The following is a 113719-nucleotide window of genomic DNA, read 5'->3' as shown; positions in this document are numbered from 1 at the left end:
TGTTTCCGCAAGTTCCGACAGAGATGCGCGGGCATCCCGATGCAAAGCGCTGATCAGCCGTGTATCCAGTTCGTCCATTGAACCTTTCCATTTCGGATTTACAAAGCCCATTTTGAACAATTTGCGGGCTTCCAGCAAGATATATTGAGCGGCTAAATGAGCCTATGGACAACAAGCAGATTATTTTGGTCGGGGCCCCGATGGATTCGGGAAAACGGCGTCAGGGATGCCGGATGGGCCCCGATGCCCTTCGCGTAGCAGGGCTGGAACAGGCAATTGCCAATCTGGGACATAAGGTTGCGGACTGGGGCAATGTCGAACCCGATCAGGTTGATCTACCTCAGGATTCGCATCTGTTCTCACTACCCGAATGCGTCGGCTGGACCCGCGCCTTGAGCCGAACAGCTGAAAAGGCGGCCTCCGATGGCACGCCAATCTTTATGGGTGGCGATCATGCGCTGTCGATGGGCACGGTTGCGGGTATCGCCGCGCATGCACAGCAGTTGAGCCGCCCCCTCTTTGTGCTCTGGCTCGATGCGCACAGCGATTTTCATACGCCGAAAAGCACAGACAGCGGCAATCTGCATGGCACGCCAGTGGCCTATTTCACCGGGCAATCGGGGTTCGAGGCCTTCCCCGCGCTTCCAGCAACCATCCCCACAGATTGCGTCGGGATGATTGGGCTGCGCTCGGTCGACCCTGCGGAACGTACCGTTTTGGAGCAAAAAAGCGCCATGCTGGCAGATATGCGCAGCATAGACGAACATGGGATCAAAGCCCCTTTGATGGCCTTTCTGGACCGTGTCCGCGCCGAAAACGGCCTGCTGCATGTTTCGCTGGACGTAGACTTCCTTGACCCTTCCATCGCTCCGGCTGTTGGCACCACTGTTCCTGGCGGTGCGACCGAGCGCGAGGCCCATCTGGCCATGGAGTTGTTGCATGAAAGCGGGCTGGTTTGTTCGCTTGACCTGGTCGAGCTGAACCCGTTCCTTGATGAACGCGGGCGCACCGCAAAGCTGGTAGTCGATCTGGCTGCATCCCTGTTGGGGCGCCGGATCTTTGACCGCCCCACCCGGAGCTTCTGATGCTGTCTCTTCAAGCGCCTTCCGCAGTCGTCATGATCCGCCCGCACGCTTTTACATCCAATCCGGAAACGCGCGACGACAATGCGTTTCAAACACTGGCCAACCGATCGACCAAAGCCACATCCGCCACGGCACGCGACGAGCATGACAAAGCCGTTGAACAGCTGCGCGCTGCGGGCGTTACCGTGCATGTCTTTGACGACCACGGAGACTTGAATACGCCAGACAGTGTTTTCCCCAACAATTGGTTTTCCACCCATCCCGGAGGCCACGTGGCAATCTACCCGATGTTCGTTCCGTCCCGCAGACGTGAACGGCGCTCGGATGTCATCGAGTTGCTGAAATGCGAATACCGGGTGCAGGATGTCATCGACTATTCGGGGCTTGAACAGGATGATCTCGCCCTGGAAGGGACCGGGGCGATGGTGCTCGATCACGTTGGCCGCATTGCATACACCGTGAAATCAAACCGCGCCGACCCGGTTTTACTGGAAAGGTTTTGCACGCATTTCAACTATGAACCCATCGCTTTCGAAGCTCGTGACGCGGCAAATCGCGACGTGTATCATACCAATGTTCTCATGGCGATTGGCACGCAATATGCACTGATTTGTCTAGACATGATCCCTGATGCCGAGCGGCGGGAAACCGTCAAGTTCCGGCTTGAGGAATCCGGACGAACGGTCATTGATCTGTCTCATCAACAAATCGCTGAGTTCGCCGGAAACGCGATTGAGCTAACCGGTAGTAACGGGTTGGTGCTGGCTCTTTCCAGCCGAGCGTTGGCGGCACTGACGCCTGACCAGATTGCCACGATTGAGGAAAGCGCAACGCTATTGCCTCTTTCGGTTCCAACAATAGAAACTGCCGGTGGATCGGTACGCTGCATGATCGCGGGCATCCACCTGTCCCGCCGATAGGAGCAAGAAATGCAGCCGTCAGATAAGGCCCTCGTCCCATTTGTATCCGTCGACAACATGATGCGGCTGGTTCACCATGTCGGGGTCGAGCAGATGATCACCAAGATCGCAGCGCAGATCGAGGCTGATTTCAAACGGTGGGAAAGCTTCGATAAAACCCCCCGTATCCCGGCCCATTCCCCACATGGCGTGATCGAGTTGATGCCGACCTCGGATGGCGAAGCTTACGGATTCAAGTATGTCAACGGCCACCCGAAGAACACCTCCGAAGGCCTTCAGACCGTCACGGCTTTTGGCCTGCTCGCAGATGTCTACACGGGTTACCCGACCCTGCTGACCGAGATGACCATGCTGACCGCCCTGCGCACTGCTGCAACATCGGCCCTGGTCGGCCAGTATCTGGCCCCGAAAAACGCGAGGACGATGGCAATGATCGGCAATGGCGCGCAGTCCGAATTCCAGTGTCTGGCCTTTAAAACCATGTGCGGTATCGACACCGTTCGTCTTTATGACATTGACCCGAACGCCACCGCCAAATGCGCCGCCAACCTGCAAGGCAAGGGCCTGACCGTCGTATCCTGCAAAACCGCCGAGAACGCCATTCAAGGCGCACAGATCATCTCGACCTGCACCGCAGACAAGAAGTATGCCACCATCCTGACCGACAACATGGTCGGCCCCGGTGTGCACATAAACGCCATCGGTGGCGATTGCCCGGGCAAGACCGAATTGCACCGCGATATTTTGTTACGCTCTGAAATCTTCGTCGAATACCCCGAGCAGACAAGGATCGAAGGTGAGATTCAAGCGCTTGAAGACGATCATCCGGTGACCGAGATGTGGCAGGTAATGATGGGACAAGCCGAGGGGCGCAAAGATGATCGGCAGATTACTCTGTTTGACAGCGTGGGCTTTGCCATCGAAGATTTCTCGGCCCTGCGGGTCATCAAGAACGTGGTCGCCGAGACGGAGTTTTTTGAGCCACTCGATATGCTGGCGGACCCGGACGATCCGCGTGATCTGTTCGGGATGTTGATGCGGGCGCAGTAACACCCGCATCGTTCGTTTACGAGGTCGCGAAAGAGGGGGCTCTGCCCCCGCCGCCCTTCGGGCGTCTCCGCCGGGATATTTTTGGCCAGATGAAGTAATGGATCATTAACCAAAGCCACCAAATGGAGAGAGGCGGTACAGGCAGGGATGCCGATGACCGCGCCAGGTGAAGCTCTTTGGGCGGAAGTTTAGAGAGTGGATCCCTGCTTCATCTGGCTATAAATATCCCGGAGCGCGAGGCAGAGCCTCGCTGGCCCCTACCCTGCCAAGGATGGCAAGAAGAGGACAATGCCCGGGAAGGCCACAAGCAGCGCAATCGTCAACGCATCCGCGATGAAGAACGGTGTCACACCTTTAAATACATCCTGAACACTCAGATCAGGCCGCACGCCGGCGACAACGAAACAGTTCAAGCCAATGGGCGGCGTGATCAGACAGAACTCGGCCATTTTGACGACTAGAATACCGAACCAGATCGCACACATCGGACCGGACATGCCAAAGGCGCTGTCAGCCGCACTGACGGTTTCACCGCCATTCAAGGCCATCACCGCCGGGTAGACAACTGGAAGGGTCAGCAAGAGCATCCCAATGGCATCCATGAACATGCCCAGCACAGCATAGGCCAGAAGAATGCAGATCAGGATCAACATTGGGGACATCTCAAGGGACGTAATCCAGTCCGAGAATGCGCCCGGCAAATCTGCGAATCCCAGAAAGCGCACATAGATCAAGACACCCCAGATGATCGAAAAGATCATTGCTGTCAGTTTGGCGGTTTCCAGCAGGGCGGACTTGAACTCGGGCCAGCGCATGCCGTGAAACAGGGCAAAACAGAAGACGATGAAAGCCCCTATTGCGCCGCCTTCGGTCGGGGTACCCCAGGCTTTGTCGCCGAAGGGGTTATAGACAAAGCAGATGATAATCAGGATCACGGCCACGATCGGAATGGCACCGGGCAGTGCGGCGAAGCGCTGTTTCCAACTGAAACCTGTCACCGGAGGACCCACCGATTTAAACACAACCGCGATGCCGACGATCAATAGGCCATAAACAAGCGCTGAGAACGCTCCGGGTATGAACCCCGCCAGAAGCAATTTACCGACGTCTTGTTCAACGATTATGGCGTAGATCACAAGGATCGCCGAAGGCGGGATAAGTGAGGCCAAGGTACCGCCTGCAGCAACGACCCCGGCGGCAAAGCGTTTGTTGTAGCCCACGCTCAGCATCTCTGGGATTGCAATGCGCGCGAACACGGCAGATGTCGCAACTGAGGCACCGGATACTGCGGCAAACCCAGCGGTGGCGAAAATGGTCGAAACAGCCAACCCGCCGGGCACCCAGGCAATCCAGCGTTTGGCGGCTTCAAAGAGCGCTCGCGTCAGACCGGCGTAATAAGCCAAATAGCCGATCAGGATGAAGGTCGGAATCAGACTGAGCGTATGGGCCGCCACTTTGGAATGCGGTACCTGCCCGGCTGTTTTCACGGCCACTGTAACGGCTTTGCCAAAACGGTCCGGATCGTAGCCGAACTTGGCCCAGAAAATCCAAATCAGCCCGATTAACCCGGCCAGACCCGCAGCAAAGGCCACGCGCATCCCGGTTACAACAAGAAGCAGCAGACCTCCGGTGACCCAAAGGCCAATCTCAATCGTATCCATGCGCTAGTCCTGCCCTTCGAACTGTTCTGCCTCGGCAGCGGCTTGGGCGGCTGCATCTTGGATCAATGGAACAGCAACCGGCGTCTCAAGACCCAGCACTAAGGCGCGCCCATATCCCCAAACCTGCAGAACCAGCCGCATGCACAACACCGAGAACGCCACTGGCGCCAACAGTTTGGCAGGCCAAAGCGGTATACCAATGTCGATTGAACTGTCGCGGCTCCACAGTGGAGCGCCGAAATCGAAGGACCGGTCAAAATGTGACCAGCTGCCCCAGACCAGGGCGAGCATCAGGATAAGGATCAGAAGGACCGACATAAGTTCAAACAACCACAAGGCCCGCCCCTGCAGGCGAGAGATCACGATGTCCATGCGGATATGCCCGCCATCGCGCTGCACATATGAAATGCCCAGAAAGGCAATCAGCGGCATCGCCTGTTCGATCCAATCCACATAGCCAGGCAGCGGCGCGTTAAAGGCGTTCCGACCACTGACCGAGACAACGGCCAGAACCATAAGGCTGAACACGGCGAAGCCGCTGATCAGCGCCATGAATTTTTCAAGCGTCAGCAAGCGCTGATCCAGCTGGCTAAGGCGGCTGCCATCTTCCAGCACCGTGGCTTGACCTGCCATTCCGGTGATCCTTTGTAGTGAAGCAATACGGGCACCGCTAAGGGTGCCCGAAAGTAAGATCAGTTCCCGCCGCGCTGTTGCTGCAGCGTGGCTTGAACAAGATCATAGAGTTCTTGCGCCGGAAGGCCCTGGGCAGACATATCTGCGATCCACTGTTCACGGATCGGATCAGCCGCCTTTGTGCGGAACTCTTCGATGACCGCGTCGTCGATCATCACTTTCTGAACGCCTTTTTCGGACAGAACGCTATCCCATTGCTCGAGCAGACCGCCGTAATTCGCCAGATAATGCGCAATTGCTTCGTCAATCGAGCTGTCGAGCGCTTCGCGATGCTCGGGCGACAATGCCTCATAGGCATCGATGTTCACAACAACCGGGCAATTCACAGTGCCGGGGTTCAGGTTCGCCGTCCACCAGTCTGCTTCATTGATTGTACCGAAGGACAGATGCGCGTGCTGAGCGAAGGCCACGGTGTCAACAACACCGGATTCCATCGCGTTGTAAGCTTCGGTTGCGGGAACTGATGTCGGAACCCCACCCACAGCCTCGAACGCCTGACCAAGACCACCGGTTGCACGGACACGCATACCTTCGAAATCGGCCAGTTGATCGCGCGGATCGCCGGTGCCCACAAGATTGTATTGCGGCATGGGCGAGGTCATCAGGATGCGCGCATTCCACTGTGCCATTTCATCAGCCACAGCCGGATGGTCATAAACCGCATGGCTGACAGCAACTTCTTCTTCCAGATTGTTCACGCCCAGGAAAGGCAGTTCCAGCACGGTGATCGCGCGGTTCTTGTCGCGGTGATAACCTGCGCAGAACTGCGCGACTTCAAAAGCGCCGATCTCGATCCCGTCCAGGTTTTCGCGCGGCTTGGACAGGCCACCATAGCTAACATTGATCGTGAATTCGCCACCGGTTTTTTCGTTCACCAGTTCGGATAACTTTTCAACATGCTCGGTAAAGGCGCGCCGCTTGCCCCAGACCGAGGCATTCCACTCTGTTGCAGCCGCCTCGGTCACAAAGGCAATCCCAAGGGCGGCGACAGCGGCACCGCTCAAATACTTTTTCATTCTGATGTCTCCCTTATGTGCGCCTCTTCCCGAAGCGCTTGGCGAAAAGTTAGCGCCAACCCCCGCATCTGCCAACCCCGCAGACGCGGCAACGGATACCCGAAGCTCTGGACTCGGCTGTGTTTCACGCTTGGGTTTACTCTGACTCTGAGACCAAGCGGCGACTAGAGCTGCTTCAACCGCTGCGAAACGTGTTACATTCTACCCTTTGTTTTTATGTATTTATTTTAGACAGAAGGAAATTTTTTTACATATTTACACCAAGATTAGAAATTTTTTGACAAACAAATGCAGGGATTACGGCAATTTATTTATTTATTTTCAGAACGCAGCAATACTGCGCTCGGGGAGGAATGGGATCGACATTACCCGTTCAGCGGGCAAAGAAGATCCAGAACTATCCAGTCCAGAGGGAGGAGCCTCAAAAATGACTACCGCTGCCCAGGCAGATGCCAAGACATATGCGCCATCCGCAGATACCGTCGCCCGCGCGCATGTTGATGCCGCCAAATATGACGCGATGTATGCAGCTTCGATCAGTGACCCCGACGCTTTTTGGGCCGAGCAAGGCAAACGCGTCGACTGGATCAAACCCTTCTCTCAGGTCAAAGACGTCAACTACGATTTCGGCTCGGTCAAGATCAACTGGTTCGCAGACGGTACGCTCAACGTATCTGCCAACTGCTTGGACCGCCATCTTGAATCGCGCGGAGATCAGACCGCGATCATTTGGGAACCCGATGATCCAAATGATCCCGCCCAGCACATCACCTATGCCGAATTGCACCGCCGTACGTGCCGGATGGCAAACATTCTGGAAACGCTGGGTGTGCGCAAAGGTGACCGGGTTGTGATTTATCTGCCGATGATCCCCGAGGCGGCCTATGCGATGCTGGCCTGTGCACGGATCGGCGCGATCCATTCGATTGTTTTTGCAGGCTTTTCACCAGACGCCCTAGCCGCGCGCGTCAATGGGTGTGACGCCAAGGTCGTCATCACAGCAGATGAAGCCCCGCGCGGGGGCCGTAAGACACCGCTGAAATCCAACGCCGATGCGGCCCTGCTGCACTGCAAGGACACGGTGAAATGCCTCGTCGTCAAGCGCACAGGCGGTCAAACCACTTGGATTGACGGCCGCGACTTTGACTATAACGAGATGGCCCTGGAAGCGGATGACTATTGCGCACCTGCTGAAATGAGCGCCGAGGATCCGCTGTTTATCCTCTACACCTCCGGTTCGACCGGTCAGCCAAAAGGCGTCGTGCACACCACCGGCGGTTATCTGGTCTACGCCGCAATGACGCATGAGATTACCTTCGATTATCATGAAGGCGATGTTTACTGGTGTACGGCGGATGTGGGCTGGGTGACCGGCCACAGCTATATCGTCTATGGCCCGTTGGCCAATGGGGCGACCACGCTGATGTTTGAAGGCGTACCAACCTATCCGGACGCCAGCCGCTTCTGGCAGGTCTGCGAAAAGCACAAGGTCAATCAGTTCTATACCGCCCCAACTGCGATCCGTGCGCTAATGGGCCAAGGCACTGAGTTCGTCGAGAATTGCGATCTTAGCGACTTGCGCACATTGGGGACCGTGGGTGAACCGATCAACCCAGAAGCCTGGAACTGGTACAATGAGGTTGTCGGCAAAGGCAAATGCCCCATCGTGGATACATGGTGGCAGACCGAAACCGGTGGCCACCTGATGACCCCCCTGCCCGGTGCACACGCGATGAAGCCGGGCTCGGCCATGAAACCCTTCTTTGGCATTCAGCCCGTGGTTTTGGACCCGCAATCCGGGGTGGAGATCGAGGGCAACGGCGTCGAAGGCGTTCTGTGTATCAAAGACAGCTGGCCCGGTCAGATGCGCACCGTTTGGGGAGATCATGAGCGGTTCGAAAAGACCTATTTCTCGGACTACAAGGGCTACTACTTCACCGGTGACGGCTGCCGCCGGGATGAGGATGGTGACTACTGGATTACCGGTCGCGTTGACGATGTGATCAACGTCTCGGGCCACCGCATGGGCACCGCTGAGGTGGAAAGTGCGCTGGTTGCACATGCCGCTGTGGCCGAGGCGGCCGTGGTTGGGTATCCCCATGAAATCAAAGGGCAAGGTATCTATTGCTACGTCACTTTGATGAATGATCGTGAACCTTCGGATGAGCTGCTGAAAGAGCTGCGCACTTGGGTTCGAACCGAGATCGGACCAATTGCCAGCCCGGATGTCATTCAGTGGGCCCCCGGCCTGCCAAAGACCCGTTCGGGAAAGATCATGCGCCGCATCCTGCGCAAGATCGCCGAAAACGACTTTGGCAGCCTGGGCGATACTTCAACCCTCGCAGACCCGTCAGTGGTTGAAGACCTGATCGAAAACAGGGCCAACACCTAGGCCCTGACCTAAGACGACCTCATCGCCCGCTCTGGAGGATCTCGCGGGCGATGAGACACACGAATGGGAGGAGATAGGCCGCAAGGCTTTGATCCTGAAACCGAATACTTCGATTGAACCGCTTTGGCGGAACAGCGGAGTTTTGCCGGACGTCACGGGGCGTTTGGCACAACCAAGAAGCGGCGCATCGCACTGGAGGAGTTGTGCAGCGTCGCCCAAGAGGGAAGCGAAGGAGGACACCGCATGGCGGATCATTCATCAAACTCCGCGCAGGCTGCCGATGCCGATAAGGGCTATTGGCAGGCCAACCTGCGCCTCATCTACATCAGCCTCGTCATCTGGGCGCTGGTGTCGTTTGGATTCGGCATCCTGCTGCGTCCGCTTCTGTCGGGGATCGCCATCGGCGGCACCGATCTGGGCTTTTGGTTCGCTCAGCAAGGATCAATCCTGGTCTTTCTGGTGCTGATCTTCAACTACGCCTGGCGCATGAACAAGCTGGACGCTGAATACGGCGTGGACGAGGAGTAAGCGAACCATGGATCAGTTTACCATCAACCTGCTGTTTGTTGGCGCATCCTTCGCGCTCTACATCGGCATCGCGATCTGGGCCCGCGCTGGGTCCACATCTGAATTCTACGCTGCGGGCCGCGGCGTTCACCCGGTCACCAACGGTATGGCGACAGCGGCAGACTGGATGTCTGCGGCCTCGTTCATCTCAATGGCGGGCCTGATTGCCTTTACCGGCTATGACAACTCGACCTTCCTGATGGGTTGGACCGGTGGTTACGTACTGCTGGCACTGCTGCTTGCGCCCTACCTGCGTAAGTTTGGCAAGTACACCGTCTCGGAATTCATTGGCGACCGGTTCTACAGCCAGACCGCACGTGTCGTTGCGGTTGTCTGTCTGATCGTTGCGTCGGTGACTTACGTGATCGGTCAGATGACCGGCGTAGGCGTGGCCTTTGGTCGCTTCCTTGAGGTCGACAACACCACAGGCCTGCTGATCGGTGCCGCAGTCGTGTTTGCATACGCGGTGTTTGGTGGGATGAAAGGCGTGACCTACACGCAGGTCGCTCAGTACTGCGTGCTGATCACCGCCTACACCATCCCGGCCATCTTCATCTCGCTGCAACTGACAGGCACGCCGATCCCGGCCTTGGGTCTGTTTGGCGACACCGCAAGCGGTGAGCCGCTACTGACCAAGCTGGACGCGATCGTGACCGAGCTGGGCTTTAACGAATACACAGCCCACCACTCGAACACACTGAACATGGTACTGTTTACGCTGTCGCTAATGATCGGTACTGCTGGTCTGCCGCACGTGATCATGCGCTTCTTCACTGTGCCGAAAGTGTCTGACGCCCGTTGGTCCGCTGGCTGGACGCTGGTGTTCATCGCTCTGCTGTATCTGACCGCCCCTGCGGTTGGTGCCATGGCGCGTCTGAACATCAGTGAAATGATGTGGCCCAATGGCGGCATCGAAGGTGGTGCTGTGAGTGTCGAACAGATCGACAATGACCAGCAATATGACTGGATGGCCACGTGGCAGAAAACCGGTCTGCTTGACTGGGAGGACAAGAACGGCGACGGCAAAATCCAGTACTACAACGACAAATCCGAAGCGATGCAGGCCATTGCGGAAGAAAAAGGCTGGGTTGGTAACGAGCTGACCAAGTTCAACCGCGACATCCTGGTTCTGGCGAACCCGGAAATTGCCAACCTGCCAGGTTGGGTTGTGGGTCTGGTTGCTGCCGGTGGTCTGGCTGCGGCGCTGTCCACGGCTGCGGGTCTGTTGCTGGCGATCTCGTCAGCGGTGTCCCACGACCTTGTCAAAGGGGCGATCAACCCGTCGATCTCTGAAAAGGGTGAGCTTCTGGCGGCGCGGATTGCCATGGCTGTGGCCATCGTGGTCGCAACATGGCTGGGTCTGAACCCACCGGGCTTTGCAGCGCAAACCGTGGCCCTGGCCTTTGGTCTGGCGGCAGCCTCGATCTTCCCGGCGCTGATGATGGGGATCTTCTCGACCCGCATCAACAACACCGGCGCGGTCGCTGGCATGATGGCTGGCTTGGTTGTGACCTTGGTCTACATCTTCCTGCACAAAGGCTGGCTGTTCATTCCGGGTACCAACTCGTTCACCGATGCTGACCCGCTGCTGGGTCCGATCAAGTCGACCTCGTTCGGCGCTATCGGTGCAATGATCAACTTCGGCGTTGCTTACGTCGTTGCCGGTATGACCAAAGAGACTCCGCAGGAGATCGTTGAATTGGTCGAAAGCGTTCGCATTCCCCGTGGTGCTGGCGCAGCTCAGAATAAATGAGCATGATGCGGTGCATGGATAACCTCTATGTGCCGCGTCTTTCGACTTACTGTTCCCGCCCGGCATTCCACCGGGCGGGATTTTTGCTTGGAGATTATTGAGCGTCCTGATGACCCTGTCCCAATCGCAGATCACCCGGTTTCTGAAATCCGTCCATCCCTATGACGCGTTGGCCGAGGACGTGCTGGAAGATATTGCGCGCCGGGCGGACATTCAGGATGTGGACGCGGATGCGCAGCTTTATGATCTGGGGCACACCCTGCCCGGCGTGTTTCTAATCTACGAAGGGCTGGTTGAGATCACGGATGAAAACGGTGCCGTTGTCTCGCAACTCGGATTGCGCAATTCCTTCGGCGAACGGGGCTTGCTGCGCAATGGCAAAGCCGCGACACGTGCAACCGCGCAACGCGCATCCATCCTGATCATCCTGCCGCCCGATCTGGTACAGGATCTGGTCACCTCGCATGAGATCGTATCCCGGTTTTTCAACCGGACCCGTGGGGATCGTTCCGGCCCGCAGAGCCTGGCCACCAGTGCCATCGACGTTCTGATGGCCCGTGATCCCGCGACCTGCCTACCCGATACCCCCGTCCCCGAGGCCGCGCGCCTGATGCGCGACAAGAAGATTTCATCCCTTTGCGTGACAGATGCCGAGGCGTTGTTGGGGATCGCAACCCTGCGCGATATCTCAGGCAAATACGTGGCGGATGCACTGCCCCCGGACACTCCGATTTCGGAGATCATGACCTCAAACCCCATTACGCTTTCCCCCACGGATATCGGGTCTGATGTGCTGCATATCATGATGGAGCGTGGGATCGGTCATATTCCCATTTGTAATGCGGGTCAGTTGGTCGGAATTGTGACGCAAACCGACCTGACCCATTATCAAGCGGTGAGCTCGGCTGAGTTGGTGCGCAGAATTGCCCATGCCGGTTCCCCCGCTGAAATGGCAACCGTTACGGCCGAGATATCGCAATTGCTGGTCCAGCTTGTGGCCGCAGGAAACCGGCACGAGATCGTGACGCGTCTGATTACCGATATCGCTGATACCGCCACACGACGCTTGCTCGCGCTGGCCGAGGATAAGCTAGGCCCACCGCCTGTTCCCTATCTGTGGCTGGCCTGTGGCTCGCAAGGTCGGCAGGAACAGACAGGCGTATCCGATCAGGACAATTGCCTGATGCTGGACGACAGTGTCACCGACGACGACATGCCTTACTTTCAATCTCTGGCCAAATTCGTCTCGGACGGGTTGGATGTCTGCGGGTATTTCTATTGCCCCGGCGATATGATGGCGACCAATCCGCGCTGGTGTCAGCCTCTGCGGGTCTGGCGCGAGTATTTCAGCGGCTGGATCGCTAAACCCAACCCCGAGGCACAGATGCTGGCCTCGGTCATGTTTGACCTGCGCCCCATCGGCGGCACGTTTGAACTGTTTGCCGATCTTCAGGCGAACACGCTGAAAGCGGCCAGTTCGAATTCAATCTTTGTGGCCCATATGATTGCAAACTCGCTGAAGCATACTCCACCTTTGGGGCTGTTTCGCGGGTTTGCCACTGTTCGGTCAGGAGAACATCGCAACACATTGGACCTAAAGCATAATGGCGTGGTGCCTGTGGTTGATCTGGGCCGCATCTACGCCCTGCAAGGGCAGTTGACCGAAGCCAATACCCGAGCGCGACTGAAAGCGGCTGAGGCGGCAGGCGTGCTCAGCCCCTCGGGTGCACGGGACCTGCTGGATGCCTATGACCTGATCGCTGAAACCCGTCTGGAACATCAGGTTCGAAGGGTCAAATCAGGCGCGGGCCCGGACAATTACCTGCCCCCCTCGGACCTGTCAGATTTCGAACGCAGCCATCTACGCGACGCCTTTGTCGTGATTAAGACAATGCAATCTGCGGTTGGTCATGGCAAAGGGATGCTGGGTTAAGATCTGTTGACGCTCTGATAGAGCAAATGAATAAAAGAAAGGGCCGTCTGCGCCTTGAAAGTGGAGGAAACAGATGTTTCTGGAGTTGATCGGCACAATATTCGCAGGCTTCGCCTTTGCCGGGGTTGTGATGGTGCTGAACAAAGTCACCGGTGGTTTACTTCCTCGTTGGGCCACTCCTGTTGCCGCAGGTTTGGGGATGATCGGAATGACCATAGCCAGCGAGTATTCTTGGTACGACCGCACCCGCGACACGCTGCCTGACAGTCTGACCGTGATACAAGAGGTTGAAAGCCGTGCAATCTATCGCCCCTGGACCTATGCGGTGCCCTTTGTCGATCGCTTTGCCGCCATCGACACCGTCTCGCTGCGGACCAATGATCAGGTGCCGGATCAGCGTCTGATCGACCTCTATTTCTTTGGCCGCTGGGCTCCGCGTTCGATGGTTCCTATTGCGGTGGACTGCGCCCAGAACCGGCGCGCCAATCTGGCCGACGGGGCCGAATTTGGGGCTGACGGACAACTGGTAGATGCCGATTGGTTCACAGCCGGTAGCAGTGATCCAATCATTGAGGCCACCTGCGGAGTGTAATCATGCTGACCCGCCTCAGCCTTCGACTTAGGATTTTCCTGTTCTTCTGTTTGCTCGCCTTGGGCGGGCTCTTGGTGACTGCCTTGGCTTTGGGGCTCAGCTATACCCGCGCAGGCCAGCCAGAACTTCTGGATGCATTCGTTTTCTCTGGACTTCTGATTGGGTTTGGCCTGCTGGCACTGGTCGCAGGGATTTGGCTGCTGTTTGACGACAATATCGCAAAACCGATTGAGCGCATTTCGGCACAGCTTCGCGCCCGTGCCCATGCCGGCGTTAGCACGGACATGGATATGCAGGCCGCGCGCTACCTTGGCGATCTGGCCCCCGCAGCCGCGGGGCTTGCCGATCAATTGTCGGATAAGACGTTGAATATAGCCGAGGCTGTGGCGACCGAAACCGCTGCTTTGGCCACGGAAAAAGAACGCCTGACCGCTTTGCTCACCGAAGTTCCGGTGGCCATGTTGCTGGCAAGTCCGACGCACAAGATCGTTCTTTATGATGCGCAGGCGGCTGAAGTTCTGGCCCAGATTGCGCATCCGCGCCTGAATGCTTCTCTGTTTGAGTATCTCAAGCCAGACTCGTTGGAGGCCGCGTATAAACGCCTGACAAAAACCGGGCTGAATGTGGATTGCACCTTGCACAGCGTTGACGACAAGCAAAGCTATCAGGCGCGGATGAAACCCTTAGGTGATGCGCCGGGATATATGCTTATCTTCGACGATAGCGCGGCCCGCATTGCACCGGATTCGCCACGCCCGCTGGTCTATGATTTCGACCTGCTAACAAGCGCGGCTGAGGAAGCATTTGAAACCCGAAACCTGTCGGATTTGTGCTTTGTCGTATTCGATACGGAAACAACCGGCCTGCTGCCCCATAAGGATGAGATCGTTCAAATCGGCGCGGTGCGCGTCATCAAGGGCCGTATCGTTGCGGGCGAGCAACTGGATATGCTGGTCGATCCGGGCATTCCCATCCCTGCGGCTTCGACCAAGGTGCACAAGGTCAGCGACCACATGGTTCAGGGCGCGCCAGATATTGGTCAGGCGGGGCGGGTGTTCCATCAATTCGCACAGGATGCCGTGATCGTCGCCCATAACGCGCCGTTTGACATGGCTTTCCTGCGCCGTCATGCGCAACGAATGGAGGTGGAATGGAACCACCCGATTCTGGATACCGTGCTGATGTCCGCAGTTCTGTTTGGCGCCAGCGAGACGCACACGCTGGACGCCCTGTGTGAGAGGCTGGACATCACCATCCCCGAAGCTCTGCGCCATACGGCACTGGGGGATGCGGTGGCCACGGCGGATGCATTGGTGAAGATGCTGCCGATGCTCGAGGCCCGCGGTATGACCACCTTCGGCGCGGTCATAGCAGAGACCCGCAAACATGGGCGGTTGCTGGAAGATTTGAACTGAGTTCGAGGCAGCGCTCTAACACTCGGTTCTTTGGCGGGTGTACCTCTTTAGCACGCCCTACCGTCCGATTATGATATCGGCGCACAAGCCGCCCAATCGCTCGCTTTTGGCGAGCCGCAGAACCCCACCATGCGCCCGCGCCACATCCGCGACAATTGCCAAACCCAGCCCGACGCCGCTGCCTTGATTCTGGTTTCGGGCCGGATCAAGGCGAGAGAACGGCTTTACCGCCTCGGTACGCCGATCCGCCGGAATGCCCGGCCCGTCGTCTTCGACCCGAATTCGCAAGGATTTTGGGGTGATCGACAGGCTCACGTCGGCGCGGCTTCCATACCGCACCGCGTTGCTGATCAGATTTTCAACCGCTCGCCTTATGGCCATCGGTCGCAGCATGACGCTGCCCTGCCCGTCCACTTCGACCAATGCGGCCGCGTGGCCCGCCCGTTTGGCATCTTCAACGATCTGATGCACCAGGATTTCGACGTCGGCCTCTTCCGGCGCGCCTTCGGCTGCGCCGCGCGAGAAATCCAGAAAGGCATCCAACAGAGATTGCATCTCTGTCACGTCCTGCTGCATGGGAGCCGCCTCATCCTCTGGCAGCATTGACAGGCCCAGCTTAAGCCGGGTCAAAGGCGTTCGCAGGTCGTGACTGACACCGGACAGCATCATCGTTCGTTGTTCGATCTGCCGTTCGATCCGGGCGCGCATGTCCAGAAAGGCATTGCCTGCTGCGCGCACCTCAATCGCTCCGCCGGGCGTGTAGTCGACCACCCGCCCCCGCCCAAAGGCCTCGGCGGCTTTGGACAGCCGCGTGATCGGACGCAGCTGATTGCGCATATAAAGAAACGATATCGAAGTCATGACGATGGCGAAAAACACCATTGTCACGATCAACTGATGCGGTGCCGTGGGCGCAAGACGCCTGCGGTCGAACACAAGTTCCAATGTGCCCAATGGCGTGTCCATGTAGAGCCGCGCGTCCGGTCCGTTCGGTAAAGCCACCGCCTTAAGATCAGGCAGCAGTGCATACAAATCCGCCTCAATCTGCGGGGCGATGAAATCATACCAGCGCCCGGTGCCGATATCCGGCGCTTCGTTGATATCCAGGAACCGAACGCTCATCTCCAGCGCGGCCAGATCGGGGCGCACAGCAGCCAGCGCCTGTTGCTGGGTCTCAACGCCCTCCATCGCGCTGGTCACCAGAATGACCTCACGCGCTGCGGTGCGGACCATTTGCGCTGTTACATCTTCGAGATGCCGTTGTAGAAACGCATTTCCAACGACCAGCAGCAGGACGATCACCGGCAAAACCAGAATCAACGCCGCCCGGGCGTAAAGGCTGCGTGGCAGATAAGGTTTGAGCCATTGCGAAGACATGCGCTAAACCTAGCGGGCTGCCCGGGCAAGAGGAAGAGGACAGAATGCAGGCGCCAGATGATTTCGACCCACCCGTTGGGCTTGCGATGGAATTGCAACCCGGACTAAGGCGCATTCTGGCCCCCAACCCGTCGCCCATGACCTATCGTGGGACCAATACCTATCTGCTGGGCACACGGGATGTCGCAGTGATCGACCCGGGCCCTGCGTCCGAGGCACATCTGCAGGCGATTCTGGGCGCACTAGAGCCCCGTCAAAAGATCAGCCATATCTTCGTGACCCACAGCCATTTGGATCATTCACCGCTGGCTGCACCATTGGCATCCCGAACGGGCGCGCGGATCCACGCGTTTGGAGGACCGGAGGCCGGGCGCAGTACCGTGATGACTGAACTGGCGCAGAACGGTCTGGTCGGTGGCGGTGAAGGGATTGATCTGGAGTTTCGTCCGGATGTTGAAATCGCGGATGGTGAGTTGATCGAAGGCGACGATTGGCAACTTGAGGTGATCCATACACCAGGGCATCTGGGCAATCATATCGCGCTGGCCTGGGGTCAGACCTGCTTCACCGCCGATCATGTGATGGGTTGGGCCAGCTCACTGGTTTCTCCTCCGGATGGTGATTTGACGGATTTCATGGCCGCTTGTTACAGGCTGCAAGAGCGCGATTGGTCGGTGTTTCATGCCGGCCACGGCGCACCTATCACCGACCCTGCCGGACGGTTGATATGGCTGATTCAACACAGGCTCGGCCGTGAGACGCAAATCCTATCCGCGCTGGAAGATCAGCCCGGTACCGCCCGGCAATTGGCCCAGCGCATCTACACCGAAACGCCCAAAGCGCTGCTGTCCGCAGCAGAACGGAATGTCTTTGCCCATCTGGTTGATCTGGTTGGAAAATCCAAAGTAACGCACGCGGGAGCGCTATCGACCGAGGCCGTCTTTCAACGGCACGCATAGGCGCAAAAGTTTTTTCCCAAATCGAGCGCTTCCCCACTGGACGACAAAAATCGAGGTTGCTATACGGCGCGAACCGTTCCGGCGTAGCTCAGCGGTAGAGCAGTTGACTGTTAATCAATTGGTCGTAGGTTCGATCCCTACCGCCGGAGCCATTCTTCCTCAAATCCGCAGGATCAGTCGGTCAGGGCTGTTTCGAAATCGGCACGCAGGTTCCGTTTGAGCACTTTACCCGTGGCATTCAGGGGCAAAGCCTCAACAAAAACAACCTTGTCCGGGATTTGCCACTTGGCGATCTTGCCGTCGAAGAAAGCTAATAGCTCGTCTTCACTGGGCTCCTGCCCGTCGGCCTTGACCGCCACCAGCAAAGGCCGTTCATCCCATTTGGGATGCGGGACACCCACAACAGCAGCTGTGGCGAGCTTGGGATGAGCCACGGCGATGTTTTCCAGCTCGACCGAGCTGATCCATTCGCCGCCAGATTTTATGATGTCCTTGGACCTGTCCCTGATCGTCATGTAACCATCTGGGTCCAGTGTCGCCACATCTCCGGTGGCAAACCAGCCATCCTGTAACAGCGTCTGATCCTGCATTAGGAAGTAGCTGTCCAACACCCAAGGGCCACGAACCAGAAGATCGCCCTGGGTGACACCATCATGCGGCAATTCCTTGCCATCATCGTCGACGATTTTCAGCTCGACCCCGTAAGGCGGTCGCCCCTGGCTTTCGCGCAGCTTATGTTGTTGGTCGATCGGCAGATCGCGGTGCTTGGCCATCGGAGTATTGGCTGTGCCCAGCGGGCTCATCTCGCTCATGCCCCAGGCGTGAACCGTATCGACACCGTAAGTGTCGCGGAAGGTTTCGATCATCGACGGCGGACAGGCCGCGCCGCCAATCACGGTGCGTTCCAGACTGGTCAATTCGCTACCGGATTGAGCCGCCTGCGCCAGCAATCCCTGCCAGATCGTGGGGACTCCCATGGCCAATGTCACGCCATAGGTGTCGATCAGCTTGACCAGAGACGCGCCATCCAAGCCCGGCCCAGGCAGGACCATTCTGGATCCCGACATCGCGCAGGCATAAGGCGAACCCCAAGCATTGACATGGAACATCGGCACAACCGGCATCACCACATCCATGGCGGAATAGCCGATCACGTCCCGCGTGTTCGACCCAAAGCTATGCAGCACAGTCGACCGGTGCGAATACAGAACCCCCTTTGGGTTGCCGGTGGTGCCCGAGGTATAGCAAAGACTGGACGCTGTGTTTTCGTCAAAGCTGGGCCAGGCATAGCCTGCATCGCCGGTTTCGATCAGTTCGTCATAGAAGGCGACCCCATCGATCTGGGCCAGCGCCTCGTCATTGCGCGGCCCCATCAGGACAAAATGACGAACTTCGGTCAACGATGGCTTTAGCGCAGCAACCAATGGAATGAAGGTGGCATCAAAGAACAGAACCCGGTCTTGCGCGTGGTTGATGATATAGGTCAGCTGTTCGGGAAACAGGCGCGGATTGACCGTGTGACACACATATCCAGCGCCCGAAGTTCCATAGTAAATTTCAAGATGGCGGCGGTTGTTCCAAGCCAGCGTTCCGATGCGGTCCTGCGGCTCTAGCCCCAGCTTGCCCAGCGCCGAGGCCAGTTTACGCGCATTGGTGGCCACCTCAGACCAACTGGTCTGCGTTACCGTTCCATCCGTTTCGACCGAGTGTATCTCGGTCTGGCCGTGATAGCGTTCGGCGTGTTCGATAAGCGACGAGATCAGCAAAGGCTGCGTCATCATCTGTCCCAGCATGGACATCCTCCCCATTTCTCGGCTTGGCCCCGTGCGGCCAATGCCGTGTCATCGACACCTAGGGGCAATGCCCCACGGGTCAATTCCATTCTCCTCAGACGGAACCCTGCCAAGCATTTAATTGTCTGACAATATCAGAATGCAGCCTGCCCTAAGGGCAAGCCACTGGTTTTTGCGTTAATCTCGGTGTTTTAACGCGTAAGCAACCAGCGCCGCAGTCGAGCCATCCTTGCCTTCTGCGCTTACCTCACCACCCACGATGGGACCCAGTGAGGTTGCCAGTTCTTTGCCCAGCTCAACGCCCCATTGATCGAAAGAGTTAATACCCAGAAGGACGCCTTCGACAAAGACACGATGTTCATAGAGCGCGATGATCTGGCCCAGCACAAACGGGGTCAGTTTCGGGTAGATCAAGGTGGTCGACGGCCGATTGCCCGCAAACACGCGATGGCGGGCCTGGCGATCCAGCTCATCCCCCTCAAAACCCTTTTCGGCCATTCGTGCGCGGGCTTCCTCCAGCGACCGGCCACGCATTAGCGCCTCGGACTGGGCCAGGCAATTGGCCAGCAACAGCCGGTGATGATGGGCCAGTTCTGGTTCATGCCCCTCGGCCCCCACCATGAACTCACAGGGGATGACATCCGTGCCCTGATGGATCAGCTGGTAGAACGCGTGCTGACCATTGGTGCCGGGTTCGCCCCAGACAACCGGGCCCGATGGTAAGGTCAGAGACGCGCCATCCATCGCCACGGATTTCCCGTTCGACTCCATCTCAAGCTGTTGGAAATAGGCTGGAAGGCGCAGCAGGCGCTGATCATAGGGCAGAACGGCGCGGCTGGCATAGTCCAGTACCTGACGATGCCAAATGCCGACAAGGGCCAGCATGACAGGCATGTTCTCGGCCCAATCAGCCGATTGGAAATGCAAGTCCATCGCCTGCCCACCGCGCAAGAACGCGTCAAACGCGTTCGAGCCCACCGCGATCATCACCGGCAGACCCACCGGCCCCCAGACCGAATAGCGCCCACCGACCCAATCGGCGAAACCAAAGACACGGTCCGCCGGGATGCCAAATTCTTGGGTCTTGTCCAAAGCACTGGACACGGCTGCGAATTGTTTTGCAGGGTCGCCGCCGCCATCACTCATCCATGCCCGCGCGGTGCGAGCGTTGGTCATGGTCTCGATGGTCGTAAAGGTTTTGGACGCTACGATGATCAAGGTCCGCGTCGGATCAAGCTGCTTCAGCGTGTCCGCGATATGTGCCCCATCGACATTCGAGACATAGTGGACCCGCGGCCCGTCATGATAGGGTGACAGCGCATAGGTCGCCATCACAGGCCCCAGATCGGACCCACCGATACCGATATTCACCACATCCGTGAAGCTGCCGCCTACCCCCGCTATAGCCCCTCCGCGAATTTCTTCGGCAAAGACACGCATGCGCTGCAAGGTTGCCAGCACATCAGGCATGACGTCCTGCCCATCGACCTGCACAGCATCGCCATCCAGATTGCGCAACGCCGTGTGAAGAACAGCGCGCCCCTCGGTTTCGTTGATCTTCTCACCCGCAAACATGGCAGCACGCCGATCGGCCAGGTTAGCCTCGTCGCACAGACGGATCAGGCCGTCGCGCATATCAGCGTCGATCCGGGTCTTCGAATAATCAAAGACCATATCGCCCGTAGAGGCCGAGAAGTTTTGTGCCCTGTCCACGTCAGCCGCAAACAAATCCACGATGCGGTCGGTCTGCGCAGCGGCCAGCGCTTTGAGATTGTTCAGGTCCATCACACTCACTCCGCCCAATGTACCGTCATACCACTCAGCACGGCAGCGATTGGCGCCTCTTCCGGTGGAAGCGCCATAGCACGCTCCAATGCGTCACGCTTGGCTGCCCCAAAAATGATCAGGTGTTTGGACAAGGCCCCGTCCAGAGCCGGCCCCGTCAGTGTAATACGCGGCTCAGGCTGAACCTGCGTGCGGGCCACGGCGAGCGTAGGAGCATGACTGTCGAGGGCCGCCTGCAACCCCTCCATCCCTGGAAACAGCGATGCCGTGTGCATGTCTTCTCCCATGCCCAAAACCAGAACCGACAGTGGCAGAACCGGTGCGATCAGAGATTCAATTTCTGGCAATGCATCCTCGGGATCAGCTCCTGGGACATAGAGCGGGACGTATGTTGCTCCTGAGGCACGATTGGTCAGCAATCGCTGGCGGATCAGGCGTTCATTCGAACGCTCGCTGTCGGCCGGAACACAGCGTTCATCAGTGGGCATGACCCGCACGCGATCCCATTCCAGATCAGCCGCGCAAAGAACATCGAACACCGGGCCCGGAGTCGTCCCCCCCGGAACCGCCAGCGCGATGGTTTCATTGTGCAACAACGCAGCCTCAAGCTCTCCGGCCAGCATATTGGCAACATCGATGGCGAGCATGTCCCGATCGGCATAATCCTGAATTCTCATGGCTTTATTCCTTGCCAGCGGCGACCGTCACGTTTCATCAGCAGCTCGGCGTCGCCGGGGCCTGTGCTGCCGCTGTCATAGGGTTTAGGCACATCACCGCGCGCCTGCCAGCCGGCAATGACCGGATCGGTCCAGGCCCAGGCGGCCTCGACCTCATCACCGCGCATGAACAGGGTCTGGTTGCCACGGATCACGTCCATCACCAGGCGTTCATAGGCGTCGGGTGGGTCCTGGTTTTCAGGTCCCAGCGCATCTGCAAAACTCATATCCAGCGGCACGTCGATCAGGCGCATACCGCCCGGCCCCGGTTCCTTGATCGTCACCTTCAGCGTGATGCCTTCGTTCGGCTGCAACCGGATAGACAAGGCATTTGCGTGCCGACCCGCAGCCTCACCAAAGATCGAATGCGGCGCATCCTTGAACTGCACATTGATGACCGAGGATCGCGCGACCAGCCGTTTGCCCGTGCGCAGATAAAACGGAGTGCCAGCCCACCGCCAATTGCTGACATGCGCTTTCAAAGCCACATAGCTTTCAGTGGTCGAACGGGGATTGTCCACCACCTCACGATAGCCCGGCTCTCCCTCGCCCGTTGCAAATTGGCCCCGCACGATGTGATGCGGTTCGACCGGATCAAGCGCGCGAATGACCTTCAGCTTTTCATCGCGCACCGCATCGGGGTCGAACTTGGCTGGCGGTTCCATGGCGATCAGGCAGAGCAACTGCATCAGGTGATTCTGCACCATATCCCGCATCGCACCTGCGCGTTCGTAATAATCCTCGCGCCCATCCACACCGACCGTTTCGGCAACGGTGATCTGGATGTGATCGACATACTGGCTGTTCCACAGAGGCTCGAACAGCATATTGCCAAAGCGCACGGCCATCAGGTTCTGGACTGTTTCTTTACCCAGATAGTGATCGATCCGGTAGATTTGACCCTCGTCAAAATGTGCCGCCAGGGTTGAATTCAGACCGCGCGCACTTTCGAGATCATGGCCAAACGGTTTCTCGACGACGATCCGCGTCTGGTCTGAAACCATGCCATGAGATCTGATCTGATCGGCCAATGGTCCAAAAAGGCGCGGACCAACCGAGAAATAGAAAGCCCGAATACGATCCTTGGTCAGCCGTGCAGCCAAGTCTGACCACCCATCCCCCGACATTGCGTCCAGCACGACATAATCAATCCGGTGAAGGAAGCGATCCAGCGCCTCGGTATTCTCGGCGCACCCAGGCGCGCCACGCCGTAGCGAGTCCGCCACAATCTGTCGGAACGCATCGGCTGTCAGGTCGGATCGCGCCGCACCAATGATCTGTGTATCTTCCGGCCATTGGCCTGCACAAAACCGGCGAAACAAGGCTGGCAAAATCTTGCGCTGCGCCAAATCGCCGGTGCCGCCGAAAATGACCAGATCAAATGGGTCAACAGGTATGACACGAGAAACCATGGCTTGTCCTTATCCTGCCCCCATCGACATGTCCAATGTTAGCGCAATCATTTTCGAACCTTTTGGCAGGAAAACTCTCATTCATCAAAACTCTGTCAGAACGCCATCAGACCCTTACCATAGCGACAACAAACAGATAAATCAGTCAAACGACTTCAAAGAACCGGATGTGGGAATGAAAGACAACGCCACTCAGCTTGCCAATATCGGCAAGTTTCAAGACAGATTGGTGACGGCAGACGGGCAAACCCGCGCGTCAGTGGCCCTGACAAACCCGCAGACCCTGTGGTTCAATACCGGTACGCTGTGCAATATCGAATGCGCAAACTGCTATATCGCAAGCAGCCCCACCAATGACGCTCTGGTCTATATCACCGCAGCCGAGGTCCGCGACTATCTGGATCAGATTAAACAGCGCAACTGGCCCATCAAAGAGATCGCGTTCACCGGCGGCGAGCCCTTCATGAACCCTGAGATGATCGAGATCACCCGCGCTGCGCTGGACCGCGGCTATGAAGTGCTGATCCTGACCAATGCGATGCTGCCGATGATGCGCCGTAAGATGCGCGAGGGCCTGCTGGAGCTGCGGCGCGACTATGCTGACAAGCTGACCTTGCGGGTTTCGGTCGATCATTTTCGCCCCGAACTGCATGACGAGGAACGCGGCAAGGGCAGCTTTGCCAAAACCCTGACCGGGATGGAATGGCTGCGGGATCATGGGTTTAACATGGCTGTCGCCGGGCGCACGGTGTGGGGCGACAACGATGCAGACAGCCGTGCAGGCTATGCCGCGTTTTTTGACGCGCACGGGTTTGACATCGACGCAAACAACCCAGCGCAGACCGTTCTCTTCCCGGAAATGGACGAAACGGTTGAGGTTCCGGAAATTACCACCGCATGCTGGGGCATTCTGAACAAATCCCCCGACGCGGTCATGTGTGCCAGCGCGCGCATGGTGGTGAAACGCAAAGGCGCCGCGCGTCCGTCCGTTCTGGCCTGCACCCTGCTGCCCTATTCGCCTGAGTTCGAGCTGGGCGAAACTTTGGCCGAGGCCGAGGCGGATGTGCATTTGAACCACCCTCACTGCGCAAAGTTCTGCGTTTTGGGCGGGGCCAGCTGTTCAGGCTAGTTCACTCGAAATTCGCCGACCATGTTGCGCCATTCACCGGGCGCGATCATCTTTCGGTGGGTAAACTTGACCGAGTGTAGCGGCCCCTCAATCTCGCGCTGCCAGAAGTCAATGAATTCAAACAGTTTGGGGTGATCGGGGGCCAGATCGTATTCCTGCCAGATAAAGGTGTTCAGCACATGGACATAGTCAGGCATATGGTAGAAAAACTCTGCCGTCGTCAGCCCATATCCTTTCAGCATTAGCTCGGTTTCGCTTTGCTCCATTCAGACCTCCGGTTTCGTGCAAGGTCTCTTGAGGCTACCCCGAAACTGCCTAATTATTAGATAACAATATGTTACTCGGATGTTACCGGCCTATTTCTACTGCGGCATCGCGGGCTGCTTGCACCTTATATGCTAGGTCTGATAAGGTACATCCACAAGATATAGATCAAAAACAAGACACGGGCAGCCTACGTGAGCGATACGCCAGAAATCCCTGAAAACATGGACGAAACCCCGCCCGAGCGCCCTGTCTATGACGGCCCGACGGTCTCCATCGAATCCGAGATGCGCACATCCTATCTGGACTATGCCATGTCGGTCATCGTCTCCCGCGCGATCCCCGATCTGCGTGACGGGCTGAAACCGGTGCACCGCCGCATCCTGTATGCGATGCACGAAACCGGCAATACCCACGACAAATCCTATCGCAAATCGGCCCGTCCTGTGGGCGATGTGATGGGTAAATACCACCCGCACGGTGACAGCGCGATCTATGACGCGTTAGTGCGGATGGCGCAGGATTTCTCGATGTCACTGCCCTTGCTGGATGGACAGGGCAACTTTGGCTCGATGGATGGCGATAACCCGGCGGCCATGCGTTATACCGAAGTGCGGATGGACAAGCCCGCCGCATCCCTGCTGGCCGATATCGAAAAAGAAACGGTTGATTTTCAGGATAACTATGACGGTAAGGACCGGGAACCAACGGTCCTGCCCGCCCGCTTCCCGAACATGCTGGTCAACGGTGCCGGTGGTATTGCGGTGGGTATGGCCACGAACATTCCTCCGCATAACTTGGGAGAAGTGGTCGATGCCACATTGGCGCTGATCGACGATCCCGATCTGACATCCGAACAACTGATCGAATATGTGCCCGGCCCCGATTTCCCGACCGGCGGCGTGATGCTGGGACGGTCCGGCGCGCGCAAGGCCTATCTGGAAGGCCGCGGCAGCGTCATTATCCGCGCCAAGACCCGGGTCGAAGAAATCCGTAGGGATCGCTACGCCATTGTCGTGGATGAGATCCCCTATCAGGTGAACAAGGCCTCGATGATCGAAAAGATTGCCGAAGCGGTGCGCGAAAAACGCATCGAGGGCGTAGCGCATGTGCAGGATGAATCTGACCGCAACGGCGTGCGGGTTGTGGTGGAACTGAAACGCGATGCGACGCCCGAGGTGGTGCTAAACCAGCTTTATCGCTTCTCACCGATGCAGACGTCTTTTGGCTGCAACATGCTGGCCTTGAATGGTGGCCGGCCCGAGCAGTTGACGCTGCGCCGGTTTCTAACGTCGTTCATCGACTTCCGCGAAGACGTTGTAGCCCGCCGTACGGCTTACGACCTGCGCAAAGCGCGTGAACGCAGCCATATCCTGTGTGGCCTGGCCGTTGCGGTCTCGAATGTGGACGAGGTGGTCGCCACCATCCGGTCCTCGGCTGACGCCGCCGAGGCGCGTGAAAAGCTGATGACGCGCCGTTGGCCCGCCTCCGAGATCGAAGGCTATCTGCGCCTGATCGACGATCCGCTGTCCAAGATGAACGACGATGGCACCTATAACCTAACCGAAGTTCAGGCCCGCGCGATCCTCGAGTTGCGCCTGCAGCGCCTGACCCAGCTTGGCGTCAAAGAAGTCACGGACGAGCTGGAAGAACTAGCTGCCAAGATCAAGGAATACCTGGATATTCTGTCCTCGCGCGAACGGATCATGTCGATCATCGGCGACGAGCTGCGCAGCGTTCGCGAACAGTTCGCCGTGCCGCGCCGCACCGAGATTGTCGACTGGTCCGGCGACATGGAAGACGAAGACCTGATCGAGCGCGAAGACATGGTGGTGACCGTCACTTCCGGCGGCTACATCAAGCGCACACCACTGGCCGATTTCCGCGCGCAGAAGCGTGGCGGCAAGGGTCTGTCGGGGATGCAGACCAAGGAAGAGGATGTAGTCACCAACCTCTTCGTGGCCAACACCCATACACAGCTGTTGTTCTTCACCACCGACGGGATGGTCTACAAGCTCAAGACCTGGCGCTTGCCGCAATCCAGCCGGACCGGCAAAGGCAAGGCGATCGTCAACATTCTGCCGATCCCAACCGGGGTGTCCATTGCGGCGATCATGCCGGTGGATGTCCCGGATGAGGAATGGGAAAACCTGCAGATCGTCTTCGCCACCAGCGCCGGTGACGTGCGCCGCAACGCGCTGAGCGATTTCACCAATGTCAAACGCAACGGCAAGATCGCCATGGATCTGCCCGAAGATGTCGAACTGGTGAATGCGCGCATCTGCTCCGAAGATGATGACGTCATGCTGGTCACCAATTCGGGCCGTGCGATCCGGTTCCAAACCACCGATGTGCGCGTCTTCAAGGGCCGTAAATCGACCGGTGTGCGCGGCATTAGGCTATCCAATGGCGACCGGGTTGTTTCGATGTCGGTGATCCGTCACTTCGAGGCCACGTCGGACGAACGCGCCGCGTATCTCAAGATGCGACGCCTGATGGCCGGTGTGACTGATGAGACCGAAAGCGATGAAGACGAAGGCAACGCCGACAGCGTTCTGCCCCAGGAACGTTATGCCGAGATGTCGGCCGCTGAAAACCTGATCCTGACCATTACTACTGGCGGCGCGGGCAAGCTGAGCTCCAGCCACGACTACCCGGTACGTGGACGTGGCGGTATGGGTGTCGCCGCGATGGACAAGGCGATGCGAGGCGGTGAACTTGTCGCCTCCTTCCCAGTTGAGATCGACGATCAGATCATGCTGGCCACTTCGAAGGGCCAATCAATCCGGGTGCCGGTTGATGGCATATCCTTCCGCTCCCGCAGCGCAGGTGGTGTGCGGGTGTTCAACACCGGCAAGGGTGAAGAAGTTGTTTCCGTTGCCTGGATCGCTGATCAGGGGGATGAAGAGGCCGAAGAATAGCCCTCACATTCCACAACAAAACTGAAACAAAACGTCCGCAATGCGGGCGTTTTATCGTTTCGGATCACGTTATTGGTATCGAAACGGCCCGTTAACTTGCCCGAAACCCTGCTGCTGCTTAACTTTTTAACATGTGGTCCTTCGCACATATCCGCCCCGCCTATAGCCGAGCCGAGCGCTTGAGTGACGGGGTGGTTCATGTTCTGGGCATATGCGCCGCAGCCATCGGCGTGCCGCTGTTGATCACCATGACCGTGCTTTATCGGTATGATCCGGCGGCGGTTGTTGGCGTTTCGATCTATGGCGTAACGCTTGTCCTGATGCTCAGCTTGTCCGCCTTGTACAACATGATTGAAAGCGATGATTGGACAGAGCTTCTGCGCCGCCTTGATCATTCGGGGATTTATGTAAAAATTGCAGGCACCTATACGCCGTTCCTATTGCTATCTGGCACACAGGCAACCGGGCTTTTGCTGGGCTTGTGGTCTTCTGCCACATTGGGGTCGGCTCTCAAGATGCTCGACCCAAACCGATTTCGCTGGTTCGGCCTGGCGCTGTATCTGATGATGGGATGGGCCGCTGTTTGGGCCGGACAATCCATGTTGGCAGAGCTTGCGCCCACCGTTTTGATACTAATGATCGCCGGAGGGCTAGTGTATACCGCAGGCGTGGCGTTCTACCTGTCCGACTGGATGGCCTATCACAACACGATCTGGCATGTGTTTGTTCTGGTGGGCAGCGTTTTGTTCTTTGCCGCCGTTGCCGCGCGGATTGCGTTGATGCCTACCGTCTAGCGCCTGCGGTGTGCCATAAGCAGATCCTCGACCGCCCAAAAACGATCCTGCCCCCACAGGCTTTGCCCATCGACGCAAAAGCTGGGAACGCCCCACAGGCCAACCTCTTGCAGGCGGTGCTGATTTGCCTCCACCCGACCGCGCCATTCCTGCGTGTTTAGCAAGGGCCGCGCGACGCTCCATTCCAGACCTGCGCTGGTCACGATCCACTCCATGCCTCTATCGGTCGCGGCATCCACGCCTTGCGACCAGACGGACCGCATGAAGGCCGCGCAATATGGTGCCAATTTGCCTTGATCTTCGGCATAGTCGAACAGCGCATAGCCGCGTTCGACCCCAGCCCCCAACGGATCACAAATCCGGCCAAACGGGATGCCCAGGCGCCGTGCCTCGCGGGTGCAATCGTTTAGAATGTAGCGCGATTTGGCCTTGGGAACCGGCAATCCACGCATTAGCATGGGCAGCACTGGCTTTAACGTCAGCCGGGCGTTGTGCCGCTTGGCAAGATCAACGACGCGGTCGAAAGCCAGATAGGAATACGGGCTGCGGAACGAGAAGAAGAACTCCAGTTCTTTTTCTCCGCCGGTAAACGTGTGCGCCGAGAGATCAGGAACCGAAATGATCGGAGTCCCTTGGCCCAATCCGGCCTGCTGCAACCGCTGTTCCAGATAATGCAGGCGGTCGATCCCCCAATACCATTCGCCGCCATAGAAGAACGTACCGCCCAGATAATGCCCCTTTGACGCCAAGGCTCGATCCCCCGCAGCCATTGCGTGGGTCGGGTCCACGTCCGGTTCATCCGGCAGCGCGCGACCGGTCCAGAGAGAAACAGATGCATCCCTCAATCGAGCAGCCCAATCCTGGGTGCCAAACGCGGCTGCGAACAGACGGTTGGCCTTTCGTATCCTTTCGATGGAGGGCTTCACTGGCGCATTCAACCCCTGTTTCAACGCCAATCGGGTCGCATCGACCAAAGCGTTTTTCTGATGGGCTTCGGGTTCGGGCACGGCCTCGGATGCTGGGCCCGAGATAAGGTGCGGACATAGCGTAACCCCATACCTTGTGTGAAACGCGGGCAGGATTTGCGCGGTCAGCGCACAATAAGGATCAGCGGCATCGTGGAAGTAATGCACCACATGATCTGCACCACGCAGGCGACGGCGCAAATCATGCGCCCCTCGGCGGGCATTCATGAATTGATCACTTGTGATGGCCGCTGCCAGATAGGATTTCAGATTTGTTTTCAAGGACAAACGGCTCTCCTTCGGGTATGGTGCCGCCTACTCTACCGATCCAGTGATCAAACGCCACGTTGCCGCACAACAACGTGACGGCAACCTGTCAAAGACCGTAGAGCGCCCCGAATTTCTGCTCCAGATAGTCCAGCAACGGACCCGGCCCCGGTTCGATCCCGCTGGCCTGCCGAATGATCTCGCGCGGCGCATAGAGACCGCCGTGACGCTGAACCGTTTCGCGCAGCCATCCGGTTGCCTGCGATGTGTCACCTTCGGCCAGTTGGGCCTCCAGTTCAGGCACCGCCTTCCGCAAGGCTTGATAGAGGCACCCGGCATAGACATTGCCCAAGGAATAAGTTGGGAAATAGCCAAACAGGCCCACCGACCAATGCACATCCTGCAAACATCCATTCGAAGGCTTGTCTACCGCATAGCCAAAATCAGCCTTAAACCGGTCATTCCACGCGGCCTCAAGATCGCTAACCTGCAAATCCCCGGCCATCAGCGCGCGTTCCAGATCAAAGCGCAGCATGATGTGCAGGTTGTACTGCACCTCATCCGCCTCGGTCCGGATATAGCCGTTATGGACGCGGTTGACGGTGGCATAGAACGCATCAGCATCGGCAATGCCAAAGTCACCAAACGCGTCTTTCATCTGCCCAAACAGCCATCCGGTGAAGGCGCGCGACCGGCCCAACTGGTTCTCATAAATCCGGCTTTGGCTTTCATGCACGCCCATCGACACGCCCTGACCCAGCGGCGTCAGCAGATAGTCGCGATCAATCCCTTGTTCATAGGCGGCATGGCCGACCTCATGAATGGTTGAATAGAAGCAATTGAACGGGTCGGTTTCGCTGGTGCGGGTGGTGATCCGCACATCCAGCCCGCTACCCGAGCTGAACGGATGCACCGCCTTGTCCACACGGCCATTGTTCAGGTCATACCCAAAGGCAACCGCCAGCTTTTGGGTAAGCTGCATCTGAATGCGCTCATCGAAGTGACCGCTCAGTTCTGCGGGCTGTGGGCGTGCAAGCACTGCAGCGCGTAGGGCCACCAGGCGTGGGCGCATTTCATCAAAGATCGCCGCAATCTGGGCGCCTGTGGTAAAGGGCTCATAATCCTCGACCATGGCGTCATATACATCACCGCCCTGCGCCAGCGCCTCGCCTTCTTGTCGCTTCAGCGCGACGACCTCTTCCAGCACCGGAAGAAAGGCCGAGACATCTTCGTCTGCCCGTGCCTGAGCCCATTTCCCCTGTGCCCCTGACGTCACGCGGGCAATTGCGGTGGCCAGATCGGCCGGTACTTTGACTGCACGCTCATAAGCCCGACGGATCTCGCGCAGCTGGGCCTTGCCTGCCTCATCCTGAGGGGCGGCCTGATCCAGCCAATCCGCCACGCGTGGATCAGACCGGCGCGCATGCAGTACAGCCTCGATAGCGGCCATCTCCTCGGCCCGTTGCGCGGCAGCGCCACGTGGCATCATCGTCTCCTGATCCCAACCCAATCGCCCTGCGATCTGAGCTAAGGCCGAAGTTTCACGCTGAAAGGCCATCAGGTCATTGAATGCGGTCATGGTATCAAACTCCGCGCACAGATGTTGCAATTGGGTAGGCCGCCAGGAAGCGCGCGCGCAGGATCAGGGTCCAGACTACGACGGCCATAAACTGGTGGAAAATGGCGATCTGCCACGGGGCTGCATATACGACCGTGACGATCCCGACCACCACCTGCAGAGACAGGGCTGCAAAGGCTGCGTTGAAAGCAAAGCGGGTCTGCGGATGGGCGCTGGTCTGACCCTGACGCCATACGATGATGGCGAAGATGAACAGCAGATATCCCGCGCAACGATGGATGAACTGCACCAGACCGGGGCTTTCGAAGAAGTTGCGCCACATCGGTTCCAGCATGGTCGCATCTGGCGGCAAGAGCTGCCCACCGATCAGAGGCCAGTCGGTGTAGGACCGCCCAGCGTCAATCCCGGCGACAAGTGCACCAATGAGGATTTGTAAAAAGGTGAAATGCAGGAGGCCGGTCGAGAGCGAGAAAAGCTTCGCCTCTTTCGCGCGGCGCGCCTGCATCAGGTCGCGCTCGTCCCGGCCCAGTTCAAAGATATACCACGCGAGGAACCCAAGTATCACAAAGGCCAAGCCGAGATGTGTCGCCAGACGGTAGCTGGCAACGGCCGTCATCCCCGCGCCCTGCGTCACGCCCGAGGCGACCATCCACCAGCCAACCGCACCCTGAACGCCACCCAAGGCACCGGGGATCAGCAGTTTGCCGGTCCAACCCGTGGGGATTTTGCGCGCGATCAGGAAGCCAAAGAAACCAAGCGCCCAAACCAAGCCGATCACGCGGCCCAATTGGCGGTGGCCCCATTCCCACCAGTAGATGAATTTGAAATCATCCAGCTCCATCCACTGGTTCTGAATGCGCCACTGGTCGATTTCCTTGTACTTGTCGAATTCGGATTGCCAGTCCGCCTCGGTCATCGGCGGAATGGCCCCGGTGATCGGACGCCATTCGGTGATCGAAAGCCCGCTATCGGTCAGCCGGGTCAGGCCACCTACGGCGATCATCACAACGACCAGAGCGAACAGGATCATCAGCCACGCCCGGATCGCCTTGCGCGCCCCGCCACGGCCCTTGTCGATCATACCGGGTTGAACGGCTTGTTGTTTTTCGGTGTCTGAGACGTCTTCGAAGATGCTGCGCTTTGCGCTCATGCTGTCCTCATATGTCCTGGATTTCGTCGCAAGCTAGGGCCACTGAGGGGCAAGGTCCAGCCTTACCCCTTGTCTTTCCAACGGACCATCTGACGCATGACACCGTGCAACATCTGCACATCTGCCCGCGTCATCCGCATCCGCGACCACAGGTTGCGTAGATTGGTCTTCATGCCTTCGGCCTTTTCGGGCGGGTAGAAGAAACCAGCCTCTTCCAGCCGGTCTTCATAATGCTCAACCAGTCTCTCGACCTCGATACCGGTCGCCCAATCGCCCTTGCCCAGATCGGTGGCTTCATGCACCACATCACCGGTCTGACGCATCCACTCATAGGCGGTCAGCAACACACATTGACCCAGGTTCAGCGAGGCATATTCCGGGTTCACCGGGACCGAGATGATCGCGTTGGCTTTGGCGATATCCTCATTCTCAAGCCCCGCGCGTTCAGGGCCAAATAGAACAGCAACCTTTTCACCCGCGGCAACCTTCTGGGCCGCGATCTGCATGGCACGTTCGGGACTGTAGACCGGCTTGGTCAACCCGCGTTGCCGCGCTGTGGTGGCAAACACAAAGGTGGTGTTAGCCAACGATCCGGCCAGATCGTCAAACAGCTGTGCCTCATCCAGCAGCCGCCCCGCCCCGCTGGACATCGCCACCGCCTTTGGGTTCGGCCACCCGTCGCGGGGGGCCACGATCCGCATCCGATCCAGCCCGAAATTCCACATCGCCCGCGCGGCGGCACCGATGTTTTCCCCCATCTGCGGGCGCACAAGCACGAAAGAAGGCTGAGAGGTATCGCTGGGCATGGCTGTCTCCGAAATACTCCGCTTGCTCTAGTCGCCGCATAGACGAAGGGCAAGCCGCACCATGCTTCTTCTGTTTCCAAATACCCGCTCGGCAGGCAAAAAAGTTTGCTTCCCTACGGCAATCCGCTAAACCGCGCGAGGAACTGAATACCGAAGGACGCGCACATGGACACTCCAGAGCAGCCGCAGATTTACCTGATCACGCCCCCGACCATCACGCTCAGTACCTTTCCGGACCAACTGGCGCGGGTGCTCGACGGGTCCGAGATTGCGTGCATTCGTCTCGCTCTGGCCGGGAATGATGAGGATACCATTGCCCGCGCCGCTGATGCCTGCCGCGAAGTGGCTCATGTGCGCGATGTGGCGATTGTGATTTCGAACCATGTTCTGATGGCGCAGCGGCTTGGGCTGGATGGCGTTCATCTGGATGACGGGGCACGGTCGGTGCGCGCTGCGCGCAAGGAATTGGGCACCGACGCGATCGTTGGCAGTTTCTGCGGGGCCTCCAGCCATGACGGCATGACCGCAGGTGAGGCAGGCGTCGACTATGTCGCCTTCGGCCCGGTAGGCACCTCTCACCTGGGTGACGGTACCTTGGCGGAAAAAGACCTGTTTCAATGGTGGTCTGAGATGATCGAAGTTCCCGTTGTGGCCGAGGGCGGCCTGACCCCCGACCTGATCCGCTCCCTGTCCCCCTGCACAGATTTCTTTGGCGTCGGCAACGAAATCTGGTCTGCCGAGGACCCGCTGGTGGCGCTGAACACTCTGCTTGAGTGCATAGCTAGCTAAACAACCAAGGCTCGATCATCCAATAGACACCCAGACCGGCAATCAGGATCGAGCCCAAAACCGAGATACGACTGCGCAGGCGATGGGATCCGCCCGCAATCACGGAGACAACAGCCAACGCGGTCGCAGCAGCAGCTGACAGGACCGCCAGATAGCCAATCGCATATCCCAAAAGCGCCGGCGGCAGGTGATCCGGCGGCGCACCGATCGCACTCAACGATTGGCTTAGCGCGTTGCCCAACAACAAGCCAATGGCAAACACCGCCAACAGGCGAAACACATGAATACCGCGCAGGATCAGATTCCAAAGCGCCAGCACCACAACCGCTGCCGTCGACGACATCGTCGTAACAACGGACGACAGCACCAATGTTCCGTATGCTGACAACGCCAGCCCAAAAACCGCGCCGAGGGACAAAAAGACCAATTGCAGGACCAGTGATCTTGGGGACAGCGACAGAAAGACCAAAGCCAGGGCCAACGCAAATACACGCATACCGTCCGTTACGATCTGCTCTGCACCTTTGACCAGAAACACCTGTATCGTTTGTTGTCCGCTCAGCGCCGCGCCGCCTTGCAGCGGGATCAGCGGGCTGGTCTCTCCGGCCATCAGGTAGCCGGTATAGGGTGCCTCGACACGCTGCTGTTTGATCACAACGGGGCCGTGACCGGAAGGCCATGTCAGCCGCAGCGCCGATGCCCCCTCGGGCAAGGGTGCCGTCAGCAAAAGCTTTGAGAGACGGGGCTTGTCCGGATCCCCAACCACCGGGATGCGCACGCCTTCATAGGAAAGACCAACCGGTCCTTCGATCTCAACCTGCAAAGAGGCCACCCAGCCATCAACAAAGCCCCGCACCTCGACCTCCAACTCGGATGAGACCAGCCGGCGGAGTTCTCGATAGCGCGCATTGCCCGCAACATCCGGTTGCGTGTCGGGGTCGAGCCCGGCCAGAAACATTTCGGCATTCAGGCTGATCTCAATCAGAAGGCTCTCTGCTTTGGTCCAGAACTCGACAATGCTCGGCGGATGCGTTTGCGCCCTAGTTGGCGCAGCTAACAAGGTCAAAACGACCGGCAATATCAGGATAAGGCGGACCAACCCGCTCATGCGTGACACTCTGCGAATAAAATCAAATCAGAAACCATATGCGGCAAGTTTCCCGCCGAATGCTTCGGATCGCAAGCCCGAACAGTTGAGCGCGCGGCTTTATCTGCGAGCACCCTCTTGCACGCCCCCCGGTGCTGCGGCATGACAGCAGCATGACTCAGAACAGCGAAATCCTGTGTATCGGTTCCGTCTTGTGGGACGTGATCGGACGATCCGCCAGTGCCATGCGACAAGGATCGGACGTGCCAGGCCGGATCACCCGTTTGCCCGGTGGCGTTGCGATGAACATCGCCATGACGTTGGTGCGCTTTGGCATGACGCCGACCCTGCTGACCGCGATTGGACGCGACCCCGAAGGTGACGAACTGGCAAACGCCTGCGCACGGCTCGGTATGGTGACCGAGCATATCTACCGCTCGCAAGACCTGCCCACTGATCGCTATATGGCGGTCGAAGGGGCGAATGGCTTAATTGCCGCCATCGCCGATGCGCATTCGCTTGAGGCAGCCGGGGCCAAAATCCTGCGCCCGTTGATGCAGGGTCCTCTGGGATACGAAAACGCGCCCTTTGAAGGCCCGATTGCGCTGGATGGGAACCTGACACTGAACCTGCTGGAAGAAATCGCGCAGAGCCCGGCCTTTGCCAAGGCAGACCTGCGGGTTGCGCCGGCTTCGCCCGGCAAGGCCGAACGCCTGCTGCCCTTCCTGAAACACGCCCGTGCGACGCTCTATGTGAATTTGGAAGAGGCTGGGTTGCTCTGCCAACGCGAGTTCACCGATTCCGAATCCGCCGCCAAAGGCCTGCTGGATCGCGGTGCGCTGCGGGTCCTGGTCACCGATGGCGGCAGTTCCGCGACCGTGGGATCAGCAACAGGCGTTCTGACCCAGACACCCCCATCCGTTCTGGTGACCCGCGTCACAGGCGCGGGCGACACTTTCATGGCGGCGCATATCGCTTCGGAATCAAACGGGGCCGATGAACAAACGGCCCTCACCCGCGCATTGAACGCCGCCGCAACCTATGTTTCCGGAGAAACTCCCCTGTGATCAACATCCACTATTCCACCGAGGTCCGCGCCGCCAAGGACGCAGGTCAGCCCATCGTGGCATTGGAAAGCACCATCATCACCCATGGTATGCCCTACCCCCAGAACATCGAGGTCGCGGCCCAGGTTGAACAAGATATTCGTGATGCGGGCGCCGTTCCGGCCACGATGGCGGTGATCGAGGGTGCGCTGCACGTAGGTCTTGAACCGGATCAGTTGCAGTCTTTGGGTCAAGCTCAGGGCGTCGCCAAGCTGTCACGCGCGGACATGGCGGCCTGCATTGCAACCGGTGGTACCGGTGCCACCACCGTCGCCGCGACGATGATCGCAGCGCATTATGCAGGGATCGAGGTTTTTGCGACCGGCGGTATTGGCGGTGTACACCAAGGGGCCGAAACCTCGTTCGATATCTCTGCTGATCTACACGAGCTTGGCCAAACCCCAGTCACTGTTGTGGCTGCTGGAGCCAAAGCCATCCTTGATCTGGCCAAAACACTCGAAGTGCTAGAAACTCTGGGTGTGCCCGTCATCGCGCATGGCCAAGACGAGTTCCCGGCTTTCTGGTCGGCCAAATCCCCTTATGCTGCGCCCCTGCGGATGGACAGCGCCGAGGCCATCGCCAAGGCCCACGCCACCCGCCGCGCGCTGGGTCTGCCCGGCGGTCAGTTGGTCGCCAATCCGATCCCCGCCGCCGATCAAATCCCAGCCGAGGAACTGGCGCCGATCATCGCCGAGGCGCAGGCCGACGCGGATGCGCACCGCATCACCGGAAAAGCCGTCACGCCCTATCTGCTGCAACGGATATTTGAAAAGACCCAAGGCCGGTCGCTGACCGCAAATATCGCATTGGTCCGCAACAACGCACGACTGGCTGCGAATATCGCTAAAGCACTGGCAAACAGCACGTAATTCTGCCCTATTGCACCGGCCCGCCGGACTGCTTAACTAGTCCGGCAAGCCACTCGGATCCGCAATGAATACACCGTTTGACGAAAAACCCCATCGCCGCCCCGGTCTGTTCGCGCGCCTGCGTGCGTCATTCCTAACGGGAATCGTTGTGATTGCGCCGGTCTGGCTGACCGTATGGCTGATCTGGTCCGTCGTTGGCTGGATCGACAGTGCGGTGTTGCCTTTGGTGCCGCATCAATTCCAGCCCGAGCAATATGTGGGCATCAACCTGCGCGGCGTTGGCGTCATTATCTTCCTGATCTTCACCATTCTGGTCGGCTGGGTCGCCAAAGGTATCCTTGGCCGATCCTTTATCTCGTTCACTGAAAGCCTGGTGAACCGAATGCCCATCGTGCGGTCGATCTATTCCGGGATCAAACAAATCTCGGAAACCGTATTCGCCCAGACCGAGCGATCCTTTGAAAAAGCCTGTCTTGTTCAATACCCACGTCGCGGCATCTGGGCGATCGGGTTCGTGTCGACTACAGCCAAGGGCGAAGTCAATGTCAGGGCCGAAACCGGTGGCGACCTGCTGAGCGTATTCATCCCGACCACACCTAACCCAACCTCGGGCTTTTTGCTGTTCTTCCCAGAAGAAGACGTCATCTTGCTGGATATGAGCATCGAAGATGCGGCCAAACTGGTGATTTCGGCTGGGTTGGTCTATCCGAACGAAAAAGACCCGACCCAACCGCCCGAGTGATCAGCCGAACATCGCAGGCAGATCGACGGTACTGTTCTGCCCAAGATCACCCTTATGCCGCGACAGGAACCCATCCGCAGCATCCCGACCTGCCCGTTTCAGCTTATGCAGGATCACCGGGTTGGGCACCGTCTTGGTGGCAACAGACAGGCCGTTCATCAGGTCGTTATCCGCGATCATGTGCACTAGCACGCGGCTCATCTCACCCGCTTTCAGTTTACCTTCTTTCAGTAGGCGCTGCACAAAACTGATCGCCCGCAACTCGCGAAACAGCGAAGAATTAAAACTAATCTCGTTGATCCGGTTCTGAATCTGCTGCGGCGTGATGGGCAATTCATCCCTTTCCAGTGGGTTGATGTTCACAATCACCACATCATCCGGCAGGTCATCACCGAACAAAGGATACAAGGCCGGGTTACCCGTATACCCGCCATCCCAATAGGCTTCGATCCGCTCGGTCTCTGGGTCATAAATCTCAACTGCCTTGAACAAGGTCGGCAAACAGGCCGAGGCCAGAATAGCATCTGTCGATATCTCGCTGCCCGTGAACACACGGATCTTGCCGCTGCGCACGCAGGTTGCACAGACAAATAGGCCTGGCCCCTGATCGGCGCAGACTTCTTCAAAGTTGAACCGGTCAACAACGGGCTCAAGCGGGTTAGTATAGAACGGCCCATAGGCATAAGGCGACACCATCCGCGACCAGGCCTCGCCCACCGAATAGGGCAGCGAATATTCCATAGCCTGCGCGATGCTGGACGGCTCCAACCCGCGAAACCAGTTGGTCAGGCGCATGTCACCCACGGCGCCCATCTGTTTCCACAACTCATCCAATCGCGCCCGCGCGCCGTCGCGACCATCATGCACCATCCCAGATTTGAACGCCGCCCCGTTCAACGCCCCGGCCGAGGTTCCGGTGATCGCCGCAACCTCGATATCCTCTTCATCCAGAATTCGGTCAAGAACGCCCCAGGTGAAGGCCCCATGCGCCCCACCACCCTGCAATGCCAGATTGATCCGTTTCATGGTTCCGCCTCTTCATCTGGCTAAAAATATCCCGGGGGTATGGGGGCAGAGCCCCCACAATAGCTCACAAAGCCGTCCAGCCGCCATCCACGGAAATGGTCGTGCCTGTGATCTGCGCCGCCGCGTCGGAACACAGGAACTGCACGGTGCCACCCAGTTGCTCGACTGTTGCAAACTCTTTGGATGGTTGCCGCTCCAACATGACATTCTTGATCACGTCTTCGCGGCTCATGTTGTATTCCTTCATCGTGTCTGGGATTTGCGCCTCAACCAGCGGTGTCAGCACATAGCCCGGGCAGACTGCGTTGCAGGTGATCGGTTCCTGCGCGGTCTCCAGAGCAACCGATTTGGTCATTCCGACAACGCCGTGCTTGGCCGCGACATAGGCCGTCTTGTAGGGCGAAGCCGTCAGACCATGGGCCGATGCGATATTGACGATCCGTCCCCATCCTGCCGCACGCATCACCGGCAGGGCTGCCGCCGTGGTATGAAAGGCCGAGTTCATGTTAATTGCGATAATCGCATCCCATTTCTCGACCGGGAACTGATCAATGGGCGAGACGTGCTGAATGCCCGCGTTGTTGACCAGGATATCGCAAGCCCCGGCCTGCGCGATCAGGCCCCGACATTCATCGCCCTTGGACATGTCGGCCTTGATGTAGCGCGCCTTGGTTCCCGTTTCTTTTGCGATCTCGGCAGCGAGTGCATGATCCTCATCCCGATCCGTGAATGAGTTTAAGACCACGTCTGCCCCGGCCTTGGCCAGTTCGCGTGCAATGCCCAAACCGATCCCCGAATTCGATCCTGTGATGATCGCTGTTTTTCCCGACAGGCTCATAACCATTCTCCGCTGACCTCTGTTCAAACGCAGCATGCCATGCTGCACTTGCAAAGAAAACGGGGAAAGACGCCGATAAAGTCTCGCGCTGATACGGCTTGCCGCAGCCAAAAAAAACGCCCGCACGAAGCGGGCGTTAAGTTATTGAGGCAGGTTTCATACAGGCAAGAAACCTATCGAGCAGTGAGACCTTTATAAGCAATTCCATGCCTTCATCCAAGCTAAAAGTTTGAAAATAAGAAAAATCATCGGTACGATGATACCCAACAAAATAAGGCCAGAGCAGGATTGTTTCCAAAATGAGCCCGGATTTTCTACGCCCACTTCGTTCACTCGCAGCGGGAATCGCCTGCTTTTTGGCCGCCCCTTTGGCCCAAGCAGATTCGTCACATGGCATAGCTATGTATGGCGATCCGGCTCTACCACCGGATTTTGTGTCTCTGCCCTATGCAAATCCGGATGCGCCCAAAGGTGGCAAGGTCGTTTTTGGGAATACGGGCGGCTATAACAGTTTGAACCCGTTTGTGCAAAAAGGCACCTCTCCGTGGCAATTGCGATTTTGGACCCATGAAAGCCTGATGGGCCGGTCCTGGGACGAACCTTTCACTCTTTACGGGCTGTTAGCCGAATCGGTTGAGACGGCGCCGGACCGGTCCTGGGTCGAATTCACGCTGCGGGAAGAGGCTGCGTTTTCCGACGGAACACCGGTAACGGTCGAGGATGTGATCTGGTCGTTCCAGACATTGGGTACCGAAGGTCATCTGCGCTACCGCGGGCTGTGGTCCAAGATCGATAGTATCGAAGCAACCGGCCCGCGCACAGTCCGGATTTCGTTCAATGAACCCGATCGCGAATTGGCCCTGATCGCCGGGCTGCGGCCAATCCTCAAAAAGGCTCAGTGGGAGGGCAAGAGCTTTGCCGACGCCCCGCTGCAAGACATCCCGATCGGCACCGGCCCCTATGTGATCGATGATTTTGAGGCGGGCAGATACGTCAACCTGCGCCGAAACCCTGACTATTGGGGCGCGGACATCCCGTTTCGCCGCGGCACGATGAACCTGGATGAGATGCGGATTGAGTTCTACGGCGATGCCACAGTTTTGTTTGAGGCCTTCAAGGCCGGAGAGCTATCCGCTGTGCGTGAATTCAACGCCGACAAATGGGACAACCAGTATGCTTTCCCCGCCATCCAGCGTGGCGACGTGATCAAAACCGAAATCCCACACGGTAAGCCCTCGGGCATGACCGGGCTTGTCATGAACACCCGCAAAGCCCCGTTCGATGACTGGCGCGTGCGCGAGGCGCTGACGCTGGCCTTCAACTTCGAATTTATCAACGACACGATTACGGGCGGCGCGCAGCCCAGAATTACCTCATATTTCTCGGGCTCCGATCTGGCGATGCAGCCCGGACCCGCCACCGGCAAAGTACAATCGCTGTTGGAACCGTTTCAGGAGGACCTGACCCCTGGCACTCTGGAGGGCTATGTATTGCCCGAAGGGGACGGCTCAGCCCGCAATCGCAGCAATATCCGCGAAGCAACCAAGCTGCTGGCTGAGGCCGGATGGACCATTCAGGGCGGTGTTTTACAGAACCAGAATGGTGAGCCTTTCCGGATAGGCGTTTTGTTGCAACAGGGCGATACCGAGATGCAAACAGCGGTCGAGATCTATGCCCGCGCGCTGGAGCGGTTGGGCATTCAGGTCCTCACCGAACAGGTGGATAATGCGCAATATACGGGCCGCATCGCCGAGTTGGATTTTGACATGACCCCGTTCCGCCGTGCGCTGTCCCTGTCTCCGGGTAATGAACAGCGCTTGTACTGGGGCAGCGAAAACGCCGATACTCCAGGAACTCGAAACCTGATGGGCGTTGTCTCACCGGCTGTGGACGGGATGATCAATGCCATGCTGGCCTCGGAGTCTCGCGAGGATTTTGTCGCAGCGACCCGCGCACTGGACCGGGTTTTGACAGCAGGTCGGTATGTCATTCCGATCTGGAATTTCGATGTTGGCCGTATCGCGCATATCCAGGAACTGAAATTCCCTGAAACGCTGCCGATCTACGGCGACGGGCCGCAATACATGCCGGAGATCTGGTGGTACGAAGGTTAAACCCCTTTGCGTCGCACCAAAAGCCTCACAAAGCGAATGGCCTGTTGAACCGAACACTGGATGCGAGGCTCCGATCGCGCCCCGACCCTTTTGCTATCCTGCTTCGGCAATAATCAGCACAGGGTGACATGCGCCCCATGTTTAGTGTGGTGGCGAAGAAAGATCGGCAACATACGTGTCAGACAGCTAAATTTGGTAGGTTTCCGATCATAGTCATCAATTCATTTTACTCATCATATTCTAGTGATATAGCCTGAGTGTAGGGAAACACACGATCAGCAGAAAATTAGCTCTTTCATATCAGACACCTAAACAGGCAGGACATTGACACTGACCTCGTTACATCGGACCGGCTACCACTCACTCACAAACTCAGGTCCAAAGGCCCGTTGCGGACGACCCGCAGCGGGTTTTTCTTTGGCAAACAACCCGCACACCACCTGCGACATTTTGTCATGTCTGAGGTTACTGTAACTGCTTCGTACCCTATCGGTGGGGGAGAGCAGTCCAGGTCGGATCAAGGGAGGCTCGCACATGTTGAACTGGGCAGAACTTACAAAAGAGCTGGGCGCCACTTATGCCCGCGCAAAACGGCGTTTTCCAAACCTGAGAGATCAGGACATGGACAGCGTCTGGAACAATCGTGAACGGTTCGAGGCCTATCTGGCCGAACGTCATCATCTGACGGTGAATGAAGCCCATGAAGAGGTCGAGGATTTCCTGTTCACCGAACGCCTGAACCACGAACTGGCGCATGCAGCCTTAGCCAAGTGACGTCACCCACAGGATCGTGGCATCTTCGTCGCTGACCGACACGACATTGTGCCCCATGCTGCCATCATAATAGGCACTGTCCCCCCGGCGCATTTCAACAGGCTCGTAGAACTCGGTGTACAGGCGCACAACACCCGTCAGCACATATAAGAATTCTTCACCATCATGGCGCACCCATCCGTCAAACTCGTCCATTGACCGGGCACGCACCCGTGCGCGGTAAGGCAACATCTGCTTTTTCGTCAGCGTCTCGGCCAGCAACTCATGCTCGTAGGTTGCGGTGGCATGGGCCGTCCCATCGCCCACCCGGGTCACTGCCATGCGCCCGATCACCTGATCGCGCTGTGGTGGGGTGAACAGCTGCGGCACCGAAATCTCCAATCCGATGGCCAGCTTTTTCAGCGCATCATAGGTGGGTGACATCTGCCCGTTTTCGATCTTGCTGAGGGTCGAGCGCGCCAACCCGGCCTGCGTCGCGGCCTGTTCCAGCGTCCAGTTTCGTGCCTTGCGCAGTTCGCGGACACGCACGCCAAGGTCCAGAGGTTCAACCTCTGCCTCAACACCGGATTCGCGGGCAATGCGGATTAGGGATTTGGGATCTTGCGTGCTCATGGCCTTTCTATAGGACCAGCCAGCCCTGCTTGCAACGCAGCAGACGCCGCGTTAGCCAGACTGCATGTTGTCGATCTTTAATCAGGGGCCACCCGTGCCCTGCCCCACTCCGTTCAATCTGGCCGCCCATGTGCTGCGCCGTGCGGATCGCCTGCCAGACAAAACGGCGCTGTCCGTTCTGGGCGCAAACAACACGGATGATTGGAGTTACAGCCGGTTGAAACGCGCCGTTCTGGGAACGGGCGCCGGCCTGTTGCAGGCTGGTCTGACCCCCGGAGACATCGCGCTGATGCGGTTGGGAAACACCGTCGATTTCCCCATCGCTTACCTTGGTGCGATCGCGGTGGGAATCGTGCCGGTACCGACCTCGTCGCAACTGACCGAACCGGAAACGGCCCGCATCTTTTCCGATCTTTCCCCGTCTGCCATCCTGCGTGATCCATCAGTAGCTTGCGCTGCACATCCGCATCAGATCGACCTGTCAGCGCTGAAAGCGATGCGCGACCTGCCCGCCGCCGAATTTGAATTGGGTGATCCCGAGCGGCTGGCCTATGTGGTTTACACCTCGGGCACCTCGGGCAAACCGCGCGCTGTGGCGCACGCCCACCGCGCCATATGGGCGCGGCAGATGATGGTGGATGGCTGGTATGGGCTGACGCAGAAGGATCGCCTCTGCCACGCCGGGGCGTTTAACTGGACCTACACGCTGGGCACGGGGTTGATGGATCCGTGGACCATCGGCGCGACGGCTCTGATTCCGGAACCCGGCACCGATCTCGCCGCGCTGCCCGGATTGCTAAGGCGCAACCGCGCCACGATTTTTGCCGCCGCACCCGGCGTGTTCCGCAAGATGCTGCAAGGCCCGGAACAGATCGATCTGCCAGATCTGCGTCATGGGCTTTGCGCCGGAGAAAAGCTGTCTCCGCAGTTACATACGCGCTGGCAGTCCGCCACCGGCACCGACCTTTTCGAGGCCTATGGAATGTCGGAATGCTCGACCTTCATCTCCTCCAGCCCGGCGCTTCCCGCACGTGGTGAAGCGCTGGGGCAGCCACAACCCGGTCGCCGCGTTGCGATCCTTGGGCCCGACGGTCCCGTTCCACAAGGACAGGACGGAACCATTGCTATCCATCGATCTGACCCAGGCCTGATGCTGACCTATCTCAACGCACCGGATGAGGTCGCGCAGCGTATGCAGGGCGATTGGTTCCTGACCGGCGATCATGGGGCCATGGCCGTGGATGGGCAGATCACCTATCTGGGGCGGGGCGATGATATGATGAATGCAGGCGGCTATCGCGTCTCACCGGTAGAGGTCGAATCCGTCTTGTCCAACTATCCTGGCATCACACAGGTCGGCGCCGCAGCGGTTGAAGTCAAACCGGACACATTTGTGATAGCAGCCTTCTATACTGGGCCCCAAAGGCTGGACGAGGACGCTTTGCGCGCCTATGTCCAAGCCAATCTGGCACGCTACAAACAACCGCGTGCCTTCGTTCACCTTCCTGAGTTGCCGACCGGCGGCAACGGCAAACTCCTGCGCCGCGCATTGCCGGCCTATTTCAAGGCGACCACCGAATGACCCAGACCGTCAAGCTTGATATCCTGTCCGATCCGATCTGCCCGTGGTGCTACATCGGCAAAACCCATCTGGACAAAGCCTTGGCAAAGGTGCCGGACCACCCCTTTGTAATTGAGTGGCACCCGTTCCAGTTGAACCCCGATATGCCCGACGCAGGCATGGATCGGCGCGAATATCTGGAACGGAAATTCGGCGGCAAGGACAGTGCGGTGCGCGCCTATGCACCCGTGGTTGAACATGCCGAGAATGCGGGCCTCAAAATCGACTTTGAGGGGATGAAGCGCACGCCAAACACGCTGGACGCACATCGCCTGATCCACTGGGCCGGGATCGAGGGAAAGCAGAACGCCGTCGTCGATGCACTGTTCGACGCTTACTTCGTTCAGGCCCGCGATATCGGCGACCCGGAGGTTCTGTCTGACATTGCCGACAGTGCGGGTATGGATGCGGCAGTGGTGCTGAAACTGTTGAAATCCGACGCCGACCGCGAAGATATCCGCAACCGCGATACCCATTCACGCGAAATGGGTGTTGGTTCTGTTCCGACCTTCATCGTTGCCAATCAACACGCCGTTCCAGGTGCTCAACCCCCTGAAATGTGGGAGAAAGTGATTGGCGAGATCATGTCTCAACTTGAGGCTTCCTCTGCATAGAAGCACAGAGCTCTGTGCAAAATTCCGGTCTGGCGCAACCTGATCTGCCGTGATAGCGCGAACAGGTAAGGAGCGCCCATGGCCAATCGTATGTCCCGAGGGGAATTCATTGCGCTGATCGCAATGATGTTCTCGACCATCGCCTTTTCCATCGACTCGATGCTGCCCGCACTGCCCGAGATCGGCGCGCAGCTCAGCCCGGATGATATCAACCGCGCGCAGTTGATCCTGACATCCTTTGTGTTGGGTATGGGGATTGGGACCTTTTTCACCGGCCCTCTGTCAGATGCGTTCGGGCGCAAGCCGGTGATTTATGGCGGCGTCGCGCTGTATATCGCAGCTTCTGCCGTGGCTTGGGCCAGTTCGTCGCTCGAGCTGGTTCTGGCCGCCCGCGTGACGCAGGGCCTTGGCGCCGCAGGTCCGCGCGTAGTGGCGATGGCGATCATTCGCGATCTCTATTCCGGTCGGATCATGGCTCGGATCATCTCGATCGCAATGATGATCTTCACGCTGGTGCCTGCCGTCGCCCCCATGCTGGGCGCAGGCGTTATCGCCCTGTTCGGCTGGCGCAGCATCTTTGCCCTGTTCATTCTGTTCGCCGTGATCGTGTGCATCTGGATGGGCAGCCGCCTGCCCGAGTCGCTGGCGAAAGAAAACCGCCGCCCGTTCCGCCTGCCGCTGATGGTTACTGCCACGAAAGAGATGTTTGCCCACCCCACTGTGCGCCTCTCGATCCTGGTGCAGACCCTCTGCATGGGCATCTTGTTCACTATGTTGACCATGGTGCAGCCTGTTTATGACGTGATCCATGATCGCGCGGACAGCTTTCCGTTCTGGTTTGGGTTTGTGGCATTGATCTCAGGTTCTGCCAGTCTGCTGAACGCCGCGTTGGTGGTGCGTATTGGAATGCGCCGCATGGTGACATGGGCACTTGGGGGGCAAATCCTGATCACGGCGCTTGTGATCGTACTCAGCGCAATCCCCATGTCACCCAATGCGTCCTTCGCGTTATTTGTGGCATGGCAAACAACTGTTTTCTTCATGGCCGGTGTGACCATGGGCAATCTCAACGCCATCGCAATGGAGCCGATGGGCCATATCGCGGGCATGGCCGCTTCGGTGATTGGATCGGTCGCCACCGTGTTGGCCGCCGCCATTGCCGCCCCGATCGGGTTGCTGTTCGATGGCTCGATCACGCCTTTGACAATTGGCATTCTGACCATGTGTATCACGGCCTTTGGCCTGATGGTTCACATGGGTCGGATCGAAAACAGATTTCCGCCTGACCCTGTGCAGACAGGTTAAATCGCGGTACCCTGCTGCCAAATTCGGGGGAGCTTCTGCAATGAGCTATGATTATGATCTAGGCAGCCATACCTGTCCTGTGACCACGTCCTCAACCGAAGCGCAACAATGGTTCGACCGTGGTCTGGTCTGGACTTATGGCTACAATCACACTGAAGCGGTGGCATGTTTCGAAAAGGCTGTCACACATGATCCCAATTGCGCCATGGCCCATTGGGGCGTCGCTTATGCTGCCGGGCCGAACTATAACCTGCCTTGGGATTTGCAGGACGACCGAGGGCGGCAAGAAGCGCTGGCTAAGGCTTACGATGCCACACGGCAAGCCTTAGCGCTCATAGATGGATGCAACGAAGTTGAAAAGGCGCTGATCCAGGCTCTGCCCACTCGTTACCCACGACGGGACCCGGTCGAGGATATGCATCGATGGGATTTCGACTTCGCCGACGCCATGCGCGCAGCCTTCGCCGCCCAGCCAGAACATCTGGACCTACGCACGATCTACGTCGAATCCCTGCTGAACCTGACACCCTGGAAAATGTGGGACCTGAGCACCGGCAAACCCGCCGACGGGGCCGCCACACTAGAGGCGCAAGAGGCGTTGGAATGGGCGATGGAAAATGATCCCGCCGCGATGTCTCATCCCGGCCTTCTGCATCTATACGTTCATCTGATGGAGATGTCGCCAACCCCGGAAAAAGCGCTGAAAGCAGGCGACGTGCTGCGCACGCTGGTCCCCGATGCCGGGCATCTGGTGCATATGCCCACCCATATCGACGTGCTGTGCGGGCACTATCAGAACGTGGTGCACTGGAACGAAAAGGCCTCGATCGCCGACATTAAGTATTATGAGCGCGAGGGCGCGTTCAACATCTATACCGGCTATCGCCAGCACAACTATCACTTCACCATCTATGGCGCGCTGTTTCTGGGCCAGATGGAGCCCGCACTGCACGCCAATCAGGGGCTTTGGGACACCACGCCCGAAGAAATGCTGCGCGTCGAAAGCCCGCCCATGGCGGATTTCTTCGAAAGCTACATGTCGATGGGCCCTCATATCCTGATCCGCTTTGGTCGCTGGGAAGAGGCCAAGGCGCTGGAGTTGCCCGAAGACCCCGACCTGTTCCGCACGCTGACGGCAACCACGCATTACGCCCGCGCGATTGCCCATGCCGCAACCGGCGATGTGGCGCAGGCCGAGGCCGAGGAACAGCTGTTCCTAAGCGCCAAAGCCTGCGTGCCCGAGGCGCGGCGGCTGCACAACAACCGCGTGATCGACCTGCTGGACGTGGCAACGGAAATGCTGCGCGGTGAGATCGAATATCGCAAAGGCAATTTCGAGATGGCATTTGCCCATCTACACCGTTCGGTCGAGCTGGACGACACCCTGCCCTATGATGAGCCGTGGGGCTGGATGCAGCCCACGCGCCATGCCCTTGGGGCCTTGCTGTTCGAACAGGGCCATGTGGCCGAGGCAGAAGCGGTTTATCGCGAGGATTTGGGTCTGGGCGGCAACCTCAGCCGCGCCTCGATCCACCCCGACAATGTCTGGAGCCTGAAGGGCCTGCATGACTGCCTGAAAGCACGCGGCGAGACGGTTGAGATCAAACAGATCAAACAACGGCTTGACCTCGCACTAGCAAGGGCTGACGGTGCTGTCGGCGCATCTTGTTTCTGCGCCCAAGCCGCGATGAGAGCTGCTGAATGAAATCACTGGTATTTGCGCTGGCCGTCCTGATCTGCGGGCCAGCCTGGGCCGACCGCCAAAGCTTCCCCCCCGTGGATCAGGCTGGCAATGACCCGTCGCTCGCCGCGTTCCGAGAAGACCTTCTGACCAAAGTCGCCGCCCGCGATACCGAGGCCGTGATCGCCGTCGCCTGCCCGGATATCTATATCAGCCACGGCACAGAAAGCGGCCCCGAAGCCTTTCGCGAAAGCCTGACGGTGCCGCCCGAAACTTTGGAGGAGGAATACCGGGATCAGGCCGACGATATGCGCGCGGAATATTGGTCCGCGCTAGAAAACACCCTGTCCCAACCCGGTTACTTCGACGATCAGGGCGAGTTCTGGATGCCGCATCAATGGCGGATCAGTCTGCCCGCTACGCTGGACCCGTTTCTGGCCTATTTTGTCACCGGAGACCGGGTTACTCTGCGTCGTTCACCGGCGCGCAGCGGGGCCATCGTGGATTTCATCAGCCACGAGGTCGTCCTGATCCCCGACTATCAGGAAGGGGCCGAATACCAGCTGGTGCGACTGACCGATGGCACATTCGGCTATATGCACAGTGATTTTCTGTGGTCCATGGTCGGCTACCGGGCCGCTTTTGTGAAATCCGACGCAGGCGACTGGCAGCTTTGCACCTTTGTAACCGGCGACTAGACTTTCGCCTTTTTCTTCTTGGCCATTAGTTTCTCAGCCAGATCGCGCGCGATGGCGAAGGCTCCTTTGATTTTGTCGCTGTCTTTCTTCCAGTCGCGCCGCACAACGATCTTGTTGTCCTTGACCTTGGCCAGACCGCGCTGGTTCTGGATGAATTCAACCAACCCCTCGGGCGAGGCGTATTTATCATTGTGGAACTGGATGGTCGCGCCTTTTGGTCCGCCGTCCAGCTTGGCAATCCCGGCCCGTTTACACATCGCCTTGATCCGCACGACCAGCATCAGAGTGTTTACCTCTTTCGGCAATGTGCCAAAGCGGTCGATCAGTTCAGCCGCAAAGCCTTCCAGCTCGACCTTGGTCGACAGCGAGGACAGACGTCGATAAAGGCCCAACCTCACATCCAGATCGGGCACGTAGTCCTCGGGGATCAGAACCGGCACACCCAGATTGATCTGCGGGGCCCATTGGTCGTCGGCATCCGACAGCCCCTCCATCTCACCCGCTTTGATCTTGGCGATCGCTTCTTCCAGCATAGACTGGTAGAGTTCATAGCCCACGTCGCGCATCTGGCCGGATTGTTCTTCGCCCAACAGGTTGCCAGCCCCGCGAATGTCGAGGTCCTGAGAGGCCAGAGTGAAACCAGCCCCTAGCGTATCCAGAGAGCCTAGAACCCGCAGGCGTTTTTCGGCGGTAGCAGTCAGTTTCTGGCGCGGCTTGGTGGTCAGATAGGCATAGGCGCGGGTTTTCGACCGCCCCACCCGGCCGCGAATTTGATAAAGCTGCGCAAGGCCGAACATATCGGCTCGGTGCACGACCATCGTGTTGGCGGTCGGAATGTCGAGCCCGCTTTCCACAATCGTGGTGGCCAGAAGCACGTCGTATTTGCCGTCATAAAACGCGTTCATCCGGTCGTCGAGTTCACCTGCCGCCATCTGCCCATGAGCGACGACGTAAGTCAGCTCTGGCAATTGCTCCTTTAGAAACTCTTCGATCTCCGGCAGGTCCGAGATGCGCGGCACCACGTAGAAGCTTAGCCCGCCGCGATAGTGCTCACGCAACAGCGCCTCGCGGACCGTCACTGCGTCAAACTCGCTGACATAAGTGCGGATGGCCAGCCGGTCGATCGGAGGGGTTCCGATGATCGAAAGGTCCCGCACACCGGTCAGGGACAATTGCAGTGTTCGTGGGATCGGCGTGGCGGTCAGGGTCAGGACGTGGATGTCGCTGCGCAGCTGTTTTAGACGTTCCTTGTGCCCCACACCGAAATGCTGTTCTTCGTCAATGATCAGCAGGCCCAGATTGTTGAACCGAATACCCTTGGCCAGCAACGCATGGGTGCCGATCACGATATCAACCGTGCCGCGCGCCAGCCCGTCACGGGTCTGCTGCGCCTCTTTGGCAGAGACGAAACGCGACAATTGTCGCACCTCCAGAGGGAAGCCCCTGAACCGATCCTTGAACGACGCCGCGTGCTGGCGCGCCAGCAACGTTGTTGGCGCAACAACAGCCACCTGCACGCCTGACATGGCTGCGACAAAGGCCGCGCGCATGGCGACCTCGGTCTTGCCAAAGCCAACATCGCCGCAAATCAAACGGTCCATCGGCGCACCGGAATGCATGTCCTCCATCACCTCAGAAATCGCACGCAGCTGGTCGTCGGTTTCCTGATAGGGGAAGCGGGCACTGAATTCGTCCCACGCATGAGCTGGTGGGTCCATAACCGGCGCTTTGCGCAAGGCACGCTCAGCAGCAATGCGGATCAGCTTGTCCGCCATTTCGCGGATGCGCTCTTTCAGTTTGGCCTTCTTGGCCTGCCATGCGCCGCCGCCCAGACGGTCCAGCAGGCCTTCGTCGTGGCCGTATTTCGACAGCAGTTCAATGTTTTCAACTGGCAGATACAGCTTGGACTGTTCGGCATATTCCAGCAGAAGGCATTCATGGGCCGCCCCGGCGGCCGTCACCACCTCCATCCCCATGTACCGCCCGATGCCATGGTCGACATGCACAACCAGATCACCGGGGGACAGCGACTGGGTTTCGGTCAGGAAATTCTCGGCCTTGCGCCGTTTCTTGGGTTGGCGGATCAGGCGGTCGCCCAGCACGTCCTGTTCGGCGATCACTGTCAGATCAGGGGTTTCGAACCCGTGTTCCAGCGCCCAGACCGCCAGATGCAGCCCACGCTTGCCGACGCGAGTGCCGACGGTGACCGGGATGGCCTCGGCCAAACCTTCATCCTCGATCAGGCCTGTCAGACGTTCACGCGCACCCTCGGAGTATGACGCGATCAGGACCGGGCCTTTGGTAAGCTTGTTGGTGATATGGCTAGCCAGAGCGCCAAATAGGCTAATGCTTTCCTGCTGGCGTTCCGGGGCAAAGTTGCGCCCAATCCGACCGCCTGCATCTATGACGCCCGGCCCGCTGGCCTGCGGCAGCGGGCTGAACTGCATCACCCGACGGTCGCCTACGACTTGCTCCCATTCCGCGTCGTCCAGATAGAGCAGTCCGGGCGGCGTCGGCTTGTAAACCGTATCCATGCGCGAGCGATTTTCCAGCGCCAGACGCCGGGTTTCATATTGGTCCTCAATCGAGTCCCAACGCGCCAACCGCGCCGGTGTGACCTGATCGTCCAGCGAGATGGTCGCGCCGGGCAGATAGTCGAACAAGGTCTCAAGCTTCTCGTGAAAGAACGGCAGCCAATGTTCGATGCCCTGATGTTTGCGGCCCGCGCTGACGGCTTCATAGAGCGGATCATCCGTACCCGCCGCGCCGAATTCGATGCGGTAGTTCTGACGGAACCGGGTAATGGCCGCCTCGTCCAGAATGACCTCGGACACCGGGGCGAGTTCCACCACCTCCAACTTCTCGGTCGTGCGTTGAGAGACCGGATCAAACCGGCGCGCGCCGTCCAGAACGTCTCCGAACAGGTCCAGACGCACGGGGCCGGATTCGCCTGGTGGGAAGATGTCGATGATGCCTCCACGTATGGCGTAGTCACCGGGCTCCATCACCGTCGGGCTTTGAGTGAACCCCATGCGCACCAGAAACTGCCGTAGTGCATCCTCATCTACCCGGTGGTTCACTCGCGCCGTAAACGCAGCCTCGCGCAGCACATCCCGCGCAGGCACCCGCTGAGTCGCGGCATTCAAGGTGGTCAACAGCACAAACCGGTCGGGCATCTGGTGCACCAAGGCGGCCAAGGTCGCCACCCGCGCCGCTGCGATATCGGCGTTGGGCGAGACGCGGTCATAGGGCAGACAATCCCATCCGGGAAACACAAAGACGGGCATATCGGGCGCAAAGAAGGCCAATGCGGCGCGCATCGCCTCCATCCGCTTGTCATCCCGGGCGACGTGACAGACCGGCCCGCCGGAACGCGCAATCTCGTTCAGCACAAGCTGCGCGTCATACCCTTCCGGGGCGCCGCCGACTGTCACGTGGTTCGGAGCCTTCATCGCCTTGCCTTTCAGATTTCGCTATCCCAGAACGCCAATCGAGAGGTTCTGATACATGCCCCAGAGCGAAGTGACCAGTATCGAGATCATGCCGATGATCTGCGTGTACAAGCGACATCGCGACAGAGTCTTTGCGACCCTGTCCATGGTCAATTCATGCTGCCGTAAGCGGCGGGCGTGAAAGATGTTAATCAGCGTGACGATGGCCATTGGAAACATCAAAAGGAATAGGGCCTGCGCAAACTCGACCCCATAGTAAAAGCCCATCGTCGCCATGCCGGTAAATACAAAGCAAACCAACGCCAGCATAATAACCCCGGACATTTCAAGGAAATAGAGTAAACGATTGGTGTTGATCCGCACGATATCCAGCAAGTCAACTTCGACCTGGCCACCAACCCGACGCGCGCGAACGACCAGATCATAGGGCACCCCCATCACCCAATGGCTGGCCGTCGACCATATCACTGCAAGGACGATCCAGAACCACAGATTCGAAAAGCTGCGCATGTCGATGAGTTCGAAGATCGAGGTGTACCAGTCCAAACCCAGCCCTTTATTCAAATCCTCAGGGGTTTTATCGCAGCGGCGCGTTCATTGGTACCCTTGAGCCCTTGGCGAATTCATGCCACCCAATGCGGCAATGTTCAAGGAGCACGCGCCATGAAACCAACTATCGCCCCCTACCCTCTGACCCGCTTTCGTCGGGCGCGGCAATCTGGTGCAATCCGGGCTTTGGTGCGCGAAAGCACGCTGACCACAGATGATCTGATCTGGCCCGTCTTCGTGCGCGATGGTGAAGGGATCGAAGAACCTGTCCCGTCAATGCCTGGTGTCATGCGCCGTTCGGTCGATCTGATTGCGAAGGCAGCAGTTGAAGCGCAAGCGCTTGGTATCCCTGCGCTTTGCATTTTTCCCTATACTGACGCGACGCTGAAAACCGAAGACTGCGCCGAGGCCTGGAACCCTGACAACCTGTCGAACCGCGCCATCCGCGCGATCAAGGCTGCGGCGCCGGACATCGCAGTCATGACCGATGTGGCGCTGGATCCGTACAACATCAACGGCCATGACGGCTATGTGGTGGATGGCGAGATCGTGAATGATCAGACCATTGAGGCACTGGTCAAGATGACCCTCGCTCAGGCAGAGGCTGGGGCCGATATCATCGGGCCGTCAGACATGATGGATGGCCGGATCAGAGCGATGCGTACAGCGCTGGAGGACGCAGGCCACCACAACGTGATGATCCTCAGCTACGCCGCAAAATATGCCAGCGCCTTTTACGGGCCCTTCCGCGATGCGGTGGGCGCATCTGGTGCGCTGACGGGTGACAAGAAAACCTACCAGATGGACCCGGCCAATTCGAACGAAGCGATGCGCCTGATCGAACGCGATCTGACCGAAGGGGCCGATATGGTGATGATCAAGCCCGGCATGCCCTATCTGGATATCTGTCGGCGCGTGAAAGACACGTTTGGCGCACCGACCTATGCCTATCAGGTCTCGGGTGAATACGCGATGATCCAGGCGGCAGCGCAAAACGGGTGGATCGATGGAGACAAGGTGATGCTGGAAAGCTTGCTGGCGTTCAAACGTGCCGGATGTGATGGCATCCTGACTTATTTTGCCCCACAAGTCGCGCGCATCATGCAGGGCTAAAACCCCAGTTTGTCGCGGCATTTCGCCGATCTTCGCTGGACAGACTAAAGCTTTCCCGTGACATGACGCGGCAATCGGCGTATTCTTGCACATAAGATCGGGATCACCCGACATATCAGGCACATAATACAAGAGACAGGAAACATGAGCAGTTCCCAATCCCCCCGACTGAGCCGTCGCGGCTTTGCCTTTGGCATGGCCGGTCTTACCGTGACCGCCGCTTGCGGCAACGGTGTAGGCAACTCGAACGCTGCGACGATTGATGCGCGCGTCGATGCAACCTTGACCGAAATGTATAGCCGTTACCCCAATACGGTTGAAATTGCCAACAAAGCCAATGGCTTGCTGGTCATGCCTTTGATCACCGAAGCCGGGTTTGTCTTTGGCGGTGGATATGGCCGCGGCGCACTGCGCATCAATGATGCAACGGTTGATTACTACTCGGCCGTCAAGGGCACTGCGGGTCTGCAGATCGGGGCCCAGCAATACGCCCATGTGCTGTTCTTCATGACCGAAGACGCTCTGAATGATTTCCGCCGTTCCAGCGGTTGGACCGCCGGGGCCGATGTGGGTTATGTGGTCAGCGATCAGGGTGAATCCCTGTCGACCGACACCACAACGCTGCGTTCACCGGTTCTGGCCGCCGTCTTCGGGCAAGCCGGTCTGCAAATCGGTGCCACGGTCGAAGGCACCAAGTACACCCGCATCATTCCCTGAACCAGTTACACCACCCCCCTTGGCCAACCCCGTCGTGATATTTGCGGCGGGGTTTGTCTTTGTCCGGGTTTGACGCAAGTTCCCTCCGCGTTCCTCTTTCGGTTGAGGGTCCCATCCTTTAGTCTTTGCGCAAACAGAAACTGAACGGGTAAGTGGGGCAACTATGGGTCTTGTTTTTCGCTGGCTGGTGCGCATCACCTCAGGCCTGATCCTGCTGGTGCTTGCAGCGATAGGTTTGATCTATTACCTGGCTAGCCAGTCCCTGCCCGATTATGATCAAACCCTTGAAGTACAAGGGTTATCCTCCCCTGTTGAGATCGTACGGGATACCGCAAACGTCCCCCATATTCTTGGGGAAACGGACCCGGATGTGTTCTTTGGCCTGGGTTTTGCCCATGCTCAGGACCGCCTGTGGCAAATGACGGTCATGCGCCGCACCGCGCAGGGCCGTTTGTCCGAGATCTTCGGGGCCCGTACCGTGCCCATCGACAAGCTGCTGCGCCGCCTTGATTTGTATGGCTTGGCCCATCGTTCGTTGGATGCCCAGGATGACTATACCAAAGCCGCGTTGCGCGCTTATGCGGCAGGCGTCAACGCCCGTCTGAGCCAAATCAACGAAGACGCGCTGGGGCGCGGCGCGCCCGAGATGTTCCTGTTCAACGCGCCGGTGTCGCCCTGGCAACCGGGCGACAGCATCGCTGTGATCAAGCTGATGGGACTACAGCTTTCCGGCCACTTGCAAGACGAAGTTCTACGCGCCCGCACGTCGTTGATGTTGAACGACCCAGCACGCCTAGCTGACATCTTGCCGGACGTTCCGGGTGCCGGCATCGCAGCCTTGCCGGAGTATGCCGAGCTGTTCCCCGGCCTGCCCCGGTACGCGGCCGGCACCGAGATGCCCGATACGCCCCTGTCGCCCTTCCCGAAACGCGGGCTAGCGGGAGCCTCAAACGCCTGGGCCGCAGCGCTCGCACGTTCAGCCAGCGGCGGCACCCTATTGGCAAACGACCCGCATCTGGGGTTCACCGCGCCCGGCATCTGGTATCTGGCCCATTTGGGGCTGGAAAACGGTGGCGTGATAGGTGCTACGATCCCCGGCATTCCCGCCGTCATGAGCGGACGCAGCGATCAACTCGGTTGGGGCCTTACTTCGTCCTATCTGGACGATCAGGACCTGCATATCGAGCAATTGAACCCAGACAACCCGGAAGAATACCTGACACCCGACGGACACAAGGAATTCCGCACTCGCCCCTCAATCATTGAGATCAAAGACGAGGCGCCAATCACCCTGACCTTGCGCTGGACCGAGAATGGTCCTGTGCTGCCCGGCAGCCATTACGATCTTGAAACCGTGACACCACCAGGTCATGTCGTCTCCTTGTCGTGGACGGCGCTAAGCCCCAACGACACTTCAATGACCGCATCGATGGGTCTGATGAACGCGAACTCGGTATCAGAGGCCATCGAAACCGCCGAACTGTTTATCTCACCCTCGCAAAACCTGTCACTGGTCGACACGGACACCATTGGCATGAAGCTTATCGGTGCAATGCCCCAGCGCGCCCTGCGCAATCAAAGCAAGGGTCGCATCCCTACACCTGGCTGGATCGAGGCCAACCGATGGCAAGGCCGCCTGCCTTACGCCAATAACCCGGAATTTGTGTCTCCGGTCGGCGGGCTGTTGGGCAACACCAACAACAAGATCATCGACCGGCCCTTCCCCAACCATGTCTCATACGAATGGGGCGACACCCAGCGCGTCCATCGTTGGGAACGCCTGATGCAATCGCGCGAGGTTCACACCCGCGACAGCTTTATCGAAGCGCAACTGGACACGGTCAGCTTTACGGCGCGGTCACTGCTGCCCCTGATCGGGGCTGACCTGTGGTTTACCGGCGAATCCGCCCCCGAGGGGACGCCGGAACGTCAGCGCCAAATCGCTCTGTCCCTGTTGGCCGACTGGAATGGTGAGATGAATGAACATCTGCCCGAACCGCTGATTTACGCCGCCTGGCTGCGCGCGCTGCAGATCCGTTTGATCGCCGATGAGCTTGGCCCACTAGCCAGCGAATACAAACATGTCGAACCTTTGTTCATTGAACGTGTCTACCGCGATATCGACGGCGCCTCTGTCTGGTGTGATGTGCGCCAAAGTGCGCCGGTTGAAACCTGTACAGACATGGCGCGACTGGCGCTGGATGATGCCCTGATCTGGATCGCCGAGAACTATGGCCGCGCGCTGGAAACTCTGCGCTGGGGCGATGCCCATCAGGCAACCCACGACCACCCCGTTTTGGGAGAGGTGCCGGTGTTGCGCTATTTTGTGAACATCCGCCAATCGACCAGCGGAGGGGACAATACATTGCTGCGCGGTCGCACCTCGGGCGAAGGGCCTGACCCGTTCCAGAACGTGCACGGCGCAGGCTATCGCGGTGTCTATGACTTCGCCGATCCTGACAGTTCGGTCTTCATCACTTCGACCGGGCAATCCGGGCATTTCCTGTCACGCTACTACGATGATCAGGCACAGCTTTGGCGGCGCGGCGAATATATCCCGATGTCGCTGGACATCGATCTGGCCCGCGCCGCCGCCGTTGGTGTGACCAATCTGATCCCGCAATAATCCGCCCATTCGGCGACTCCCCGCCCTGTTTGGCGGGGCGTCATGGAACGATTGACGAATTTCCCCTACCATCCCGACACCGATCTTCTGGGACCAAGGGGGCAATCATGGCCAGCATTCGGGACGTCCTGAACAACCTTGCGCGCGACTATGCCATCGCCTGGAGCTCTGGCGACGCTGCTGCCGTTGCAGCTTATTTCGCGGCGGATTGCCAGATGGTGATCAACGGCGGCGAACCTTTGGAAGGCCGCGATGCGATTGCTTCGATGGCGCAAGACCTGTTTGCCGAGATCCCCGATCTTGACCTGAGATGCGATATGCTGCGATGGGCCGGGCCCCGGGCCCTATTCGTCTGGACGCTGGAAGGCAAACATACCGAAACAGGCAATGCGGTCGTGACCCGCGGGTGGGAGGAATGGGAGCTGGACCCAAGCCACAAGATACGGTCCTCAAGCTGGTGGTTTGATCTGGCAGAGTATCAAAAGCAAGTTGGTCGGGACGGGACCTAGAGCCCCGCGTATTGCGCGGCCTGCTTCTCGGTCCACAAGACGGTGATTTCAAACCCGTCTTCAGTTTGCTCTTCAGATCGAACCACATCCTGACGGAACAGCCAGGCGCGCTTGTCGCCCTCGGAAAAGCCCAGAGACAGCGTGATCTGATGGCGCACGCCTTGCAGTTTCCGCGCAATCTCGGCCAGCAACGGGTCGACCCCTTCGCCGGTCACAGCGGAGATTGCGAAAATCGCCGGATCACGCTCGGCCCGGGCCAGCGTGGCCTCTTTCTCGTCAGTCTCCAGCAGGTCGGTCTTGTTCCAGACCTCAAGCATCGGGCGCTCATCATCAACACCCAGCGCGGTCAGAATCGCCAGCACATCTTCGGCCTGCGCCTGCGAGTCGTCATGGCTGATATCACGCACATGCACGATCAGATCTGCGCCCAGCACCTCTTCCAGCGTGGCGCGGAAGGCAGCGACCAACTCCGTCGGTAGGTTCGAGATAAAGCCCACCGTGTCCGACAGGATCACTTCGGGTCCGTCAGGCAGAACAACCCGTCGCATGGTGGGGTCCAGCGTGGCGAACAGCATGTCCTTGGCCATCACCTCGGCCCCGGTCAGGCGGTTGAACAGCGTCGATTTACCCGCGTTGGTATAACCAACAAGGGCCACGATCGGGTACGGCACCTTGGCCCGCGCCGCGCGGTGCAGGGTTCGGGTTTTAACCACTTTCTGCAATTGGCGGCGCAGCCGGACCAGTTGCTCATCAATGGCGCGCCGGTCGGCCTCGATCTGCGTCTCACCCGGACCACCGACAAAGCCCAATCCGCCGCGCTGACGTTCAAGGTGGGTCCAGGCCCGCACAAGTCGCGTCCGCTGATAGCTGAGCGCCGCCATTTCGACCTGCAACACCCCTTCGCGGGTGCGGGCGCGATCGCTGAAGATTTCCAGGATCAAACCGGTCCGGTCGAGTATTTTAACCTTCCACGCCTTTTCCAGATTGCGTTGCTGCACCGGAGTCACCGGTCCGTCGATCAAAACCAGCTCGACCTCGGCGTCATGCAGCCGTTCGGCCAGTTCCTCGATCTTTCCACTGCCGAACAGCAGCCCGGGTTGGGCGCGTTGCAGGCGCACGACCTCGGACCCGATCACATCCAGATCGGGCAATGCGGCAGCCAGTGCCACCGCCTCTTCCAGCGCCGGTTCGGGAACGCGGCGCTGTTCATCTGATTTGATTTCAGGATGCAGCACCCAGGCCCGGGTGCGCGCCCTTTCATGTTCCATCAAGAGGCGTCTTCGCCCTCATACAGGCTGATCGGCTGCGATGGCATGATCGTCGAAATCGCGTGTTTGTATACCAACTGCGACTGTCCGTCGCGGCGCAACAATACGCAGAAATTGTCAAACCAGGTGATCACACCCTGCAATTTTACACCGTTGATCAGGAAAATCGTGACCGGGACCTTTGCTTTCCGTACATTGTTCAGGAACGCGTCCTGAAGATTCTGTCTGTCCGAAGCCATATTTTATTAACTCGCCGTTGTTCTTGCTACGCGCTGCGGACCAACGCGCTCCCTCCGGGGGAGTATGGAGTGCTGCGCTCAGATATTCCAGATTAAAAATCAGGCAGTAACGCCGCAACCGCGCATTGGCTTAATCCCGCCAGAGCGACGGGGTGATCAACGCGATGATGGCCAAAGCCTCCAACCGGCCAATTACCATTGCGGCGCACAGGGTCAGTTTCGCCCCCGCCGACAGATCGATCAGGCGGATCGGCACGTCGGTCGCCAGTTCGATCAACGGCCCGGTTGTACTCAGCGCGGCAACGCTGAGAACCATGGCCTGTTCAAATCCCGCCCCCATTGCGGCAAGCAACAGGTTGAAAACCGCCAGCGTCAGGGCAAACAGCATCAGGAAGATCCACGCAATAAAGGCGCCGTCACTCTGGATCCGCCGATTGCCGCCATCGGCGCCGCTGACCGATGAGGGATGTATCAGGCGGTCAATCTCGCGCGCGCCATTCAGGTACAGCGCAAAAACCCGCAACAGTTTGACCCCACCGGCCGTTGTAGCCACGCCGCCGCCAACCAGCGCCAAACCCATTAGGATCAAGCCTGGTGTCCCCAGCCCTGAAATTTGCTGTGCATCATTCCAATTGGCACTTTCAAACCCGGCGGTTGTCAGAAAAGACAAAGCAGTAAACAACATCCCCCATATAACGTGAAGGGCTTGCAAGGGCTCCATCTGGCCCCCGATTTCACTCACACCGACCCAGACGCGAACAAAAAGCAAAACGGCAACTCCAAGCACGATCATCAGGCCAATCCTGAATTCCGGGTCCTTGTCCAACCGCGAAAAGCCGCTTGTCGCTGTGTCTGTCGAGAAAGTCAGCCGGGACAAGGCGAAGAACAGGAACAGAAACAGGATCGCCTCACCCGTGAAACCGGCCTGTGCGCCTTCAAGCCCACCCACAGGAGAGATACCAGAAGTCGCCATAATCGACATTGCGTGGCAAATGGCGGTCAGCTCGCGCTCTCCGGCGATCAACAACAGCACGCAGATTACGGCGGTCAGCCCGGCATAGATCGGCGTCAGGGTCATGGTCACTCGGATCAAACGACCGCGCGGATCAATCTTCTCACTTTGCGCCACGCCCGAGACCGGGCGTCCGGGTTGGCCCTGCGCCGTGACTTCGAACCCGCCCAACGACAAGGGTGCCAGGATCGCAGCAGCCGAAACCCACATCAGCAAACCGCCCATCCACCCCACAAGTGCGCGCCAAAGATGCAGCGGAGCACTCAGGCGATCCGGATTTGGAAACAAATCGGCGCCGGTCGTCGTCAGCGCGCTGACCATATCGAAATAGGCGTTCAGAAAGGTTGTGTTGCCAAGCGCGTCGTGAAACGGGATCGCCAGAAAGATCGGCAGGATCGTAAAACATCCCAAAAGCACCGCCAACTGGCCCAATGTACCTCGCCGAGGCACTCGGTTGGACGCCGCCAATGCGATAGTCGCCACGAGAAACAGGCCCAAGAGACCGGAATACAAAAAAGACCGGGACGTGGCGTGGTCGTCCAGCACCAATGCAAAGATCGCGGGTATCCACATCGAAACCGAAACGCATCCCCAGATCAGCAGAAACAGCGGCAACCGCCGCAATACCCCGACCCGTTGTGATTTAACGCGCGCCATCAGAAGAAATCGATCGAGACCTGCATCAGCCGTTCCACCTCGGGCACATCCTTGGCCATGGCAAAGATGGCGACCACATCCTTTTCGTCGATCCGCAGACTGCCGGTGGGGCGCAACAGCTCATCGCCTTTGCGAATTGCTCCAACCAAAACGCCTTCAGGGAAATCAATGTCGCGCAGTTTCTGTCCGGCCATGGGCGAGGTCGATAGAACCTCGGCCTCGATCACCTCGGCCTCGGCATCGCCGATGGAATAGACCTGCCGCACCCGGCCATGGCGAATATGGCGCAGGATCGAGCTGACAGTTGTCGCGCGCGGATTAATATAGGCGTCAATGCCTAGCGGCCCCATCAAAGCCACCATCGACGGATCGTTGATCAGCGCAATCGCCAAGGCACAGCCCTCGGCCTTGGCGCGTACAGCCGCCAGCATATTGGTGCGATCGTCATCCGTGACGGCCAGCATCGCATCTGCACGGTCAATCCCGGCCTCTCTCAGCAGGTTCGAATCCAGCCCATCACCATTCAGAACAATCGTCCGTTCCAGCGCCTCGGCGGCCTTTTCAGCACAGTGACGATCACGTTCGATGATCTTCGCGCGAACACGGCTTTCACGCTCTTCTAAGGTATGTGCGACTTCCAGACCAACATTACCCCCGCCAACGATCACCACCCGGTCCTGGCGTTTCTGCGACTTGCCGAACACCTCCATCGTACGATCCACGTCTTGTACGCTGGCAAAGACATAGCATTCGTCGCCGACAAAAAGCTGATCCTCGGATTCCGGAGCGAACAATGTTCCTTCGCGCCGAACACCCACAACAATCGAACTCAGGGTCGAGAACAAATCCGTCAGCTGGCGCAGGGGCGTATTAACAATAGGGCAATCCTCTTCGATGCGGATGCCCAACAGCTGCGCCTTGCCGTCCATGAACATCTCGGTGTCAAAGGCCGACGGGGCCGACAGGCGACGCATGGCGGCGGCAGCCACCTCGCGTTCTGGGCTGATCACAACATCAATGGGTAGGTGATCGCGGCGGTATAGGTCGGAATGGATCGCTTCGAGATAAGATTTCGACCGCAACCGCGCGATCTTGCGCTGGATGGCGAAAACCGAATGAGCCATCTGACAGGTGACCATATTCACCTCGTCCGAGTGGGTCGCGGCGATGATCATATCGGCATCACGAGCCCCTGCCCGCTCCAGCACGTCAGGATAGCTGGCGAAACCTGCGATACCCTGAACATCCAGTGTCTCGGTCGCGCGGCGCACCAGATCAGGATTGTTATCCACCACGGTCACGTCGTTCAATTCGCCGGAAAGATGCCGTGCGATCTGCCAACCCACCTGACCCGCACCGCAAATGATGACCTTCATGTTTCTGGCCCTTCTGCCTGAAATCTTTGAATGACAGATGCCCCCGATACGGTCAATTGAATTGTCATCCCCACCGGTGTGGGGCAAGATAAGCACATGAAAACGCTTGGTCCCCTTATGATTTCACTGATGGCGCTGTCCGCCTGTGGACCGCTGTCACTGTATTATCAAGAGGGCGAAAGCGTCTCGCGCATGCAGACCGAGACTACGCAATGTCAGGTTCAGGCGCTCAAGGATGCGCCGGTTGCAAATCAGGTCCGGCAAGGGCCGCCAACCTATTGGCCAGGCAGGACATATTGCGATGGGCGTGGGTCCTGCTATCGCTCGCCCGGCTGGTGGGAGCCCGGTCAGATCTACACGGTCGACGTGAACAAGAACCTGCGCAACAAGGTCGAGGCACAATGCATGGCCCAAAAGGGCTATCGCCCTGTGAGCCTACCACCCTGCAAACGCGCTGTGAAATCAGGTGTTCCCGTGCAGCGCACGACGACATTGCCACCGCTGACCACACAATCCTGTTTCGTCAAATTCGATGACGGCTCGTTCCAGATCATTTCGCCCGGTCAATCAGGCTGACCCCCTGTTAGCGGCACGCCCGCGGGCCAGCGCCCAATGCGCCAAGATGGCAAGGGCGTAAATCGCGATCACGCTTATCAGCATACCGGCCTCATCGACCCGCCACAGAACCGCCAGCAAAACCGGGGTACCCAGCAAATTGCCCGCATTGCCCATCTGCGCCATCGCCCCGTAGCCGAGCGCCTGCGTTTCAGCGGTTTGGTTCAGAATTGGCACAGCTGCAAAGCTACCGCCTTGCACAAGGCCCAACACCGCAAACAGTGCGATACAGGCCAACTCCAACGGCAGACCGGCAAAAACGCCCAAGATAGACAGGATGCCCAGGGCAAACCCCAGATTAACCACCGCGACGCCGGACATCAGGTTTAGCAAAACCGGCACCGCCACCAGACTCAGCGCAATCCCGGCCAGCGGCATCAGACCCGCAACAGTCGCGCTGATGTCATCCGGCAAGCGCCCCGGCAGGATCGCAAGCAGTGAAACGAACGTCAGAGTGTAGAAAAACCAGCCTATTGCCGGCGCCGATACGAAGGGAGAGCGATAGGTGCGCAAATGTACTGCCCAAAGCTCTCGCCAAAGCCACGGTGCGGGCTCAGCCTTCTGCATGTCCTTTGGCCGAAGGATCAAGATCAATGCCGCGATGGCGATCATCAGGATGCCATGCAACGCAAAGTAGACGGACAAGCCATAGTTTTCGACCAAGGGCAGCCCAAGCCAGGCATTCAGTGCAAAGGCCACGCCGAAGAAGGTGCTCCATAAAACCATGGCCATGTTGCGCGCTTTGCCGGTTGTGATCTGCGCAATCAAGGTTGGTGCCGCCACAACAATTGCCAAATGGGACAGGCCCTCGACAAACCGGCTGGCGAGCATGATCTGAAACCCCGGCCCCGTCGCCTGAAAGATCGAAAGTGCGCCACCAAGTACAAGGCCGAATATCAACAGTTTGATCGGCCCCACACGACCCACGATTGACCCGGACACGGCGCCAAGAACAGCTCCAAGCAGGCTGATGATCGACAGCAGCCAACCCATGGTTTCGGCGTGATCGGGGTAGAGTTGCAATACCTCGGGGAATGGCACAGCAATCTTGGCAAACTGCGTGGCCGCACCCAACCCGGCCAGCCAAAGTAAGAGAACCTGAAACAGCTGAATCATAAGGCGCTTCTACAGCGCCTCGTCATGTCGGGGAACGCATAAATTATGCGGTCTGGCGCCGCGACCCGCTGACCAGCCGCACGGGCGTTCCATCCGACAGATACAGCCGTTCCCACATGATCTCTCCGGCGCTGATGCGTATGCGATCATGCACAGCCTCGGAGGTCAGAAAGGACTTTGGAGTGGGTGTGTGGGCCTCCCACCACCCTTCCTGATCCAGCTCAGCCTCGGCCTGTTGAATCTCCTCGGTTGCAAACTGCCAGAGCGATACGCCCAACAACGCGTTCTGGCTGGTTTTCCAGTCCCTTGCCCGGCTGGCGGAATAGGCAAGGCATCTATGGCTGGCTTCCTCGACTAGATGAAGGCAATCCGATGAGGTCTCAACCAGTCGTCGCAGGGCGCTGTCATCTACGCGCGTCGGTCCGAACGAAGCAAAGACCGCCTGCTGCGTTTCCGGTGGCGGAGTTTGTCCGCCTCGCTCCCATCGGGAAATGGTCGCCTGATCGACCTGCAACAACTCGGCCAGATGCGATTGCTTATAGCCAATAGATTGGCGCAGGCGCTTCAGGCGTTTGCCGAAACCCGGATAGGCGCGAGACCTAAGGCTGACACCACCCGGTTCTGACGGAACTGTATGCATCGACTCCTGCCTTATGTGACCAGCAGATTACTCTGCCGGTTCCGGCTCGTCTATTTGCGCCACCCGCGCCCCGGATTTGTTCGAGGTCACAACCCCCAGCGATTTCAGCTTGCGATGCAGCGCGCTGCGCTCCATCCCGACAAAGCTGGCGGTGCGGCTGATATTGCCACCAAAGCGATTGATCTGGGTCAGCAGGTATTCCCGCTCGAACGCCTCACGCGCTTCGCGCAGCGGCAGTGTCGCCAGAGCACCCGACAGGACAACCCGGCCTGAATCCTCGGTTTTGTCTTCATCGCTTGGCAGCTCGCGCGCCTCAATCGGGCCGGTGCCATCACCAAGGATCAGAACACGTTCGATCAGGTTCTTCAACTGACGCACATTGCCGGGCCAGGTCATGGTTTGCAGCAGGGCTACGGCCTCTTCCGACAGCTCACGCATCGGCAAACCTTGGGTTTCATTGCACATTTCGATGAAATGCTGGGCCAGAACCGGAATATCCTCGCGCCGGTCTTCTAGCGAGGGCACGTCTACTGGCACAACGTTCAGACGGTGATACAGTTCTTCCCGGAACCGTTCGGCTGCGATCTCTTCGTCCAGATCCTTGTTGGTCGAGGATATGACGCGCAAATCCACCCTTACCTTGTCGCTGCCGCCGACACGCTGGAACTGCTGATCCACCAGCACACGCAGGATTTTGGACTGCGTGCCTAGGGGCATATCGGCGACCTCATCGAAGTAGACAACGCCACCATGGGCCTCTTCCAGCAAGCCCGATTCCACCCCGCGTTCAGAGCTTTCGCGCCCGAACAACACCTCTTCGACCCGCTCGGGCTCAATCCCGGCACAGTTGACCGTCACAAAAGGCGCATTGGCGCGGTTTGAATGCGCGTGGATATAGCGAGCCGCAATTTCCTTGCCCGACCCGGCCGGGCCGCTCAGCATCACACGACCATTGGACTTGGTAACCTTGTCCAACTGGCCCTGCATCGCCCGGAATGACGCGGATTTGCCGATCATGTCCGAGCTGCTGACTTCTTTGCGCTTGAGCGAAGCATTCTCGCGGCGCAGGCGCGAGGTCTCCATCGCGCGGCGGATCACCACCATCAACTGGTCGATGTTAAAGGGCTTTTCGATAAAGTCATACGCGCCCTGTTTGATCGCGGCGACGGCGATTTCGATATTGCCGTGACCGGAAATAATCACCACCGGCACATCCGGGTTGTCACGCTTTACAGCTTTCAGGATATCGATTCCGTCCATGCGACTGTCTTTCAGCCAGATATCCAGGATCAACAGCCCCGGCGGCTCAGAATTGATTGACGACATGCACTCATCCGAGTTTGCCGCCAGCCGGGTGGAATAGCCTTCGTCCTCCAGAATGTCGGACACCAGTTCGCGAATATCGCGTTCGTCATCTACGATCAGAATGTCGCTCATCTTTGGCCTGCTTTCAGTTTGTTGGTTTTAGTCGCCTGTTTTTGTGGCGCTGAATTTGGTGGGAGGTTTGCTCCCGGCAAACGGATCACTGCCATTGCGCCGAAATGGTCCTGTCCGTCGAATACGGGCGCGTCTTCCAAAGTCAGCGCTCCGCCATGTTCTTCGATTATCTTCTTGACGATGGGCAGGCCCAGCCCGGTCCCTTCGTCGCGCGTGGTCACATAAGGCTCAAACAACCGCGCACGATCCTCAGGAAGGCCGATGCCATTGTCGGCAATCGTGACAATCGTTCCCGCATCATCCGTGGAAACAGCCACTTTGATCTGTGGCTTCAGATTCTCGGGTGCGCCTTTTTCTTTCAAGGTTCCAATGGCTTCGCCTGCGTTCTTGATCAAGTTTGTCAAAGCCTGATTCAACATGGTTGCATCCAGATCAGCCGTGATCGGCTGTTCCGGCAGATCTGCATCTATTTGCACATCCGGTTGCCCTGCCTGCTGCAGCAAAACGGCCTCGCGTACCAGAGCAACCACATCCTCCTGTCGCCGCTCTGGTTCCGGCATACGTGCAAATTTTGAGAACTCGTCAACAATGCGCCGTAGGTCATTGGTCTGTCGAACGATCACATCAGTCATCGATTCTAGGGTGTCGCAATCTGCCTCATCCAGTTTGGACGAGAACTTGCGCTTGATCCGTTCCGCGCTCAATTGAATCGGCGTCAGCGGGTTCTTGATCTCATGCGCGATGCGCCGGGCCACATCGCCCCAGGCGGCCATACGCTGGGCGCTGACCAGATCGGTGACATCGTCAAAGGCCACCACGTAGCCCTCAAGCGTACCATCCTCGCCCCGCCGCGTGGACATGCGCACAAGCAGGTTCTCCAACTGCCCTTTGCGGGTTACCTTGATCTCACCCTGTACGGCCTCTTGCCCGCCCTCTTTCAGGCTTTCAAACAGCGGCAGGAATTCGGGCACTGCGATACCGATCGACAGATGCTGTTCGCCCCGCGACCAGTCCAGCAGACGCTCGGCTGAGCGGTTTACGAAGGTTACATCGCCTTCGGGGTCAACACCCACAACGCCCGATGTGACCGAACTCAGCACGGAATCGAACAATCGGCGGCGGCTTTCGATCTGGCGTGTGTTTTCCAGCAGCGTATCGCGCTGGCCTTTAAGCTGCCGGGTCATCTGGTTAAAATACCTGCCCAGCATCGCAATTTCGTCGTCGCTGGCCTCTTCAATGACCTGTACGCTCAGGTCGCCGGCGCCGACGCGTTGCGCGGCTGTAGTCAGACGGCCGACAGGTCGCGACAGGCGTTCGGCAAACCACATGCCCAAAGACATCGCGGCAAGGATAAGGATCAGGGCAAACCCCAAATATAGAAGGCCAAAGTTGAAAAGCACCCTGCCGCGTTCGCTTTCAAGCTGCTGGTAGAACTGCGCCGTTTCCTTGGTATCGTCCAGCAGGGTCAGTAGCTGACCATCGACCTCACGGCTGACATAGAGGTATCGGTCCAGATAGGCCTGCAGCGGCACAAGCGCGCGGAATTCGTTGTTCTCCCAATCGGCGATGATCAACAAACCGGTGTCTGCCGCTTCGACCATCTGTTCGGGCGTGGGCTTTTCGTAACTGAACAGGTAGGATCGATCCCCGCGCGACCGGATTTCGCCGCTGCCATCGATCACGTAAGCCTCGCGCAGCCCCCGTTGGATTTGCGCCTGCCCCTGCGCCAGAACCTCACGCAATTCCGCGTCCGAGATATAGAAATCGCGGGCCCGCGCATTGTCCAGAAACAGCGCCAGAACAGCGGCATCCTGGGTCAGACCCTGCCGGTGTTCCAGCTCATACGCCTCAGCCGCAGTCAGCGATGACCCGACAACCTGACGCACACGGTCCGAAAACCAGCCCTCAAGGCCGATATTCACAGTCAGACCTGCGAAGATGGCAACCGTGACCGTCGGCACCAGCGCCAAGAGCGTAAACGCCCCGATCAGACGCAAATGCAGGCGAGACCCCGCCGATTTTGCGCGTCTGGCTGCGATTAGCGAACCAAGCTGGCTGAGCACCAGGGCCGCCACGACAAGGACGTAAACAAGGTCGGCAAGCAGAATCAGGCGCAGGGTCGGAGCGGTCGCGCCCAGGTCAAAGGGACCAATGACCAGATAGGTAGCAAGCGCCAGCACTGGCCCTAGAAGAACCAGCCCCAAGGTGCCGAAATTGCGCAGTTTTCGGGATTTTCGCCATCGACTAATCGATGGGATAATCCCGCTCTGTGCTCGGGTTGCCACCGTCTGCCCTCATCCTGATGTGTCGCTTGTGCGACTGACCGCCATATGTCGTGGTCGTTTCCCCGGAGATACCCGGATGCCACGGTTTGTGTGGCGATATTACATCAGTTTGCGACGGCGTGTCACCTGAATATCGAGGTCTGTGATCTTTTTCCGCAGCGTATTTCGGTTAATCCCAAGCAAATCAGCGCATTTTGCCTGATTGCCACCGGTTGCCTCCAATGCGATTTCGATCAGCGGGGCCTCAACCTCACGCAATATGCGCTGATACAGGCCCGGAGGCGGCAGCATGTTGCCGTGCAGATCAAAGTAGCGCCGCAGATGCCGTTCCACCGAGGTGGACAATTTCTCGCGCTCGCCCCCGCCCAGCACAGGTTCAGCCTCGGGCTGGCTGCCCAATACCATCTCAACCTCGGCTTTTGAGATTTCATCGGCCCGGCTGGTCAGGCTGAGACGGCGGACCGCGTTCTCTAACTGCCGCACATTGCCGGGCCATGAGTAGCGACGGATCAGTTCAACCGCATCCGGGCTGAGCCAGCGCTTAGTGCCGCTATCACGCTCTTCGCGGGCCAGAAAATGCTCGGCCAGCAAGGTGATATCATCCACGCGCTCGCGTAGGGCCGGTACGTGGATCGTCGCGCCGCATAGGCGGTAGTAAAGATCCTGCCGGATGCGACCACCTTCCATACCTTCGGCCAGATCCGACTGGCTCGTGGCCATGAAACGCGGCACGTGATCGCCGGGGGTGTCCATCATGCGCACGATGCGCGCCTGAAGCTCATCATCCAGATCGGCGATCTCATCAATCAACAGCGTACCTCCACGCACGCGCGCCATGACACGGGCGGGCCCCTCCAAATCACGCAGGTCTGCAGCAGTGGCGGTTACAAAGGGCAATGTACGACGATCTGAGAAGTCGTGAATTGCCCGCGCGATCAGGGACTTACCGGTTCCACTTTCACCAGAAATCATGACCGACAGATCGGTGTTCATCACACGTGCAACTAAACGATACAGAGACTGCATGACGGATGTGCGCCCGACCAGAGGCAACTCATCCGGGCGTTCATTTGCTTCTGCCTCGGGTTCCGATTGCAACCGCTGCTTTTGTTCCAGTGCGCGCGCGGTGCGTTTCATCAAATCGGGCAAATCGAAGGGTTTGGGCAGGTAGTCATAGGCATCCGCCTCAGCCGCCTGGATCGCAGTCATGATGGTATTCTGGGCCGATATCACAATCACCGGCAAACCGGGGCGATCCAGCGCGATTTTCGGCAGCATTTCCAAACCGTTCCCATCCGGCATGACGACATCCGAAATCACCACGTCCCCCTTGCCTTCACCTACCCATCGCATCAGCGTAGTCAGCGAAGAGGTGGCATGCACCTTGCATCCGGCCCGTGTCAGGGCCTGAGTCAGTACTGTTCGGATCGTGCGATCGTCATCTGCAACCAGAACGGTGCCATCCATCAGGTGCTCTCCTTCGTTATGCTCTCTGCCGGTGCGCGGCGCAGCGACAGTTTAAAAACAGTGCGTCCCGGAATGGAATCGGCCGAGATCCAGCCGCGATGGTCCGAGATGATCTTGCTGACCAGCGCCAGCCCTAAACCCGTTCCATTTTCCTTGCCCGAGACAAACGGGTCGAAAATGTCGCTGCGAATGTCCTCGGGCAGTCCGGGGCCATCATCGATGATCTCAATCTGCAGCGGCAACGAATGACCCGAGCCGTCACTACGACGCAGGCGGAACGAATGCTCGAAATAGGTGCGCAGACGAATCGTGCCACCATTCGGGCCAGCGGCCTCGGACGCGTTTTTCAACAGATTCAGAACCACTTGCAGGATTTGATCGGGATCACCATAGGCCAGCGGCAGCGATGGATCATAATCCTCGATAATGGTCATGTCCGCACCGAACCCCAGCAAGGCCGAACGGCGCGCGCGGTCCAGAACGTCGTGAATGTTGACCGGTTTGAAATCAGGCTGCTGCAGGTTTCCGAATTGCTCAACCTGCTCCAACAGCTTCACGATGCGGCGGCTTTCGGCCACGATAAGATCTGTGAGTTCAAGGTCTTGCGCTGAGATATTCATGCTAAGAAGCTGCGCCGCGCCCGTGATGCCAGCCAGAGGATTCTTGATTTCATGCGCCAACATCTCTGCCATACCGATGGCGGATTGTGCTGCTGACTTAACTGTGTTGCCACGTGTCATGCGCCCCGCCAATTCGCGTGGCGAGATGATCATGATCATTGATCCCGGATGCCCGACCAGCGGCGCGATCTGTAGCGCGCATTGCAGCGGCGCGCGGTTACCCGACCCGACATCGACATCATTGACGAACAGGGGCGTGCCTTGATGACGCGCGCGCAGGAACGCCTCTTCCAGTGGGGCATCCACAGCGATCTGGTCCCAGACCGGATGACCGATCACCGATTTGCGCGACGCGTTCAGGAAACCCTCGCCCGAGGAGTTCACATCGGAAATCCGATCCTCCTGGTCAATGATGAAGGCCGGAACGGGTAGCGAGTTCCAAATGCTCTGATCCGAATTCATGCGGCCACCTCAGCTGCACAATCCAGCGCCTCACCAAGCAGGCGCAGCACCTCTTGCGTATCACGTGAGGTCAAAACAGCCCGGCGCAGGGGCGCGGGTGTTCCGGCTTCATCCATGTACCAGCCCAGATGCTTTCGCGCGACGCGCAGGCCCAGATCAGTGCCGTAGAATTCGAGCATGGCTTGATAGTGCGCGCGCACCATCGCGACCAATTCAGCGCCCTTGGGGATTTCAGGTGCGTCGGTGCCGTAGATGTCGTGGCATATCTGCGCCAGAAGCCAGGGTTTTCCCTGTGCGCCCCGCCCGACCATAACGCCATCTGCGCCCGACTGATCCAGCGCCGTGTGGGCCGCTTTGGTATCAACAATATCGCCATTGGCGATGACGGGAATCGACACAGCCTGTTTCACCGCTCGGATCGCCTGCCAATCGGCGTGACCTTTGTAGAACTGACAGCGCGTGCGCCCATGGATCGTGACCATCTTGATACCCGCCCCTTCGGCCCGGCGCGCCACATCAGGCGCGTTCAGCAGCGCATCATCCCAGCCCAGCCGCGTTTTCAGGGTGACGGGTACATCGACCGCCTCAACCACCGCTTCGATCAGGGTCAGGGCATGATCTGGCGTTTTCAGAAGGGCCGAGCCGGAATAACCATTGGTCACCTTCTTGGCCGGGCAGCCCATGTTGATGTCGATCACCCGCGCGCCCCGATCGGCAACCTGACGGGCGGCCTCGGCCATCCAATGCGCCTCGCGCCCGGCAAGCTGTACGGCGGTGTTCTCGACATCCGCCGACAGTTCCGCCCGTTCGCGCACGCCAGGCTTGGCTTGCACCATCTCCTGGCTGGCGACCATTTCGCTGACGACCATGCCTGCGCCGAACCGCATCACCAGATCGCGGAACGGGCGATCCGTGATTCCAGCCATTGGTGCCAGCAGCACAGGCGGGTTCAGAGTTTTGTCAGCAAAATGCAGGGTCAACGTGCTTAATCCTTGAGCAGTTGGGGTTTTGATATCGAATCCGGGGCATATGAACAACAAAACGACCACCCACAAGCCTGCAAAATCATCACTCGCTTAATTTTTAGGCAGATTGACGCGGGTGATTGCCTCTGCATTCACCGCCCCCTAAACAATGGCCAAAATCAACGGAGCAAACGTCAGTATGACAACCGCCGCCATCATCGTTGCCGCCGGTCGCGGAACCCGCGCCGGAGGAGGCACGCCCAAGCAATGGCGCATGCTGGGCGGGCGCGTGGTAGCCGACTGGACGATCGACAGGTTTCGCACACAAGTCGAACAGATTGTACTCGTGCTATCACCCGACGATTCGGGGGCTTGGGAGGCTTATCGGGACAGTGATCTGATCCTCGCCCCGGGTGGCGCGGATCGAGCGACATCTGTCCGCAACGGGCTGGATGCGCTGGCAGACCGGGAAGTAAATTACGTTTTGATTCATGATGTTGCTCGCCCTTGCGTGGGTGCGGACGTCATTCAGAACGTGCTGCACGCGCTGAGCAGAAGCCAGGCTGCCGCACCCGGATTGGCCGTTACAGACGCGCTTTGGACCGGGGATGAGAGCACGGTTTCCGGAACGCGGGATCGAACAGGTCTGTTCGCGGCCCAAACGCCGCAGGGTTTTCACTATGATGCGATCACGGACGCTCATGCGGCCCATTCGGGCAGCGCAGCGGATGATGTCGAGGTCGCACGTGCCGCCGGGCTGGACGTGACCATCGTGCCGGGCGATCCGGACAATATCAAAATCACACGACCCGAGGATTTTGCCCGGGCAGAACGGATATTGGGGCTGAATATGGATGTAAGGCTGGGCAACGGCTATGACGTGCACCGGTTTGGTGACGGGGATCATGTGATCCTGTGCGGTGTGAAAGTGCCACATGACCGCGGGCTGCAAGGTCATTCCGATGCAGATGTCGGCATGCACGCTGTGACGGATGCGATCTATGGCGCATTGGCGCAGGGGGATATTGGCCAACATTTCCCCCCGTCAGACTCGCAGTGGAAGGGTGCGGCCAGCGAGATTTTTCTGCGCCACGCTGTCGAGCTTGCCCAAACCATGGGTTACCGCATCTCGAACGTTGATTGTACTCTGGTCTGTGAATACCCAAAGATCGGTCCTCACGCTGAAAAGATGCGGGAAGAAATGTCCAGAATCATGGGATTGCGCGCCGATCAGGTCTCGGTCAAGGCAACCACGTCCGAGCGTCTGGGCTTTACAGGCCGTAGTGAGGGTATCGCGTCGCTCGCCACCGCATGTCTGGTGAAAGCATGAGCATCGCGCGTCTGATCGGAACCGTCTGTGGCGTTGGCTATCTGCGCCCTGCCCCCGGCACATGGGGATCGCTTGCGGCTCTGCCCCTGGTCTGGGTCCTACACGTTTTGGGCGGCTTCCCCCTGCTCGTCCTCGCGACACTCGTCGTTTTCATCGCAGGGCTGTGGGCCACAAAAGTGATGACCGCCGGGCAAGAGGATCACGACCCGTCCGAGATCGTGGTCGATGAGGTCGCAGGCCAGTTCATCGCGCTCTGGGCCATTTCCTATCCAAGCTGGGCACATGGGATCGAGATCACCGCGCTCTGGCCCGGTTGGGTCGCGGGCTTCCTGCTGTTCCGACTGTTCGACATCACCAAGCCCGGCCCGGTCGGCTGGGCCGATCGCAAAGGAGACGCGATGGGCGTGATGCTTGACGATGTAATCGCCGGGGTCTTTGCCGCCATCGGTGTAATGGTTCTGGCCGGGATCGCACACGGAGTGTTGGGGCTATGACCGTCGCTGCTCTGCTCGATTTGGCCAAGGCGCGTGGCGTGATGATCGCCACTGCCGAAAGCTGCACGGGCGGTATGGTCGCCGCCGCGCTAACCGACATTCCCGGCAGCTCTGCGGTGGTCGAGCGTGGATTCGTCACCTACACCAACCGCGCCAAGCAGGACATGCTGGGTGTCCAAGCCAAAACGTTGGAAACCCATGGTGCAGTCTCAGAACAGGTCGCGCGCGAAATGGCCGAAGGCGCAGTGCGAAACTCTCAGGCGCAATTGGCCGTCTCAATCACCGGCATCGCGGGCCCTGGAGCGTCCGAATTCAAACCCGAGGGGCGTGTGTGTTTCGGGCTGGCTGGTGAGGGGCTGACCACCCACACCGAAACTGTGGAGTTCGGCGCACCCGGGCGCGATGCTGTGCGGCTGGCAGCGCGCGATCATGCGCTGAACCTGTTGCATAACGCGCTTTCGAAATTCACCTAAATGGCATGGATGCCTTGGCGTCAATTGCGCCCCTTGCACCGATCAAACCGGTTGCACGGATCGCCCTAGGTCGCATACACGCGGTGACCGGAACACGGGCTCGATCAGTCAGCAGACCGTGACCGGCTCGAAGACCCAAGCGGCCAAGCCCACCTTGGCCGCAAGGCCCGAAAGGGCAAAAAAGCGGACCCCGCAAGGGTCCGCTTTTCTTTTGTCGCCCTCTCGACTCCGGCCCAAGGGACAGGCTATCAGCCCGCAACACTCTTTCAGCCCAGAGGTTTGCGCCATGATCCCCAGTTCTTTTCCTGACAGCACCGAAATCGCCCGCCTGACCGCGCGGATGCTGCTGGAGATCAAGGCCGTTCACTTCAATTCGCGCGAACCATTCACATTGGCCTCGGGCCTGCCCAGCCCCACCTATATCGACTGCCGCAAGCTGATCTCATACCCGCGCATCCGCTCGACCCTGATGGATTTCCTGACGGTTACTGTTATGCGCGAGGCCGGGTTCGAGGCGTTCGACAATATCGCAGGTGGTGAAACGGCCGGCATCCCCTTTGCCGCCATGGTCGCCGAGCGGATGGGCCTGCCCATGACCTATGTGCGGAAGAAACCCAAAGGCTACGGCCGCAACGCCCGGATCGAAGGCGCGATGAGCGAAGGCGAGCGTGTACTGCTGGTCGAGGACCTGACCACTGATGGCGGGTCAAAGCTGTCCTTCGTCGATGCGATCCGCGAAACTGGTGCGACCTGCGGGCACACAGCAGTGATCTTCTACTATGGCATTTTCCCCGAGACCGAAAAGACACTGGGCGATCACGGCGTGAAGCTGCATTCGCTGTGCACTTGGTGGGATGTTCTGGCCGAAGCCAAGGCGCAAAAGGCCTTTGACGAAGAGACCCTTAGCGGCGTCGAAGCCTTCCTGAACGACCCGCGCGGGTGGCAGGACGCGCGCAAAACCACATAAGCTGCCTGTGAGCAGATTGGGGATAAGCCCAGAAGAATCGGCCATGCAGCCACGATATCTGGTGACTTTTCACTCAATTCATACATAATAGGCTGCGCATACACGGGCATCCAATCCGCCGGGAAAGTTATCCCTAGGCCTTACCGCAAGTTACCCACAGGTATTTCCAGATAGCTTGCGGCGGTGTTTCCTGTGTAAAACCTCCGAACGGGCAGCGGGGACAAGATGAACGAGATCAGCAGTATCGAGCAGGCAGCGGCACAGATTCAAAACGCCGAAACCATGCCGCATTCCATTGAGGCCGAACAGCAGCTTCTGGGTGCGATTCTGACCAATAATGATCTCTATGATCGGGTTGCCTCGATCATCGGGGCCGAGCATTTTTATGACCCGGTTCATGCGCGCATCTACGAGGTCGCGGCGACCCGCATCGCCAAGAATGCACTCGCCTCGCCCGTCACGCTGAAATCCTTCATGGCCGAAGATGAGGGCCTGAAAGAGCTTGGTGGCCCGGCCTATCTGGTCAAACTGGCCGGGGCCTCGATCAGTGCTTTTGCCGTCCATGACTATGCCCAAATGATCTATGACCTGGCCATCCGGCGCGAGCTGATCCGGTTGGGTCGAGATATCTCGGACAAGGCGGCGCGGGTCGAGGTGTCCAGCGAACCGAAGGAACAAATCGTCGAGGCCGAGCAGCAGCTGTATCAGCTGTCCGAGCAAGGCCAGACAGAACAGGGCTTTCAATCCTTCCTCAAGGCGGTCACCGAAGCCGTCAACGTCACCAACGAAGCATACCAGCGTGGGGGCGGGATGGCCGGCATCTCGACCGGTCTGGCCGATCTGGATAAGCAGCTGGGTGGCTTGCATCCATCGGACCTGATCATTCTTGCCGGCCGTCCCTCTATGGGTAAAACCTCGCTTGCGACCAACGTGGCGTTCAACGTGGCGAAGGCCTATAAACGCGGCACCAAGCCTGATGGCAGCGAAGGCGCGATTGACGGCGGCGTCGTGGGGTTCTTTTCGCTTGAAATGAGTGCCGAACAGTTGGCAGGCCGAGTTCTGGCCGAAGCTTCGGAGATTTCCAGCCACAAGATCCGTCAGGGCGACATGACCGAGGCCGAGTTCCGGCGCTTCGTGGATGCCGCCAAGGAACTGGAAGCCTGCCCGCTGTTCATCGACGACACCCCGGCCCTGCCTATCGCGCAGCTTGCTGCCCGCGCACGTCGGCTGAAACGGACCCATGGGCTGGACCTGTTGGTGATCGACTATCTGCAGCTGTGCCGGGGCATGTCGGACAACCGTGTCAACGAAATCGCTGAGATTTCGATGGGCATGAAGGCGATTGCCAAGGAGCTGAACATCCCGGTGATCGCCCTGTCCCAGCTGTCGCGTCAGGTTGAAAACCGTGATGATAAACGCCCGCAACTGTCCGACCTGCGGGAATCGGGCTCGATCGAACAGGATGCGGATGTGGTGATGTTCGTGTTCCGAGAGGAATACTACAAGGAACGCGAAAAGCCCGGCGATCATGAGCTGGACAAGATGGAAGAGTGGAAGCAAGCCATGGAACGCCTGCATGGCAAGGCCGAAGTGATCGTCGGCAAGCAACGCCACGGCCCCATTGGCACGGTCGAGCTGTCGTTCGAGGCCCAGTTCACCCGTTTTGGCAATCTCGTCAAACCCTGGCAACAGGGCGGCGAGATCGAAGGCTACTGACCCCTACCACAAGGCAGGATTGTTCAGCGCCGCAACGCAATGCGATGGCCCCTTTAGCGGGGTCAGTTCGCGCCCGTCCAGAGATTGCCCCAGCCAACCATGCGGATAGCTGAGCCTCAGAGGCGGCTGCGCGATCTCTTCTGAAATGGCTAGAAACCCGGTTTTGCAATAGTAGTTCGGATCGCCATAGGTCAGCACCACATCGACACCGAAGTTTCGCAGCTGGTCCAGACCGTATGTGATCAAAGCCTGCCCGATCCCCGATTTCTGCCGGTCCGTTCGCACCGCCATCGGTGACAGGATAAAGACATCTCGGCTGTCTTGCGGATAGGTGATCCTGGAAAACGCAACAGCGCCCACCAGTTCCATGTCTTGATACGCGGTGGAAAGCATCACATCTGCCTCAGGCGTCCTGCTCAGCAAATCTTGCACAAACGCGCCGATCAGCGCACCTTCATCAGCGCCCTCCGAGGCTGAAAAGACGTCCTGAAACAGATCGACCACAGCCTGAACATCTGATCCTTTACCGTTCGAAAACTCCATGATCCCCTCCGGGCATTGCATCTGCTTTGCCGCTAAAAACTGGAAGGCCGCACCTGAACAAAGCAGCGCGCCTTCGCGATCTCACATACCATGATCACAGCAACAAACTGCCAGAATTCACAAGAACTTGGCAAATTTCGCCGGTTGCCGCGCATACAACGCTGAAACGGCGTCGCAAAAGCGTCATTCCCTCTTGACCTTATACGGCGCAATGTCATGAACAACGCCATGAGTACCGCACGACTGACAATCAATCTTCAGGCTCTTGCCAGCAACTGGCGGGCGCTGGATGCACAGACCGACGTTGAAACCGCCGCCGTGGTCAAGGCTGATGGCTATGGGCTGGGCGCTGGGCCGGTCAGCGATGCATTGGCCGAAGAAGGCGTGCGCAAGTTTTTCGTCGCGGTCGCCGAGGAGGGCGCAGCCGTGCGTCAGGCCATTGGGCCGGGGCCGCTGATCTGTGTGTTTTCCGGCCATATGGAGGGGGATGCGGACCTGCTGCGTGCCCATGACCTGACGCCCCTGATCAACTCACCCCAGCAGTTCCAGCGCCATATGCAGGCGCTACCAGATCATCCCTTTGGCATTCAGCTGGACAGCGGCATGAACCGCTTGGGTCTTGAACCGGCCGATTGGGCCGATCTGCGCCCAAAGGTCGAGGTGCTGAACCCGGTTGTCGTGATGTCTCATCTGGCGTGTTCGGACGAACCCGATCATCCGATGAACCAGCAACAGCTGAAGACCTTCCGGGAAATGACTGATGGCATAACCGCGCCGCGCTCGCTGGCGGCCACCGGTGGCACGCTTCTGGGGCCAGAGTTTCACTTTGACTTCTGCCGTCCAGGGATCGGCCTATACGGCGGGATGCCCTTTGCCGGGGCCAAACCGGTTGTCACGGTCGATCTGCCGGTGATCCAGGTGCGCGCGCTTGAGGTTGGCGAAACCGTTGGCTACGGCAACAGCTGGACCGCCCGACGCCCGTCGCGCATCGCAACGGTTGCAGCGGGCTATGCGGATGGCCTGCACCGCGCCATCGGTGGCGGGATCGACACATTTGCGGGCGATCAGCCCTGTCCCGTCGTGGGACGCATCTCAATGGACCTGATCACGGTCGATGTCACCGACCTGCCTGAGGACCCGGAACGCCTGCGTATCCTGAACGGGCATCAAACGGTGGATGATCTGGCCGAGGCAGCGGGCACAATTGGCTATGAAATCCTGACCTCGATGGGTCGCCGGTATTCGCGGGGTTATGTGGAATGAACCCTGTCTTACTGCTCAGCGGATTGGGTCGCGCTGTCCTGACCGTACTGGCCGCGTTTGGACGCGTGGCACTGTTTGCGCTGGACGCAATCTCTCATATCTTCCGCCCTCCGTTCTACCCGCGTGAATTCGCCATGGCGCTGTTGAATATCGGTTGGCTGTCCCTGCCCGTGGTCGGCCTGACCGCGATCTTCACCGGCGGCGCGCTGGCCTTGCAAATCTACGCAGGCGGTGCGCGTTTCAATGCCGAAGCTGTAGTGCCCCAGATCGTTGCCATCGGCATGGTGCGAGAGCTTGGGCCGGTGCTGGTCGGCCTGATGATCGCTGCCCGCGTGACCTCCTCCATCGCCGCTGAGATCGCGACGATGAAAGTGACTGAACAGATTGACGCGCTGGTCACCCTGTCCACCCACCCGATGAAATACCTGACCGCACCGCGTGTGCTGGCGGCGCTGATCACCGTGCCTGCCTTGGTCGCGGTTGGGGATATCATCGGCATCATGGGCGGCTACACCGTTGCCACGCAAAATCTGGGCTTCAACCCGGCGGCCTATCTGAAAAACACCGTGGATTTTCTTGAGACGCGCGACATCGTCTCGTCCCTGGTCAAAGGCGCCGCCTTTGGCATGATCGCCGCCATCATGGGCTGCTATTACGGTATGTCCTCGGGCCGTGGCGCGCAGGGCGTGGGCCGCGCCACCAAGGGCTCGGTCGAGGCCGCAGCCGTGCTGATCCTGGCCGCCAATTTCGTACTCACAGGGGTGTTCTTCTCGCTATGATCCGGATGGAGAACGTACATAAAGCCTTTGGCGACAACCGCGTCTTGCAAGGCATGGACCTTGAGATCCCCAAAGGCACCTCGATGGTCATCATCGGCGGCTCGGGAACGGGTAAATCGGTGGCGCTGAAATGCATTCTGGGCCTGATCCAGCCCGACAGCGGCATGATCTATGTGGACGGCAAAGACGCCACCAAAGGCGACCGCGATGCGTTTCTGGCCCGGTTCGGCATGCTGTTTCAGGGCGCGGCGCTGTTTGATTCACTGCCCGTCTGGCAAAACGTCGCCTTCCGCCTGCTGCGCGGCTCACTGAAACGCCCGGCGGATGAGGCGCGAGAGATCGCCATCGAGAAACTGCGCCGCGTGGGCCTGAAACCCGACGTGGCTGACCGCCTGCCCGCCGAACTGTCCGGCGGCATGCAAAAACGCGTCGGCCTCGCCCGCGCCATCGCCGCCGAGCCCGAGATCATCTTTTTCGACGAACCCACGACGGGTCTGGACCCGATCATGTCCGGCGTCATCAACGATCTGATCCGCGAAATCGTGACCGAGATGGGGGCAACCGCCATGACCATCACCCACGACATGAGCTCGGTCCGCGCCATTGCCGACAATGTGGCGATGCTGCATGGCGGGGTGATCCAGTGGACGGGGCCTGTGGCTCAGATGGATGCCTCGGGCGATCCCTATATGGAGCAATTCATCAGCGGCAGCGCTGACGGGCCGATTGAGGCGGTTCGGTGATGAATTCAGTTCAACTTTTTATCTTTTCATTGCCAGGAATCTACTTCAACTCGGTATTGATCGTCTGGTTCATCAGGATCTTCTCCATACATGGTTTGATTTTCTCTCCTGTTCGCGCATTCAATGTAATGAAACCAGTAATAAAAGCGTTTTTGTACGGCTTTGTTCCCGGTGCGTTGATCTCGAATGCTATCGCGTTCAGCCTGGAGACGGTAAATTTGCTCGTGACACTTCCAGCAGTTCTTGGTGTCGCAATTTCTGCCTTTGTACTTCACAAAGAGCTATTCAGAATAGCATCGAACGTCCGCAGAACTGCCATTTTGGTGGTAACATTCTTTGTGCTCATGGTGGTCTTGTTTGGGTGGAGTGCATTCAAACTTCAGCAAACTGGCGTGATATGACCCTCCGCCTCGCCACTCTCTCCCTCCTGATCCTCTACCCCATCGCGTGGTTTGCCCCGCTGATGCGCGCCGGCTTGCTTCCAATTTTCGGCCTCAGCGAGATCAGCGTCATCACCGGCCTCCAGTCCTTATGGAAATCCGACGTCTTCCTGGCGCTGGTCGTCACCATCTTCGCCCTCTTCGCCCCATATATCAAAACCATCGGCACCGCGCTGATTCAGTGGAACCTGCTGGACGCCCGCGTCCAGCCCGCGCTGAACATCCTCGGCAAGCTGGCAATGGCCGATATCTTCCTGATCGCGCTCTATATCACGCTGGCCAAGGGCATCTCTTACGCCACGATTGAGACCGCCTGGGGCCTCTACCTGTTCACGCTCTGCATACTCGCATCGCTCGTGCTGGGCCTTCTGACCGAACGGCAGGCAAAGGCACAAACCCCTACCTGACGCCCGGCGCGGATGCGCCCGCTGCGGGTGACGGCCCGCAGGGCCCGAGCCCGCTGCGCGCTATCGGCGGAGATGAAAGCCCACAAGGGCTTGAAGAACCGCCCATCCTAAGGCACCAAAGCCCAATGGCAAAACCAACTTATTCCTGCTCGGCCTGCGGCGCGAGCTTCACCAAATGGTCCGGGCGTTGCGATGGCTGTGGGGAATGGAATACCATCACCCAGGACGTGCCGCTTTCATCTGGCCCGGCCAAGAAATCCCTCGGCGGCAAGCGGGGACAGTCTGTCACGCTCACGGACCTGTCGACCGAGGAGACACCGCCACCCCGAACACTCAGCGGGGTGGACGAGTTGGACCGCGTCCTGGGCGGCGGTCTGGTTCCTGCCTCGGCCCTGTTGGTGGGCGGCGATCCCGGTATCGGAAAGTCCACTTTGTTACTGCAAGCCGCAGCACGCTTTGCTCGTGCAGGCGTCAAAACGATCTATGTGTCTGGCGAGGAAGCCAGCGCGCAGGTTCGAATGCGCGCGCGGCGATTGGGACTGGAAGATGCGCCTGTTCAACTGGCCGCGGAAACCAACCTGCGCGATATCCTGACGACGTTGGAAACCGAAAAGCCCGGCCTCGCCATCATCGACTCGATTCAGACCATGTGGGCTGACAATGTGGACAGCGCACCGGGTTCGGTGTCACAAGTTCGGGCCGCAGCGCATGAATTGACCACGTTTGCGAAACGACATGGCGTGTCGATTGTGATGGTGGGCCACGTCACTAAAGAAGGTCAGATCGCAGGGCCGCGCGTTGTCGAACACATGGTCGACACCGTGCTTTATTTCGAAGGCGAGCGCGGCCACCAGTTCCGCATCCTGCGCGCGGTCAAGAACCGCTTTGGCCCCGCTGATGAGATCGGCGTATTTGAAATGACGGGTAAAGGTCTGGCACAGGTCACCAACCCTTCGGCCCTGTTCCTGTCGGAACGCGGCGTACCCAGCCCTGGATCGGCTGTTTTTGCAGGGATCGAGGGCACACGGCCCGTATTGGTGGAACTTCAGGCCCTCGTGGCACCCTCCCCTCACTCCCAACCCCGCCGCACGGTTGTGGGCTGGGATAGCGGGCGACTGGCGATGATCCTCGCCGTGCTCGAAGCGCGCTGCGGCATCCCCTTTGCCGGGCTTGATGTCTATCTGAACGTCGCCGGAGGGCTGAAAGTCAGCGAACCCGCCGCCGATCTGGCGGTGGCCGCAGCTCTTCTGAGTGCACGCGAAGACTCAGCCCTGCCCGCTGACACCGTTGTTTTCGGAGAAATCTCGTTATCCGGGGCACTTAGACCGGCCCCGCAGACCGAAAATAGGTTGAAAGAAGCTCAAAAACTTGGTTTCACATCGGCAATTGCTCCGGCAGGTGGCAAAACCGGCACTGTGGCAGGTCTGACACTCACCCGACCCTCTGATTTGGTTGGGTTTGTTGGCGAAACCTTCGGAGCAGGTTAAAGTCGCGCCGCGAGGGGCAGAAAAAGAACAGGCGAGGGCCATGGAAGGTTTTACAATAATTGACGGGGTTGTGGCCCTGATCATCGTGCTGTCAGGCCTCTTGGCCTATTCGCGCGGGTTCATGCGCGAGGTTCTGGCCATCGCGGGCTGGGTCGCCGCTGCGGTCCTTGCGTTCATCTTTGCACCACAAGCCGTGCCTCTGGTCAAAGAAATCCCGGTTGTTGGAGATTTCCTGCGTGACAGCTGTGAATTGTCAGTGATCACAGGCTTTGCCGCTGTATTCGCCATCGCGCTGATCGTGGTCAGCATCTTCACACCCCTGTTTTCGTCGCTGGTGCAGCGTTCGGCTCTGGGTGGTTTGGATCAGGCGCTTGGCTTCTTCTTCGGCATCGCCCGCGGTATCCTGTTGGTGGCCATCGCCTTCTTTGTCTACGACACGGTCATGACCGGCCAGTCATATACGATTGTGGATGAAAGCCGATCGGCCAAGGTGTTCGAACAGTTCAGCACGCAGATCGAAGAGCAAAATCCCGAAGCCGCTTTGGGCTGGGTGACCGCACAGTATGAAGAGCTTGTCGGTAGCTGCACCTCGAATGCAGCCGCGCCTGCTGCGGAAAGCACTGGCAACTGATTACGAATAGACCCGCATCTAAGGAAGCCCGGCATCGTCCGGGCTTTTTTCATGGATCAGACAAAGCCTTCTCCGCCACACACGGTGCATCGGATCGTTTTTAATCCGAAACACCCTTCACACCGGCCGAAAATCGGTTTGCCATGAATTTCGCGGCCTTTGACGACCTGTCCGGCGCCGTTGCAAATCTGGCATGGTGCACGCCCCATACCGCGACACCGGTGGCACCGCCGCTTGGGTGTTTCTTCTTTCTTAGGCGGCGGCCTGTTCTGCCACATCACACCCCCTTGCCCGCTCAACAAGCGTGTTTTGATCCGGTTTCTACCATGTCAGCATAATTGCATTCATATGTCATCAGACTTACTGCGCGGTCGAGACAGCACAAATTTCACCTGCGGCATTGTGTAATTGTGATCCTTTGATGACAGGGGCGTCCTAAGGCAGTATGTGAGGGCCAACCCGCCACGGAATCGGAGCTGCCGGTCTTGTTCTTTGTGTTTTCATCTGCGTGCGTCGCATCGATGATTGGCCATTTGGCTTATGAAACACAGACAATCGCGCGCAAGATGCAGGTAGCATCCCCTTATCGATCCCGACAGTCGGTCAAACCTCTCGTCACAACGCCATAGGAATTGGAGCCCGTACATGTGTGGGATTTTGGGGATCGCAAGCCGGACACATGATGTGTTTGCGGAAATTTATGATGGCTTGCTGATGCTGCAACACCGGGGTCAGGATGCCTCGGGGATCGTCACATATAACGGTGAATTCTTCCGCGAGAAAAAGGCCAACGGTCTGGTCAAGGATGTCTTCAACGCCACGGATGCTGAAACCCTACTGGGTAAAGTCGGCATGGGGCATGTACGCTATCCAACCGCCGGTTCACTCAGCGCGGCTGAGGCGCAGCCCTTCTTCGTAAACGCGCCTTACGGGATCTATTTGGTCCATAATGGCAACATCACCAACACGGCTGAGCAGCGCGAAAAGGTCACGGGCAAATACAGCCGCCACCTGCGTACCACCTCGGATTCTGAAATCCTGCTGAACGTGCTGGCCGACAAGGTGGCCGACGCAATCAAGGTCAATGGCAATGTCGAACCCATTCGCAACATCTTTGCCGGGGTGAAGATGACAATGGAGCGGGTTCAGGGTGCCTATTCCGTGATCTGCCTGATCGCAGGTGTGGGCATGTTGGCTTTCCGTGACCCGTACGGCATCCGCCCGTTGTCTGTGGCCGTTCGTGAAACTGAAGGCGGCGGCAATGATTACGCCTTTGCCTCCGAAGACGTAGCCTTTGGCATCAACGGGTTCGACAAGCTGCGCGATCTGCGCGCGGGTGAGGCCATCCTGATTGATCTGGATGGCAACATGCATGAATTCCAGGCGGTCGAGGGCAAGCTGACGCCCTGTATCTTCGAGTATGTCTATCTGGCCCGCCCGGATTCGCTGTTGGATGGAGTATCCGTCTACAAAACCCAGATGCGCATGGGTCAAACACTGGCCAAGCAAATTCAGGACTCGGGGCTGGATATTGATCGGATCATTCCAGTACCGGACAGCGCCCGCCCTGTGGCGCTTGAGGCCGCGAAAATCACCGGCATCCCTTATCGCGAGGGTCTGGTCAAAAACCGTTATGTCGGCCGCACCTTCATCATGCCGGGTCAGGAAGAGCGACAGAAATCCGTGCGCCGCAAGCTAAATGCCATACCGCTGGAATTCAAAGACCACAATGTTCTGCTGATCGACGATTCAATCGTGCGCGGCAATACGATCAAGAAGATCGTACAGATGTGTCGTGAGGCCGGTGCCAAGAAAGTCTATATCGCCAGCGCGTCTCCTCCGGTCAAATACCCCAATGTCTACGGCATCGATATGCCCACAAAACATGAGCTGATCGCCAACGGCAAAGAGATCGAAGAGATTCGCGAAGAGTTGGGCGCAGATGCTCTGTTCTACCAGCATCTTGATGATCTGGTTTGGGCCGCCAAGGAAGGCAACCCCGAGATCGAGGCCTTCGATTGCTCGTGCTTCAACGGCGATTACATCACCGGCAGCGTCAGTGATGATTACCTCGACAGTCTGGAAAACAGCAGCCGTGTCAGTAAGAAGCGCGAGGATATGGAGGTTGTGGGCGGATCGTGGAACGGGGCCAAACTGGCCTCAGGCTAACCCGACGCTTCGAATCAGATGGGTTGGTTGAGACATCGCGTTTCGCGTTTTTCGCCAGCTCGCTATCATTCATGAAAACGTGACGCACGGACGTGATCGCGAAATCGTAGCGAATGCAAAGACTTCGCGAACCCTGAGTTTCATGTCAGGCCATGCGACGTTGCGGCAGTCTTTTGTTCCTTTCTGGCCTTTGTTAACCAACCCGCTGCTACCACTCACCAAAGGGGTTTGGGCCCTGCCCGACCGCAGCTTATGTCCAATGTCACCGTCAAAGGCGCGGCAACGCAAAAAGGCGCGCTCAAGAAAAACTCTGTGTCTGTGCTTGGGATTTTTGGTCCCAAGGCGGAATTGCGCGCGCTGATGCGAATGTCTTCTGGTCGCGTTAAAGAGGTGAAAACCGGCAGCCGCCTTGGATCGGGCACCATCGTGGCGATAGACGAGCACGGTGTGATGCTGCGACAAAGCGGCCAGACCCGGCGGATCGCGATCCCTGGGGGCTGACGCCTCTTGACGGCCTGCACGATGGGGTCCAAACCGCAGCCATGACCGATCAGACCAAAATCGCCCTCATCACCGGGGCCTCACGCGGGCTGGGCGCAGCCCTGGCCGAGGCGCTGGCCCCCGAATATCACATCGTCGCTGTTGCCCGTACGACCGGCGGGCTGGAAGAGCTGGACGATCGGATCAAGGCCAAGGGCGGATCTGCAACCCTGGCCCCGATGGACATCACTGATCCCAATGCCATGGCCACCCTATGCCGGGGAATACATGATCGCTGGGGCAAAGTGGATCTGTGGCTGCACACAGCCGTCCATAGCTCGGCCCTGACACCCGCGCATTTTGTCGACCCGAAAGAATGGGCCAAGGCGATGAACACAAACGCCAATGCCACTTCGGTCCTGATCCCCTATGTGACGCCTTTGCTGGGCGAGGCGGGTCATGCGGTGTTCTTTGATGACCCCAAAGCAGGCGAGAAGTTCTATGGCATCTATGGCGCCACCAAAGCCGCGCAAATGGCGCTGGCCCGCAGTTGGCAGGTCGAGACCGAACGCACCGGGCCGCGCGTTTCTATCGTGGAACCCGCGCCGATGCCCACCGCCGTACGGGCCCGGTTCCATCCCGGCGAAGATCGGGATGCTTTGACCAGCACCTCGGATGAGGCTGCGCGGATTGTGGCGCTGCTTTAAGAGAATGGCCCGTTCTGGGCCATGCCTCCGGCGGGGATATTTTTAGCCAGATGAAGCTGGGATCAGGCTATGTTGACGCCGGTGCGCCCTGCCAGATCGACGAAGAATTGCCAGGCGACGCGGCCCGAGCGCGCGCCTCGGGTGGCCTGCCATTCGATGGCTTCGGCACGTAGGGTTTCCGGGTCGACTGAAACCCCGTAGGCACCGCAGTAGCGGTCGATCATGGCCAGGTATTCATCCTGATCGCATGGGTGGAAGCCCAGCCACAGACCGAACCGGTCAGAAAGGGAGACCTTTTCTTCGACTGCTTCCGATGGGTTAATGGCGCTGGAACGTTCGTTTTCAATCATATCCCGCGGCATCAAGTGGCGGCGGTTTGAAGTGGCGTAAAACACTACGTTTTCAGGACGGCCTTCAATACCGCCATCCAGCACGGCCTTAAGCGACTTATAGTGCTGGTCATCGTGGCTGAACGACAGGTCATCGCAGAACAGGATGAACCGGTGCGGCGCCGCGCGCAGGTGGTTTAGCAGGCGCGCGACCGAGCCCATGTCTTCACGTTGCAGCTCGACCAGTTTCAGGTCTGGGTGATCATCCTGAAGCGTGCCGTGCACGGCCTTCACCAGACTGGATTTCCCCATCCCGCGCGCGCCCCAGAGCAGAGCGTTATTGGCTTTGAAGCCTTCAGCAAAGCGACGGGTATTGTCCAACAACGTATCGCGGGAGCGGTTGATACCTACCAGCAGGTTCAGATCGACCCGGTTGACCTGTCTGACAGGCTCTAACCGATCCGGGCCGACATGCCAGACAAAGGCGGGGGCCGCGTTGAAATCCGGGGCAGCCAAAGGCGCAGGGGCCATGCGGTCCAGTGCGTCGGCGATACGGTTCAGGGCTTGGTCGTCCATCGGGGCCTCCGGATCTTGGTGTGGCGCTGTCAAACCATGATCCGAGCGATGCAACAAGGGCCTCAAACGAAAAAGGCGCGCCGAACCCGACGCGCCTATCTTTGTCTTCAGAGCGGGTTACTTGCCCTCTTCCTCCTGAATGATCTCCTCATCCGCATCAGCCTCGTCATCATAGTAACCATCGGCGCGCAGCTGTTCTTCGCGCTTCTTCTCGACACGGGCGACAAGGAAGATCGATATCTCGTAGAGGCCATAGACCACGACGAACAGGATGACCTGAGTGATCACGTCGGGAGGCGTGACCAGCGCCGCGAGTACCAAGATTGCGACGACCGCATATTTGCGGACGGAGCCAAGCCCTTCGGCGCTGACCAATCCGGCTTTACCCATCAAGGTCAGCAACACGGGCAGCTGGAAGCAGAGACCGAAGGCCACGATGAACTTGATCGTCAGGTTCAGGTATTCCTGCGCCGAGCCCTGGAACACCACGCTGAGCGGTGCGGCTGTCGCTCCATCGGTTACCACCTCGCCCTCGGCTCCGAACTGCTGGAAGCCTAGAAAGAAATCATACGCCAAGGGCGTTACGACATAAAAAGCAAAGCTCGCGCCCAATAGAAACATGAACGGCGACGCGATCATGAACGGCAAAAACGCGTTCTTTTCGGTTCGGTAGAGCCCAGGAGCAACGAACCGCCACATCTGCATTCCGATATAGGGAAAGGCCAGGATGAACCCGCCCAACAGCGAAACCTTGATGGCAACAAAGAAGCCTTCTTGCGGCGAGATAAAAATCAGCCCGCAATCTTGTCCCCGCTCATTCAGCACCTCACACAACGGGTGCGTCAGGAAATTGAAGATCGGCGTGGCCACCGTGAAGCAGATGATCATACCGATCAGAAACGCCACAACGCAGTGGATCAGACGCGTGCGAAGCTCGGCCAAATGTTCGATCAATGGGGCTGAGCTGTCTTCGATTTCGTCGGTCTTGCTCATGTTTTGCCTTCAGTGTTCAAAGCGGCTTCGGCCTCTTCGGCCTTGGCCAAAGCATCTGCGGCTTCTTTGGCTTTGCGCTCGGCCGTCGCGCGCGCGCTTGTTGCCTGAATCTTCTTGGCTTGTTCGGCCCGTTCAGCGGCCAACTTGCCCGTCTCGCTCTCAGGATCGAACTTGGTGGGATCGATGCTCTTACCCAGATCCTGAGCCGCCTGTTTCACGCCATCCATTGCGGTATTCACCGGATTGGCGGCCGCATTCAAACCCTTTTTGATCTCGTTCACGCCTGCCTGGTCCGCAGCTTCGTTCATCGCACTGCTGAACTCGCGCGCCATACCGCGGGCCTTGCCAACCCAGCGGCCAACATTGCGAAACAACACGGGCAGGTCCTTGGGACCTACAACGATCAGCGCAACGATGCCGATGACCAGAAGCTCGGTCCAGCCCAGATCAAACATCTGCGCTTAGACCTTGTCTTTTTCGGTTTCCGGTGTGACGTCCTTGGCAACTTCGGCTGCATCCTGCTCCAGCTCGTCTGCGCCTTCCTTGACGCCTTTCTTGAACGACGTGATGCCTTTGCCAACTTCGCCCATCAGCGAACTGATCTTGCCACGACCAAACAGCACCAGCACCACAACAGCAATCAGCAGAAGGCCGGGAAGGCCGATATTATTGAGCATGTTTCTTCTCCTTTGACGTCGGCGCAGCACGCCGGGAATATGATCTGGTCTCGTGTTTACGCCCCAAACCCCCATCACAAAAAGGGGGCTTTCACGGTAGCGCCTCCAAAATCCGGTCCAAACATACGATTTTACAAGGCTCGCCTTTCACAACTGACAGGTATATGTCAGTTGTATGTGACTACAACAGCGATATCGCAACCTGGTCAACGGAGACTCACATGACCCATGTCGCAGAAATCGTTACTTTCACCTTGAACGACGGCACCTCGCCCGAGGCGTTTGTCGCGCTCAGCCAATCCACCGAAGCCTTTGTACGCACCGCCCCCGGATTTGCCCATCGCCAGCTCAGCCAGGGCGAGGACGGGCGCTGGACCGACTATGTGGTCTGGCAGGATATGCAGGCGGCGCAAAACGCTGCTGCGCAATTCCCGGAACAGGACTTTGCCCCCGCCCTGATGGCAGCCATCAACCCAGACAGCCTACAGATGCGGCATGAGAATGTACTATGGAACATGACCGCCTAGTCGCGGTCAGAATGGCGCGCCATGCGCCGCACTGATCGCCTGTTCGATATCATCCAGATCCTGCGCGACGGCAAACTGCACCGTGCGCAGGACATCGCGGACCGGCTTGAGGTGTCGGTCCGCACGATCTACCGCGATATGGACACGCTGGTGGCTTCTGGCGTTCCTGTCGAGGGAGAGCGCGGCGTGGGCTATATGGTGCGTGAGCAGATCACCCTGCCCCCCTTGAACCTGACCCCGTCCGAACTGGAGGCGCTGAATCTTGGCATGGCCATCGTCGCCGAAGCCGCCGACCCGGATCTCAAGGCAGCAGCCGAGTCCCTTGCCGAGAAGATCGACGCGGTCCTGCCTACACAAGTCGTAGCCGAGGCAGATGCCTGGAAATTCGCTGTCTACCCCTTCGCCGATGCCGCGCGCGGTTTGGCCCATATGGCCCCAATCCGTGCTGCGATCAAATCACGTCAGAAACTGCACCTGTCCTATCGCCGTATCGACGGCACGTTGACCGACCGCACGATCCGCCCCCTCCATATGGAATACTGGGGCCGCGTTTGGACATTGACCGCCTGGTGCGAGCTGCGCGATGGCTTTCGCGTTTTCCGTATTGACCTGATCAAAACGGTCACGCCCCAGCCCGAACTTTTCACGGATGAACCCGGCAAACGGCTTAGTGACTACGACCCCCAGGCGTGATCCCAGCTTCATCTGGCTAAAAATATCCCCGCCGGAGGCATGGCCCGGTACAGGCCATTTGATTCACTGCAGATAGGGCTCTGGGTCGACCGACTCGAACCCTTTGCGGACCTCGAAATGCACATAAGCATTATCCCCACCCCGCAACGCGGCAATCTGCTGTCCACGCTTGACCCGATCACCTTTCTTAACCGTGATATCGTCGACATTGGCATAGACGGTCAGCAAGTCGTTTTTGTGCTTGACCACAATGATCGGCACCTGATCCGCATCCGCAGTGATCGCGGCAACGGTTCCGGCATCGGCGGCCTTCACAGGTGTGCCCGGCGCAGCTGCGATGTCGATGCCCTCGTTCTTGCCCTTCTCATAGGTCCGAATGGTTTTGCCCGTCACCGGCAAGGCCAATGCGGAGCGGCTTGCGTTGCTGGGGGCCTCTGCTGTTACATCAGGGGCCTCCGGTGCTTCGCTGCGGGGTTCGACCTGTTCGTCCGGCAAGGGTTGCGTGGCGCTCGGGGGCGTTGGTGTTGGGGAGCCTTCTCCTGGCTGCGTAACATTGGTCGCACCCGCCGCTGGCGCTGCCGGAGCGGCCCCGCGAGGAGCTGGCTGGTTCTTGACCGGAATAAGAAGGTACTGACCCTCGCGGATTGCGAAATCCGGACCCAACCCGTTCCACTCGGCCAGCGATTCAACAGGTACTTGGTACAGACGCGAAATCGTATAGGCCGTCTCGCCCCGCTTCACCTTATGCTGAATTGGTTCGGGCCCGGTCGGCGTTGGTGCCGGGGCTGCCGCCGGTTTTGCAGGTTCCAGTGTCGTGGTCTGCACGCCGCCCGTTGCGGGGGCCTGATCGATGGCGGACCCGGCGATCGAGGCGATGTCGACCCCGCTGGCCGCACCCACCGAACGCGGCAGCGCGAGGATCTCACCCTCGCGCAGCGTGTCGGTGGTTTGCAGGCCGTTGAACCGTGACAGCTCACCCTCTGGCAGCCCAACTCGGGCAGCCACATCACGGACGGTATCGCCGCGCCGTGCTACGGCCACCTGATAATTCGGATAGGTGATGACACCACGCGCATCGGGCGTCGGGCGACTGGCGGTGGCGGATTGCGCCGCCCCTGTGGTCGAAAACCCGCCAATCTGACCGCGCAGGTCATAGTCCAGTGGTCCTTCGCACCCGGCCAATATGGCCAGTGCCGCCACCCCGGTCGCACAACGGCGCATTGCCGATTTGGAAACTGCTCTCATCACGTTTGCCCTCAACACCTGCCCCTGTTTTCCGGGGTTCCGGTGACCAAACTTTCAATACCTGTTATGTCTCATCCTTCCCGAGCCCCTCAAGCAGGGGTACGAAACGGACGGACGACAATTCGTTATAGTCCAGACCATCCTCGGTGCGCGTGACCTTGATCAACTGCTGCACCGCATCCGACTGTCCTACGGGTAGCACCATAATACCCCCGATTTTGAGCTGCGCCAAGAGCGGTCCCGGAGGGTCCTCTGCCGCGGCTGTCACAATGATCCGATCAAACGGGGCTTGTTCCGGCAAACCAAAGGATCCGTCCGACAGCATCGCGGTCACATTAGTCAATCCCATCTCGCGAAATAGCTGGCCGGTTTCATTCACCAAACGTCTGTGGCGTTCAACCGTATAGACCCGTCGGGCCAGTTTCGACAGAACCGCCGCCTGATAACCCGAGCCTGTCCCAACCTCCAGAACCGTATCGCGTGGGCGCACGTCCAACGCCTGCGTCATCAGCCCCACGACCGAGGGCTGGCTGATCGTTTGCCCACAGGCGATGGGCAGTGGCATATCCTCATAGGCACGATCCGCGAACAGCCCGGTGACAAAGCGGCCCCGATCCACCTGCTCCATCGCGGCCAGCACACGCGCATCCGTCACCCCCCGTTTGCGCAGGGCAAACAGGAATTGCATGACGGTTTCCGGGTCCAGTCCGCTCATTCGATCGACTTCAACGCCTCTAGCACATCATAGGCCGTCAGATCCGCCCGCATCGGCGTGACTGAGATATATCCGGCCAGATTGGCCGCCGCATCGGTGCCCGGTTCGGTCGGTTTGTCCTGCGGCCCACCCCGGACCCACAGAAAACGCCGACCCGAAGGTGATGTCTGTGGCTCAACCGTATGGCGTGTCTCGCGTCTGAACCCTTGGGCACAGACCTGAACACCCAGAACCTCATCCGCAGGAACGGGCGGGAAATTCACATTGTAAAACAACCGGTAATCCGTCTGATCCGCGGGGTTGGCCGCCAATATCTTGCGCACCACATCGGTGCCGTGTCGTACGGCGGCCTCAAACGGATCGGCCAGATCCCGGTTGCGCGGGCCATAGTATTGCGACAAAGCAATCGCGGGTACACCCTGCAACGCCGCCTCCATCGCGCCGCCGATTGTGCCGGAATAGACGGTATTCTCGGCCGAGTTGTTGCCCCGGTTGACGCCAGATAGCACCAGATCAGGCGGCGCGTCTTTCATCACGTCGTGCAGACCGGCCAATACGCAATCCGCAGGCGAGCCTTCGGCGGCATAGCGACGCTCGCCCAGCTTGGCCACCATGGTCGGATGCGTATAGCTGATGCAATGTCCGACGCCGGATTGTTCGAATGCCGGGGCCACGACCCAGACCTCGCCATCTGGCCCTGCCACTTCGGCAGCAATCGCTTCAAGCACCGTCAGACCCGGCGCGTTGATCCCGTCATCATTGGTTAGAAGTATACGCATCTGCCCGATCATCCCCACGTTTGGCCCTTGATAGACGGGCCCTTGCGTTGCGGCAAGCAAGGCGCGCACGCATTCTGAGGCTTTCGCGCACCACTTTGGCGGAAACTGAGCGTCAGAGAGGGAAAACGAAGCAGCGATCGCGGCGGATCGTCAGCCACATAACCCGCCCCGGATTGGGGACAAATACATTGGGCACCGTAGTTTTGAGGATCGAACCGTCGTAATCCATGCGAAACTCGACCAGGCTTTCATTGCCTAAAAAGCGGGCACGTTCAACAACGCCGCGCGCGGCAACCCCTTCGGTGGGCGTGGGCGATGGGCCTTTGCCATTGCGGTCGAAATCCAGCTTGATGTGCTGCGGGCGAAACACGATCTCGACCTCAGTGCCATCCGGAATGCCGGGGGCCAAGAACTGGCCAAACGGTGTTTCTGCCAGGGCGCCGTTCACATTGGACCGCAAGACATTGACATCGCTAAAGAAGGCCACCGCCTCTTTATCCGCGGGCCGGGTGTAAACGTTGTAGGGCGCACCTTGTTGCACGATCTTGCCCCGGCGCATCAGGGCAATCTCATCCGCCATCCGCATTGCTTCTTCGGGCTCATGTGTGACCAGCAATACCGCGGCGTCTTCCTCTTTCAGGATCGCCAGCGTTTCATCCCGGATACCGTCGCGCAACCGATTGTCGAGCCCCGAAAACGGCTCGTCCATCAGCATGATCCGGGGGCGCGGCGCCAGCGCACGGGCCAAGGCAACCCGTTGCTGCTCCCCCCCTGACAGCTGATGCGGGTAGCCATCGATAAAGCGCATCAGATCAACTTTGCGCAGCAGCTCTTCGACCCGGGCGCGTTTCTGGTCTTTGCTGCCGGTCAGGCCAAAGGCCACATTATTGGCGACGCTCAGATGCGGAAACAGCGCAAAGTCCTGAAACATTAGGCCAATTTCGCGCCGTTCCGGTGGCACCCGAAACACGGTATCGCAGATCAGCTTGCCATCGACGTAGATTTCGCCGGAATCCTGCATCTCGACCCCGGCAATCATCCGCAGCGTGGTTGATTTGCCGCAACCGGACGGCCCAAGCAGACACGTAACCTGCCCCGCCTGTACGCTGAGCGAGACGTCATCCACCACAACCCGCCCGTCGAACCGGCGGGTCATGTTGCGAATTTCCAAACGTGGTGGAGTTGCCTCTGCTGTCACCGATGACCCCGTAACCTTTCCCGATCAAAACCATCGGGCTTGGGCGGGGATAGCAACCCCGCCCCTTGGGCGCAAGGGATCAGCAGCAGCCGCCGGACGCGGGTGCAGCACCGGTTGCTTCAAACGGGCTTTCGCCGCCACAGCCTTCGAAAATGCCATAATGGGTCGAGAAATCGCCGATAAAGTCGAAATGGCGGGCAAAACGGGTGTCTTTCAGCATCATCCATGTGTTGCCACAAACCGGGAAGACCTTGCCAGTTTCAATGGCGTGATGGTCATCCAGTTCGAACAGATGGGGCGCGTTGGGGATGGTGCCTTTGTAGATCACGGCCTGACCGTAATCTTCGCAGGCGGGCTCCAGCGCGGGCAGCTTGAACAAACGATATGTGGCCGACAGGAAGTTCAACGGGGCGACGCGTTCTTCGAGCACCGGGTTTTCGATGGTCAGGGGCCGATGTGTCACGCGGCGCGGATCACCAAAGCCCGCCTTACGCGATATCGACAGAAAGTCGTTCCAGTACAAAGCGCCAGAGAGGCATTCACCATACAGAACCTCATCCTCGGCCATTGCTTGTGGGATACGGCGGTCTGCATAAACGTCCGAGAAATACATCTCGCCACCTTCTTTCAGCAGCCTATGCGCGCCGCGTAAGACGGCCTCTTTATCAGTCGCCAGATTGATCACGCAGTTCGACACGATGATATCGAAAGAACCCGGTTCCAGATCCAACTTATCCAGTTTTTCGATATAGCCGTGGTGGAATTCAACATTGCTGGTGGCATAGCCAAAGACCTTGGCGTGGTAGTCCTGATGCGCGCGAGCTACTTCCAGCTGTTCCTGGGTCATATCGACGCCGACGACGCGTCCGCTCTCACCCACCATCGCCGACAGGGCATAAACATCCCGGCCAGCACCACAACCCAGATCAAGGATGCTCATCCCTTCAAGGTCAAGCGGCGCGATCAGGCCGCAGCCGTAGTAGCGGGTCAGCACTTCATCGTGCAGTTTCGATAGGATTTTCTTCAGATGATCCGGCATGTCATCGGGGGTGCAGCAGGCATTGGTCTGCAAATCCGCACTGCTTTGCAGCACTTCGCCATAGTAGTTCTGCACCGATTCATGATTCATCGCGGATGTCCTCTGTTCGATATCTGCTTAGCAGCTAGTGCAACTTTTCGGACCGGGCAATCCACCCGGCCCAATTTGACAAAACTGTGCGATATCTCAGCCCAGCAGGTCGAAATCAACACCCGCCCGCACCTTGCCATTCACCTGAATCTCAAGCCGATGCGCACCGGGGACAAGCTGGAACGTGCTCGCGTTGGCCTTGAGCTTATGACGCTTTTCCAAACGCAACGCCCCGTCCTTCAAAGCAGCTTGTTTCAGCTTGTGCACTTTGGCTGAGGTCTTCCCTCCAGGTCTCTGAAAGTGAATGATATAATCCACAAGAACCGGCTGCGTACCCTGGCCTGTCAGGTCCACGGAAAACTCCAGCGCCTCTCCAATCCGCGCGTCTGCCAGCAGTTCAATGGTAACGGCCAGTTCGGCGTCAGGATCATAGCCCAGAATGGTCATGGCCCCCGGATGACCGGCCTTCACAAGGCCGCGCAGCGTGTGACCGATCATCCAGTCCAGCTCATCCGCGTTCTGCTTGCCCGCCCCTTGCCAGGCATTGAGCTGCGCCAGAACCAGATCGGGCTGTTTCTTTGAGATATCGTTCAGATGGTTGGCAACCGAGCGGGTCACATAGCGTGTTTTGTCGCCATGCAACCGATCAAGCAAAGGCATAGGATCATTCAGCTCCAACCCAATCGCCTGCCCCCAAGGTAGGCGTGGTCGCGTGCCTTCGCTGACCAATCGGCGGACATGATAGCTGTCATGTGCGCACCAGTCCTGCATCCGGTTCAGAACCAGATCGGGCCAACGATTCAGAAACGGACGGATCGCCCACTCCATGGAAAACCTCTGGGTCAGTTCCTCAAACAGGTCCAGAGCATCCTCCGGCGCATCCAGCCCAATCGCGGCCACCCATTCGCCCAGCGGTGCAAAGATGAAATCCCCGAAATCATCATCCGTTTTGGTCGGGTCCAAAGGCGGTGGCAGCGCGCGCAGGATCACGGGCGCGACCTCGGGCAGTGTACCCGGCAGGGCCGATTGCAGGCAATCTGCAATCCAAGTCATGCGCTCTTTCAGCTCCAGCTCGGTGAGGCGAGACATCACCTGCCCATGAAAGGCATCCGCATCAAAAGACGGGTCCGCCTGGGCAAAAAGCCCGGCCAGATACCGGGTTTTCTCATCATTAAACAGCTGATCTTTCAGGGAATATCCTTGTGACATGGCTACATCGTCAAATTGGTTGCACCACCATCCAACAGGATGTTCTGCCCAACGATAAACCCGGCCTGTTGCGAGCACAGAAAGGCGCAGGTGGCCCCAAACTCGGCCCGGGTACCATACCGGCGCGCTGGGATTGTTGCGGCCCGCGCAGCCCGCGCTTCGTCGATCGAAATGCTCTGTTGTGCCGCCACACCACTATCGAGCGAGTCCGCCCGGTCGGTTGCATGAATACCCGGCAGCAGGTTGTTGATGTTGACCCCATGAGGAGCCACCTGCCGCGCCGTTCCCGCCACGTAACCGGTTAGACCAGTACGCGCCGCATTCGACAGGCCAAGCACGGCAATCGGTGCGCGCACGGATTGCGAGGTGATATTAACCACCCTGCCCCAGCCTTTGTCCATCATCGCAGGCAACAGCGCTTTCATGAAGGCAATCGGCGTCAGCATATTCGCATCCAGCGCCTTGATGAAATCATCGCGGTCCCAATCCGACCACATACCGGGCGGAGGACCCCCGGCATTGTTGACCAGAATATCAACGCCTTGCGCCGTGTCGATCACCTGAGCCTGCCCCTCCGCGGAGGTCACATCACAGGCGACGGCCTGCACATCAACGCCATATGCAGAACGCAACCGCGCAGCTTCGGCCTCCAGCGCATCAACCCCACGCGCATTCATCACCAGATCGACACCGGCCTCGGCCAGCGCCTCGGCGCATCCCAGGCCCAGCCCCTTGCTGCTGGCGCACACCAAAGCACGTTTTCCTCGAATTCCCAGGTCCATTCACTTCCCCTTTTCGCATCGACCAGCGGTGTCACATAGATTCAGCGCGAAAAGCTCACGCTTTTTCAAGCGATTTCAGTATCTCAGACAATGCGTTGAGTTCAGCGCTCTCGCCTGTCCAATCACCCTGCTGATACAGATTTTGCACAACCTCCGCACACTGCGTACTGCTACATGCATCAACGTCAGCCAGCTTCGCTTCATGATCGGCAAGATAAGTCTCGCGGGTATTCAGATGCGCAAGGCGCATATCCAGACTATTGCGCACATCTGGCGTCAGATCTGTCGAGTATACTTTCAGAAACAAACCCAATTCACTGATCAGTTGCTCAGTCGCCCGACGAGCTGAGCGCACCGACCGCAAAATCTGTTTGCGCGCTGAGTCCCTAAGCTCTCCGGTGCTTTGCAGGGCGTGTACAGATTTCGAAACTCGGGCATCGACCGTCGCGATACGGCGTTGCAGCAGGGTGCTTTTCTTCACCAGATCATCGGCATCCGCCGAAAGACGCTGAGCCTTAGTCATCAGCCTATCACGGTCGCTTCCATCCCGCTGAGACCCCGCCGAAGTCGAGCCATCGCGCGATAAACCCGGACGGTCCGGAGGGCCGTGACCCGGATGGGCAAGCACAACATCCGATTGATGGGCAACTAATATGATAACCGCCATGAATGCCATTGCCAGTTTATTGAAAACACTGCTCATTTCCAGGCTCGGTCCTCGATGATCTGATCTGTTTAGCCAACAGGCTAGCGCACGCAACAATGAAGTTCGGCATCAACAGATCAGAAATGTCGCCCATCGTCAGTAGAAAAACTCCTCCCTCACGATTTTTCCATTCGCAACGTGATAAATCGCCACTTCACGCATATCGAAGCTTTCATCGGTTTCCTTTACTTTGCCCTGGACTTCGAAGACTACGGCAAAACGGTCTTCACCATGCAGGAATGGATCGCTCACTGACGCGCCCGACACCTCGTGGGCGTTTTCCCACCAGTCATGCTTGCCGCCAATGCCATCGAGGCCCTGCGTTTCGCGGCCCATGCCTTGCATATCTTGTGCTTCGACGGATACGGCATCAGGCGCATAAAGCTTGGTCAGGTTTTCCTTAGCCCTGTTCTCGCGGCAGCCTGCAACCAGTTCGTCAGCAATATCTTTCAAATTCATCGCACAGCTCCATCATTTTGTTCACTATTTGTTCTTTTTGCCACAAGCAGCCGATTCGCACCACCCCGTTTGTCTTGCCTCGGCGGGTTTCCCCGCCTATACGCGCGCTTATGCTTGATACCGCCTCGAACCAACCTACCCTGCCGCCCGAGATCGCTCGTCGTCGGACATTCGCCATCATCTCGCACCCGGATGCGGGTAAAACGACGCTGACCGAGAAGTTCCTTCTGTACGGCGGTGCGATCCAGATGGCAGGACAGGTGCGGGCCAAGGGTGAGGCGCGGCGCACGCGGTCGGACTTTATGCAGATGGAGAAGGATCGGGGTATCTCGGTCTCAGCCTCGGCGATGTCATTCGACTATCGCGACTTCCGGTTCAATCTTGTCGACACTCCCGGTCACAGCGATTTCTCGGAAGATACTTATCGCACGCTAACGGCGGTGGACGCCGCCGTGATGGTCATTGACGGTGCAAAAGGCGTGGAAAGCCAGACCCAGAAACTGTTTGAGGTTTGCCGCCTGCGTGATCTTCCCATCCTGACCTTCTGTAACAAGATGGACCGCGAAAGCCGCGATACGTTCGAGATTATCGACGAAATCCAGGAAATGCTGGCGATCGACGTCACGCCTGCCGCATGGCCCATCGGAGTGGGCCGCGACTTCATCGGTTGCTATGATATGCTGCGCGACCGGCTTGAACTGATGGACCGCGCCGACCGCAACAAAGTGGCCGAGAGCATCCAGATCGATGGTCTGGACGATCCTAAACTGGCAGAACACGTGCCCGAACATCTGCTGGAGAAATTGCTGGAAGAGGTCGAGATGGCGCGCGAATTGCTGCCCGCGCTTGACCCTCAGGCGGTGCTAGAGGGGCACATGACCCCGATCTGGTTCGGCTCGGCGATCAATTCGTTCGGCGTGAAAGAGCTGATGGAGGGCATCGGCGCCTATGGCCCGCAGCCGCAGATTCAATCTGCTGAACCCCGTCAGATCTCTCCGGATGAAAAGAAGGTCGCCGGGTTTGTCTTCAAGGTTCAGGCCAATATGGACCCCAAGCACCGCGACCGGGTGGCCTTTGTGCGTATGGCCTCGGGGCATTTCAAACGCGGCATGAAGCTGACTCATGTGCGTTCCAAGAAACCCATGGCGATCTCGAACCCGGTGCTGTTTCTGGCATCCGACCGGGAACTGGCCGAAGAAGCCTGGGCCGGCGATATCATCGGCATCCCGAACCACGGCCAGCTGCGCATTGGCGATACGCTGACCGAAGGCGAAGCGATCCGCGTGACCGGCATCCCGTCCTTCGCACCGGAACTACTGCAAACCGTGCGGCCGGGTGATCCGATGAAGGCCAAGCATCTGGAAAAGGCGCTGATGCAGTTTGCTGAAGAAGGCGCGGCCAAGGTGTTCAAACCCTCGATCGGCTCTGGCTTTATCGTCGGCGTCGTTGGCGCGTTGCAGTTCGAAGTGCTCGCCAGCCGGATTGAGATGGAATACGGCCTGCCTGTGCGGTTTGAGGCGTCTCAGTTCACCTCGGCCCGCTGGGTCAGCGGTGAGAAACCCGAGGTTGAAAAATTCGTCAACGCCAACAAACAGCACATCGCTCATGACCACGACGGCGACATTGTCTATCTGACCCGCCTGCAATGGGATATCGACCGCGTCGTGCGTGACTATCCGGCGCTGAACCTGACGGCCACCAAAGAGATGATGGTTTAAGACAAAGGGTTGATTGCACAGCAGACTCAGGCTGTGCAATCCTGCAGGTATGAGCGATGACGACCTGACCTTTCCCGGCCGCCTGCCCGACATGCTGGATGGCTATGACAAGCGCCGGACCCCGTTTGAGTTCGGCGCGAACACGCTGCCCCCGCTAGAAGCAGACCTTGAGGCACTGGCCGGACAAACCGTTCCGCAAAGCGCAACTGAATTGCCGCCTTTGGATGTACAGTCCTCATGGGATCGCAAACGCGTGAAAATCGCGGAAGAGTTCATAGGACGGTCAGAACTCGCCTTTCTGAACGCCCAACTTGTTGCAAATCTGCGCAAACGATCGTTCCCGCGCCAGGCCCCCGATCTGTTTCAGCGGCTCTGGGCTGAACAATCCGCGCATCTTCTGTCTGTGCTGGACCTGCGCTGGCTCGTCTCCTCGGTCCAGACCTTCGCCGATCACGGGCAAACCCCAACACAGCGCGAGGTCGGGCAAGCCCTGCGCATGCTGTTTGGGTTGATGAAGATTTACGAATACGAACGCCTGTTTTCCGGCACGGCGCCAGAAACTGCCTATGGATCGCGCAACAAGGTCCACACGCCCTTGCCCCTGCAAATGAAATCATTCTCTTTGGATACCGGCGGGCTGGATACCAATCTGATCGCGCCCATCTGGACCAAAGCCCTGAATGACCCGACAATCGCGCCGCTCGCCGATCATTTGTTTACAGCGTTAAACGCCGATCCCGGCACCGTATTCCGTCGACTAAAACACATGCGCAACCGCCGCGCGACGCTGCGGTCCCGCACATGACCCGTTGGGGTATCGTCTCGATGGTCCGTGGCCGGGCCGAGGATATCCTCGGCTTTGCGGCGCATCACCTCGATCTGGGGGCGGACCGGCTTTACATCTTTCTGGACGAACCGAACCCGGCTGCCTTTCAGGCGCTCAGCCAGCATCCAAAGGTGCAGGTGCAGTCGTGCGATGATGCATTCTGGTCAAAACGCACGCGCGGACGCCCGGACAAGCACCAGATTCGCCAGACCTTTATCGCGACCCATACCTATCGACGTGCGGATTTGGACTGGATGGCCCATATCGATGTGGATGAGTTTTTGTGGACGTCAGAGCCCGTCGCGGATGTGCTGGCTACAGTCCCGCAAGATATCCCGGCGGTCCGCGTGCGGCCGTCAGAGGCGATATCAGGCGGTGATGACCTGTATAAGGCGCATATCCCTAAAAGCCCCACCCGCGAGGCGCTTGTGCAAGAGATCTACCCAACATACGGCGCCTTTGTGCTGGGCGGGTTCCTGAGTCATGTGCAGGGAAAGTTGATCGTGCGTACAGGGCTGGAAAACCTCAGCTTTCGGATACACAACCTGTTTCAGAACAAGAAACTACTACCCTGCAAGCACGAACAGCCTCAGTTTGAACTCTGCCACCGTCACGCACCGGATTGGGAACACTGGATCGCGCACTATGAATTTCGGATGACCAGAGGGTCTTATCAGCCCGGCATGTCGCCCAACGTGCCGCGCGAAAAAGGTGGCTTGAACAAGAATGAGTTGTTCAGCTGGATCAAGGATGAACAAGGCATGGACGGTCTGCGCGCCTTCTATGCCGAGATCAGCGGTCAGGACCCTGACGTGCGCACGCGGTTGGAACGTTACGGCCTGATCCGGCACAGGCCATTGAACCTGAGCCAGAAAATCGCAGAACATTTCCCCGGAAGTGGCTGAATTGTTGCGTAGAATCCCGCATTGACGCCTAGCATGTGTGACAGGCTGGTCTTTGTTTGACCCTGACCTACCTTTTTGTTATGTCCGCGCCCAAGCCGAAATGCGCAAAAAGCGCATGGCCATCCGGGCCCGGCATTTTTCAGACGCGCGGGCCAGGTCAAGTGTCCGCATGAACCGGACATACATGACAAAGTTTAACGAACTGAACCTGAACCCGAAGGTCCTCAAAGCCATTGAGGAAGCCGGATACGAAAGCCCCACTCCGATCCAGGAAGGCGCGATACCACCTGCGCTTGAAGGGCGCGATGTTCTCGGGATTGCTCAGACTGGTACGGGCAAGACCGCCAGCTTCACGCTGCCTATGATCACCCTTCTGGCCCGTGGCCGCGCCCGTGCGCGCATGCCGCGCTCGCTGGTTTTGTGCCCGACGCGTGAGTTGGCCGCGCAGGTGGCTGAAAATTTCGACACCTATGCCAAGAATGTAAAGCTGACCAAGGCGTTGCTGATTGGCGGTGTCAGCTTCAAGGAACAAGATGCGCTGATCGATCGGGGCGTTGACGTTCTGATTGCAACTCCGGGCCGTTTGCTGGACCATTTCGAACGCGGCAAGCTGCTGCTGACCGGCGTGCAGATCATGGTGGTGGATGAGGCCGACCGGATGCTGGATATGGGCTTTATCCCTGATATCGAACGCATCTTCTCGCTGACGCCATTCACGCGCCAGACGCTGTTCTTCTCGGCCACCATGGCCTCCGAGATTGAGCGGATCACCGACACGTTCCTGTCCGCCCCCGCCCGGATCGAGGTTGCCCGCCAGGCCACCGCGTCCGAGACCATCGAACAGGGTGTCGTCATGTTCAAAGGCGGTCGCCGGGATCGCGAGGCCAGCGGCAAACGCAAGGTTCTGCGCGCGCTGATCGACGCCGAAGGTGACAAGTGCACCAACGCGATCATCTTCTGCAACCGCAAGACGGACGTGGATATCTGCGCCAAGTCACTGAAGAAATACGGCTATAACGCCGCTGCGATCCATGGCGATCTGGATCAGTCACAGCGGATGAAAACGCTGGATGGCTTCCGTGATGGGTCTTTACGCCTGCTGGTGGCCTCTGATGTCGCCGCGCGGGGCTTGGATATTCCTTCGGTCAGCCATGTGTTCAATTTCGACGTGCCCGGTCATGCCGAGGATTACGTTCACCGCATTGGCCGTACAGGCCGAGCCGGACGCGAAGGCAAGGCCGTAACGATCTGCTCGGGTCGTGATGAGAAGGCTCTGGATGCGATTGAGAAGCTGATCCAGAAGGACATCCCGCGCATAGACAATCCGGTGAAGGAAGAGCCCAAGCCAGAGGCCTCAAAGCCAGAGAAAAAGACCAGATCTTCGGACGACAAAAAGCACGACCGCAAGACAGATGAGCGCAAGCAGGACAAGCCTGCCAAGGGGCGTGGTCGTCGGGACGACCATGGCCCAAAGGTTGTCGGCATGGGCGACCATCTGCCCAGCTTCATCGCGCTCAGCTTCGACGAGCGTCGCGCCAGCTAGATCGCCAGTACCAGCGCCAGTATTGAGATACCCAGCAAGCCCATCCCGGCGATTTCGCGCCGGCTGATTGTCTCACGGAAGAACAGGATCGAAGCCAAAAGGCTGAGGATTAGCTCTACCTGCCCTAGTGCTTTGACATAGGCCGCGTTCTGCAGCGTAAAGGCCAGAAACCAGCAGAACGACCCGCCAAGGCTGGTCAATCCAACGAAGACGCCGGTGGATCGTGTCTCCCAGACGGCCAGCAACTCGGCCCGATCCCGCCAGAGCAGCCACAGCCCCATGCTGAGAAACTGAAACGTGACCACCGCCGCCAGAGTGATCAGGGCGCGGAACCATGCGTCGATGTCACCAAGCTCCAGTGATGCACCGCGATAACTGACGGCCGAGAATGCGAACAGAACGCCTGAGCCAAGGCCAAGTTGCGACGCGCGGTTGGTCAAATGACGCCACCACGCTCCGTCCCCGCCCGGTGTTTTGGACAGCACCAGAACCGCCAACAACCCCAGCAGGATCGCACCAAGCGCCCCGGCAGAAACCTCATCCCCAAGCACCAGAAACCCGACGATTGCCGTTTGAATCACTTCGGTTTTCTTAAAGGTGATCCCAACTGCAAAATTGCGTTGTTTGAACAGGGCCACCACGCAGATGGTCGCCAAAATCTGCGCCGTCCCGCCAATGGCTACGAATAGCCAGAACTGTGCGGTCAGGGATGGTATCGCAGCCTGCGTCACCCACAGCGTGACGAGCAGCCCTAAAACCGCCAATGGCATCGAATAGGCAAACCGTGCAAAGGTTGCGCCGGCGGCGGATAGTTTCACGCTGCTGAGCGACTTCTGCAGCATGAACCGCACCGTCTGGAACGAAGCGGCGGCGATGGTAACGGGAATCCATAAACTCATGGCGTCCCTTCTGTCGTGAAATCAGGGCTTTGGCCAGAGCGGATGCGCCACCGGATCTTTCGCGCGCCAGAAGTATTCTTTGAAAATCTGCGCGTATGAGCGATAGACATAGGCTTCGTTGCAAGCCTGATATCGGTCTTTCCCTGCCTGATAGAGTGCAGGCAGACGGTACCATGGGGCCGAAGGGTTCATGTGATGAACAACGTGCAGGTTGTTGTTCAAAAACAGAAAGGCTAGCAGCCCGCGGTCTTCGACAATCACCGTCCGAGCGCGAGATTTCTCATGCGCACGGTGTTCCAGAAAGGTCCGGATTTTGACCAGACCCAGCCCGATGTAGGCTGATAGGACAAAGGCCCAGATCGGCATCGCCGATTGCGCGACCACCCACAAAACCACCGCTACGCCGGGGATATGCATCGCCCAAGCCAGAAGTATCGCGCGGTCCCCTCGGATCATCCCCTGCCATTCATCGCGCAGAAACATTACTTGTCCGATTGCCGGGCCCAGCACGATCCGGCCCAGAAGCGTATTGTTGGTCACAAACAGCCGCTTTTGCCACCACGACAATCGCGCCCAAACTTTAGGGTCCAAATAGTTCGTTTCGGGGTCGTCATAGGGGTCTGTCAGGTTGGCATCCTGATGATGCGCCAGATGCAGATCGCGGAAGCGGTTGAACGGGATGAACAAGGTCAGCGGCAGGGTCATCAGCGCCTCGTTCAGCCATTTGGCGCGAAACGGATGCCCATGCAATGCCTCATGCGTCAGTGAGGAATGCAAGGCAGCAACCAGACCCAAGGCCGGGATGGCCAGCCATAGGGACCAGGCGGCCAGCCAGAACAAACCCGCCAACCAGGTGGCGTAACAGGCTACAATCAGCGCAAATGTCCCCCATTCAGGCGTTTTAGGCAGCGTTGGTTCAGCCATTGCGGCCCCACGTAATCCCTGCCCAGACCCGTTCATACGCGACATACATCGTCACACCGATGGCCGTATTGACCAGTGCCAACGCGCCGCCAACAGCCGCTGACCCGGTGGCAATCAGACCGACCACAGTCATGACCGCCAACCCCATGACGTTCCAAATCAATGCCTTCACGACCGATCTTCGTCGCGTCTCCATTCCGGACCCCGTTTTTATTGTTCTCACAAAAGCGTTACCTACGGGGTGGCCTGTTGGGAATTCTGAATATGATTAACAAAATTCATCAAATGTGATATTTTCAAACACATGGATGAAAAACTCGACAAACGCGTGCGCGCTGCGCAGTTTCGCCTACGCTTGGCCCGCGCGATGGAAGACCGCCAAACCAGCCAAAGCGCCCTGGCCCGCAGCATTGGCGTGGACCGGTCTACCGTCTCGCAACTGCTGGCGGATGACGGCGCGCGCCTGCCCAATGCCCATGTGATTGGTGGCTGCGCAGCAGCACTGGGGGTTTCGGCCGATTGGCTTCTCAGCCTATCAGACCGACCCGAAAGCGCGGCGGAACTGTTGGCCGGGTCCCTCAGCATGACAGAGGCCCCGCGCGCATTGGTGGATGAGCGGATTTTCCAATGGCATCAAGAGGCTGCGGGCTACAAAATCCGCTATGTCCCGGCCACCCTGCCCGATATGCTCAAGACCCGCGCCGTGCTGGAATGGGAATACGCCCCGCATCTGGGCCGCACGGCGGATCAGGCAATTGGGGCCTCCGAGGATCGGCTAACATGGATGCGCAGTGCGCAATCGGACTATGAGATCGCAATGCCCTTATTCGAAATCCGCAGCTTTGCCCTTGGTGAAGGCTATTACGAAGGCCTACCGCTGGAAGTTCGGCTGGAGCAGATCGACCATCTTCTGGCCTTGTGCGAACAGCTCTACCCGCGTCTGCGGATCTATCTGTTTGATGCAAAACGCTTGTATTCTGCACCGGTGACGATCTTTGGCCCGCTGTTGTGCGTCTTCTATGCCGGCAGCCACTATATGGCGTTCCGCGACCGGGACCGGATCGAGGTGTTTACCCGCCATTTCGACACGCTGATCCGCGAAGCCGATATGACCGCCCGTCATTTCCCCCAGCATCTATGCGAATTGCGGGCCGAAGCTGAACAGACAACCGCTTAAGGGAATCCCCCAATCGTGCGATCCGACTGGCCGTGTAGTATAGTACCCGCGCGAACCCTCAGACATTCCACGGAGGATGACCGAAATGGACGCACTCAAAACAGCGCAATATGCACGTGCCTTGTACTCGGTTCATGGAGACCGGGCCGAGGCGGAAGCCGCTCAAAAGATGCGCGAATCTGAAGCTGCCGGAAACGCCCAGCAAGCCAAAGACTGGCAAGCCGTCCGCAGCACGATCCGCCAGATCAGAGGCCCGAATCAAGGCTGACCCAAGTCAGAGTTTCGGGTCGGGATTGACCGTATGTCCGTCCACGGCGATGACCTGACCCGAAACCAGCCGTGCCGCATCCGAGGCCAGAAATACCGCCATATCAGCAATATCCCGCGCTTCAACAAAACGACCCATCGAGGTGCCCGAAGCATAGCCCTCGTAGACCTGATCGCGCGTCATGCCCTTGGCGGCGGCCTCGCGCTGCAAGACCCCTTCCATGCGTGGACCTTCGACAGAACCGGGGCAGATCACGTTACAGCGTATACCGTGCGGGCCAAGCTCCATCGCCAGCGTCTTACCCAATCCAACCATGGCCCATTTCGCGGCAGCATAGGGCGAACGGTTCGGATAGCCATACTGTCCAGCCGTCGATGACGTGATCAAAACAGCCCCATGCGCTTGTTTCTTGAGCATCGGAACGGCGTATTTCGAACACAAAAACGCCCCTTCAAGATTGACCGAAAGACAATTTTTCCAATCACTTAAAGACACATCCTCAACCAAGGCCGTTGGCCCGGCAACACCTGCGTTAGCACAGAGGACATCCAGCCCGCCCCACGCCTTGGTAATCTGGTCGAACAAATCAGCCACCTGCGCCTCATCCGAGACATCGGTTTTGCATGTCTGCCAGTTCTCCGGGCAGCTATTCAGCGCCGCATCGTCGATATCGACAACCCAGACCCGCGCCCCTGCGGCATCAAACGCCTCGGCCATCGCGCGCCCGACGCCCGAGGCACCCGCCGTGATCAGAACCCGCTGCGTCATACGGGTTTCCGGATCGCGGCACCTGCCCCCTCGGGATAAGGCAGATCGGCTTGCGCCTGGGTAATCCGTGCCATCGCATCCTCGATCTGATCCGAAGGTGCTGAGGGGCGTCGTGTTTCAAGGTCGACATGCAACAGGAAACTCTCGCCCGTCGCCAAAAGCTTGTCGCCCTCATACATGCTGTGGAACACGTGCAGTTTCTTGCCTTGACCCAACAGCATCTGAGTACGCACTTCGATCCGGGCTCCGGCATGGGTTTCGTCCAGATACCGGATATGGTTCTCGGCGGTGAAGTAGCTTCCGCCCGAGGTGATGTACTCCATGTCACATCCGATGATTTCCATGAAGCGGTCCGTGGCGGCGGCAAACGCCTCCAGATACTTCGCCTCATTCATATGGCCGTTATAGTCGGTCCAGTCCAAAGGAACCGCGCGCGACAGGGTCAGGATCGGCTGGCTCAGGTCAGCCTGATCCAGTGTCGGCAAAGCACCGGGTTTCAGCGCCGCGTCGTGCTGGTTTAGAACGGCCCCCGCGCCGTAATTTTGCGCCTTAAGCGAGCGCATCATGCCGACAAGGTTGTTGTCGCGGATACGTTCCAGCTCGCGGATCGAATGCATTCCGGATTGCGCATCCGACTGATCTGCGATCAGATCGACCAGTTCATCTGTGAACTCGGGCACATCCATCAGTTTGGTCCAAGGCCATTTCAGCGCGGGCCCAAACTGCGCCATGAAGTGCCGCATGCCAGCTTCGCCACCTGCCACGCGATAGGTCTCGAATAGTCCCATTTGCGCCCAGCGAATGCCAAAGCCCATGCGGATGGCCTCGTCGATCTCTTCGGTTGTGGCGATACCATCCTTGACCAGCCACAGCGCCTCGCGCCAGACCGCCTCCAGGAAACGATCCGCGATATGCGCGTCGATCTCTTTTCTGACATGCAGCGGGAAGAATCCGACCGATGTCAGTACATCCTTGGCCTTGGAAACCATCTCGGGCGGGTTCTTGTCGGCGGGCACCAGTTCGATCAATGGCAGCAGATAGACCGGGTTGAACGGATGCGTCACCACGATCTGCTCGGGGCGCAAGGCGTCGTCCTGCAATTCCGAGGGTTTGAACCCGCTGGTCGACGAGCCGATGATCGCCTCAGGATCACAGGCCTCTTGTAGGCTTTTGTAAACCTTCAGCTTAAGGTCCAGCCGCTCTGGCACGCTCTCTTGAATCCAAGTGGCATCCCGAACAGCCTCCGCAATGTCCGCATGAAACGTCAGCGCGCCTTCAGGTGGCAGCGGCACATCGCTCAGCCCCGGCAACGAGCGCCGTGCATTGTCCAGAACCTCACCGATTTTACGCTCGGCCTCGGGGTCCGGGTCAAACACACGCACGTCCCAGCCATTCAGCAAGAACCGCGCGGCCCAGCCGCCGCCAATAACTCCGCCACCAATGATCGCTGCGGTTTTCATTGCCCTGTCCTCCAAATTTCCCGCCGGGTTCGCACCCCGAACCCGGCCGCGCCCGACCCTCCCCACGGGAGGGCGCATTCGCACCCTCCTAGGATCGGTCGCGGCCTGGTGTTGTACCTACTTCGTCACCGGTGCCCGTTTCACCAGCCCTAACTTCTCACGCACTTCTTCAGGTCCAATCACCCGTGCGCCCATATTTTCGATGATCGACCCGGCCCGTTCGACCAACTGCCAGTTCTCAGCCAACACACCCTTCTCGAGCCACAGATTATCTTCCAACCCGACACGCACATTTCCGCCCGCCAAAACCGAGGCCGCCACATACGCCATCTCGTTCCGACCCAGCGAGAAGGCGCTGAAGGTCCAGTCATCAGGGACGTTGTTCACCATCGCCATGAAGGTGTTCAGATCATCCGGCGCGCCCCAAGGCACGCCCATACACAGTTGCACCAGAGCATTCGGCTCCAGAACACCCTCTTTCACCAACTGCTTGGCAAACCAGAGATGGCCGGTATCAAAGGCTTCGATCTCGGGCTTCACACCCAGATCGGTCATCATCCGCCCCATTGCCCGCAGCGCGCCGGGCGTGTTGGTCATGACATAGTCTGCTTCGGCAAAATTCATGGTACCGCAGTCCAAAGTGCAAATCTCGGGCAAACATTCAGCCACATGCGCGACCCGTTCACTCGCACCCACCAGATCGGTTCCGGCCTCTGCCAAAGGCAGCGGAGTCTCAACAGCGCCAAACACCATATCACCACCCATACCCGCAGTCAGGTTCAGAACGGCATCAACCTCGGCATCCCGGATGCGGTCCGTCACCTCGCGATACAGCGCCAGATCGCGTGAAGGCGCACCGGTCTCGGGATCGCGCACATGGCAATGCACCACTGCGGCCCCCGCCTTGGCCGCCGCAATCGCGCTCTCGGCAATCTGCTTGGGCGAGCGCGGCACATGCGGGCTGCGATCCTGCGTTCCGCCCGAACCGGTTACAGCACAGGTGATAAAGACCTCGCGGTTCATTTCCAAAGGCATGGCGTTTTCCCCAGATTATACCCAGGTTCCCGTCGGGTTTTCCCCAGACTTCTCCCCAGTTATCGATTTGCGTTGCGCGCAAGTCTGACGCAGCTTTGGAAAAACACTTGCCAGAATGCGAATCGAACTTGATGAAATCCGCAAAAAACATCCTGGAACCAGAACATCGCGCCCTGAAAACGGCTGTGCTGGTGCTGGACGAATGCAACACGCTCAGCTTTGCCTCGGCTGTCGATCCGATGCGCGCGGCCAACCGGCTGGCCGACCGCCCGGCCTTTGACTGGGACTATGTGACCGCAACATCGGACCCTGCAATGCTGACCAGCGCCTTGACGGTCCCGGGAATCCCGCTGGCCCGGCTGCAAAGCTGCGACCTGATGATCGTTGTTGCCGGGTTTCAGCTGGCCCGCCACGCCACCCCCAGCCTGCTGGCCGGGCTGCGCCGTATCGCAAGCACCGGCGCGACAATGGCCGGGATTGATGGCGGGCCGTGGCTGCTGGCCGAGGCTGGCCTTCTGAACGGCCACGCCGCCACAACCCATTGGGAAGACCTCGACAACTTCGCCACCCGTTTCCCTGATATCGATGTTCGCCCGGATCGCTTCACCGTGTCCGGCAATCGCCTGACATCCGGCGGCGCCATCCCGGCAGTAGAAATGATGTTGCATATCATCGCCGCCCGCCATGGCGCAGGTTTCGCCGCGAGGGTCTCGGGCCTGTTCCTCTATGACGGCGCACCCGAACCAACCAAACCGCAAAGCCGCACCGGCGCCCCGCACCGCCATACCCCACTGACTTCAAAGGCAAACAACTTGATGCAAGCCTCGCTCGACGATCCGCTACCGCTTGCCTCAATCGCAGATCAGTTGGGCACCAGCCCACGCACATTGCAACAGCAATTCCGCCTGCGTCTGAACACCACGCCACAGGACCACTACCTACAACTCAGGCTGGCCGAGGCGCGCCGTCTGGTCATCGACACCGATATGCCGCTGATGGATGTGGCACTGGCCACCGGCTTCGCTTCACAATCCAGCTTTGCCCGCGCCTTCCGCACAGCCCACGGCCTGTCGGCCCGCGACCTCAGGCACGAGCGTGCGCCCCACACCCATCACTGACCGGATTCCCCTTTATCTGGCCAAAAAATATCCCGAGGGAGGCGCGCGAACGCGCGGCGGGGGCAGAGCCCCCTAGAACGGCATGGGATGCGCGCGGTGCGCCTGACCAATAGCGTTCAGAACTTCTGACGACAGCACCAAGTTGTCACCGGCCAGAATATGCTCCAACTGTGCCACCGTCGTCGCACCAAAGATTGACGACATCACAAAAGGCCGGGTCCGGCACCAGGCCAGTGCCATATGGGTCGGGTCCAATCCATGGCCCGACGCTATCTCAAGATAGGCCGCCACAGCATCATAAACACGGTCCGAGTCGCGCCCACCCAGTTCGGGCGAGATCGACTTGCGCGATCCTGCGGGCACTGCACCCCCCTGATATTTTCCAGTCAACAACCCGGTGGCCAGCGGCGAAAACGCCATCAGGCCCACATCTTCGTGCATGCTGAGCTCAGCCATATCCGTATCGAAGTGGCGGCACAGCAGCGAGTATTCATTCTGCACCGACGCCACACGGGGCGCGCCCATCTGCTCGGACAACCGCAACCACTGCGCCGTGCCCCAGGCGCTTTCATTCGACAGACCGAAAGCCCGGATGTTGCCCTTGTCAACCTGCGCCTGCAGCGCCTCAAGACAGCCCCGCATGTTCTCCAGCACCTCATCGGTGTTGTGGCCCGAGGGGGCGTAGTTCCAGTCCTGACGGAACATGTAACTGCCCCGATTGGGCCAGTGAAACTGATAGAGGTCGATATAGTCGGTCTGCAACCGCCGCAGCGATCCCTCGATTGCCTCGGGAATGGTCTGCGCCGAAATCGGCGCTCCGTCCCGGGCATGGGCAAAGCCAGCACCCGAATGCTTGGTGGCAAGCACATAGTCACCCCGTCGCGCGGCATTTGCGGCGTTCCAGTTCCCCAATATCTCTTCGGTTCGGCCCACCGTTTCCTTTGAGATCGGGTTGACCGGGTACATCTCGGCCGCGTCAACAAAGTTGATCCCCGCCCCCAGCGCCAGATCCATCTGCGCATGCGCCTCGGCTTCCGAGGTCTGGGTTCCAAAGGTCATCGTTCCCAGACACAGGTCAGACACCATGATGCCGCTGCGGCCCAAAGGCTTCATTTCCATCCGTCACTCTCCTGATTTCTAAACCAGCCGCGCGCTAAGCCTCGGCTTTCTTTTCCCAACGGCCCGATTCCTCGGACCAATATTGCGCCGAACAGCCCGCCTGCGTCAGGGTTTTCCACTGGCCGCGCGCATGTTGCACGGCCTGATCGTCATTGCCATCAAACAGGATACAGACCCGCTCCAGCGCGGCAACCTCATCCGGGGCCACTTCGGCCCCGTCCACCGACATCACACATGTCGCCTCGTTGCTCGTCTGCATGTCCGAGGTCAGCAGGATCGGCTGCATCGCATCATGCGGACCACCCGAGCGGCCATGGGGCAAGAACCCCTCCTCGGGGCCCAGCCACAGCTTTTCGTCCAGCCAATCCAGCCGGGCAGGATCAGTGCCCCGCACCGCAATCCGCCACCCGGCCTGCCGCGCCTTATCCAGCAGCACTGGTAAAGTCTGCTCAAGCGGCCTTTGGGTCAGGTGGTAGAAATAGACGGCGCCCATGGTCTACTCGAAATTGTCCTGCACAAAGCGGCTGAGCGCACGGACACCCCAGCCGGTGGCCCCTTTCGGAGCGTAGGAGGTCTCGGACGCGACCGAGGCCACCCCGGCGATGTCCAGATGAATCCACGGCGTGTCATCCTTGACGAACCGCTGCAGGAACTGCGCCGCCGTGATCGAGCCCGCAGGCCGCCCGCCCACATTCTTCATATCCGCGATGCGCGATTTCAGCAGCTTGTCATAGGCATCGCCCAACGGCATCCGCCATGCGCCTTCATCTTCGGCCTTGGCCGATTTCAGGAAGGCGTCACAGAAGGTGTCGTTGTTCGAGAACACACCGGCATTCTCATGCCCCAGCCCGATGATGATCGCACCCGTCAAAGTGGCCAAATCGATCATGCCAACAGGCGCGAACCGTTCCTGCGCGTACCACATGACGTCACATAGAACCAAACGCCCCTCGGCGTCGGTGTTGATGATCTCGACCGTGTCGCCCTTCATCGATTTGACCACATCACCCGGTCGCGTGGCATTGCCCGAGGGCATGTTTTCAACCAGACCTACAAGCCCCACAACATTGGCCTTGGCTTTGCGTTTGGCCAGCGCGCGCATGGTGCCCGCGACAACGCCCGCACCGCCCATATCCATGGTCATGTCTTCCATACCGCCAGCGGGTTTAAGCGAGATACCCCCGGTATCGAACACAACGCCCTTTCCGACCAGAGCCAGAGGCGCATCGTCCTTGTCGCCTCCGTTCCACTGCATCACCACCACTTTGGACGGGCTGTCCGAACCCTGCCCCACGCAAAGCAAAGTACGCATGCCCAG

The 113719-nt window shown here is 58.7% G+C and carries 107 protein-coding genes and 1 tRNA gene (2 of these 108 running past the window's edge); 54 read left to right on the top strand and 54 right to left on the bottom strand.

The window, feature by feature from the left end; genetic code table 11:
* Window positions 1-78 carry the 5' end (the start) of an Lrp/AsnC family transcriptional regulator gene (locus tag ACR0KG_RS07710; RefSeq protein WP_480826911.1) on the bottom strand. 351 nt of this gene lie to the left of the window's left edge, so the window shows 78 of its 429 coding nt (coding positions 1-78); it begins with the start codon at window positions 76-78; its stop codon lies off the left edge, out of view.
* 86 nt (window positions 79-164) lie between these two features.
* Here ACR0KG_RS07710 and rocF point away from each other — a divergent pair, with 86 nt between their 5' ends.
* Genes rocF through ACR0KG_RS07695 form a run of 3 tightly spaced genes read left to right on the top strand, consistent with a single transcriptional unit; the run spans window position 165 to window position 3055 of the window.
* Window positions 165-1085, top strand: a complete 921-nt coding sequence (rocF, locus tag ACR0KG_RS07705; protein WP_480547148.1) for an arginase — start codon at window positions 165-167, stop codon at window positions 1083-1085.
* Window positions 1085-2005 (top strand): citrulline utilization hydrolase CtlX, encoded by a 921-nt coding sequence (gene ctlX, locus ACR0KG_RS07700; protein WP_480547146.1) that lies wholly within the window; start codon window positions 1085-1087, stop codon window positions 2003-2005. The genes rocF and ctlX overlap by 1 nt, the downstream gene beginning before the upstream one ends.
* Before the next feature lie 9 nt (window positions 2006-2014).
* Window positions 2015-3055 carry an ornithine cyclodeaminase gene (locus ACR0KG_RS07695; RefSeq protein ID WP_480826909.1) on the top strand — a complete coding sequence of 347 codons (1041 nt, stop codon included), beginning with the start codon at window positions 2015-2017 and terminating at the stop codon, window positions 3053-3055.
* Between the two features lie 257 nt (window positions 3056-3312).
* Here the strand turns inward: ACR0KG_RS07695 and ACR0KG_RS07690 are convergent, their stop codons facing one another.
* Genes ACR0KG_RS07690 through ACR0KG_RS07680 form a run of 3 tightly spaced genes read right to left on the bottom strand, consistent with a single transcriptional unit; the run spans window position 3313 to window position 6425 of the window.
* Entirely contained in the window at window positions 3313-4716 is a 1404-nt protein-coding gene (locus tag ACR0KG_RS07690; protein ID WP_353007050.1) for a TRAP transporter large permease, read from the bottom strand.
* Between the two features lie 3 nt (window positions 4717-4719).
* Window positions 4720-5349, bottom strand: a complete 630-nt coding sequence (locus ACR0KG_RS07685; RefSeq protein WP_480542821.1) for a TRAP transporter small permease subunit — start codon at window positions 5347-5349, stop codon at window positions 4720-4722.
* A 59-nt stretch (window positions 5350-5408) separates the two neighbouring features.
* Window positions 5409-6425 carry a C4-dicarboxylate TRAP transporter substrate-binding protein gene (locus ACR0KG_RS07680; protein ID WP_353007048.1) on the bottom strand — a complete coding sequence of 339 codons (1017 nt, stop codon included), beginning with the start codon at window positions 6423-6425 and terminating at the stop codon, window positions 5409-5411.
* A gap of 427 nt (window positions 6426-6852) precedes the next feature.
* Here ACR0KG_RS07680 and acs point away from each other — a divergent pair, with 427 nt between their 5' ends.
* The 6 genes from acs (at window position 6853) to ACR0KG_RS07650 (ending at window position 15077) form a co-directional block, all read left to right on the top strand.
* Window positions 6853-8817, top strand: coding sequence for an acetate--CoA ligase (gene acs, locus ACR0KG_RS07675; protein WP_480826908.1), 1965 nt, complete (start codon window positions 6853-6855; stop codon window positions 8815-8817).
* Between the two features lie 243 nt (window positions 8818-9060).
* Window positions 9061-9345 carry a DUF4212 domain-containing protein gene (locus ACR0KG_RS07670; RefSeq protein ID WP_170530242.1) on the top strand — a complete coding sequence of 95 codons (285 nt, stop codon included), beginning with the start codon at window positions 9061-9063 and terminating at the stop codon, window positions 9343-9345.
* Window positions 9346-9352: 7 nt separating this feature from the next.
* A complete protein-coding gene (locus ACR0KG_RS07665) occupies window positions 9353-11137 on the top strand; it encodes a sodium:solute symporter family protein (protein ID WP_480547136.1) in 1785 nt (594 codons plus the stop codon).
* 109 nt (window positions 11138-11246) lie between these two features.
* The gene (locus ACR0KG_RS07660; protein ID WP_480826907.1) at window positions 11247-13070 is read left to right on the top strand and encodes a DUF294 nucleotidyltransferase-like domain-containing protein; all 1824 of its coding nucleotides are present in this window, start codon (window positions 11247-11249) and stop codon (window positions 13068-13070) included.
* Between the two features lie 73 nt (window positions 13071-13143).
* Window positions 13144-13662 carry a hypothetical protein gene (locus tag ACR0KG_RS07655; protein ID WP_480826906.1) on the top strand — a complete coding sequence of 173 codons (519 nt, stop codon included), beginning with the start codon at window positions 13144-13146 and terminating at the stop codon, window positions 13660-13662.
* A 2-nt stretch (window positions 13663-13664) separates the two neighbouring features.
* Window positions 13665-15077 carry a 3'-5' exonuclease gene (locus ACR0KG_RS07650; RefSeq protein WP_480826905.1) on the top strand — a complete coding sequence of 471 codons (1413 nt, stop codon included), beginning with the start codon at window positions 13665-13667 and terminating at the stop codon, window positions 15075-15077.
* A gap of 57 nt (window positions 15078-15134) precedes the next feature.
* On the opposite strand, the gene ACR0KG_RS07645 is transcribed toward ACR0KG_RS07650, so the two are convergent.
* Window positions 15135-16454, bottom strand: a complete 1320-nt coding sequence (locus ACR0KG_RS07645; protein WP_480826904.1) for an ATP-binding protein — start codon at window positions 16452-16454, stop codon at window positions 15135-15137.
* Window positions 16455-16498: 44 nt separating this feature from the next.
* On the opposite strand from ACR0KG_RS07645, the gene ACR0KG_RS07640 reads away from it, so the two are divergent.
* Window positions 16499-17413, top strand: a complete 915-nt coding sequence (locus ACR0KG_RS07640) for an MBL fold metallo-hydrolase (RefSeq protein ID WP_480826903.1) — start codon at window positions 16499-16501, stop codon at window positions 17411-17413.
* 77 nt (window positions 17414-17490) lie between these two features.
* Window positions 17491-17565, top strand: a tRNA-Asn gene (locus tag ACR0KG_RS07635).
* Between the two features lie 21 nt (window positions 17566-17586).
* On the opposite strand, the gene ACR0KG_RS07630 is transcribed toward ACR0KG_RS07635, so the two are convergent.
* From ACR0KG_RS07630 to zwf, 4 genes are all read right to left on the bottom strand, one after another.
* Window positions 17587-19206, bottom strand: coding sequence for a long-chain-fatty-acid--CoA ligase (locus ACR0KG_RS07630; RefSeq protein ID WP_480547124.1), 1620 nt, complete (start codon window positions 19204-19206; stop codon window positions 17587-17589).
* A 177-nt stretch (window positions 19207-19383) separates the two neighbouring features.
* Entirely contained in the window at window positions 19384-20991 is a 1608-nt protein-coding gene (pgi, locus tag ACR0KG_RS07625) for a glucose-6-phosphate isomerase (protein WP_480826902.1), read from the bottom strand.
* 5 nt (window positions 20992-20996) lie between these two features.
* Entirely contained in the window at window positions 20997-21668 is a 672-nt protein-coding gene (gene pgl / locus ACR0KG_RS07620) for a 6-phosphogluconolactonase (protein WP_480826901.1), read from the bottom strand.
* Window positions 21665-23119 (bottom strand): glucose-6-phosphate dehydrogenase, encoded by a 1455-nt coding sequence (gene zwf, locus ACR0KG_RS07615; RefSeq protein WP_480826900.1) that lies wholly within the window; start codon window positions 23117-23119, stop codon window positions 21665-21667. Before zwf ends, pgl begins: the two co-directional genes overlap by 4 nt.
* Window positions 23120-23294: 175 nt before the next feature.
* Between zwf and ACR0KG_RS07610 the strand changes: the two genes are divergently transcribed.
* Entirely contained in the window at window positions 23295-24248 is a 954-nt protein-coding gene (locus ACR0KG_RS07610) for a radical SAM protein (protein ID WP_480826899.1), read from the top strand.
* Here ACR0KG_RS07610 and ACR0KG_RS07605 read toward each other — a convergent pair.
* Window positions 24245-24514 carry an usg protein gene (locus ACR0KG_RS07605; protein WP_480542799.1) on the bottom strand — a complete coding sequence of 90 codons (270 nt, stop codon included), beginning with the start codon at window positions 24512-24514 and terminating at the stop codon, window positions 24245-24247. The two genes, ACR0KG_RS07610 and ACR0KG_RS07605, sit on opposite strands and share 4 nt — an antisense overlap.
* A gap of 192 nt (window positions 24515-24706) precedes the next feature.
* Between ACR0KG_RS07605 and gyrA the strand changes: the two genes are divergently transcribed.
* Both gyrA and trhA read left to right on the top strand, forming a co-directional pair.
* Window positions 24707-27433 (top strand): DNA gyrase subunit A, encoded by a 2727-nt coding sequence (gyrA, locus tag ACR0KG_RS07600; RefSeq protein WP_480826898.1) that lies wholly within the window; start codon window positions 24707-24709, stop codon window positions 27431-27433.
* 131 nt (window positions 27434-27564) lie between these two features.
* On the top strand, window positions 27565-28227 hold the full coding sequence (trhA, locus tag ACR0KG_RS07595) for a PAQR family membrane homeostasis protein TrhA (RefSeq protein ID WP_480542795.1): 663 nt from the start codon (window positions 27565-27567) through the stop codon (window positions 28225-28227).
* On the opposite strand, the gene ACR0KG_RS07590 is transcribed toward trhA, so the two are convergent.
* The 4 genes from ACR0KG_RS07590 to ACR0KG_RS07575 form a co-directional block, all read right to left on the bottom strand.
* Window positions 28224-29480, bottom strand: a complete 1257-nt coding sequence (locus tag ACR0KG_RS07590; RefSeq protein ID WP_480826897.1) for a DsbA family protein — start codon at window positions 29478-29480, stop codon at window positions 28224-28226. The genes trhA and ACR0KG_RS07590 overlap by 4 nt on opposite strands.
* 88 nt (window positions 29481-29568) lie before the next feature.
* Window positions 29569-31038: a carboxypeptidase M32 gene (locus ACR0KG_RS07585; RefSeq protein WP_480826896.1), complete on the bottom strand. Its 1470-nt coding sequence runs from the start codon at window positions 31036-31038 to the stop codon at window positions 29569-29571.
* A gap of 4 nt (window positions 31039-31042) precedes the next feature.
* Window positions 31043-32188, bottom strand: a complete 1146-nt coding sequence (gene ctaA / locus ACR0KG_RS07580; RefSeq protein WP_480826895.1) for a heme A synthase — start codon at window positions 32186-32188, stop codon at window positions 31043-31045.
* Between the two features lie 62 nt (window positions 32189-32250).
* Complete coding sequence (locus tag ACR0KG_RS07575) at window positions 32251-32994, bottom strand: RNA methyltransferase (protein ID WP_480826894.1); 744 nt, start codon at window positions 32992-32994, stop codon at window positions 32251-32253.
* Between the two features lie 165 nt (window positions 32995-33159).
* On the opposite strand from ACR0KG_RS07575, the gene ACR0KG_RS07570 reads away from it, so the two are divergent.
* Window positions 33160-33783, top strand: coding sequence for a thiamine phosphate synthase (locus tag ACR0KG_RS07570; RefSeq protein ID WP_480826893.1), 624 nt, complete (start codon window positions 33160-33162; stop codon window positions 33781-33783).
* Here the strand turns inward: ACR0KG_RS07570 and ACR0KG_RS07565 are convergent.
* On the bottom strand, window positions 33776-34891 hold the full coding sequence (locus ACR0KG_RS07565; protein WP_480826892.1) for a hypothetical protein: 1116 nt from the start codon (window positions 34889-34891) through the stop codon (window positions 33776-33778). The genes ACR0KG_RS07570 and ACR0KG_RS07565 overlap by 8 nt on opposite strands.
* A gap of 152 nt (window positions 34892-35043) precedes the next feature.
* Here ACR0KG_RS07565 and ACR0KG_RS07560 point away from each other — a divergent pair, with 152 nt between their 5' ends.
* The 3 genes from ACR0KG_RS07560 to ACR0KG_RS07550 all read left to right on the top strand — a co-directional run bounded on the left by ACR0KG_RS07560 (window position 35044) and on the right by ACR0KG_RS07550 (window position 37587).
* On the top strand, window positions 35044-35937 hold the full coding sequence (locus ACR0KG_RS07560) for a PfkB family carbohydrate kinase (protein WP_480547104.1): 894 nt from the start codon (window positions 35044-35046) through the stop codon (window positions 35935-35937).
* Window positions 35934-36845, top strand: coding sequence for a pseudouridine-5'-phosphate glycosidase (locus ACR0KG_RS07555; RefSeq protein ID WP_480547102.1), 912 nt, complete (start codon window positions 35934-35936; stop codon window positions 36843-36845). Before ACR0KG_RS07560 ends, ACR0KG_RS07555 begins: the two co-directional genes overlap by 4 nt.
* A gap of 64 nt (window positions 36846-36909) precedes the next feature.
* Window positions 36910-37587, top strand: a complete 678-nt coding sequence (locus ACR0KG_RS07550; RefSeq protein WP_480542777.1) for a DUF502 domain-containing protein — start codon at window positions 36910-36912, stop codon at window positions 37585-37587.
* Here ACR0KG_RS07550 and ACR0KG_RS07545 read toward each other — a convergent pair whose 3' ends face one another.
* Together ACR0KG_RS07545 and ACR0KG_RS07540 are read right to left on the bottom strand one after the other, a co-directional pair.
* Window positions 37588-38613 (bottom strand): patatin-like phospholipase family protein, encoded by a 1026-nt coding sequence (locus ACR0KG_RS07545; protein WP_480826891.1) that lies wholly within the window; start codon window positions 38611-38613, stop codon window positions 37588-37590. It lies immediately after the preceding gene.
* Window positions 38614-38677: 64 nt separating this feature from the next.
* Window positions 38678-39451, bottom strand: a complete 774-nt coding sequence (locus tag ACR0KG_RS07540; protein WP_480826890.1) for a 3-hydroxybutyrate dehydrogenase — start codon at window positions 39449-39451, stop codon at window positions 38678-38680.
* A gap of 299 nt (window positions 39452-39750) precedes the next feature.
* Here ACR0KG_RS07540 and ACR0KG_RS07535 point away from each other — a divergent pair, with 299 nt between their 5' ends.
* Complete coding sequence (locus ACR0KG_RS07535; protein WP_480826889.1) at window positions 39751-41565, top strand: extracellular solute-binding protein; 1815 nt, start codon at window positions 39751-39753, stop codon at window positions 41563-41565.
* 534 nt (window positions 41566-42099) lie between these two features.
* The gene (locus ACR0KG_RS07530) at window positions 42100-42339 is read left to right on the top strand and encodes an SPASM domain-containing protein (protein ID WP_353006984.1); all 240 of its coding nucleotides are present in this window, start codon (window positions 42100-42102) and stop codon (window positions 42337-42339) included.
* Here ACR0KG_RS07530 and ACR0KG_RS07525 read toward each other — a convergent pair.
* Window positions 42328-42951 (bottom strand): helix-turn-helix domain-containing protein, encoded by a 624-nt coding sequence (locus tag ACR0KG_RS07525; RefSeq protein ID WP_353006982.1) that lies wholly within the window; start codon window positions 42949-42951, stop codon window positions 42328-42330. The two genes, ACR0KG_RS07530 and ACR0KG_RS07525, sit on opposite strands and share 12 nt — an antisense overlap.
* A gap of 64 nt (window positions 42952-43015) precedes the next feature.
* On the opposite strand from ACR0KG_RS07525, the gene ACR0KG_RS07520 reads away from it, so the two are divergent.
* From ACR0KG_RS07520 to ACR0KG_RS07500, 5 genes are all read left to right on the top strand, one after another.
* Window positions 43016-44533, top strand: a complete 1518-nt coding sequence (locus tag ACR0KG_RS07520) for a class I adenylate-forming enzyme family protein (RefSeq protein ID WP_480826888.1) — start codon at window positions 43016-43018, stop codon at window positions 44531-44533.
* On the top strand, window positions 44530-45186 hold the full coding sequence (locus ACR0KG_RS07515) for a DsbA family oxidoreductase (RefSeq protein WP_480547090.1): 657 nt from the start codon (window positions 44530-44532) through the stop codon (window positions 45184-45186). The genes ACR0KG_RS07520 and ACR0KG_RS07515 overlap by 4 nt, the downstream gene beginning before the upstream one ends.
* Before the next feature lie 78 nt (window positions 45187-45264).
* Window positions 45265-46491 (top strand): multidrug effflux MFS transporter, encoded by a 1227-nt coding sequence (locus ACR0KG_RS07510; protein ID WP_480826887.1) that lies wholly within the window; start codon window positions 45265-45267, stop codon window positions 46489-46491.
* 40 nt (window positions 46492-46531) lie between these two features.
* Window positions 46532-48196 (top strand): tetratricopeptide repeat protein, encoded by a 1665-nt coding sequence (locus ACR0KG_RS07505; RefSeq protein ID WP_480826886.1) that lies wholly within the window; start codon window positions 46532-46534, stop codon window positions 48194-48196.
* Window positions 48193-48870 carry an SH3 domain-containing protein gene (locus ACR0KG_RS07500; protein ID WP_480826885.1) on the top strand — a complete coding sequence of 226 codons (678 nt, stop codon included), beginning with the start codon at window positions 48193-48195 and terminating at the stop codon, window positions 48868-48870. Before ACR0KG_RS07505 ends, ACR0KG_RS07500 begins: the two co-directional genes overlap by 4 nt.
* On the opposite strand, the gene mfd is transcribed toward ACR0KG_RS07500, so the two are convergent.
* Together mfd and ACR0KG_RS07490 are read right to left on the bottom strand one after the other, a co-directional pair.
* Complete coding sequence (gene mfd / locus ACR0KG_RS07495) at window positions 48867-52322, bottom strand: transcription-repair coupling factor (protein WP_480826884.1); 3456 nt, start codon at window positions 52320-52322, stop codon at window positions 48867-48869. The two genes, ACR0KG_RS07500 and mfd, sit on opposite strands and share 4 nt — an antisense overlap.
* A 21-nt stretch (window positions 52323-52343) precedes the next feature.
* A complete protein-coding gene (locus ACR0KG_RS07490) occupies window positions 52344-52868 on the bottom strand; it encodes a component of SufBCD complex (protein ID WP_170530313.1) in 525 nt (174 codons plus the stop codon).
* 117 nt (window positions 52869-52985) lie between these two features.
* Here ACR0KG_RS07490 and hemB point away from each other — a divergent pair, with 117 nt between their 5' ends.
* The 4 genes from hemB to ACR0KG_RS07470 all read left to right on the top strand — a co-directional run bounded on the left by hemB (window position 52986) and on the right by ACR0KG_RS07470 (window position 57836).
* Window positions 52986-53984, top strand: a complete 999-nt coding sequence (gene hemB, locus ACR0KG_RS07485; RefSeq protein WP_480542756.1) for a porphobilinogen synthase — start codon at window positions 52986-52988, stop codon at window positions 53982-53984.
* 144 nt (window positions 53985-54128) lie between these two features.
* On the top strand, window positions 54129-54701 hold the full coding sequence (locus ACR0KG_RS07480; RefSeq protein WP_480542754.1) for a lipid-binding SYLF domain-containing protein: 573 nt from the start codon (window positions 54129-54131) through the stop codon (window positions 54699-54701).
* Window positions 54702-54864: 163 nt separating this feature from the next.
* Window positions 54865-57327, top strand: coding sequence for a penicillin acylase family protein (locus ACR0KG_RS07475; RefSeq protein WP_480826883.1), 2463 nt, complete (start codon window positions 54865-54867; stop codon window positions 57325-57327).
* A gap of 107 nt (window positions 57328-57434) precedes the next feature.
* Window positions 57435-57836: a nuclear transport factor 2 family protein gene (locus ACR0KG_RS07470; protein ID WP_480547078.1), complete on the top strand. Its 402-nt coding sequence runs from the start codon at window positions 57435-57437 to the stop codon at window positions 57834-57836.
* On the opposite strand, the gene hflX is transcribed toward ACR0KG_RS07470, so the two are convergent.
* The 4 genes from hflX to trkA all read right to left on the bottom strand — a co-directional run bounded on the left by hflX (window position 57833) and on the right by trkA (window position 62388).
* Window positions 57833-59104, bottom strand: coding sequence for a GTPase HflX (hflX, locus tag ACR0KG_RS07465; RefSeq protein ID WP_480547076.1), 1272 nt, complete (start codon window positions 59102-59104; stop codon window positions 57833-57835). The genes ACR0KG_RS07470 and hflX overlap by 4 nt on opposite strands.
* Window positions 59104-59343, bottom strand: a complete 240-nt coding sequence (hfq, locus tag ACR0KG_RS07460; protein WP_010440340.1) for an RNA chaperone Hfq — start codon at window positions 59341-59343, stop codon at window positions 59104-59106. Before hfq ends, hflX begins: the two co-directional genes overlap by 1 nt.
* A gap of 130 nt (window positions 59344-59473) precedes the next feature.
* On the bottom strand, window positions 59474-61012 hold the full coding sequence (locus ACR0KG_RS07455; RefSeq protein ID WP_480826882.1) for a TrkH family potassium uptake protein: 1539 nt from the start codon (window positions 61010-61012) through the stop codon (window positions 59474-59476).
* Window positions 61012-62388 (bottom strand): Trk system potassium transporter TrkA, encoded by a 1377-nt coding sequence (gene trkA / locus ACR0KG_RS07450; protein ID WP_480547072.1) that lies wholly within the window; start codon window positions 62386-62388, stop codon window positions 61012-61014. Before trkA ends, ACR0KG_RS07455 begins: the two co-directional genes overlap by 1 nt.
* Window positions 62389-62484: 96 nt before the next feature.
* On the opposite strand from trkA, the gene ACR0KG_RS07445 reads away from it, so the two are divergent.
* Window positions 62485-62964 (top strand): hypothetical protein, encoded by a 480-nt coding sequence (locus ACR0KG_RS07445; RefSeq protein ID WP_480542742.1) that lies wholly within the window; start codon window positions 62485-62487, stop codon window positions 62962-62964.
* Here the strand turns inward: ACR0KG_RS07445 and ACR0KG_RS07440 are convergent.
* From ACR0KG_RS07440 to dusB, 7 genes are all read right to left on the bottom strand, one after another.
* Entirely contained in the window at window positions 62956-64119 is a 1164-nt protein-coding gene (locus ACR0KG_RS07440) for an MFS transporter (protein WP_480826881.1), read from the bottom strand. The genes ACR0KG_RS07445 and ACR0KG_RS07440 overlap by 9 nt on opposite strands.
* 43 nt (window positions 64120-64162) lie before the next feature.
* Window positions 64163-64759: a helix-turn-helix transcriptional regulator gene (locus ACR0KG_RS07435; protein ID WP_480826880.1), complete on the bottom strand. Its 597-nt coding sequence runs from the start codon at window positions 64757-64759 to the stop codon at window positions 64163-64165.
* Between the two features lie 27 nt (window positions 64760-64786).
* Window positions 64787-66196: a nitrogen assimilation response regulator NtrX gene (ntrX, locus tag ACR0KG_RS07430; RefSeq protein ID WP_170530335.1), complete on the bottom strand. Its 1410-nt coding sequence runs from the start codon at window positions 66194-66196 to the stop codon at window positions 64787-64789.
* Entirely contained in the window at window positions 66193-68481 is a 2289-nt protein-coding gene (locus tag ACR0KG_RS07425; protein ID WP_480547066.1) for a sensor histidine kinase NtrY-like, read from the bottom strand. The genes ntrX and ACR0KG_RS07425 overlap by 4 nt, the downstream gene beginning before the upstream one ends.
* A 99-nt stretch (window positions 68482-68580) precedes the next feature.
* A complete protein-coding gene (locus tag ACR0KG_RS07420; protein WP_170530339.1) occupies window positions 68581-69948 on the bottom strand; it encodes a sigma-54-dependent transcriptional regulator in 1368 nt (455 codons plus the stop codon).
* A complete protein-coding gene (locus ACR0KG_RS07415; RefSeq protein ID WP_480547064.1) occupies window positions 69948-71030 on the bottom strand; it encodes a two-component system sensor histidine kinase NtrB in 1083 nt (360 codons plus the stop codon). The genes ACR0KG_RS07420 and ACR0KG_RS07415 overlap by 1 nt, the downstream gene beginning before the upstream one ends.
* Window positions 71027-72010, bottom strand: coding sequence for a tRNA dihydrouridine synthase DusB (dusB, locus tag ACR0KG_RS07410; RefSeq protein ID WP_480826879.1), 984 nt, complete (start codon window positions 72008-72010; stop codon window positions 71027-71029). Before dusB ends, ACR0KG_RS07415 begins: the two co-directional genes overlap by 4 nt.
* Before the next feature lie 184 nt (window positions 72011-72194).
* Here dusB and ACR0KG_RS07405 point away from each other — a divergent pair, with 184 nt between their 5' ends.
* The 5 genes from ACR0KG_RS07405 to ACR0KG_RS07385 all read left to right on the top strand — a co-directional run bounded on the left by ACR0KG_RS07405 (window position 72195) and on the right by ACR0KG_RS07385 (window position 76975).
* A complete protein-coding gene (locus ACR0KG_RS07405; protein ID WP_480826878.1) occupies window positions 72195-73325 on the top strand; it encodes a bifunctional 2-C-methyl-D-erythritol 4-phosphate cytidylyltransferase/2-C-methyl-D-erythritol 2,4-cyclodiphosphate synthase in 1131 nt (376 codons plus the stop codon).
* Window positions 73322-73819 (top strand): phosphatidylglycerophosphatase A family protein, encoded by a 498-nt coding sequence (locus ACR0KG_RS07400; RefSeq protein ID WP_209253716.1) that lies wholly within the window; start codon window positions 73322-73324, stop codon window positions 73817-73819. The genes ACR0KG_RS07405 and ACR0KG_RS07400 overlap by 4 nt, the downstream gene beginning before the upstream one ends.
* Window positions 73816-74292: a CinA family protein gene (locus tag ACR0KG_RS07395; protein ID WP_480826877.1), complete on the top strand. Its 477-nt coding sequence runs from the start codon at window positions 73816-73818 to the stop codon at window positions 74290-74292. The genes ACR0KG_RS07400 and ACR0KG_RS07395 overlap by 4 nt, the downstream gene beginning before the upstream one ends.
* A gap of 286 nt (window positions 74293-74578) precedes the next feature.
* The gene (locus ACR0KG_RS07390; protein ID WP_480826876.1) at window positions 74579-75259 is read left to right on the top strand and encodes an orotate phosphoribosyltransferase; all 681 of its coding nucleotides are present in this window, start codon (window positions 74579-74581) and stop codon (window positions 75257-75259) included.
* A gap of 225 nt (window positions 75260-75484) precedes the next feature.
* Window positions 75485-76975: a replicative DNA helicase gene (locus ACR0KG_RS07385; RefSeq protein WP_170530363.1), complete on the top strand. Its 1491-nt coding sequence runs from the start codon at window positions 75485-75487 to the stop codon at window positions 76973-76975.
* 3 nt (window positions 76976-76978) lie between these two features.
* On the opposite strand, the gene ACR0KG_RS07380 is transcribed toward ACR0KG_RS07385, so the two are convergent.
* Entirely contained in the window at window positions 76979-77518 is a 540-nt protein-coding gene (locus tag ACR0KG_RS07380) for a GNAT family N-acetyltransferase (RefSeq protein WP_480542720.1), read from the bottom strand.
* A gap of 228 nt (window positions 77519-77746) precedes the next feature.
* Between ACR0KG_RS07380 and alr the strand changes: the two genes are divergently transcribed.
* The 10 genes from alr to ACR0KG_RS07330 all read left to right on the top strand — a co-directional run bounded on the left by alr (window position 77747) and on the right by ACR0KG_RS07330 (window position 86624).
* Window positions 77747-78781, top strand: coding sequence for an alanine racemase (gene alr, locus ACR0KG_RS07375; protein WP_480826875.1), 1035 nt, complete (start codon window positions 77747-77749; stop codon window positions 78779-78781).
* A complete protein-coding gene (locus tag ACR0KG_RS07370; protein WP_170530368.1) occupies window positions 78778-79560 on the top strand; it encodes an MlaE family ABC transporter permease in 783 nt (260 codons plus the stop codon). Before alr ends, ACR0KG_RS07370 begins: the two co-directional genes overlap by 4 nt.
* A complete protein-coding gene (locus tag ACR0KG_RS07365; protein WP_480826873.1) occupies window positions 79557-80303 on the top strand; it encodes an ABC transporter ATP-binding protein in 747 nt (248 codons plus the stop codon). The genes ACR0KG_RS07370 and ACR0KG_RS07365 overlap by 4 nt, the downstream gene beginning before the upstream one ends.
* The gene (locus ACR0KG_RS07360; protein WP_480547044.1) at window positions 80303-80704 is read left to right on the top strand and encodes a hypothetical protein; all 402 of its coding nucleotides are present in this window, start codon (window positions 80303-80305) and stop codon (window positions 80702-80704) included. The genes ACR0KG_RS07365 and ACR0KG_RS07360 overlap by 1 nt, the downstream gene beginning before the upstream one ends.
* A complete protein-coding gene (locus ACR0KG_RS07355) occupies window positions 80701-81150 on the top strand; it encodes a paraquat-inducible protein A (protein WP_480826872.1) in 450 nt (149 codons plus the stop codon). Before ACR0KG_RS07360 ends, ACR0KG_RS07355 begins: the two co-directional genes overlap by 4 nt.
* A gap of 125 nt (window positions 81151-81275) precedes the next feature.
* Window positions 81276-82637 (top strand): DNA repair protein RadA, encoded by a 1362-nt coding sequence (gene radA / locus ACR0KG_RS07350; protein ID WP_480826871.1) that lies wholly within the window; start codon window positions 81276-81278, stop codon window positions 82635-82637.
* A gap of 40 nt (window positions 82638-82677) precedes the next feature.
* Window positions 82678-83268, top strand: a complete 591-nt coding sequence (locus ACR0KG_RS07345) for a CvpA family protein (protein WP_480542710.1) — start codon at window positions 82678-82680, stop codon at window positions 83266-83268.
* Between the two features lie 645 nt (window positions 83269-83913).
* A complete protein-coding gene (gene purF, locus ACR0KG_RS07340; protein WP_480497799.1) occupies window positions 83914-85437 on the top strand; it encodes an amidophosphoribosyltransferase in 1524 nt (507 codons plus the stop codon).
* Window positions 85438-85689: 252 nt separating this feature from the next.
* Window positions 85690-85938: a hypothetical protein gene (locus tag ACR0KG_RS07335; RefSeq protein ID WP_480547040.1), complete on the top strand. Its 249-nt coding sequence runs from the start codon at window positions 85690-85692 to the stop codon at window positions 85936-85938.
* Window positions 85939-85979: 41 nt separating this feature from the next.
* Complete coding sequence (locus ACR0KG_RS07330; RefSeq protein WP_480547038.1) at window positions 85980-86624, top strand: SDR family NAD(P)-dependent oxidoreductase; 645 nt, start codon at window positions 85980-85982, stop codon at window positions 86622-86624.
* 62 nt (window positions 86625-86686) lie between these two features.
* Here the strand turns inward: ACR0KG_RS07330 and ACR0KG_RS07325 are convergent, their stop codons facing one another.
* The 4 genes from ACR0KG_RS07325 to ACR0KG_RS07310 all read right to left on the bottom strand — a co-directional run bounded on the left by ACR0KG_RS07325 (window position 86687) and on the right by ACR0KG_RS07310 (window position 89199).
* Window positions 86687-87529 carry an ATP-binding protein gene (locus ACR0KG_RS07325; protein WP_480826870.1) on the bottom strand — a complete coding sequence of 281 codons (843 nt, stop codon included), beginning with the start codon at window positions 87527-87529 and terminating at the stop codon, window positions 86687-86689.
* A gap of 117 nt (window positions 87530-87646) precedes the next feature.
* Window positions 87647-88522: a twin-arginine translocase subunit TatC gene (gene tatC / locus ACR0KG_RS07320; RefSeq protein ID WP_480826869.1), complete on the bottom strand. Its 876-nt coding sequence runs from the start codon at window positions 88520-88522 to the stop codon at window positions 87647-87649.
* Window positions 88519-88977: a Sec-independent protein translocase protein TatB gene (gene tatB / locus ACR0KG_RS07315; protein WP_170530390.1), complete on the bottom strand. Its 459-nt coding sequence runs from the start codon at window positions 88975-88977 to the stop codon at window positions 88519-88521. The genes tatC and tatB overlap by 4 nt, the downstream gene beginning before the upstream one ends.
* A gap of 6 nt (window positions 88978-88983) precedes the next feature.
* A complete protein-coding gene (locus ACR0KG_RS07310) occupies window positions 88984-89199 on the bottom strand; it encodes a twin-arginine translocase TatA/TatE family subunit (RefSeq protein ID WP_170373887.1) in 216 nt (71 codons plus the stop codon).
* Window positions 89200-89420: 221 nt separating this feature from the next.
* Between ACR0KG_RS07310 and ACR0KG_RS07305 the strand changes: the two genes are divergently transcribed.
* On the top strand, window positions 89421-89726 hold the full coding sequence (locus tag ACR0KG_RS07305) for a hypothetical protein (protein ID WP_480547032.1): 306 nt from the start codon (window positions 89421-89423) through the stop codon (window positions 89724-89726).
* A gap of 21 nt (window positions 89727-89747) precedes the next feature.
* Window positions 89748-90419, top strand: coding sequence for a helix-turn-helix transcriptional regulator (locus ACR0KG_RS07300; RefSeq protein ID WP_480547030.1), 672 nt, complete (start codon window positions 89748-89750; stop codon window positions 90417-90419).
* 63 nt (window positions 90420-90482) lie between these two features.
* On the opposite strand, the gene ACR0KG_RS07295 is transcribed toward ACR0KG_RS07300, so the two are convergent.
* The 9 genes from ACR0KG_RS07295 to ACR0KG_RS07255 form a co-directional block, all read right to left on the bottom strand.
* Window positions 90483-91664 carry a peptidoglycan DD-metalloendopeptidase family protein gene (locus ACR0KG_RS07295; protein WP_480547028.1) on the bottom strand — a complete coding sequence of 394 codons (1182 nt, stop codon included), beginning with the start codon at window positions 91662-91664 and terminating at the stop codon, window positions 90483-90485.
* A 64-nt stretch (window positions 91665-91728) separates the two neighbouring features.
* Complete coding sequence (locus ACR0KG_RS07290) at window positions 91729-92379, bottom strand: protein-L-isoaspartate(D-aspartate) O-methyltransferase (RefSeq protein WP_353006871.1); 651 nt, start codon at window positions 92377-92379, stop codon at window positions 91729-91731.
* Window positions 92376-93158, bottom strand: coding sequence for a 5'/3'-nucleotidase SurE (surE, locus tag ACR0KG_RS07285; RefSeq protein WP_480826868.1), 783 nt, complete (start codon window positions 93156-93158; stop codon window positions 92376-92378). The genes ACR0KG_RS07290 and surE overlap by 4 nt, the downstream gene beginning before the upstream one ends.
* Window positions 93159-93270: 112 nt before the next feature.
* Entirely contained in the window at window positions 93271-94314 is a 1044-nt protein-coding gene (locus ACR0KG_RS07280; protein ID WP_480547024.1) for an ABC transporter ATP-binding protein, read from the bottom strand.
* Between the two features lie 121 nt (window positions 94315-94435).
* Complete coding sequence (locus tag ACR0KG_RS07275) at window positions 94436-95485, bottom strand: methyltransferase domain-containing protein (protein ID WP_480547022.1); 1050 nt, start codon at window positions 95483-95485, stop codon at window positions 94436-94438.
* Between the two features lie 96 nt (window positions 95486-95581).
* Window positions 95582-96694, bottom strand: a complete 1113-nt coding sequence (locus ACR0KG_RS07270; RefSeq protein ID WP_480826867.1) for a DNA alkylation repair protein — start codon at window positions 96692-96694, stop codon at window positions 95582-95584.
* Between the two features lie 2 nt (window positions 96695-96696).
* Window positions 96697-97476: an SDR family oxidoreductase gene (locus ACR0KG_RS07265; RefSeq protein ID WP_480547018.1), complete on the bottom strand. Its 780-nt coding sequence runs from the start codon at window positions 97474-97476 to the stop codon at window positions 96697-96699.
* Between the two features lie 55 nt (window positions 97477-97531).
* Window positions 97532-98179, bottom strand: a complete 648-nt coding sequence (locus tag ACR0KG_RS07260; protein ID WP_480547016.1) for a hypothetical protein — start codon at window positions 98177-98179, stop codon at window positions 97532-97534.
* A gap of 99 nt (window positions 98180-98278) precedes the next feature.
* Window positions 98279-98641, bottom strand: a complete 363-nt coding sequence (locus ACR0KG_RS07255) for a SnoaL-like domain-containing protein (protein ID WP_480547014.1) — start codon at window positions 98639-98641, stop codon at window positions 98279-98281.
* 110 nt (window positions 98642-98751) lie between these two features.
* Here ACR0KG_RS07255 and ACR0KG_RS07250 point away from each other — a divergent pair, with 110 nt between their 5' ends.
* The 4 genes from ACR0KG_RS07250 to ACR0KG_RS07235 all read left to right on the top strand — a co-directional run bounded on the left by ACR0KG_RS07250 (window position 98752) and on the right by ACR0KG_RS07235 (window position 103633).
* Window positions 98752-100359: a peptide chain release factor 3 gene (locus tag ACR0KG_RS07250; RefSeq protein WP_480826866.1), complete on the top strand. Its 1608-nt coding sequence runs from the start codon at window positions 98752-98754 to the stop codon at window positions 100357-100359.
* Between the two features lie 49 nt (window positions 100360-100408).
* A complete protein-coding gene (locus ACR0KG_RS07245) occupies window positions 100409-101164 on the top strand; it encodes a hypothetical protein (protein WP_480826865.1) in 756 nt (251 codons plus the stop codon).
* Window positions 101161-102090, top strand: coding sequence for a glycosyltransferase family 2 protein (locus tag ACR0KG_RS07240; RefSeq protein WP_480826864.1), 930 nt, complete (start codon window positions 101161-101163; stop codon window positions 102088-102090). Before ACR0KG_RS07245 ends, ACR0KG_RS07240 begins: the two co-directional genes overlap by 4 nt.
* 184 nt (window positions 102091-102274) lie before the next feature.
* Window positions 102275-103633 carry a DEAD/DEAH box helicase gene (locus ACR0KG_RS07235; RefSeq protein WP_480826863.1) on the top strand — a complete coding sequence of 453 codons (1359 nt, stop codon included), beginning with the start codon at window positions 102275-102277 and terminating at the stop codon, window positions 103631-103633.
* Here the strand turns inward: ACR0KG_RS07235 and ACR0KG_RS07230 are convergent.
* The 3 genes from ACR0KG_RS07230 to ACR0KG_RS07220 are packed head-to-tail and all read right to left on the bottom strand — an operon-like array spanning window position 103630 to window position 105652.
* A complete protein-coding gene (locus tag ACR0KG_RS07230; RefSeq protein WP_480542673.1) occupies window positions 103630-104532 on the bottom strand; it encodes an EamA family transporter in 903 nt (300 codons plus the stop codon). The genes ACR0KG_RS07235 and ACR0KG_RS07230 overlap by 4 nt on opposite strands.
* A gap of 21 nt (window positions 104533-104553) precedes the next feature.
* Window positions 104554-105456: a fatty acid desaturase gene (locus ACR0KG_RS07225; protein WP_480826861.1), complete on the bottom strand. Its 903-nt coding sequence runs from the start codon at window positions 105454-105456 to the stop codon at window positions 104554-104556.
* Window positions 105449-105652: a DUF2061 domain-containing protein gene (locus ACR0KG_RS07220; protein ID WP_480826860.1), complete on the bottom strand. Its 204-nt coding sequence runs from the start codon at window positions 105650-105652 to the stop codon at window positions 105449-105451. The genes ACR0KG_RS07225 and ACR0KG_RS07220 overlap by 8 nt, the downstream gene beginning before the upstream one ends.
* Before the next feature lie 108 nt (window positions 105653-105760).
* Between ACR0KG_RS07220 and ACR0KG_RS07215 the strand changes: the two genes are divergently transcribed.
* Complete coding sequence (locus ACR0KG_RS07215) at window positions 105761-106633, top strand: helix-turn-helix domain-containing protein (RefSeq protein ID WP_480546999.1); 873 nt, start codon at window positions 105761-105763, stop codon at window positions 106631-106633.
* An 85-nt stretch (window positions 106634-106718) separates the two neighbouring features.
* Window positions 106719-106901: a hypothetical protein gene (locus tag ACR0KG_RS07210; protein ID WP_353006831.1), complete on the top strand. Its 183-nt coding sequence runs from the start codon at window positions 106719-106721 to the stop codon at window positions 106899-106901.
* Between the two features lie 6 nt (window positions 106902-106907).
* On the opposite strand, the gene ACR0KG_RS07205 is transcribed toward ACR0KG_RS07210, so the two are convergent.
* From ACR0KG_RS07205 to bcoG, 3 genes are all read right to left on the bottom strand, one after another.
* Window positions 106908-107669, bottom strand: coding sequence for an SDR family oxidoreductase (locus ACR0KG_RS07205; protein WP_480546997.1), 762 nt, complete (start codon window positions 107667-107669; stop codon window positions 106908-106910).
* Window positions 107666-109129 carry a carnitine 3-dehydrogenase gene (locus tag ACR0KG_RS07200; protein WP_480826859.1) on the bottom strand — a complete coding sequence of 488 codons (1464 nt, stop codon included), beginning with the start codon at window positions 109127-109129 and terminating at the stop codon, window positions 107666-107668. Before ACR0KG_RS07200 ends, ACR0KG_RS07205 begins: the two co-directional genes overlap by 4 nt.
* Before the next feature lie 117 nt (window positions 109130-109246).
* Window positions 109247-110164 (bottom strand): 3-dehydrocarnitine:acetyl-CoA trimethylamine transferase BcoG, encoded by a 918-nt coding sequence (bcoG, locus tag ACR0KG_RS07195; RefSeq protein WP_480826858.1) that lies wholly within the window; start codon window positions 110162-110164, stop codon window positions 109247-109249.
* Between the two features lie 131 nt (window positions 110165-110295).
* On the opposite strand from bcoG, the gene ACR0KG_RS07190 reads away from it, so the two are divergent.
* A complete protein-coding gene (locus ACR0KG_RS07190) occupies window positions 110296-111282 on the top strand; it encodes a GlxA family transcriptional regulator (protein WP_480826857.1) in 987 nt (328 codons plus the stop codon).
* A 72-nt stretch (window positions 111283-111354) separates the two neighbouring features.
* On the opposite strand, the gene ACR0KG_RS07185 is transcribed toward ACR0KG_RS07190, so the two are convergent.
* The 3 genes in view from ACR0KG_RS07185 to ACR0KG_RS07175 are tightly spaced (at most 34 nt apart) and all read right to left on the bottom strand, a layout consistent with a single transcriptional unit that may run on beyond the window.
* Window positions 111355-112401, bottom strand: a complete 1047-nt coding sequence (locus ACR0KG_RS07185; RefSeq protein WP_480826856.1) for an aldo/keto reductase — start codon at window positions 112399-112401, stop codon at window positions 111355-111357.
* 34 nt (window positions 112402-112435) lie between these two features.
* Window positions 112436-112894, bottom strand: a complete 459-nt coding sequence (locus ACR0KG_RS07180; RefSeq protein WP_480546990.1) for a DNA polymerase III subunit chi — start codon at window positions 112892-112894, stop codon at window positions 112436-112438.
* A gap of 3 nt (window positions 112895-112897) precedes the next feature.
* Window positions 112898-113719, bottom strand: partial view of a leucyl aminopeptidase gene (locus ACR0KG_RS07175; RefSeq protein ID WP_480826855.1) — the 3' portion only. It continues 645 nt past the right edge of the window; the window shows 822 of its 1467 coding nt (coding positions 646-1467); the start codon falls outside the window, past its right edge; its stop codon occupies window positions 112898-112900.

This window comes from Ruegeria sp. H4, from assembly GCF_056533065.1.
The sequence above is the reverse complement of the archived record's forward strand: the minus strand, read 5'-3'. Positions and strand labels throughout refer to the sequence as shown.

Excerpts from the sequence above, each read along its gene's own strand:
- ACR0KG_RS07530 (WP_353006984.1), top strand. The coding sequence starts at position 42,100 with ATGTTGAACTGGGCAGAACTTACAAAAGAGCTGGGCGCCACTTATGCC.
- ACR0KG_RS07545 (WP_480826891.1), bottom strand. The coding sequence starts at position 38,613 with ATGAAACGGATCAATCTGGCATTGCAGGGTGGTGGGGCGCATGGGGCC.
- pgl (WP_480826901.1), bottom strand. The coding sequence starts at position 21,668 with ATGAGAATTCAGGATTATGCCGATCGGGACATGCTCGCCATCGATGTT.
- ACR0KG_RS07280 (WP_480547024.1), bottom strand. The coding sequence starts at position 94,314 with ATGACCCGCCGGTTCGACGGGCGGGTTGTGGTGGATGACGTCTCGCTC.
- mfd (WP_480826884.1), bottom strand. The coding sequence starts at position 52,322 with ATGAAGGCTCCGAACCACGTGACAGTCGGCGGCGCCCCGGAAGGGTAT.
- ACR0KG_RS07245 (WP_480826865.1), top strand. The coding sequence starts at position 100,409 with ATGAGCGATGACGACCTGACCTTTCCCGGCCGCCTGCCCGACATGCTG.
- ACR0KG_RS07355 (WP_480826872.1), top strand. The coding sequence starts at position 80,701 with ATGACCCTCCGCCTCGCCACTCTCTCCCTCCTGATCCTCTACCCCATC.
- ACR0KG_RS07380 (WP_480542720.1), bottom strand. The coding sequence starts at position 77,518 with ATGGAGTTTTCGAACGGTAAAGGATCAGATGTTCAGGCTGTGGTCGAT.
- ACR0KG_RS07270 (WP_480826867.1), bottom strand. The coding sequence starts at position 96,694 with ATGTCACAAGGATATTCCCTGAAAGATCAGCTGTTTAATGATGAGAAA.
- ACR0KG_RS07475 (WP_480826883.1), top strand. The coding sequence starts at position 54,865 with ATGGGTCTTGTTTTTCGCTGGCTGGTGCGCATCACCTCAGGCCTGATC.
- ACR0KG_RS07300 (WP_480547030.1), top strand. The coding sequence starts at position 89,748 with ATGCGCCGCACTGATCGCCTGTTCGATATCATCCAGATCCTGCGCGAC.
- ACR0KG_RS07210 (WP_353006831.1), top strand. The coding sequence starts at position 106,719 with ATGGACGCACTCAAAACAGCGCAATATGCACGTGCCTTGTACTCGGTT.
- ACR0KG_RS07470 (WP_480547078.1), top strand. The coding sequence starts at position 57,435 with ATGGCCAGCATTCGGGACGTCCTGAACAACCTTGCGCGCGACTATGCC.
- ACR0KG_RS07250 (WP_480826866.1), top strand. The coding sequence starts at position 98,752 with ATGCTTGATACCGCCTCGAACCAACCTACCCTGCCGCCCGAGATCGCT.
- ACR0KG_RS07570 (WP_480826893.1), top strand. The coding sequence starts at position 33,160 with ATGGACACTCCAGAGCAGCCGCAGATTTACCTGATCACGCCCCCGACC.
- ACR0KG_RS07335 (WP_480547040.1), top strand. The coding sequence starts at position 85,690 with ATGTCCAATGTCACCGTCAAAGGCGCGGCAACGCAAAAAGGCGCGCTC.
- ACR0KG_RS07605 (WP_480542799.1), bottom strand. The coding sequence starts at position 24,514 with ATGGAGCAAAGCGAAACCGAGCTAATGCTGAAAGGATATGGGCTGACG.
- ACR0KG_RS07565 (WP_480826892.1), bottom strand. The coding sequence starts at position 34,891 with ATGAGCGGGTTGGTCCGCCTTATCCTGATATTGCCGGTCGTTTTGACC.
- ACR0KG_RS07535 (WP_480826889.1), top strand. The coding sequence starts at position 39,751 with ATGAGCCCGGATTTTCTACGCCCACTTCGTTCACTCGCAGCGGGAATC.
- trkA (WP_480547072.1), bottom strand. The coding sequence starts at position 62,388 with ATGAAGGTCATCATTTGCGGTGCGGGTCAGGTGGGTTGGCAGATCGCA.
- ACR0KG_RS07500 (WP_480826885.1), top strand. The coding sequence starts at position 48,193 with ATGAAATCACTGGTATTTGCGCTGGCCGTCCTGATCTGCGGGCCAGCC.
- ntrX (WP_170530335.1), bottom strand. The coding sequence starts at position 66,196 with ATGAGCGACATTCTGATCGTAGATGACGAACGCGATATTCGCGAACTG.
- ACR0KG_RS07395 (WP_480826877.1), top strand. The coding sequence starts at position 73,816 with ATGACCGTCGCTGCTCTGCTCGATTTGGCCAAGGCGCGTGGCGTGATG.
- ACR0KG_RS07630 (WP_480547124.1), bottom strand. The coding sequence starts at position 19,206 with ATGCTGGGACAGATGATGACGCAGCCTTTGCTGATCTCGTCGCTTATC.
- rocF (WP_480547148.1), top strand. The coding sequence starts at position 165 with ATGGACAACAAGCAGATTATTTTGGTCGGGGCCCCGATGGATTCGGGA.
- ACR0KG_RS07660 (WP_480826907.1), top strand. The coding sequence starts at position 11,247 with ATGACCCTGTCCCAATCGCAGATCACCCGGTTTCTGAAATCCGTCCAT.
- ACR0KG_RS07550 (WP_480542777.1), top strand. The coding sequence starts at position 36,910 with ATGAATACACCGTTTGACGAAAAACCCCATCGCCGCCCCGGTCTGTTC.
- ACR0KG_RS07655 (WP_480826906.1), top strand. The coding sequence starts at position 13,144 with ATGTTTCTGGAGTTGATCGGCACAATATTCGCAGGCTTCGCCTTTGCC.
- ACR0KG_RS07365 (WP_480826873.1), top strand. The coding sequence starts at position 79,557 with ATGATCCGGATGGAGAACGTACATAAAGCCTTTGGCGACAACCGCGTC.
- ACR0KG_RS07690 (WP_353007050.1), bottom strand. The coding sequence starts at position 4,716 with ATGGATACGATTGAGATTGGCCTTTGGGTCACCGGAGGTCTGCTGCTT.
- ACR0KG_RS07540 (WP_480826890.1), bottom strand. The coding sequence starts at position 39,451 with ATGAGCCTGTCGGGAAAAACAGCGATCATCACAGGATCGAATTCGGGG.
- ACR0KG_RS07225 (WP_480826861.1), bottom strand. The coding sequence starts at position 105,456 with ATGGCTGAACCAACGCTGCCTAAAACGCCTGAATGGGGGACATTTGCG.
- ACR0KG_RS07445 (WP_480542742.1), top strand. The coding sequence starts at position 62,485 with ATGAAAACGCTTGGTCCCCTTATGATTTCACTGATGGCGCTGTCCGCC.
- ACR0KG_RS07575 (WP_480826894.1), bottom strand. The coding sequence starts at position 32,994 with ATGCCCAGCGATACCTCTCAGCCTTCTTTCGTGCTTGTGCGCCCGCAG.
- alr (WP_480826875.1), top strand. The coding sequence starts at position 77,747 with ATGAGTACCGCACGACTGACAATCAATCTTCAGGCTCTTGCCAGCAAC.
- ACR0KG_RS07585 (WP_480826896.1), bottom strand. The coding sequence starts at position 31,038 with ATGACCGCATTCAATGACCTGATGGCCTTTCAGCGTGAAACTTCGGCC.
- ACR0KG_RS07220 (WP_480826860.1), bottom strand. The coding sequence starts at position 105,652 with ATGGAGACGCGACGAAGATCGGTCGTGAAGGCATTGATTTGGAACGTC.
- ACR0KG_RS07560 (WP_480547104.1), top strand. The coding sequence starts at position 35,044 with ATGACTCAGAACAGCGAAATCCTGTGTATCGGTTCCGTCTTGTGGGAC.
- ACR0KG_RS07640 (WP_480826903.1), top strand. The coding sequence starts at position 16,499 with ATGCAGGCGCCAGATGATTTCGACCCACCCGTTGGGCTTGCGATGGAA.
- ACR0KG_RS07295 (WP_480547028.1), bottom strand. The coding sequence starts at position 91,664 with ATGAGAGCAGTTTCCAAATCGGCAATGCGCCGTTGTGCGACCGGGGTG.
- ACR0KG_RS07610 (WP_480826899.1), top strand. The coding sequence starts at position 23,295 with ATGAAAGACAACGCCACTCAGCTTGCCAATATCGGCAAGTTTCAAGAC.
- ACR0KG_RS07360 (WP_480547044.1), top strand. The coding sequence starts at position 80,303 with ATGAATTCAGTTCAACTTTTTATCTTTTCATTGCCAGGAATCTACTTC.
- purF (WP_480497799.1), top strand. The coding sequence starts at position 83,914 with ATGTGTGGGATTTTGGGGATCGCAAGCCGGACACATGATGTGTTTGCG.
- ACR0KG_RS07390 (WP_480826876.1), top strand. The coding sequence starts at position 74,579 with ATGATCCCCAGTTCTTTTCCTGACAGCACCGAAATCGCCCGCCTGACC.
- hflX (WP_480547076.1), bottom strand. The coding sequence starts at position 59,104 with ATGGAACATGAAAGGGCGCGCACCCGGGCCTGGGTGCTGCATCCTGAA.
- ACR0KG_RS07515 (WP_480547090.1), top strand. The coding sequence starts at position 44,530 with ATGACCCAGACCGTCAAGCTTGATATCCTGTCCGATCCGATCTGCCCG.
- ACR0KG_RS07200 (WP_480826859.1), bottom strand. The coding sequence starts at position 109,129 with ATGAAAACCGCAGCGATCATTGGTGGCGGAGTTATTGGCGGCGGCTGG.
- ACR0KG_RS07520 (WP_480826888.1), top strand. The coding sequence starts at position 43,016 with ATGTTGTCGATCTTTAATCAGGGGCCACCCGTGCCCTGCCCCACTCCG.
- ACR0KG_RS07345 (WP_480542710.1), top strand. The coding sequence starts at position 82,678 with ATGGAAGGTTTTACAATAATTGACGGGGTTGTGGCCCTGATCATCGTG.
- ACR0KG_RS07420 (WP_170530339.1), bottom strand. The coding sequence starts at position 69,948 with ATGGATGGCACCGTTCTGGTTGCAGATGACGATCGCACGATCCGAACA.
- bcoG (WP_480826858.1), bottom strand. The coding sequence starts at position 110,164 with ATGCCTTTGGAAATGAACCGCGAGGTCTTTATCACCTGTGCTGTAACC.
- ctaA (WP_480826895.1), bottom strand. The coding sequence starts at position 32,188 with ATGAGCGCAAAGCGCAGCATCTTCGAAGACGTCTCAGACACCGAAAAA.
- ACR0KG_RS07525 (WP_353006982.1), bottom strand. The coding sequence starts at position 42,951 with ATGAGCACGCAAGATCCCAAATCCCTAATCCGCATTGCCCGCGAATCC.
- ACR0KG_RS07290 (WP_353006871.1), bottom strand. The coding sequence starts at position 92,379 with ATGAGCGGACTGGACCCGGAAACCGTCATGCAATTCCTGTTTGCCCTG.
- ACR0KG_RS07680 (WP_353007048.1), bottom strand. The coding sequence starts at position 6,425 with ATGAAAAAGTATTTGAGCGGTGCCGCTGTCGCCGCCCTTGGGATTGCC.
- ACR0KG_RS07215 (WP_480546999.1), top strand. The coding sequence starts at position 105,761 with ATGGATGAAAAACTCGACAAACGCGTGCGCGCTGCGCAGTTTCGCCTA.
- ctlX (WP_480547146.1), top strand. The coding sequence starts at position 1,085 with ATGCTGTCTCTTCAAGCGCCTTCCGCAGTCGTCATGATCCGCCCGCAC.
- ACR0KG_RS07435 (WP_480826880.1), bottom strand. The coding sequence starts at position 64,759 with ATGCATACAGTTCCGTCAGAACCGGGTGGTGTCAGCCTTAGGTCTCGC.
- ACR0KG_RS07275 (WP_480547022.1), bottom strand. The coding sequence starts at position 95,485 with ATGAATCATGAATCGGTGCAGAACTACTATGGCGAAGTGCTGCAAAGC.
- ACR0KG_RS07685 (WP_480542821.1), bottom strand. The coding sequence starts at position 5,349 with ATGGCAGGTCAAGCCACGGTGCTGGAAGATGGCAGCCGCCTTAGCCAG.
- ACR0KG_RS07505 (WP_480826886.1), top strand. The coding sequence starts at position 46,532 with ATGAGCTATGATTATGATCTAGGCAGCCATACCTGTCCTGTGACCACG.
- ACR0KG_RS07695 (WP_480826909.1), top strand. The coding sequence starts at position 2,015 with ATGCAGCCGTCAGATAAGGCCCTCGTCCCATTTGTATCCGTCGACAAC.
- ACR0KG_RS07325 (WP_480826870.1), bottom strand. The coding sequence starts at position 87,529 with ATGGACGACCAAGCCCTGAACCGTATCGCCGACGCACTGGACCGCATG.
- radA (WP_480826871.1), top strand. The coding sequence starts at position 81,276 with ATGGCAAAACCAACTTATTCCTGCTCGGCCTGCGGCGCGAGCTTCACC.
- tatC (WP_480826869.1), bottom strand. The coding sequence starts at position 88,522 with ATGAGCAAGACCGACGAAATCGAAGACAGCTCAGCCCCATTGATCGAA.
- ACR0KG_RS07185 (WP_480826856.1), bottom strand. The coding sequence starts at position 112,401 with ATGGAAATGAAGCCTTTGGGCCGCAGCGGCATCATGGTGTCTGACCTG.
- ACR0KG_RS07455 (WP_480826882.1), bottom strand. The coding sequence starts at position 61,012 with ATGGCGCGCGTTAAATCACAACGGGTCGGGGTATTGCGGCGGTTGCCG.
- ACR0KG_RS07650 (WP_480826905.1), top strand. The coding sequence starts at position 13,665 with ATGCTGACCCGCCTCAGCCTTCGACTTAGGATTTTCCTGTTCTTCTGT.
- ACR0KG_RS07330 (WP_480547038.1), top strand. The coding sequence starts at position 85,980 with ATGACCGATCAGACCAAAATCGCCCTCATCACCGGGGCCTCACGCGGG.
- ACR0KG_RS07255 (WP_480547014.1), bottom strand. The coding sequence starts at position 98,641 with ATGAATTTGAAAGATATTGCTGACGAACTGGTTGCAGGCTGCCGCGAG.
- ACR0KG_RS07180 (WP_480546990.1), bottom strand. The coding sequence starts at position 112,894 with ATGGGCGCCGTCTATTTCTACCACCTGACCCAAAGGCCGCTTGAGCAG.
- ACR0KG_RS07265 (WP_480547018.1), bottom strand. The coding sequence starts at position 97,476 with ATGGACCTGGGAATTCGAGGAAAACGTGCTTTGGTGTGCGCCAGCAGC.
- ACR0KG_RS07190 (WP_480826857.1), top strand. The coding sequence starts at position 110,296 with ATGAAATCCGCAAAAAACATCCTGGAACCAGAACATCGCGCCCTGAAA.
- ACR0KG_RS07240 (WP_480826864.1), top strand. The coding sequence starts at position 101,161 with ATGACCCGTTGGGGTATCGTCTCGATGGTCCGTGGCCGGGCCGAGGAT.
- ACR0KG_RS07230 (WP_480542673.1), bottom strand. The coding sequence starts at position 104,532 with ATGAGTTTATGGATTCCCGTTACCATCGCCGCCGCTTCGTTCCAGACG.
- acs (WP_480826908.1), top strand. The coding sequence starts at position 6,853 with ATGACTACCGCTGCCCAGGCAGATGCCAAGACATATGCGCCATCCGCA.
- trhA (WP_480542795.1), top strand. The coding sequence starts at position 27,565 with ATGTGGTCCTTCGCACATATCCGCCCCGCCTATAGCCGAGCCGAGCGC.
- ACR0KG_RS07310 (WP_170373887.1), bottom strand. The coding sequence starts at position 89,199 with ATGCTCAATAATATCGGCCTTCCCGGCCTTCTGCTGATTGCTGTTGTG.
- hfq (WP_010440340.1), bottom strand. The coding sequence starts at position 59,343 with ATGGCTTCGGACAGACAGAATCTTCAGGACGCGTTCCTGAACAATGTA.
- ACR0KG_RS07670 (WP_170530242.1), top strand. The coding sequence starts at position 9,061 with ATGGCGGATCATTCATCAAACTCCGCGCAGGCTGCCGATGCCGATAAG.
- pgi (WP_480826902.1), bottom strand. The coding sequence starts at position 20,991 with ATGGACCTGAACAATCTCAAAGCGCTGGCCGCTGCGCAGACCGACCGC.
- surE (WP_480826868.1), bottom strand. The coding sequence starts at position 93,158 with ATGCGTATACTTCTAACCAATGATGACGGGATCAACGCGCCGGGTCTG.
- zwf (WP_480826900.1), bottom strand. The coding sequence starts at position 23,119 with ATGGTTTCTCGTGTCATACCTGTTGACCCATTTGATCTGGTCATTTTC.
- hemB (WP_480542756.1), top strand. The coding sequence starts at position 52,986 with ATGAAACCAACTATCGCCCCCTACCCTCTGACCCGCTTTCGTCGGGCG.
- ACR0KG_RS07370 (WP_170530368.1), top strand. The coding sequence starts at position 78,778 with ATGAACCCTGTCTTACTGCTCAGCGGATTGGGTCGCGCTGTCCTGACC.
- ACR0KG_RS07665 (WP_480547136.1), top strand. The coding sequence starts at position 9,353 with ATGGATCAGTTTACCATCAACCTGCTGTTTGTTGGCGCATCCTTCGCG.
- ACR0KG_RS07415 (WP_480547064.1), bottom strand. The coding sequence starts at position 71,030 with ATGAATTCGGATCAGAGCATTTGGAACTCGCTACCCGTTCCGGCCTTC.
- ACR0KG_RS07235 (WP_480826863.1), top strand. The coding sequence starts at position 102,275 with ATGACAAAGTTTAACGAACTGAACCTGAACCCGAAGGTCCTCAAAGCC.
- ACR0KG_RS07260 (WP_480547016.1), bottom strand. The coding sequence starts at position 98,179 with ATGAGCAGTGTTTTCAATAAACTGGCAATGGCATTCATGGCGGTTATC.
- ACR0KG_RS07205 (WP_480546997.1), bottom strand. The coding sequence starts at position 107,669 with ATGACGCAGCGGGTTCTGATCACGGCGGGTGCCTCGGGCGTCGGGCGC.
- ACR0KG_RS07405 (WP_480826878.1), top strand. The coding sequence starts at position 72,195 with ATGACAACCGCCGCCATCATCGTTGCCGCCGGTCGCGGAACCCGCGCC.
- ACR0KG_RS07645 (WP_480826904.1), bottom strand. The coding sequence starts at position 16,454 with ATGTCTTCGCAATGGCTCAAACCTTATCTGCCACGCAGCCTTTACGCC.
- ACR0KG_RS07510 (WP_480826887.1), top strand. The coding sequence starts at position 45,265 with ATGGCCAATCGTATGTCCCGAGGGGAATTCATTGCGCTGATCGCAATG.
- tatB (WP_170530390.1), bottom strand. The coding sequence starts at position 88,977 with ATGTTTGATCTGGGCTGGACCGAGCTTCTGGTCATCGGCATCGTTGCG.
- ACR0KG_RS07385 (WP_170530363.1), top strand. The coding sequence starts at position 75,485 with ATGAACGAGATCAGCAGTATCGAGCAGGCAGCGGCACAGATTCAAAAC.
- ACR0KG_RS07480 (WP_480542754.1), top strand. The coding sequence starts at position 54,129 with ATGAGCAGTTCCCAATCCCCCCGACTGAGCCGTCGCGGCTTTGCCTTT.
- ACR0KG_RS07440 (WP_480826881.1), bottom strand. The coding sequence starts at position 64,119 with ATGATTCAGCTGTTTCAGGTTCTCTTACTTTGGCTGGCCGGGTTGGGT.
- ACR0KG_RS07305 (WP_480547032.1), top strand. The coding sequence starts at position 89,421 with ATGACCCATGTCGCAGAAATCGTTACTTTCACCTTGAACGACGGCACC.
- ACR0KG_RS07400 (WP_209253716.1), top strand. The coding sequence starts at position 73,322 with ATGAGCATCGCGCGTCTGATCGGAACCGTCTGTGGCGTTGGCTATCTG.